This is a genomic window from Rhodobacter sp. NSM, from assembly GCF_052244495.1.
Classification (GTDB): Bacteria; Pseudomonadota; Alphaproteobacteria; order Rhodobacterales; family Rhodobacteraceae; genus Cereibacter_A.
This window is the reverse complement of record NZ_JBQPXH010000004.1, coordinates 167,551-276,725: the sequence shown is the minus strand read 5'-3', so window position 1 is coordinate 276,725 and position 109,175 is coordinate 167,551. Positions and strand designations below refer to the sequence as shown.

The 109,175-nt window shown below is 68.7% G+C and carries 112 protein-coding genes, 3 tRNA genes and 1 riboswitch (1 of these 116 running past the window's edge); of the genes, 76 read left to right on the top strand and 39 right to left on the bottom strand.

Translation table 11 applies throughout. The features are described from left to right. On the top strand, positions 1 to 1,133 hold the 3' portion of the coding sequence (locus tag ACTVZP_RS10975) for a glycosyltransferase (protein WP_443212194.1). 94 nt of this gene lie to the left of the window's left edge; the window shows 1,133 of its 1,227 coding nt (coding positions 95–1,227); its start codon lies beyond the left edge, outside the window; it ends in the stop codon at positions 1,131 to 1,133. Between the two features lie 75 nt (positions 1,134 to 1,208). Here the strand turns inward: ACTVZP_RS10975 and hemN are convergent, their stop codons facing one another. Then, positions 1,209 to 2,561, bottom strand: a complete 1,353-nt coding sequence (gene hemN / locus ACTVZP_RS10970) for an oxygen-independent coproporphyrinogen III oxidase (RefSeq protein ID WP_443212193.1) — start codon at positions 2,559 to 2,561, stop codon at positions 1,209 to 1,211. Positions 2,562 to 2,622: 61 nt separating this feature from the next. Between hemN and fnrL the strand changes: the two genes are divergently transcribed. Continuing rightward, positions 2,623 to 3,369: a transcriptional regulator FnrL gene (gene fnrL / locus ACTVZP_RS10965; RefSeq protein WP_443212192.1), complete on the top strand. Its 747-nt coding sequence runs from the start codon at positions 2,623 to 2,625 to the stop codon at positions 3,367 to 3,369. 48 nt (positions 3,370 to 3,417) lie between these two features. On the opposite strand, the gene ACTVZP_RS10960 is transcribed toward fnrL, so the two are convergent. Beyond that, a complete protein-coding gene (locus ACTVZP_RS10960) occupies positions 3,418 to 4,266 on the bottom strand; it encodes a universal stress protein (RefSeq protein WP_443212191.1) in 849 nt (282 codons plus the stop codon). Between the two features lie 194 nt (positions 4,267 to 4,460). On the opposite strand from ACTVZP_RS10960, the gene ccoN reads away from it, so the two are divergent. From ccoN to ccoS, 8 genes are all read left to right on the top strand, one after another. After that, positions 4,461 to 6,068 (top strand): cytochrome-c oxidase, cbb3-type subunit I, encoded by a 1,608-nt coding sequence (gene ccoN / locus ACTVZP_RS10955; RefSeq protein ID WP_443212190.1) that lies wholly within the window; start codon positions 4,461 to 4,463, stop codon positions 6,066 to 6,068. 14 nt (positions 6,069 to 6,082) lie between these two features. Continuing rightward, entirely contained in the window at positions 6,083 to 6,808 is a 726-nt protein-coding gene (gene ccoO, locus ACTVZP_RS10950) for a cytochrome-c oxidase, cbb3-type subunit II (protein ID WP_443212189.1), read from the top strand. A gap of 11 nt (positions 6,809 to 6,819) precedes the next feature. After that, positions 6,820 to 7,023: a cbb3-type cytochrome c oxidase subunit 3 gene (locus ACTVZP_RS10945; protein WP_443212188.1), complete on the top strand. Its 204-nt coding sequence runs from the start codon at positions 6,820 to 6,822 to the stop codon at positions 7,021 to 7,023. Then, positions 7,020 to 7,898 carry a cytochrome-c oxidase, cbb3-type subunit III gene (ccoP, locus tag ACTVZP_RS10940; RefSeq protein WP_443212187.1) on the top strand — a complete coding sequence of 293 codons (879 nt, stop codon included), beginning with the start codon at positions 7,020 to 7,022 and terminating at the stop codon, positions 7,896 to 7,898. Before ACTVZP_RS10945 ends, ccoP begins: the two co-directional genes overlap by 4 nt. A 230-nt stretch (positions 7,899 to 8,128) precedes the next feature. Further along, the gene (gene ccoG, locus ACTVZP_RS10935) at positions 8,129 to 9,562 is read left to right on the top strand and encodes a cytochrome c oxidase accessory protein CcoG (protein WP_443212186.1); all 1,434 of its coding nucleotides are present in this window, start codon (positions 8,129 to 8,131) and stop codon (positions 9,560 to 9,562) included. 1 nt (position 9,563) lies between these two features. After that, positions 9,564 to 10,022 (top strand): FixH family protein, encoded by a 459-nt coding sequence (locus ACTVZP_RS10930; RefSeq protein WP_443212185.1) that lies wholly within the window; start codon positions 9,564 to 9,566, stop codon positions 10,020 to 10,022. Between the two features lie 3 nt (positions 10,023 to 10,025). After that, on the top strand, positions 10,026 to 12,233 hold the full coding sequence (locus ACTVZP_RS10925) for a heavy metal translocating P-type ATPase (RefSeq protein WP_443212184.1): 2,208 nt from the start codon (positions 10,026 to 10,028) through the stop codon (positions 12,231 to 12,233). Continuing rightward, on the top strand, positions 12,233 to 12,391 hold the full coding sequence (gene ccoS / locus ACTVZP_RS10920) for a cbb3-type cytochrome oxidase assembly protein CcoS (RefSeq protein ID WP_443212183.1): 159 nt from the start codon (positions 12,233 to 12,235) through the stop codon (positions 12,389 to 12,391). Before ACTVZP_RS10925 ends, ccoS begins: the two co-directional genes overlap by 1 nt. Positions 12,392 to 12,487: 96 nt before the next feature. Here ccoS and ACTVZP_RS10915 read toward each other — a convergent pair whose 3' ends face one another. Then, positions 12,488 to 13,909: a D-alanyl-D-alanine carboxypeptidase family protein gene (locus ACTVZP_RS10915; RefSeq protein ID WP_443212182.1), complete on the bottom strand. Its 1,422-nt coding sequence runs from the start codon at positions 13,907 to 13,909 to the stop codon at positions 12,488 to 12,490. 178 nt (positions 13,910 to 14,087) lie between these two features. After that, entirely contained in the window at positions 14,088 to 14,801 is a 714-nt protein-coding gene (locus tag ACTVZP_RS10910) for an HAD family hydrolase (RefSeq protein WP_443212181.1), read from the bottom strand. A gap of 174 nt (positions 14,802 to 14,975) precedes the next feature. On the opposite strand from ACTVZP_RS10910, the gene clpS reads away from it, so the two are divergent. From clpS to ACTVZP_RS10895, 3 genes are read left to right on the top strand one after another with little or no spacing between them, the layout of a single operon-like run. Then, a complete protein-coding gene (gene clpS, locus ACTVZP_RS10905) occupies positions 14,976 to 15,296 on the top strand; it encodes an ATP-dependent Clp protease adapter ClpS (protein WP_443212308.1) in 321 nt (106 codons plus the stop codon). Between the two features lie 16 nt (positions 15,297 to 15,312). Beyond that, entirely contained in the window at positions 15,313 to 16,314 is a 1,002-nt protein-coding gene (locus ACTVZP_RS10900; RefSeq protein ID WP_443212180.1) for a class I SAM-dependent methyltransferase, read from the top strand. 12 nt (positions 16,315 to 16,326) lie between these two features. Then, entirely contained in the window at positions 16,327 to 17,136 is an 810-nt protein-coding gene (locus ACTVZP_RS10895; RefSeq protein ID WP_443212179.1) for an SDR family NAD(P)-dependent oxidoreductase, read from the top strand. A gap of 17 nt (positions 17,137 to 17,153) precedes the next feature. On the opposite strand, the gene ACTVZP_RS10890 is transcribed toward ACTVZP_RS10895, so the two are convergent. After that, positions 17,154 to 17,567, bottom strand: a complete 414-nt coding sequence (locus ACTVZP_RS10890; RefSeq protein WP_443212178.1) for a hypothetical protein — start codon at positions 17,565 to 17,567, stop codon at positions 17,154 to 17,156. Positions 17,568 to 17,683: 116 nt separating this feature from the next. Here ACTVZP_RS10890 and hemF point away from each other — a divergent pair, with 116 nt between their 5' ends. Then, the gene (gene hemF, locus ACTVZP_RS10885) at positions 17,684 to 18,559 is read left to right on the top strand and encodes an oxygen-dependent coproporphyrinogen oxidase (RefSeq protein WP_443212177.1); all 876 of its coding nucleotides are present in this window, start codon (positions 17,684 to 17,686) and stop codon (positions 18,557 to 18,559) included. A 143-nt stretch (positions 18,560 to 18,702) separates the two neighbouring features. Here the strand turns inward: hemF and ACTVZP_RS10880 are convergent, their stop codons facing one another. Next, entirely contained in the window at positions 18,703 to 19,326 is a 624-nt protein-coding gene (locus ACTVZP_RS10880; RefSeq protein ID WP_443212176.1) for a hypothetical protein, read from the bottom strand. A gap of 93 nt (positions 19,327 to 19,419) precedes the next feature. Next, positions 19,420 to 20,451, bottom strand: a complete 1,032-nt coding sequence (hemE, locus tag ACTVZP_RS10875; protein ID WP_443212175.1) for a uroporphyrinogen decarboxylase — start codon at positions 20,449 to 20,451, stop codon at positions 19,420 to 19,422. A gap of 76 nt (positions 20,452 to 20,527) precedes the next feature. Between hemE and hemC the strand changes: the two genes are divergently transcribed. The 3 genes from hemC to ACTVZP_RS10860 all read left to right on the top strand — a co-directional run bounded on the left by hemC (position 20,528) and on the right by ACTVZP_RS10860 (position 25,598). Further along, positions 20,528 to 21,496 (top strand): hydroxymethylbilane synthase, encoded by a 969-nt coding sequence (gene hemC / locus ACTVZP_RS10870; protein WP_443212174.1) that lies wholly within the window; start codon positions 20,528 to 20,530, stop codon positions 21,494 to 21,496. A 324-nt stretch (positions 21,497 to 21,820) separates the two neighbouring features. Next, entirely contained in the window at positions 21,821 to 22,582 is a 762-nt protein-coding gene (locus ACTVZP_RS10865; RefSeq protein WP_443212173.1) for a serine/threonine protein phosphatase, read from the top strand. 277 nt (positions 22,583 to 22,859) lie between these two features. Next, positions 22,860 to 25,598, top strand: coding sequence for a DUF2339 domain-containing protein (locus ACTVZP_RS10860; RefSeq protein ID WP_443212172.1), 2,739 nt, complete (start codon positions 22,860 to 22,862; stop codon positions 25,596 to 25,598). On the opposite strand, the gene ACTVZP_RS10855 is transcribed toward ACTVZP_RS10860, so the two are convergent. The 5 genes from ACTVZP_RS10855 to ACTVZP_RS10835 all read right to left on the bottom strand — a co-directional run bounded on the left by ACTVZP_RS10855 (position 25,583) and on the right by ACTVZP_RS10835 (position 30,023). Beyond that, positions 25,583 to 26,521: an AEC family transporter gene (locus ACTVZP_RS10855; RefSeq protein WP_443212171.1), complete on the bottom strand. Its 939-nt coding sequence runs from the start codon at positions 26,519 to 26,521 to the stop codon at positions 25,583 to 25,585. The two genes, ACTVZP_RS10860 and ACTVZP_RS10855, sit on opposite strands and share 16 nt — an antisense overlap. Then, complete coding sequence (locus ACTVZP_RS10850; protein ID WP_443212170.1) at positions 26,518 to 27,315, bottom strand: MBL fold metallo-hydrolase; 798 nt, start codon at positions 27,313 to 27,315, stop codon at positions 26,518 to 26,520. The genes ACTVZP_RS10855 and ACTVZP_RS10850 overlap by 4 nt, the downstream gene beginning before the upstream one ends. Then, on the bottom strand, positions 27,315 to 28,112 hold the full coding sequence (locus ACTVZP_RS10845) for a TatD family hydrolase (protein ID WP_443212169.1): 798 nt from the start codon (positions 28,110 to 28,112) through the stop codon (positions 27,315 to 27,317). The genes ACTVZP_RS10850 and ACTVZP_RS10845 overlap by 1 nt, the downstream gene beginning before the upstream one ends. Positions 28,113 to 28,117: 5 nt before the next feature. After that, a complete protein-coding gene (locus ACTVZP_RS10840; protein WP_443212168.1) occupies positions 28,118 to 29,245 on the bottom strand; it encodes a DNA polymerase III subunit delta' in 1,128 nt (375 codons plus the stop codon). Between the two features lie 484 nt (positions 29,246 to 29,729). Next, complete coding sequence (locus ACTVZP_RS10835; RefSeq protein ID WP_443212167.1) at positions 29,730 to 30,023, bottom strand: hypothetical protein; 294 nt, start codon at positions 30,021 to 30,023, stop codon at positions 29,730 to 29,732. 268 nt (positions 30,024 to 30,291) lie between these two features. Here ACTVZP_RS10835 and ybgC point away from each other — a divergent pair, with 268 nt between their 5' ends. The 13 genes from ybgC (at position 30,292) to ACTVZP_RS10770 (ending at position 43,907) form a co-directional block, all read left to right on the top strand. Beyond that, on the top strand, positions 30,292 to 30,681 hold the full coding sequence (gene ybgC / locus ACTVZP_RS10830; RefSeq protein WP_443212166.1) for a tol-pal system-associated acyl-CoA thioesterase: 390 nt from the start codon (positions 30,292 to 30,294) through the stop codon (positions 30,679 to 30,681). A gap of 132 nt (positions 30,682 to 30,813) precedes the next feature. After that, positions 30,814 to 31,512: a protein TolQ gene (gene tolQ / locus ACTVZP_RS10825; RefSeq protein ID WP_443212165.1), complete on the top strand. Its 699-nt coding sequence runs from the start codon at positions 30,814 to 30,816 to the stop codon at positions 31,510 to 31,512. A 3-nt stretch (positions 31,513 to 31,515) separates the two neighbouring features. Further along, positions 31,516 to 31,986 carry a protein TolR gene (gene tolR, locus ACTVZP_RS10820; protein WP_443212164.1) on the top strand — a complete coding sequence of 157 codons (471 nt, stop codon included), beginning with the start codon at positions 31,516 to 31,518 and terminating at the stop codon, positions 31,984 to 31,986. 10 nt (positions 31,987 to 31,996) lie between these two features. Beyond that, positions 31,997 to 33,241, top strand: coding sequence for a cell envelope biogenesis protein TolA (locus ACTVZP_RS10815; protein ID WP_443212163.1), 1,245 nt, complete (start codon positions 31,997 to 31,999; stop codon positions 33,239 to 33,241). Between the two features lie 69 nt (positions 33,242 to 33,310). Further along, the gene (gene tolB, locus ACTVZP_RS10810; RefSeq protein WP_443212162.1) at positions 33,311 to 34,645 is read left to right on the top strand and encodes a Tol-Pal system beta propeller repeat protein TolB; all 1,335 of its coding nucleotides are present in this window, start codon (positions 33,311 to 33,313) and stop codon (positions 34,643 to 34,645) included. Positions 34,646 to 34,729: 84 nt separating this feature from the next. Continuing rightward, on the top strand, positions 34,730 to 35,278 hold the full coding sequence (gene pal / locus ACTVZP_RS10805; protein ID WP_443212161.1) for a peptidoglycan-associated lipoprotein Pal: 549 nt from the start codon (positions 34,730 to 34,732) through the stop codon (positions 35,276 to 35,278). A gap of 4 nt (positions 35,279 to 35,282) precedes the next feature. After that, on the top strand, positions 35,283 to 36,107 hold the full coding sequence (gene ybgF / locus ACTVZP_RS10800) for a tol-pal system protein YbgF (protein ID WP_443212160.1): 825 nt from the start codon (positions 35,283 to 35,285) through the stop codon (positions 36,105 to 36,107). After that, a complete protein-coding gene (tilS, locus tag ACTVZP_RS10795; protein ID WP_443212307.1) occupies positions 36,107 to 37,345 on the top strand; it encodes a tRNA lysidine(34) synthetase TilS in 1,239 nt (412 codons plus the stop codon). The genes ybgF and tilS overlap by 1 nt, the downstream gene beginning before the upstream one ends. A gap of 78 nt (positions 37,346 to 37,423) precedes the next feature. Then, positions 37,424 to 39,325 carry an ATP-dependent zinc metalloprotease FtsH gene (ftsH, locus tag ACTVZP_RS10790; RefSeq protein ID WP_443212159.1) on the top strand — a complete coding sequence of 634 codons (1,902 nt, stop codon included), beginning with the start codon at positions 37,424 to 37,426 and terminating at the stop codon, positions 39,323 to 39,325. A 627-nt stretch (positions 39,326 to 39,952) separates the two neighbouring features. Further along, on the top strand, positions 39,953 to 41,626 hold the full coding sequence (locus ACTVZP_RS10785; RefSeq protein WP_443212158.1) for a formate--tetrahydrofolate ligase: 1,674 nt from the start codon (positions 39,953 to 39,955) through the stop codon (positions 41,624 to 41,626). Positions 41,627 to 41,700: 74 nt separating this feature from the next. Continuing rightward, entirely contained in the window at positions 41,701 to 42,018 is a 318-nt protein-coding gene (locus ACTVZP_RS10780; protein WP_443212157.1) for a chorismate mutase, read from the top strand. Further along, a complete protein-coding gene (gene folD, locus ACTVZP_RS10775) occupies positions 42,015 to 42,905 on the top strand; it encodes a bifunctional methylenetetrahydrofolate dehydrogenase/methenyltetrahydrofolate cyclohydrolase FolD (protein WP_443212156.1) in 891 nt (296 codons plus the stop codon). The genes ACTVZP_RS10780 and folD overlap by 4 nt, the downstream gene beginning before the upstream one ends. A 282-nt stretch (positions 42,906 to 43,187) precedes the next feature. Next, positions 43,188 to 43,907 (top strand): LytTR family DNA-binding domain-containing protein, encoded by a 720-nt coding sequence (locus ACTVZP_RS10770; RefSeq protein WP_443212155.1) that lies wholly within the window; start codon positions 43,188 to 43,190, stop codon positions 43,905 to 43,907. Here ACTVZP_RS10770 and pdeM read toward each other — a convergent pair. Together pdeM and ACTVZP_RS10760 are read right to left on the bottom strand one after the other, a co-directional pair. Next, a complete protein-coding gene (gene pdeM / locus ACTVZP_RS10765) occupies positions 43,871 to 44,563 on the bottom strand; it encodes a ligase-associated DNA damage response endonuclease PdeM (protein ID WP_443212154.1) in 693 nt (230 codons plus the stop codon). The genes ACTVZP_RS10770 and pdeM overlap by 37 nt on opposite strands. A 162-nt stretch (positions 44,564 to 44,725) precedes the next feature. Then, the gene (locus ACTVZP_RS10760) at positions 44,726 to 47,125 is read right to left on the bottom strand and encodes a ligase-associated DNA damage response DEXH box helicase (RefSeq protein ID WP_443212306.1); all 2,400 of its coding nucleotides are present in this window, start codon (positions 47,123 to 47,125) and stop codon (positions 44,726 to 44,728) included. A gap of 85 nt (positions 47,126 to 47,210) precedes the next feature. On the opposite strand from ACTVZP_RS10760, the gene ACTVZP_RS10755 reads away from it, so the two are divergent. From ACTVZP_RS10755 to ACTVZP_RS10690, 14 genes are all read left to right on the top strand, one after another. Beyond that, positions 47,211 to 48,020 carry a TIGR00282 family metallophosphoesterase gene (locus ACTVZP_RS10755; protein WP_443212153.1) on the top strand — a complete coding sequence of 270 codons (810 nt, stop codon included), beginning with the start codon at positions 47,211 to 47,213 and terminating at the stop codon, positions 48,018 to 48,020. A 108-nt stretch (positions 48,021 to 48,128) separates the two neighbouring features. Beyond that, the gene (locus ACTVZP_RS10750; RefSeq protein ID WP_443212152.1) at positions 48,129 to 49,907 is read left to right on the top strand and encodes an SLC13 family permease; all 1,779 of its coding nucleotides are present in this window, start codon (positions 48,129 to 48,131) and stop codon (positions 49,905 to 49,907) included. Positions 49,908 to 49,992: 85 nt separating this feature from the next. Further along, entirely contained in the window at positions 49,993 to 50,739 is a 747-nt protein-coding gene (locus ACTVZP_RS10745) for a YebC/PmpR family DNA-binding transcriptional regulator (RefSeq protein ID WP_443212151.1), read from the top strand. 203 nt (positions 50,740 to 50,942) lie between these two features. Continuing rightward, on the top strand, positions 50,943 to 51,854 hold the full coding sequence (locus ACTVZP_RS10740) for a DMT family transporter (RefSeq protein ID WP_443212150.1): 912 nt from the start codon (positions 50,943 to 50,945) through the stop codon (positions 51,852 to 51,854). Positions 51,855 to 51,921: 67 nt separating this feature from the next. Then, positions 51,922 to 53,226: a UDP-glucose dehydrogenase family protein gene (locus ACTVZP_RS10735; RefSeq protein ID WP_443212149.1), complete on the top strand. Its 1,305-nt coding sequence runs from the start codon at positions 51,922 to 51,924 to the stop codon at positions 53,224 to 53,226. A gap of 10 nt (positions 53,227 to 53,236) precedes the next feature. Continuing rightward, positions 53,237 to 54,223 carry a UDP-glucose 4-epimerase GalE gene (gene galE / locus ACTVZP_RS10730; protein WP_443212148.1) on the top strand — a complete coding sequence of 329 codons (987 nt, stop codon included), beginning with the start codon at positions 53,237 to 53,239 and terminating at the stop codon, positions 54,221 to 54,223. Between the two features lie 10 nt (positions 54,224 to 54,233). Further along, the gene (locus tag ACTVZP_RS10725; protein ID WP_443212147.1) at positions 54,234 to 55,028 is read left to right on the top strand and encodes an inositol monophosphatase family protein; all 795 of its coding nucleotides are present in this window, start codon (positions 54,234 to 54,236) and stop codon (positions 55,026 to 55,028) included. After that, on the top strand, positions 55,025 to 55,477 hold the full coding sequence (locus ACTVZP_RS10720) for a transglycosylase SLT domain-containing protein (protein ID WP_443212146.1): 453 nt from the start codon (positions 55,025 to 55,027) through the stop codon (positions 55,475 to 55,477). The genes ACTVZP_RS10725 and ACTVZP_RS10720 overlap by 4 nt, the downstream gene beginning before the upstream one ends. A 311-nt stretch (positions 55,478 to 55,788) precedes the next feature. Then, positions 55,789 to 55,885: riboswitch (TPP riboswitch) on the top strand. Between the two features lie 47 nt (positions 55,886 to 55,932). Beyond that, positions 55,933 to 56,721, top strand: a complete 789-nt coding sequence (gene thiM, locus ACTVZP_RS10715; protein WP_443212145.1) for a hydroxyethylthiazole kinase — start codon at positions 55,933 to 55,935, stop codon at positions 56,719 to 56,721. Beyond that, positions 56,718 to 57,329: a thiamine phosphate synthase gene (thiE, locus tag ACTVZP_RS10710; protein WP_443212144.1), complete on the top strand. Its 612-nt coding sequence runs from the start codon at positions 56,718 to 56,720 to the stop codon at positions 57,327 to 57,329. Before thiM ends, thiE begins: the two co-directional genes overlap by 4 nt. Further along, a complete protein-coding gene (thiD, locus tag ACTVZP_RS10705; protein WP_443212143.1) occupies positions 57,326 to 58,123 on the top strand; it encodes a bifunctional hydroxymethylpyrimidine kinase/phosphomethylpyrimidine kinase in 798 nt (265 codons plus the stop codon). The genes thiE and thiD overlap by 4 nt, the downstream gene beginning before the upstream one ends. 2 nt (positions 58,124 to 58,125) lie before the next feature. Further along, entirely contained in the window at positions 58,126 to 59,061 is a 936-nt protein-coding gene (locus ACTVZP_RS10700; RefSeq protein ID WP_443212142.1) for an ABC transporter substrate-binding protein, read from the top strand. Then, positions 59,061 to 59,741 carry an ABC transporter ATP-binding protein gene (locus tag ACTVZP_RS10695; RefSeq protein ID WP_443212141.1) on the top strand — a complete coding sequence of 227 codons (681 nt, stop codon included), beginning with the start codon at positions 59,061 to 59,063 and terminating at the stop codon, positions 59,739 to 59,741. The genes ACTVZP_RS10700 and ACTVZP_RS10695 overlap by 1 nt, the downstream gene beginning before the upstream one ends. After that, on the top strand, positions 59,738 to 60,454 hold the full coding sequence (locus ACTVZP_RS10690; RefSeq protein WP_443212140.1) for an ABC transporter permease: 717 nt from the start codon (positions 59,738 to 59,740) through the stop codon (positions 60,452 to 60,454). The genes ACTVZP_RS10695 and ACTVZP_RS10690 overlap by 4 nt, the downstream gene beginning before the upstream one ends. A gap of 13 nt (positions 60,455 to 60,467) precedes the next feature. On the opposite strand, the gene ACTVZP_RS10685 is transcribed toward ACTVZP_RS10690, so the two are convergent. Next, the gene (locus tag ACTVZP_RS10685) at positions 60,468 to 62,099 is read right to left on the bottom strand and encodes a sensor histidine kinase (RefSeq protein ID WP_443212139.1); all 1,632 of its coding nucleotides are present in this window, start codon (positions 62,097 to 62,099) and stop codon (positions 60,468 to 60,470) included. A gap of 467 nt (positions 62,100 to 62,566) precedes the next feature. Continuing rightward, positions 62,567 to 62,641, bottom strand: a tRNA-Thr gene (locus ACTVZP_RS10680). Positions 62,642 to 62,757: 116 nt separating this feature from the next. Here ACTVZP_RS10680 and ACTVZP_RS10675 point away from each other — a divergent pair. The 14 genes from ACTVZP_RS10675 to ACTVZP_RS10610 all read left to right on the top strand — a co-directional run bounded on the left by ACTVZP_RS10675 (position 62,758) and on the right by ACTVZP_RS10610 (position 71,493). Continuing rightward, complete coding sequence (locus ACTVZP_RS10675; RefSeq protein ID WP_443212138.1) at positions 62,758 to 62,952, top strand: hypothetical protein; 195 nt, start codon at positions 62,758 to 62,760, stop codon at positions 62,950 to 62,952. Between the two features lie 10 nt (positions 62,953 to 62,962). Then, positions 62,963 to 64,231 carry a UDP-N-acetylglucosamine 1-carboxyvinyltransferase gene (gene murA / locus ACTVZP_RS10670; RefSeq protein ID WP_443212137.1) on the top strand — a complete coding sequence of 423 codons (1,269 nt, stop codon included), beginning with the start codon at positions 62,963 to 62,965 and terminating at the stop codon, positions 64,229 to 64,231. After that, positions 64,231 to 64,710 (top strand): DUF2948 family protein, encoded by a 480-nt coding sequence (locus ACTVZP_RS10665; RefSeq protein ID WP_443212136.1) that lies wholly within the window; start codon positions 64,231 to 64,233, stop codon positions 64,708 to 64,710. Before murA ends, ACTVZP_RS10665 begins: the two co-directional genes overlap by 1 nt. Before the next feature lie 257 nt (positions 64,711 to 64,967). Continuing rightward, complete coding sequence (gene hisD, locus ACTVZP_RS10660) at positions 64,968 to 66,272, top strand: histidinol dehydrogenase (RefSeq protein WP_443212135.1); 1,305 nt, start codon at positions 64,968 to 64,970, stop codon at positions 66,270 to 66,272. Between the two features lie 3 nt (positions 66,273 to 66,275). Beyond that, entirely contained in the window at positions 66,276 to 66,752 is a 477-nt protein-coding gene (locus ACTVZP_RS10655; protein ID WP_443212134.1) for a UPF0262 family protein, read from the top strand. Beyond that, the gene (locus tag ACTVZP_RS10650; protein WP_443212133.1) at positions 66,749 to 67,237 is read left to right on the top strand and encodes an arsenate-mycothiol transferase ArsC; all 489 of its coding nucleotides are present in this window, start codon (positions 66,749 to 66,751) and stop codon (positions 67,235 to 67,237) included. Before ACTVZP_RS10655 ends, ACTVZP_RS10650 begins: the two co-directional genes overlap by 4 nt. Beyond that, positions 67,227 to 67,625, top strand: coding sequence for a ketosteroid isomerase-related protein (locus ACTVZP_RS10645; RefSeq protein WP_443212132.1), 399 nt, complete (start codon positions 67,227 to 67,229; stop codon positions 67,623 to 67,625). Before ACTVZP_RS10650 ends, ACTVZP_RS10645 begins: the two co-directional genes overlap by 11 nt. Continuing rightward, entirely contained in the window at positions 67,622 to 68,209 is a 588-nt protein-coding gene (locus ACTVZP_RS10640; protein ID WP_443212131.1) for a GNAT family N-acetyltransferase, read from the top strand. Before ACTVZP_RS10645 ends, ACTVZP_RS10640 begins: the two co-directional genes overlap by 4 nt. A 22-nt stretch (positions 68,210 to 68,231) precedes the next feature. Next, positions 68,232 to 69,107, top strand: coding sequence for a carbon-nitrogen hydrolase family protein (locus ACTVZP_RS10635; RefSeq protein WP_443212130.1), 876 nt, complete (start codon positions 68,232 to 68,234; stop codon positions 69,105 to 69,107). Positions 69,108 to 69,315: 208 nt separating this feature from the next. Next, positions 69,316 to 69,534, top strand: coding sequence for a translation initiation factor IF-1 (gene infA / locus ACTVZP_RS10630; protein WP_002720792.1), 219 nt, complete (start codon positions 69,316 to 69,318; stop codon positions 69,532 to 69,534). Further along, positions 69,535 to 70,113: a Maf family protein gene (locus tag ACTVZP_RS10625; protein WP_443212129.1), complete on the top strand. Its 579-nt coding sequence runs from the start codon at positions 69,535 to 69,537 to the stop codon at positions 70,111 to 70,113. After that, complete coding sequence (locus tag ACTVZP_RS10620; RefSeq protein ID WP_443212128.1) at positions 70,110 to 71,150, top strand: ribonuclease E/G; 1,041 nt, start codon at positions 70,110 to 70,112, stop codon at positions 71,148 to 71,150. The genes ACTVZP_RS10625 and ACTVZP_RS10620 overlap by 4 nt, the downstream gene beginning before the upstream one ends. Further along, positions 71,147 to 71,329: a DNA gyrase inhibitor YacG gene (locus ACTVZP_RS10615; RefSeq protein ID WP_443212127.1), complete on the top strand. Its 183-nt coding sequence runs from the start codon at positions 71,147 to 71,149 to the stop codon at positions 71,327 to 71,329. The genes ACTVZP_RS10620 and ACTVZP_RS10615 overlap by 4 nt, the downstream gene beginning before the upstream one ends. 88 nt (positions 71,330 to 71,417) lie before the next feature. Further along, positions 71,418 to 71,493, top strand: a tRNA-Phe gene (locus ACTVZP_RS10610). A 239-nt stretch (positions 71,494 to 71,732) separates the two neighbouring features. On the opposite strand, the gene ACTVZP_RS10605 is transcribed toward ACTVZP_RS10610, so the two are convergent. After that, on the bottom strand, positions 71,733 to 71,987 hold the full coding sequence (locus ACTVZP_RS10605) for a hypothetical protein (RefSeq protein ID WP_443212126.1): 255 nt from the start codon (positions 71,985 to 71,987) through the stop codon (positions 71,733 to 71,735). A 229-nt stretch (positions 71,988 to 72,216) separates the two neighbouring features. Between ACTVZP_RS10605 and dusA the strand changes: the two genes are divergently transcribed. Further along, entirely contained in the window at positions 72,217 to 73,185 is a 969-nt protein-coding gene (gene dusA / locus ACTVZP_RS10600; RefSeq protein WP_443212305.1) for a tRNA dihydrouridine(20/20a) synthase DusA, read from the top strand. A 67-nt stretch (positions 73,186 to 73,252) separates the two neighbouring features. Next, positions 73,253 to 74,071, top strand: a complete 819-nt coding sequence (locus ACTVZP_RS10595) for a sulfite exporter TauE/SafE family protein (protein ID WP_443212125.1) — start codon at positions 73,253 to 73,255, stop codon at positions 74,069 to 74,071. Between the two features lie 164 nt (positions 74,072 to 74,235). Here the strand turns inward: ACTVZP_RS10595 and ACTVZP_RS10590 are convergent, their stop codons facing one another. The 3 genes from ACTVZP_RS10590 to pyrC all read right to left on the bottom strand — a co-directional run bounded on the left by ACTVZP_RS10590 (position 74,236) and on the right by pyrC (position 77,793). Then, positions 74,236 to 75,726: a replicative DNA helicase gene (locus ACTVZP_RS10590; RefSeq protein WP_443212124.1), complete on the bottom strand. Its 1,491-nt coding sequence runs from the start codon at positions 75,724 to 75,726 to the stop codon at positions 74,236 to 74,238. Between the two features lie 270 nt (positions 75,727 to 75,996). Continuing rightward, positions 75,997 to 76,695 (bottom strand): orotate phosphoribosyltransferase, encoded by a 699-nt coding sequence (locus ACTVZP_RS10585; RefSeq protein ID WP_443212123.1) that lies wholly within the window; start codon positions 76,693 to 76,695, stop codon positions 75,997 to 75,999. Positions 76,696 to 76,752: 57 nt separating this feature from the next. Further along, positions 76,753 to 77,793, bottom strand: coding sequence for a dihydroorotase (gene pyrC / locus ACTVZP_RS10580; RefSeq protein WP_443212122.1), 1,041 nt, complete (start codon positions 77,791 to 77,793; stop codon positions 76,753 to 76,755). Between the two features lie 94 nt (positions 77,794 to 77,887). Between pyrC and ACTVZP_RS10575 the strand changes: the two genes are divergently transcribed. Next, entirely contained in the window at positions 77,888 to 78,391 is a 504-nt protein-coding gene (locus ACTVZP_RS10575; protein WP_443212121.1) for an HD domain-containing protein, read from the top strand. A gap of 10 nt (positions 78,392 to 78,401) precedes the next feature. Here ACTVZP_RS10575 and ACTVZP_RS10570 read toward each other — a convergent pair whose 3' ends face one another. Further along, entirely contained in the window at positions 78,402 to 79,343 is a 942-nt protein-coding gene (locus ACTVZP_RS10570; protein ID WP_443212120.1) for a phosphoadenosine phosphosulfate reductase, read from the bottom strand. Between the two features lie 236 nt (positions 79,344 to 79,579). Here ACTVZP_RS10570 and ACTVZP_RS10565 point away from each other — a divergent pair, with 236 nt between their 5' ends. The 3 genes from ACTVZP_RS10565 to ACTVZP_RS10555 all read left to right on the top strand — a co-directional run bounded on the left by ACTVZP_RS10565 (position 79,580) and on the right by ACTVZP_RS10555 (position 82,385). Further along, the gene (locus ACTVZP_RS10565; protein WP_443212119.1) at positions 79,580 to 80,494 is read left to right on the top strand and encodes an AAA family ATPase; all 915 of its coding nucleotides are present in this window, start codon (positions 79,580 to 79,582) and stop codon (positions 80,492 to 80,494) included. Positions 80,495 to 80,601: 107 nt separating this feature from the next. Further along, positions 80,602 to 81,798: a vWA domain-containing protein gene (locus ACTVZP_RS10560; protein ID WP_443212118.1), complete on the top strand. Its 1,197-nt coding sequence runs from the start codon at positions 80,602 to 80,604 to the stop codon at positions 81,796 to 81,798. 161 nt (positions 81,799 to 81,959) lie between these two features. After that, the gene (locus ACTVZP_RS10555) at positions 81,960 to 82,385 is read left to right on the top strand and encodes a hypothetical protein (RefSeq protein WP_443212117.1); all 426 of its coding nucleotides are present in this window, start codon (positions 81,960 to 81,962) and stop codon (positions 82,383 to 82,385) included. 165 nt (positions 82,386 to 82,550) lie between these two features. Here the strand turns inward: ACTVZP_RS10555 and ACTVZP_RS10550 are convergent, their stop codons facing one another. Continuing rightward, the gene (locus ACTVZP_RS10550) at positions 82,551 to 84,014 is read right to left on the bottom strand and encodes a hypothetical protein (protein WP_443212116.1); all 1,464 of its coding nucleotides are present in this window, start codon (positions 84,012 to 84,014) and stop codon (positions 82,551 to 82,553) included. Here ACTVZP_RS10550 and ACTVZP_RS10545 point away from each other — a divergent pair. From ACTVZP_RS10545 to ACTVZP_RS10535, 3 genes are all read left to right on the top strand, one after another. Then, the gene (locus tag ACTVZP_RS10545; RefSeq protein WP_443212115.1) at positions 84,006 to 84,710 is read left to right on the top strand and encodes an OmpA family protein; all 705 of its coding nucleotides are present in this window, start codon (positions 84,006 to 84,008) and stop codon (positions 84,708 to 84,710) included. The two genes, ACTVZP_RS10550 and ACTVZP_RS10545, sit on opposite strands and share 9 nt — an antisense overlap. 91 nt (positions 84,711 to 84,801) lie before the next feature. Then, entirely contained in the window at positions 84,802 to 85,773 is a 972-nt protein-coding gene (locus tag ACTVZP_RS10540; RefSeq protein WP_443212114.1) for an XdhC family protein, read from the top strand. Next, on the top strand, positions 85,773 to 86,777 hold the full coding sequence (locus tag ACTVZP_RS10535; protein ID WP_443212113.1) for a molybdopterin-binding protein: 1,005 nt from the start codon (positions 85,773 to 85,775) through the stop codon (positions 86,775 to 86,777). The genes ACTVZP_RS10540 and ACTVZP_RS10535 overlap by 1 nt, the downstream gene beginning before the upstream one ends. A gap of 70 nt (positions 86,778 to 86,847) precedes the next feature. Here the strand turns inward: ACTVZP_RS10535 and infC are convergent, their stop codons facing one another. Then, the gene (infC, locus tag ACTVZP_RS10530; protein ID WP_443212112.1) at positions 86,848 to 87,432 is read right to left on the bottom strand and encodes a translation initiation factor IF-3; all 585 of its coding nucleotides are present in this window, start codon (positions 87,430 to 87,432) and stop codon (positions 86,848 to 86,850) included. 128 nt (positions 87,433 to 87,560) lie between these two features. Here infC and ACTVZP_RS10525 point away from each other — a divergent pair, with 128 nt between their 5' ends. Then, a complete protein-coding gene (locus ACTVZP_RS10525) occupies positions 87,561 to 88,211 on the top strand; it encodes a hypothetical protein (protein ID WP_443212111.1) in 651 nt (216 codons plus the stop codon). A 160-nt stretch (positions 88,212 to 88,371) separates the two neighbouring features. Here ACTVZP_RS10525 and ACTVZP_RS10520 read toward each other — a convergent pair whose 3' ends face one another. The 6 genes from ACTVZP_RS10520 to cobA all read right to left on the bottom strand — a co-directional run bounded on the left by ACTVZP_RS10520 (position 88,372) and on the right by cobA (position 93,155). Continuing rightward, positions 88,372 to 89,178, bottom strand: coding sequence for a ferredoxin--NADP reductase (locus tag ACTVZP_RS10520; protein WP_443212110.1), 807 nt, complete (start codon positions 89,176 to 89,178; stop codon positions 88,372 to 88,374). A gap of 62 nt (positions 89,179 to 89,240) precedes the next feature. Beyond that, positions 89,241 to 89,648, bottom strand: a complete 408-nt coding sequence (locus ACTVZP_RS10515) for a DUF934 domain-containing protein (RefSeq protein ID WP_443212109.1) — start codon at positions 89,646 to 89,648, stop codon at positions 89,241 to 89,243. After that, positions 89,645 to 90,403, bottom strand: coding sequence for a phosphoadenylyl-sulfate reductase (locus ACTVZP_RS10510; protein ID WP_443212108.1), 759 nt, complete (start codon positions 90,401 to 90,403; stop codon positions 89,645 to 89,647). Before ACTVZP_RS10510 ends, ACTVZP_RS10515 begins: the two co-directional genes overlap by 4 nt. Next, positions 90,393 to 92,063 (bottom strand): nitrite/sulfite reductase, encoded by a 1,671-nt coding sequence (locus ACTVZP_RS10505; RefSeq protein WP_443212107.1) that lies wholly within the window; start codon positions 92,061 to 92,063, stop codon positions 90,393 to 90,395. Before ACTVZP_RS10505 ends, ACTVZP_RS10510 begins: the two co-directional genes overlap by 11 nt. Positions 92,064 to 92,088: 25 nt before the next feature. Further along, positions 92,089 to 92,394 (bottom strand): DUF2849 domain-containing protein, encoded by a 306-nt coding sequence (locus tag ACTVZP_RS10500; protein WP_443212106.1) that lies wholly within the window; start codon positions 92,392 to 92,394, stop codon positions 92,089 to 92,091. Beyond that, the gene (cobA, locus tag ACTVZP_RS10495) at positions 92,391 to 93,155 is read right to left on the bottom strand and encodes a uroporphyrinogen-III C-methyltransferase (RefSeq protein ID WP_443212105.1); all 765 of its coding nucleotides are present in this window, start codon (positions 93,153 to 93,155) and stop codon (positions 92,391 to 92,393) included. The genes ACTVZP_RS10500 and cobA overlap by 4 nt, the downstream gene beginning before the upstream one ends. A 142-nt stretch (positions 93,156 to 93,297) precedes the next feature. Here cobA and ACTVZP_RS10490 point away from each other — a divergent pair, with 142 nt between their 5' ends. Continuing rightward, positions 93,298 to 93,759 carry an Lrp/AsnC family transcriptional regulator gene (locus ACTVZP_RS10490; protein WP_443212104.1) on the top strand — a complete coding sequence of 154 codons (462 nt, stop codon included), beginning with the start codon at positions 93,298 to 93,300 and terminating at the stop codon, positions 93,757 to 93,759. 98 nt (positions 93,760 to 93,857) lie between these two features. On the opposite strand, the gene ACTVZP_RS10485 is transcribed toward ACTVZP_RS10490, so the two are convergent. The 7 genes from ACTVZP_RS10485 to cobU form a co-directional block, all read right to left on the bottom strand. Beyond that, a complete protein-coding gene (locus ACTVZP_RS10485; protein ID WP_443212103.1) occupies positions 93,858 to 95,039 on the bottom strand; it encodes a cytochrome P450 in 1,182 nt (393 codons plus the stop codon). 397 nt (positions 95,040 to 95,436) lie between these two features. After that, positions 95,437 to 96,174: a triose-phosphate isomerase gene (gene tpiA / locus ACTVZP_RS10480; RefSeq protein WP_443212102.1), complete on the bottom strand. Its 738-nt coding sequence runs from the start codon at positions 96,172 to 96,174 to the stop codon at positions 95,437 to 95,439. Between the two features lie 71 nt (positions 96,175 to 96,245). After that, positions 96,246 to 96,602, bottom strand: coding sequence for a HesB/IscA family protein (locus tag ACTVZP_RS10475; RefSeq protein ID WP_443212101.1), 357 nt, complete (start codon positions 96,600 to 96,602; stop codon positions 96,246 to 96,248). A gap of 94 nt (positions 96,603 to 96,696) precedes the next feature. Then, positions 96,697 to 97,059, bottom strand: coding sequence for an SUF system Fe-S cluster assembly protein (locus ACTVZP_RS10470; protein ID WP_443212100.1), 363 nt, complete (start codon positions 97,057 to 97,059; stop codon positions 96,697 to 96,699). Between the two features lie 285 nt (positions 97,060 to 97,344). Continuing rightward, positions 97,345 to 97,421 (bottom strand) — tRNA-Arg (locus tag ACTVZP_RS10465). 206 nt (positions 97,422 to 97,627) lie between these two features. Then, positions 97,628 to 98,206 (bottom strand): histidine phosphatase family protein, encoded by a 579-nt coding sequence (locus tag ACTVZP_RS10460; RefSeq protein WP_443212099.1) that lies wholly within the window; start codon positions 98,204 to 98,206, stop codon positions 97,628 to 97,630. Then, positions 98,203 to 98,757 (bottom strand): bifunctional adenosylcobinamide kinase/adenosylcobinamide-phosphate guanylyltransferase, encoded by a 555-nt coding sequence (cobU, locus tag ACTVZP_RS10455; RefSeq protein ID WP_443212304.1) that lies wholly within the window; start codon positions 98,755 to 98,757, stop codon positions 98,203 to 98,205. The genes ACTVZP_RS10460 and cobU overlap by 4 nt, the downstream gene beginning before the upstream one ends. Before the next feature lie 54 nt (positions 98,758 to 98,811). Here cobU and ACTVZP_RS10450 point away from each other — a divergent pair, with 54 nt between their 5' ends. The 7 genes from ACTVZP_RS10450 to ACTVZP_RS10420 all read left to right on the top strand — a co-directional run bounded on the left by ACTVZP_RS10450 (position 98,812) and on the right by ACTVZP_RS10420 (position 106,186). Beyond that, positions 98,812 to 99,690, top strand: coding sequence for an RNA polymerase factor sigma-32 (locus ACTVZP_RS10450; RefSeq protein WP_443212098.1), 879 nt, complete (start codon positions 98,812 to 98,814; stop codon positions 99,688 to 99,690). After that, entirely contained in the window at positions 99,687 to 100,511 is an 825-nt protein-coding gene (locus tag ACTVZP_RS10445; protein ID WP_443212097.1) for a ChaN family lipoprotein, read from the top strand. Before ACTVZP_RS10450 ends, ACTVZP_RS10445 begins: the two co-directional genes overlap by 4 nt. 137 nt (positions 100,512 to 100,648) lie before the next feature. Beyond that, on the top strand, positions 100,649 to 101,839 hold the full coding sequence (coaBC, locus tag ACTVZP_RS10440) for a bifunctional phosphopantothenoylcysteine decarboxylase/phosphopantothenate--cysteine ligase CoaBC (protein WP_443212096.1): 1,191 nt from the start codon (positions 100,649 to 100,651) through the stop codon (positions 101,837 to 101,839). Positions 101,840 to 101,906: 67 nt separating this feature from the next. Beyond that, entirely contained in the window at positions 101,907 to 102,374 is a 468-nt protein-coding gene (dut, locus tag ACTVZP_RS10435) for a dUTP diphosphatase (protein ID WP_443212303.1), read from the top strand. Further along, positions 102,374 to 103,420 (top strand): HesA/MoeB/ThiF family protein, encoded by a 1,047-nt coding sequence (locus ACTVZP_RS10430; protein ID WP_443212095.1) that lies wholly within the window; start codon positions 102,374 to 102,376, stop codon positions 103,418 to 103,420. Before dut ends, ACTVZP_RS10430 begins: the two co-directional genes overlap by 1 nt. Before the next feature lie 111 nt (positions 103,421 to 103,531). Further along, positions 103,532 to 105,550: a M3 family metallopeptidase gene (locus ACTVZP_RS10425; RefSeq protein ID WP_443212094.1), complete on the top strand. Its 2,019-nt coding sequence runs from the start codon at positions 103,532 to 103,534 to the stop codon at positions 105,548 to 105,550. Between the two features lie 75 nt (positions 105,551 to 105,625). Next, positions 105,626 to 106,186: a lipocalin family protein gene (locus ACTVZP_RS10420; protein ID WP_443212093.1), complete on the top strand. Its 561-nt coding sequence runs from the start codon at positions 105,626 to 105,628 to the stop codon at positions 106,184 to 106,186. An 84-nt stretch (positions 106,187 to 106,270) separates the two neighbouring features. Here ACTVZP_RS10420 and betC read toward each other — a convergent pair whose 3' ends face one another. The 3 genes from betC to ACTVZP_RS10405 all read right to left on the bottom strand — a co-directional run bounded on the left by betC (position 106,271) and on the right by ACTVZP_RS10405 (position 109,131). After that, complete coding sequence (gene betC, locus ACTVZP_RS10415) at positions 106,271 to 107,776, bottom strand: choline-sulfatase (protein WP_443212092.1); 1,506 nt, start codon at positions 107,774 to 107,776, stop codon at positions 106,271 to 106,273. Positions 107,777 to 107,872: 96 nt separating this feature from the next. After that, positions 107,873 to 108,796 carry an alpha/beta hydrolase gene (locus tag ACTVZP_RS10410; protein ID WP_443212091.1) on the bottom strand — a complete coding sequence of 308 codons (924 nt, stop codon included), beginning with the start codon at positions 108,794 to 108,796 and terminating at the stop codon, positions 107,873 to 107,875. 128 nt (positions 108,797 to 108,924) lie between these two features. Further along, on the bottom strand, positions 108,925 to 109,131 hold the full coding sequence (locus tag ACTVZP_RS10405; protein WP_443212090.1) for a cold-shock protein: 207 nt from the start codon (positions 109,129 to 109,131) through the stop codon (positions 108,925 to 108,927). Positions 109,132 to 109,175 lie beyond the last annotated feature (44 nt).

Genomic DNA, 109,175 nt, shown 5'->3' with positions numbered 1-109,175 from the left:
CCGACGGCGGCAATCGGCGGGAGTCGCCGATCCCGGTCGTGCGCTACCGGCACGAGGCGCCGGCACCCGATCCGCAGGCGACGCGGCTCGCGCGGAACTTCACGCAGACGAGCGACCGGGGCGTGACCGTGGCCCGGGCGGCGCTGCAGTTGCGCGACCAGCGCGGCCACCGGCCGGACGTGATCTTCGGCCATTCCGGCTGGGGCGAGACGCTCTTTCTCAAGGAAGTCTGGCCCGAGGCGAAGCTGCTGATCTATGCCGAGTTCTACTATCGCGGCATCGGTCAGGACGTGGGCTTTGACCGGGAGTTCGACCGGCGCGGCTTCGACGCGGTGATGATCGCGCAGAGCCGGGCCGCCCATCTGGCCCAGGCGCTTCTGCATGCCGATGCCGGGCTGTCGCCGACGGAATGGCAGGCCTCGACCTATCCCCCCGTGCTGCGCCGCCAGATCGAGGTGATCCATGACGGCGTGGACACCGAGGCGGTGGCCCCCGACCCGGCGGCGACCTTCACCCTGCCCGATGGGCGGGTGCTGCGGCCGGGCGACGAGGTCCTGACCTTCGTCAACCGCAACCTCGAGCCCTACCGCGGCTATCACGTCTTCCTGCGGTCCCTGCCCGAGGTGCTGGCCACGCGCCCGGCCGCCCAGGTGGTGCTGGTGGGGGCCGAAGGCGTCAGCTATGGCCCCGAGCCGTCCGAGGGCAGCTGGAAGCAGAGATTCCTCGACGAACTGGACGGCCGGCTTGATCTCTCGCGTGTGCATTTCGTCGGTCGCGTGCCCTATGACCGGTTCAAGGCGCTGATGCAGGTGAGCCGCGCCCATGCCTACCTCACCTATCCCTTCGTCCTCTCCTGGTCGATGCTCGAGGCCATGTCGGCGGGTGCGCTGGTCATCGGCTCGCGCACCGCGCCGGTCGAGGAACTGATCGAGGACGGGCGCAACGGGCTTCTCGTGGACTTCTTCGACGTGAAGGGCTGGTCGGACACGATCATCCGCGCACTGGCCGAGCCGGAGCGGTTCCGCCCCCTGCGCAAGGCCGCGCGCGAAACGATCCGCAGCCGCTACGACCTGCGCTCGGTCTGCCTGCCCCGGCTGGTGGATTTCGTGGAACGTCACGGCCCGGTGGCCTGAACCGGCGCTGTCCCGTCCTTCATTTGCGCTGCCGGGCGCGTTTGGCGCCCGCCATTCCTGCGCCGCGCAGGTGGGTCAGAGGGCGCCCTGCGTCTTCCCGCTCTGGTCGTAGGCGTCGAAGCTGCGGGCGATCATGCGGGCAAGGGGGCGGCCGGCGTCGGTGATCTCGAGCCCGTGGCCGGTAATCTGCACGACACCGGGAAAGCTGGTCGCGCATTGGAGGAAGAGCGCCTCGAGCCGTTCCGGCCGGATGCAGAAGCGCGCAAGGATCTGCGCGCGGCTGATGCGGAAGTCGCAGAGGAGCTGCTCGATCATGCGGCCCCGCAGGCGGTCCTCGTCGCTGAGGACGTGCCCGCGAGAGGTCGAGAAGCGCCCTGACCGGATCGCGCGGATGTGGTCGGTCGTGCTGGGCGCGTTCTGGCTGAACCCTTGGGGAAACCGCGAGATGGCCGAGGCGCCGAGGCCGATCAACACGTCGGAGCGGTCGTCGGTATAGCCCTGAAACGACCGGCGCAGGCGCCCGCAGGCGCGCGCATGCGCGAGCGGATCGCCCGCACGGGCAAAGTGGTCGATGCCCACGGGCTGGTAGCCGTCCCACAGGATAAGGTCGCGCGCGGTCTCGAACAGGTGCAGCCGTTCTTCCGGGCGGGGAATCGAATCGGTCGGGATCATCAGTTGGCGGCGCGAGAGCGCGGGTACATGCGCATACCCCAGGACCGCCAGCCGGTCCGGCGAAAGCGACAGCAGCTTCTGCACGGAGTCGGCGACCGTCTGCCTCGTCTGATGCGGAAGGCCATAGAGGATGTCGGCATCAAGGCCCTGCAGCCCTCGCCGGCGAAGGTCGTCGACGAGTCGCCGGGTCAGCTCGAAGCTCTGTTCGCGGCCGATCGCCTTCTGGATCTCGGGGTCGAAGTCCTGCACCCCGATGGAGACGCGCGTCATGCCGCCCTCGAAGAGCGCGTCCAGACGCGCCGCATCGATCTCGTTCGGGTCAATCTCGACCGAAAACTCGGTGGAAGGCGACGATGGCACCGCATCCCGAATGGCGAGCAGCAGTTCCCGGATCAGGTCGGGCGGGAGCAGGGTAGGGGTTCCGCCACCCCAGTACATTCGGGAAAGGCGCACGCCCGGTGCAAGGCGTGCCTGCATCAGGGCAATTTCGGATTTCAGCACCGCGACAAAAGCGCGCACGGGTGCGTCCGAACTCGTGCCCTGCGTGCGGCAGGCGCAGAACCAGCACAACCGGCGGCAAAAAGGGATATGTAAGTATAATGATATTGAACTTCCGGCGGGAATGGACGAGATCCATTCTGCATGAAGGTGCTCCGTCACCCCTGCGCCGAAGTTCGGGGCGGTCGGATAGCTCGTATAGCGTGCAACCCGCGCGTCAAAGAGCCCGAGTTTTGCAAGTTGAGAAACCGACTCCATCGACTTTCGCTAGGCTCGAAAGTCGTCTATTGCTTTGATACAGATCAAGCGGGGAAACGGCATGACGCTGCACGAAGTCCCAACCCTCCTGCACCGCTGCGGCGATTGCCCGATTCGTCACCGTGCCGTCTGCGCGCGCTGTGACTCTGATGAACTCGCGACTCTCGAGCAGATCAAGTACTACCGCAGCTACCAGGCGGGCCAGACGGTGATCTGGTCGGGGGACAAGATGGATTTCGTGGCCTCCGTCGTGACCGGGATCGCGACGCTGACCCAGACGATGGAAGATGGCCGCCGCCAGATGGTCGGCCTGCTGCTGCCGTCGGATTTCGTCGGCCGTCCGGGCCGCCAGACCGTGGCCTATGACGTCACGGCCACCACGGACCTGCTGATGTGCTGCTTCCGCCGCAAGCCCTTCGAGGACATGATGCAGAAGACGCCCCACGTGGGGCAGCGGCTGCTCGAGATGACGCTGGACGAACTCGATGCGGCGCGGGAATGGATGCTGCTTCTCGGCCGGAAGACAGCCCGCGAGAAGATCGCGAGCCTGCTGGCCATCATTGCGCGCCGCGACGCCGCGCTGAAGCTGCGGGATGCCAAGGGTCCGTTGACCTTCGACCTGCCGCTGACGCGGGAGGAGATGGCCGACTACCTCGGCCTGACGCTCGAGACGGTGAGCCGCCAGGTCTCCGCGCTGAAGCGCGACGGCGTCATCTCGCTCGAGGGCAAGCGGCATGTCATCGTGAACGATTTTGCCCGGCTTCTGGAAGAGGCGGGCGACGACAGCGACGGCGGCCTGCCGGTCTGACGAAGGCGCCCGCCCCTGAGGGCGGGCGAGGTGGCGCTACCGTGAGCGTCAGTGCGCCATGAGGACCGGCACTTCGGCCAGTTCCAGCATGTCCCGGGTCGCGCCTCCGAGGATCGCCTCGCGGAACCGCGAGTGTCCATAGGCGCCCATGACCAGCATGTCGGCATTCTGATCGCGCACGTGGCGCGCGATCACGTCCGAGATCCGTGGCAGCGTCTTCGCCAGCACCGAGACCTCGGCGCGGACGCCGTGGCGCACCAGCATCTGGCAAAGCGCCCCGCCCGGATCGGACCGTTCCGCGCCGTGCGCCGCCGGATCCACGATCACGATGTCCACGTTGTCGGCGTGAAGCAGGAAGGGCATCGCCTTGCGCACTGCCGTCAGGGCCTCGCGACTCTGGTCCCAGGCGATCACGACCCGATGTCCGAAACTCTCGCTGAGCGCCGGGTCGTCGGGAACGACAATGACCGGAGCCTGCCCCTCGAAGAGCGAAGCCTCGACCACCGCTTCGGTTTCTGCGCCCCGGCCCTTGCCGTAGGGTCGCGACAGCACCACGAGGTCGGCGAAGCGCGAGCGCAGTGCGACGAGGCCGGCGAGTCCGCCCATCTGCGCCACGGCCGTCTCGACCGACGAGCGCAGCATCGCGGGCTGCCCCGCCAGCGCGGCGATGGCAGCCTTCTCGACGGCCTGCGCTTCCTGCTCGGCGCGTTCCAGCGCCATCTGCAGCACGACCGCCGTGCCGCCCATGTTGTAGTAGGCCACCTGGGTCCCGTCGATGCCGAGCGCCAGCACGTCCAGATGCGCGTCCGCGCTGAGCGCGAGGCGCGCCGCAACCGTGATCGCCGGCTCGATCCGTTCCGGCGAAGTGGCCACGGTCAGCAAGGATTTGTAGGCCATTTCACAATCTCCAGCCGATGAGCTTCCGCCCCGAATGTGTGATCGATTGGGGCTTTGTTCCTTGATGCTGATCAAGTATCAGGACCGAAACCATTGACATGGATCAAGGCAGATTCCGCGACACGCCGCCACACACGGCCTGTCGATTAGCATCGGCCGGGGGAGTCGGCCTAGCGAAGACGAAGGGACGCAAGATGTGGGATTACGTTAAACTGGTCGCGCTTGGCGTGATCGCGCTGTGTGCCGCGATCGCAGCCAACTACGCGCGCGACCTTGCATACATGGCGAATGCCGTGACGGTCATGCTGGTGGCCGGCGGCCTTTTCCTCTGGCAGGTGCGCCGGGTCGGGGACGAGATCCGTCCGAAGCCCGCGCTGCAGACCGAATACATGGACGGGGTCATCCGCTACGGCGTGGTGGCCACGGCCTTCTGGGGCGTCGTGGGCTTCCTCGTGGCGGTCTTCATCGCCTTCCAGCTGGCCTTCCCGGCACTCAACTTCGAATGGGCGCAGGGCTACCTGAACTTCGGCCGACTCCGGCCGCTGCACACCTCGGCGGTGATCTTCGCCTTCGGCGGCAACGCCCTGATCGCGACGAGCTTCTACGTCGTGCAGCGCACCTCGGCGGCGCGTCTCTGGGGCGGCAACCTCGGCTGGTTCGTCTTCTGGGGCTACAACCTCTTCATCGTGCTGGCCGCTTCGAGCTACCTGCTCGGCGCCACGCAGTCGAAGGAATATGCCGAGCCGGAATGGTATCTCGACTGGTGGCTGACCATCGTCTGGGTCTGCTATCTCGCGGCCTTCCTGGGGACGATCATCAAGCGCAAGGAACCCCACATCTACGTGGCCAACTGGTTCTACCTTGCCTTCATCGTCACCGTGGCGATGCTCCACATCTTCAACAACCTCTCGATCCCGGTCTCGTTCTTCGGCTCGAAGTCCGTGCAGGTCTTCTCGGGCGTGCAGGATGCGATGGTGCAGTGGTGGTACGGCCACAACGCCGTGGGCTTCTTCCTGACCGCCGGCTTCCTCGGCATGATGTACTACTTCGTGCCGAAGCAGGCCGAGCGTCCCGTCTACAGCTACAAGCTGTCGATCGTGCACTTCTGGGCGCTGATCTTCCTCTACATCTGGGCCGGTCCGCACCACCTGCACTACACGGCGCTGCCGACCTGGACCTCGACCCTCGGCATGGTGTTCTCGATCATGCTCTGGATGCCGTCCTGGGGCGGCATGATCAACGGCCTCATGACGCTTTCGGGCGCCTGGGACAAGCTCCGCACCGACCCGATCATCCGCATGATGGTCGTCTCGATCGGCTTCTACGGCATGTCGACCTTCGAGGGCCCGATGATGTCGATCAAGGCCGTCAACTCGCTCAGCCACTACACCGACTGGACCATCGGCCACGTCCACTCCGGCGCGCTCGGATGGAACGGCATGATCACCTTCGGCGCGCTCTACTTCCTCACGCCGAAGCTCTGGAACAAGGAACGGCTCTACAGCCTCAGCCTCGTGTCCTGGCACTTCTGGCTCGCCACCATCGGCATCGTGCTCTACGCCTCGGCGATGTGGGTCTCGGGCATCATGGAAGGGCTGATGTGGCGTGAAGTCGACGCGAACGGCTTCCTCGTGAACGCCTTCGCCGACACCGTGGCCGCCAAGTTCCCTATGAACGTGGTCCGCGGCCTGGGCGGGGTGCTCTACCTGACCGGTGCGCTGATCATGTGCTACAACCTGTGGAAAACCGTGACGACCGCACCCGAACGGGTGTCGCGCGCCACGGCCGTTCCCGCTGAGTGACGAAGGGGACGACCATGGGTATCCTTGCAAAACACAAGATCCTCGAGACGAACGCCACGCTGCTGCTGATCTTCAGCTTCCTCGTGGTGACCATCGGCGGCCTGGTCCAGATCGTGCCGCTGTTCTACCTCGAGAACACGATCGAGAAGGTGGAAGGGGTTCGCCCCTACACCCCGCTCGAGCTTGCCGGGCGCGACATCTACATCCGCGAGGGCTGCTACGTCTGCCACAGCCAGATGATCCGCCCGATGCGCGACGAGCAGGAGCGCTATGGCCACTACAGCCTCGCGGCCGAATCCATGTACGATCACCCGTTCCAGTGGGGATCGAAGCGGACCGGCCCCGACCTCGCCCGCGTCGGCGAACGCTACTCGGACGAATGGCACGTCGATCACCTGACCAACCCGCAGTCGGTCGTGCCGGAATCCATCATGCCGAAATACGGCTTCCTTGCGAACCGTGAGATCGACGGGCGCTACATCCAGGACGTGATGTCGGTGCACCGGACGATCGGCACGCCCTACACCGACGAGATGATGGAAAGCGCGGTCGCCGACTTCAAGGCGCAGGCCGATCTGGATGCGGACAGCGACGGTCTCCTCGAGCGTTACGGCAAGGCTGCCGTGCGCAACTTCGACGGACAGGCGGAGCTGACGGAGATGGACGCGCTGATCGCCTACCTGCAGGTCCTCGGCACGATGGTCGACTTCTCGACCTTCACGCCCGACGACAGCCGGTAAGGGGGGCGGGCATGGAGACCTACAGCCTGCTTCGGGCCTTCGCGGACAGCTGGATGCTGATCGTGATGACGCTCTTCTTCGTGGGCGTGGTGTTCTGGGCCTTTCGTCCGGGCAGCCGAAAGCAACATGACGACGCTGCCAACGCGATCTTCCGTCACGAGAGGAAACCCGACGGCGACGACCGCGAGTCGTCGTCCGAGGAGGCGAGGAAATGAGTGTGAAACCGACCAAACACAAGCCCGGCGAGCCGCCGACCACGGGCCATACCTGGGATGGCATCGAGGAATACGACAATCCGATGCCGCGCTGGTGGCTCTGGACCTTCTATGCCACCATCATCTGGGCCGTTGGCTACACGTTGCTCTACCCGGCCTGGCCGCTGGTGAACGGGGTGACGAACGGCCTGCTGGGTCATTCGACCCGGGCTGACGTGGCCAACGAGATCCAGGCCTATGCGGACGCCAATGCCGAGATCCGCCAGAAGCTGGTGGAGACCGACCTGACCGCCGTCGCAGCCGATCCGAACCTGTTGCAATACGCGACCAACGCCGGTGCGGCCGTGTTCCGCACCAATTGCGTCCAGTGCCACGGGTCGGGCGCGGCCGGCGTGCAGGGCAAGGGCTATCCGAACCTGCTGGACGACGACTGGCTGTGGGGAGGCGACATCGAATCGATCCACACGACCGTCACGCACGGCATCCGCAACACGACCGACGACGAGGCGCGCTACTCCGAGATGCCGCGCTTCGGTGCAGACGGCCTGCTCGACTCGACCCAGCTCTCGCAGGTGGTCGAATATGTCCTGCAGATTTCCGGGCAGGATCATGACTCGGCCCTGTCGACGGAAGGTGCGACGGTGTTCGCCGACAACTGTGCCGCCTGCCATGGCGAGGACGGCACGGGCAGCCGCGACGTGGGCGCCCCGAACCTGACCGACGCGATCTGGCTCTACGGCGGGGACCGCGCCACGCTCACCGATACGGTGACCTATGCGCGCTTCGGCGTGATGCCGAACTGGAACGCCCGTCTCACCGAGGCGGACATCCGGTCGGTCGCAGTCTACGTCCACGGCCTCGGCGGTGGCGAGTAAAAGGTGCTGAGCGGCCCGGGAGACCTCTCCCGGGCCGACGCCGGCCCTCGTTCCAGTTCGCGCGTTCCGAGTGCGGAGGGTCGGTGCCTCCATGTCCCGTGGGACGGGAGGCGGAGGGCCCGCCCGCGTCGTGAATGATGTATCACGGATGCGTAATTTTGACCGAAGTCAAGTTGCGCAGGCGGTCCCGTCTGATAGCACCCGGAACATCCATGTAGCCGGAGTCCGTCGTGACCAGCCCCGATACCGAAACCAGCAGCCTCTACGCCAAGCGCGAGCCCGTCTTTCCCAAGCGGGTGAGCGGCAAGTTCCGCTCCCTGAAATGGTGGATCATGGGCATCACGCTGGGGATCTACTACATCGCGCCCTGGATCCGCTGGGACAGGGGACCGAACCTGCCTGACCAGGCGATCCTCGTCGACATCGCCAACCGGCGCTTCTTCTTCTTCATGATCGAGATCTGGCCGCACGAATTCTACTTCGTTGCCGGCCTCTTGATCATGGCGGGCCTCGGGCTCTTCCTCTTCACCTCGGCCGCCGGACGCGTCTGGTGCGGCTATGCCTGCCCGCAGACGGTCTGGACGGACCTCTTCATCCTCGTCGAGCGCTGGGTCGAGGGGGACCGCAACGCCCGCATCCGGCTGCTCCGACAGAAGTGGGACGCCGAGAAGACGCGCAAGTACCTCACGAAATGGACACTCTGGCTGCTCATCGGCCTCGCGACCGGCGGGGCCTGGGTCTTCTACTTCACGGATGCGCCGACGCTTCTCGTCGATCTACTGACGGGAGACGCCCATCCGGTCGCCTATATCACCATGGGTCTGTTGACCGTCACCACCTTCGCCTTCGGTGGCTTCGCGCGCGAGCAGATCTGCATCTATGCCTGCCCCTGGCCGCGCATCCAGGCGGCCATGATGGACGAGGAGACGATCACCGTCGCCTATCGAGAATGGCGCGGCGAGCCGCGCGGCAAGCTGAAGAAGGGAGAGCCGATCAGCGCCGACCAGGGCGACTGCATCGACTGCATGGCCTGCGTGAACGTCTGCCCGATGGGCATCGACATCCGCGACGGCCAGCAGCTGGCCTGCATCACCTGCGCCCTCTGCATCGACGCCTGTGACGAGGTCATGGACAAGATCGACAAGCCGCGCGGCCTCATCGGCTACCTCGCCCTGACGGACGAGCGCGCCGAGCGCGAGGGCCGGCAGCCGCGCTCGGCCTGGCGGCACCTCTTCCGCGTGAGGACCCTCATCTACACCGCCCTGTGGTCAGGCGTGGGCGTCGCGCTTGTCGTGGCCCTGTTCCTGCGCTCGCCCATCGACATCAACGTGACGCCGCTGCGCAACCCGCTCTACGTCACGCTGTCGGACGGGTCGATCCGCAACACCTACGACGTCCGCCTGCGCAACAAGCAGGGCGAGGCGCGCGACTATCAGATCTCGCTGACGAGCGAGGCCGATCTTGCGCTTTCGCTGGAGGGACGGGACGCTTCCGTGGTAACGGTCCCTGCCAACGAGACGATGACCCAACGCGTCTATATCATCGCGGGCAGGAACAGCGCCGCCGCCGATGCCGAGCGCACCGATCTGCGGCTCTGGGTCGAGGACCTGACGGCGGGGCAGCGGGTGCACCACGACACGATCTTCAACGGAAGGGACGACTGACATGGCCGAGATGACCGGGCGCAAGGTTCTGGCGATCACCCTCGGCGCCTTCGGGGTCATCATCGCGGTGAACCTGGTGATGGCCTTCAAGGCCATCTCGACCTTCCCCGGTCTCGAGGTGGATAACCCTTACGTCGCCAGCCAGACCTTCGACGCCGATCGCTCGGCGCAGCAGGCCCTGGGATGGGCGCTGACGGCGGATTATGACGAGGATGCGCAGGAGATCACCCTGCGCTTCACCGGGGCTGATGGCAGGCCGGCAGCGGTGGATACGCTCGACGTGCTCGTCGGCCGCACGACCGAGGCCCGCGACGACCGCCGGCCGGACTTCGTGCTTCGCGACGGTGCCTTCCGGGCAACGCAGGACCTGACCCGCGGCAAGTGGATGCTGCGGGTCGAGGCCACATCGACCAGCGGCACCCGGTTCCGCCAGCGGCTCGCCCTTCACGTCGAGGGCTGAGCCATGTCGGTCGCCGAGCGCATCGATCTGCCGGAGGCGCCGGGCGGCGCCTCGGCCTGTCCCGCCTGCATCGCCGCCCCCTCGGCCGAACGGCTGGCCGCGATGGCGGGACCGGCGGGCGGGCGGCTTGTTCTCTCGCTGCCGACGGCCCATTGCGCGGCCTGCATGACCACCGTCGAAGGCGGGCTCGAGAAGCTGCCCGGCGTGCGCTCGGCGCGGGTGAACCTCACGCTGCGCCGGGTCTCGGTCGATGCCGAACCCCAGGTGACTGCGCCCGAGCTGATCGCGGCGCTGGATCGGCTGGGCTACGAGGCGCACGAACTCGATGCCGGCATGCTCTCGGCAACCGAGACCGACCGGCAAGGGCGCGACCTGCTGATGCGCCTCGGCGTCGCCGGCTTCTCGATGATGAACGTGATGCTCCTCTCGGTCGCCGTCTGGTCAGGGGCGGAGGCCGCGACACGCGACCTCTTCCACTGGATCTCGGCCGCGATCGCGCTGCCGACCGTCGTCTTCGCCGGCCAGCCCTTCTTCCGCAACGCCTGGACGGCGCTGCGGGCCCGGCGGCTCGGGATGGACGTGCCGATCTCGCTCGCCATCATCCTCGCCTCGTCGATCTCGCTCTTCGAGACCTTTCATTCAGGCCATCACGCCTATTTCGACGCGGCGGTGATGCTGACCTTCTTCCTGCTCGCCGGCCGCTACCTCGACCACCGAACCCGCGCCGTGGCGCGTTCCGCGGCCGAGGAGCTGGCGGCGCTCGAGGTGCCTCGCGCGATCCTGGTGCGGAACGGCGAGGAGGTCACGGTGCCGATCTCGGAACTCTCCGCCGGCGATCTCGTCCGGGTGCGGCCGGGCGGGCGGATGCCCGTTGACGGCGTGGTGACCGAGGGGTTCTCGGAACTCGACCGCTCGCTTCTGACCGGCGAGAGTCTCCCGGTGCCGGCGGGCCCCGCCACCGTGGTCTCGGCCGGCGAGGTCAACCTGACGGGTCCGCTTACGCTGCGGGTGACGGCTGCCGGGCGCGACAGTTCGCTGCACCGGATGGCCGATCTCGTGGCCGTGGCCGAAAGCGCCAAGACGCGCTACACCTCGCTCGCCGAACGCGCCTCGCGGCTCTATTCGCCGCTGGTCCATCTGCTGTCCTTCACCGCCTTCGGCGTCTGGATGTGGATCACGAAGGGCGACGTGCGGACCTCGATCAACATCTCGGCGGCGGTCCTGATCATCACCTGCCCCTGCGCGCTGGGGCTTGCCGTGCCCGCCGTGGTGACCGCGGCCAGCGGGCGGCTCTTCCGCAAGGGGCTGCTCATCAAGGACGGCACCGCGCTCGAGCGTCTGGCCGAGGTGGATACGGTGGTCTTCGACAAGACCGGCACCCTGACGCTTGGCACGCCGCAGCCCACCGACCTGTCTGCGCTATCGCGGGCCGAACTCGCGGTTGCGGCGGGGCTCGCCGCGGCTTCGTCGCATCCGCTGGCCATGGCGCTCGCCGCGGCCGCGCGGGACATGGTGCTGCCGGCCGTGCGGATCGACGACCTGCGAGAGGTGCCGGGCTTCGGCATCGAGGGGCGGCTCGACGGCCGCCCTGTCCGGCTCGGCCGCGCCGAATGGGTCGGCGCCGACCCCGAACCGGTGACCGCCACCTATCTTGCGCTGAATGGCGCCACGCGGGCGATCACCTTCATCGACCGCCTGCGCCCCGGCGCGGAAGAGGCGGTGCGGGCGTTGACGGGGCAGGGCAAGCGCATCCTGCTGCTCTCGGGGGATACGGAGCCTGCGGTGGCGGATCTTGCCCGCAGGCTCGGCATCCGTGAGTGGCAGTCGGGGCAGCTTCCCGCGGAAAAGGCCGCGCGGATCTCGGCGCTCACGGCCGAGGGGCGGCGCGTGCTGATGGTGGGCGACGGGCTCAACGACACGGCGGCCCTGGCCGCGGCCCATGTCTCGATTTCGCCCGCCTCGGCGCTCGACGCGGCGCGGGTCGCTTCGGACATCGTGCTTCTGGGGACGGACATGGCGCCCATTGCCGACGCCGGCCGCATCGCGGTCAGGGCCACACGGCGCATCCGCGAGAACTTCGCGATCTCGGCCGCATACAACGTGATCGCCGTGCCCATCGCGCTGGTGGGGCTTGCCACGCCCCTGGCCGCGGCGCTGGCCATGTCGCTGTCGTCGATCAGCGTCTCGCTCAACGCCCTGCGGGTGAAGTGATGGAGATCCTCGCCTATCTCATCCCCATCTCGCTCTTCCTCGGGGGGCTCGGTCTTGCGGCCTTCTTCTGGTCTTTGAAATCGCGCCAGTACGACGACCCTGAGGGCGATGCGAACCGCATCCTCAAGACGGATTACGACGAGCGTCCCCGGCAATAGAAGGCCAGTGTCCTCCGTCGACGCTCCGCCATGGAAAAGCAGAAGGCCCGCGAGTCGCCTCGCGGGCCCTTTCGTGCTTCGGGAGCGATTCGGCCTTCAGGGGCCGATGGCGAAGCACTGCACTGCACGGGCCTGCAGGCGGCGGCAAGCGAGGTCCGCCTGCTCCTGCGTGAGGCCCATGAAGTTCGCGTCATAGCCGCCGGGGCGGTCGATGATCTTGCGCAGCCCCTCGGAGAGCGTCCCGGTCTCGGCCAGCGCGATCTGCATCAGCTGGCGTTCGGCCGCCGTGCGTGACGGGAAGCGGCCCACATTCACGCCCCAGTGCCGGCCGCCCGAGGTTGACATCCGGGTGATGATCTCGGGCGAGGTCGGCACCGGAGAGGCGGCGGCAAGCTGCATGACCGGCCGGCTGCGCGGAGCGATGCCGGAATCGGAGCCCTCGCCACCGAATTCCACCGCCTGCGCCACCTGCATGGCCACGGCATCCTCGGCCGAGACCTGCGCCAGCGCGCTCTCGATTCCGCCCTTCATGGAACTCACGGCGGCTGCCGCGGCGATCGCGGCAGGCGAGCCCGGCCGCGCCAGCGGTCGCGGAGACCGCGTCAGCGCCGCGATCTGCATCGGCTGCTGTTGTGCAGCCTGTGCCGAAGCGACGGCCAGCGAATTGGTGTCGATGGGCGCGGGCTTGCGCACCTTCACATTCGCCGGCGCCTCGCGAAAACCGAGGTCGAGCAGATCGGCCATCTTGGCGTTGCGGTGTGCCGTGCTCTTGCCGCCGAAGACGGTCGCGATGATCCGCTTGTTGCCGCGCTGCGCCGAGGCCGTGAGGTTGTAGCCGGCCGGCGAGGTGTAGCCGGTCTTGATGCCGTCCGCGCCCTTGTAGGCGTCGAGGAAGCGGGTGTTGGTGTTGCGCACGGTCGTCACGCCCGCGTCGGCGGTGCGGCGGGAGAAGATGTTGTAGTACTGGGGGAAATCGAAGAACAGCCGCCGGCCCAGCACGTTCATGTCGTGCGCGGTCGAGAGGTGGCCCTCTGCCGTGAGCCCGTTGCAGTTCTTGAAGGTCGAGTTGGTCATGCCGATGGCCTTCGCGGTCCGGTTCATCCGGTCGGCAAAGGCGGCCTCCGAGCCACCGACCGCCTCGCAGATCGCGGTTGCGGCGTCATTGGCCGATTTCACCGCCGCGGCGCGGATCAGGTAGCGCAGCGCAATGCGCTGGCCGGTCTTGAGGCCGAGCTTCGAGGGCGGCTCCGCCGCGGCGTTTTTCGAGACCTTCACCATGCTGTCGAGCGAGATCTCTCCCCGCTGGATCGCCTGAAAGGTGATATACAGCGTCATCATCTTGGTGAGCGAGGCCGGATGCAGCCGGGTGTTCGCGTTCGTCTCGTAGAGCGTCTCGCCCGTTCGCGCGTCCATCACGGTGGCCGCGTAGGGAGCCGCAAGAGCCGCCTGCGTTGCGACGACCATGGCTGCGGCCACAAAAAGCACTTTCCGGACGTACTGCCCCAGTTGCGATGTCACGTCGCCTGTCCTTCTGCCTGCCTCGTTCCCGCCGGTTCTTTGCAGTCCGGTGAGTTTGTGATTTGAACCGACGCTACCACAGGAGGCGATTCAGGAAAACCCCCGAGTTTCAAGGGGTTTTGCTGCCCTTCTCAAGCTTTGTGGCAGATTTGGGGCGCTGCCCGTCAAGAACTTCAACTTACGGCAGATTCTCGTTAAGCCTCGCGACCAGATCGGCGAGCCCGCCCAGATCGGCGAGGGTGAAGAAGCGGGGATGTCCATTGGGCGGGTCGGCATGTTCCAGCGCCCATGTCAGCCCATGTGGAACGTGAACACCGAATCCTCCGGCCTCGATCGGCGGAAGAACGTCGGATTTCAGGGAGTTGCCGACCATGAGCGACCGCTCCGGTCCGTCGCCGTGCCGTCGGAAGATCCGGTCGTAGACGCGGGCATTCTTGTCCGAGACGATTTCGACCGCATCGAACATCTCGCCGAGCCCGGACTGGGCGAGTTTCCGCTCCTGGTCCAGAAGATCGCCCTTTGTGACCAGAATGACACGATATCCGTCCGCCAGGGCCTCCACCGCCTCGCGCGCATGGGGCAGAAGTTCGATCGGATGGGCCAGCATCTCCTGTCCGGCCGCGATGATCTCGCCGATCACGCCGGCGGGAACGCGCTGCTCCGTGACCTCGATCGCGGTCTCGATCATCGACAGCATGAAGCCCTTGATGCCGAATCCGTAGTGGCCGAGGTTGCGTCTCTCGGCGGCGAGAAGCCGCTCGTGCAGATGGTCGGAATCGACATGATCCGCGAGCAGGGTCGCAAAACGTTCCTGCGTCAGGCGGTAGAATGCCTCGTTCTGCCAGAGCGTGTCGTCCGCGTCGAACGCGATGGTGGTGATGTGCCGGTCCATGGCCGCCTCCCGTCGCCGCCGGATTAAGCTGCATTGCGGTCCGCGGGCAAGCCCGTCCGCGTCATGAGCGCCCCTTTCCGACGGGCAAAAACCGACTATACTGTTTCTCTCGCGAAACGCCCTCGAATCCGCCCATCGGCAGGAGCCACGACCTTGACCCTTCGTCCGCTTCAGATGTCCGACAAGACGGGCGACCCCGGCGACGACACGTCAATCCTGACCAAGACCCGCAGCAAGACCCAGCGGCCTCCCCTCTACAAGGTGCTGCTCTTGAACGACGACTATACGCCAATGGAATTCGTCGTGCATGTCCTCGAGCGGTTCTTCGGGCTAAGTCACGCGCAGGCCTTCGAGATCATGCTGACCGTCCACAAGAAGGGGCTGGCCGTGGTGGGCGTCTTCTCGTTCGAGGTCGCCGAGACGAAGGTCGCGCAGGTGATGGACTTCGCCCGGCGCCACCAGCATCCGCTTCAATGCACCATGGAAAAGGAATAGGCCTCCGGGCCTGCGGATGCGCTCTGCCCGACTGACACTGGCGCTCGAGACAGGCGCGGTCGTGCTGCCCGACAAGGGCAGCATCGTCGTCTATCGTCCACGGGCCGGAGACGATCTCTCCGCCCTGCCGAAGGACAGGCTCGTGCTGGTGCAGGGCTTCCGCCCGGACCACGACGCCTTCGCTGCGCAGGGCTACCGGGTCGCCGTCGCCGGCGGCACCGGACATGCGGCCGCGGTGGTCTGCATGCCGCGTGCGCGGGCCGAGGCGCGCGCGCTTCTGGCCGAGGCCGCGGCCTCGGTCGAACCCGGCGGGCTGATCGTCGTGGACGGGCAGAAGACCGACGGCATCGAATCGATCTGGCGGGATCTGGCCGAACGGCTTGCCGTCTCGGCGACCCTCTCCAAGGCCCATGGCAAGCTCTTCACCTTCGCCGCCGAACCGGGTCTCGAGGACTGGGCCGCGCACCCCGTCGAGATCGAGGGAGGTTTCCGCACGCTTCCCGGCATCTTCTCGGCCGATGCGCCGGATCGCGGCTCGCGTCTGCTGGTCGAGGCGCTTCCGGCGGATCTGTCGGGCCGGGTGGTCGATCTCGGGGCGGGGTGGGGATACCTGTCCCGCGCCGTGCTGAAGCGGCGCCCGGTGAAGCGGATCGACCTCGTCGAGGCCGAGCATGCGGCGCTGGACTGCGCGCGGCTCAACATCGCCGACGAACGCGCCCATTTCCATTGGGCCGATGCGACGCGCTTCCGCCTCTCGAAGCCGGCGGACCTCGTCGTCTGCAATCCGCCCTTCCACACCACGCGCGAGGCCGATCCCGCGCTCGGCATGGGTTTCCTGCAGGCCGCTGCGCGGCTTCTCGCGCCCACGGGGGCGCTCTGGCTGGTAGCCAACCGCCATCTGCCCTATGACCGCGGCCTCCGCGCGCTCTTCCGCGAGGTGGAGGACATCGGCGGCGATGCCGCCTTCAGGATCGTCCGCGCGTCCCGACCCGAGCGCGCGGCCGGCACATCTGCTTAACGGGAGCTCATCATGTCGCTCATCATCTCCGGCAAGACGGCCATCGTGACGGGGGCCGCGGCCGGCATCGGCCTCGCGGTGGCGCGGCACTTCGTGGACAAGGGCGCGAACGTGATGTTCGTGGACATGGACGAGGAGCGGCTGGCCGACCAGATCGGCGAGGAGGCGCGGGCGGAGAAGTCGGTCCGGATGTTCGCGGGCGACCTGCGCGAGAAGCTCACGATCACCAATCTCCTCTCGGCCACGATGGACGCCTTCGACCGGGTGGACATCCTCGTGAACGCAAGCCGCCAGCTTGCGCTGTCGGATCCTCTCTGCCCCGAGGAGGATGCCGTCGAGACGCTTCTCCAGCAGAACATGCTGACGAGCCTGCGCCTGACCCAGCTGACCGCCAAGCGAATGATCGCGCGGGCCGAGAAGAGCGAGGAGAAACCCTCGCAGGTGGGCTCGATCATCAACCTTTCCTCGATCGCCGCGATCCGCACCCAGCCCGAGCTGCTGGCCTATTCGATCAGCTGTGCCGCGGTCGAGCAGATGACGCGGTCAATGGCGGTGGCGCTGGCCTCGAAGGGCATCCGGGTGAACGCGGTCTCCTTCGGCTCGGTCATGAGCGCGAGCCTTCAGAACGCGCTGAAGGACAGCCCGGCGATGCGGGCGCAGATCACCGAGCGCACGCCGATGAAGCGCATCGCCTCTCCGGCAGAGATCGTCGAGACGGTGCAGTTCCTCGCCTCGGACGCTGCGGCCTTCATGACGGGGCAGGTGGTGACGATCGACGGCGGACGGAGCCTCATAGACCCGGCGTTGGCACCGGTGCACTGAGGCGGCTTCCCGGCCGGTCACTTCGCCTCGGGATAGGTCACCCTGCACTGCTGAACGGCTGGTCCGGCCGTTCGGGCCAGTTCGACCCGCTTGCGCTTCAACTGCTCCAGCGTCCGGGCTTCCGAGGCGAGGTCGATGGCCTTGGGCTGGCGCACCGTGTAGGGCACCTGATCGAAGCAGCGACGGGCCGGGTAGACGACCCGCTTGCCGTCTGGCCGGTAACGCACGATCGGCGGGCTGCACTGCACCCATTCGGTGCGGTAGTCCGTCACCTCCTCGATCGCATAGCCGCGGGCGAGGTTCAGCTCGCCCTCCTGGATCAGGTCGTCCACCACTCGCAGGTCCCGCGTCGCCTGCGAGATGCACCGCTCCTGCGGTGTGGCACAGGCGGCGAGCAGCGGCAGCACGAGGAGCGTCACGGCGTGTCTCATGTCGTTGAACCTAGCCCAATCCCCTTGCGACGCCAGATGATTCTGGCGGCGCGGTGCTCTCTGGATCCGCATCCGCGAAGCTGCTAGCCCTGATGTCAAAGCTTCGGGAGGAATGCATGAATGATGCGATGGAGGCGCAGAAGGCGCGGGCGTCGGACTGGTTTCGCGAGCTGAGGGACAGGATCCTCGCCGCCTTCGAGGGACTGGAGGATGCGGCAACGGGCGAGCAGCCGACGGATCCGGCGCCGGGCCGGTTCGAAGTCACCGAGACCACCCGCGAGTCGGGCGGCGGCGGGCTGATGAGCGTGCTGCGCGGCGGGCGCGTGTTCGAGAAGGTGGGTGTGAACGTCTCGACCGTGCATGGAACGCTGGCGCCCCGCGCGCAGCAGGCGATGGCCGCACGCGGCGTGCCGGGCATGGCCGAGGATCCGCGATTCTGGGCCTCTGGCATCAGCCTCGTGGCCCACATGCAGAACCCCCACGCGCCGGCCGTCCACATGAACACGCGGATGTTCTGGACGCCGCATGCGTGGTGGTTCGGCGGCGGCTCGGACCTCAACCCCTGCCTCGACTATGCCGAGGATACCGAGCATTTCCACGCCACACTCCGCGATGCCTGCGAGGCGCACGGACAGGACTACTACCCCCGGTTCAAGGCCTGGGCGGACGAGTATTTCTTCATACCCCATCGCGGCCGCGCGCGCGGTGTCGGCGGTATCTTCTACGACGATCTGAACAGCGGCGACTGGGAGGCGGACTTCGCCTTCACCCAGGCCGTCGGCAGCGCCTTCCTGCCTGCCTTCGTTCCGCTCGTCGAGCGCCGCATGGCCATGCCCTGGACCGAGGCCGACCGCGAGGCGCAGCTTGTCCACCGGGGGCTCTATGCCGAATACAACCTCGTCTACGACCGTGGCACGAAGTTCGGCCTTGAGACCGGGCACGACGCCAACGCCGTGCTGATGAGCCTGCCCCCGCTGGCGAAGTGGGTCTGACGGAGCCTCGGGGCCGGATTGGAACTGTAACGCGTCCACGCCCGGCTCCGCCGCTGGAGGCCTTCGGCCGAGGCTAATGGCGCTTGCTCAGGCCCTCACGCGAGGGGACGGCTTAAGCGCCCTCCCGCTGGGGTGGGCTTCCGTCACTCGCTGCAGACATAGACCGCGCCGCCCACGGCCACGACCGTGACGGCGGCGGCGGTGAGGGCGGCGGGGGCGGTCAGTGTGGCGAGCGCCGTGGCGCCGAGGTTCGAGAGGGCGGCCGAAACCGAGCCGGTCGTGCCCGAGAGCACTACCGCGCCGGCGCTGCTCTCGACGGCGCGGACGCCGTTCAGCGCCTGCCCCGCCGCTCCGGCCACCTTGCCCGCGGTATCGGCCGAGGCGTTCACCTTCTCGCAGAAGACGCCCGTGGGCTTCGCGCAGTTGAGGTAGGCGTCGCGCCTGCCCTCGGCGAAGCCGGTGTAGGTGTTGGCCTCGCGGTCGAACTGCAGGCAGAAGACCGAGCGTTCGCGGTCGTTCAGTCCCGGCGTCATGGCCCGCAGCGTGACATAGCCGGGACAGGTGATCCCGTCGTAGCCGCCGAGCCAGCGCTCGCGGACAGAGCGGTTGGCGCGGACGTCCTCGTCCTCGGTGTCGTAGGCGAGAGCGGTGGGAAAACCCTCGAGCGAGGTGAGGCAGGCCTCGGGCTTTGCCTGCACGGGGGCGGACAAAGCCAGGAGGAGGCCGGTCGCCAGGCCGAGGAAGAGGGGGCTGCGGTCGGTCCGCATGGGCACTCCGGGAAAGGTCAGGTCAACCTGTCGCGGGCGGGCTGCCGTGGCAACGGGGGGCGGCACACGGATGCGTGAGCCGCCCCGGATGCGTTACTTGCCGCGGATCGTCTCCATCAGCAGCGTCACATTCTCGGGATCGGCCTCCGGCGTGATGCCGTGGCCGAGGTTGAAGATGTGCGGGCCGTTCTTGAACGCCTCGACGACGCGCTTCGTGGCCTGCACCAGTTCCTCGCCGCCCGTCACCATGTATTTCGGATCGAGGTTGCCCTGAACGCAGGTCTTGCCCGCCTGCACCTTCTCGGCGGCCCATTCCGGGCTGACGGAGTTGTCGATGGCCACGCAGTCGGCCCCGGTCTTCTCGGCGAAGCCGATGTAGCCCTCGCCCGCCTCGCGCGGGAAGGCGATGACCGGCAGGCCCGGGAAGCGGGCCTTCAGCTCCGAGATGATCCGCTTGGCGGGTGCCACGGCAAAATCCTCGAAATCCTGGCCCTTGAGCGAGCCCGCCCAGCTGTCGAACAGCTTCACCACCTCGCAGCCGGCCTCGACCTGCTTGGCGAGATACTCGATGGTGGCCTCGGTCACCCGGTCCATGAGCGCCTCGAAGGCGGGACGGTCGGTGTCCTTCAGCTTATGCGCGGCGGCCTGATCCTTGCTGCCGCGGCCCGCGATCATGTAGGTCGCGACCGTCCAGGGCATCCCCGCGAAGCCGATGAAGGTTGTCTCCTTGGGAAGTTCGCGGGCGAGGATGCGGCAGGTTTCGTAGACCGGCGCAAGCTTCTCGTGGATGTCGTCGCGGCCCTTGAGCGCGTTCACGCCCGCCATGTCGGTGATCGTCGACATGCGCGGCCCCTCGCCGGTTTCGAACCACAGGTCCGCCCCCAGCGCCTGCGGCAGGAGCAGGATGTCGGCAAAGAGGATCGCCGCGTCGAAGCCGAAGCGGCGGATCGGCTGGAGCGTCACTTCCGCCGCGAGATCCGGCGTGTAGCAGAGCGAGAGGAAGTCCCCCGCCTGGGCGCGCGTGGCGCGGTATTCCGGCAGATAGCGCCCCGCCTGACGCATGAGCCAGATGGGAGGCGTGGGCAGCGTCTCGCCCTTCAGCGCACGCAGCATCGTCTTGGTCATGGGGTGCTCCTTCTCAGCTTGCCTGCTGGTTCCCAAGCTGAGCATGGGATGTCAATATGGGGAGTTGTCAGGGCAAATGGACAGCGATAACCAAATCCGCATGACACACTCCATGCCCACCCCCGCTGAACCCCTCAAGATCGGCACGCGCGGCTCGCCGCTTGCGCTGGCTCAGGCCTACGAGACCCGCAGCCGCCTGTCGGCCGCCTTCTCGCTGCCGGAAGAGGCATTCGAAATCGTGGTCATAAAAACCACAGGTGACAAGGTCTTGGACCGCCCGCTCAAGGAGATCGGCGGCAAGGGCCTGTTCACCCGCGAGATCGAGGAGGCCCTGCTTTCGGGGGGAATCGATATCGCGGTCCATTCGATGAAGGACATGCCGACGATCCAGCCCGAGGGGCTGATCCTCGACACCTACCTGCCGCGCGAGGATACGCGGGATGCCTTCATCACCTTCGCCGAGGGGGGGCTGGCGGATTTGCCGCAGGGGGCCACGGTCGGCTCGTCGAGCCTCCGCCGCCGCGCGCAACTCCTGAACAAGCGGCCGGACCTGCAGGTGGTCGAGTTCCGCGGGAACCTCCAGACCCGTCTGAAGAAGCTGAACGACGGGGTGGCGCGGGGCACCTTCCTCGCGATGGCCGGTCTGAACCGGCTGAAGATGGACGACGTGCCGCGGGTGGCGATCGAACCCGAGGAGATGCTCTCGGCCGTGGCGCAGGGCGCCATCGGGATCGAGCGCCGGATTGACGATCCGCGCGCGCAGGAGATGCTGGCGGCCATCCACGACGTGCCGACCGGACACCGGCTCGCGGCCGAGCGCAGCTACCTGCTGAAGCTCGACGGATCCTGCGAGACGCCCATCGCGGGCCTCGCGGTGCTGGAAGGCGACGGGATCTGGCTGCGCGGCGAGATCCTGCGGCCGGATGGCTCGGAGTCGCTCACGGGCGAGATCCGCGGCGGCATCGCCGATGCCGCGGCAATCGGGGCCGAGCTGGCCTCGGATCTCCTCGGCCGTGCGCCGAAGGACTTCTTCAGCTGGCGCTGAGCCGGCCGGGCATGGAAGACGGAAAGGGCGGTCCTCGGGCCGTCCTTTTCCATTTCGGCCAGCGCGTCGGGTGCGGCTACGCGCCGGGCTCTGGAGCAGGCTTTATCCGACTGTCCTCCGGAGCGGTTCGAGCGGAGCGGGCTCGCCGCGCAACCCCATGCCGCGCGGGGCATGTCTCCTCCTTCGGGCATATCCTCGGACCGTGCGGCTGCATGAAAGGTCGCGACATAATCTTTCGTGGGTGCGTCAACAGGCGCTATCGGCGTGAACCGGTTCGCTGCTAACCTCTGGATATGACGGCACGGTGCCGCCGGGGTGCCCTTCATGTCCCAGGTCGATGCAGCCTCTCCCTCCGCAGATCCCTTCCAGGAAGTGATCCGGGTCGCGCTACGCGAGCCGCCGGTCAGGGTCAGGCCCCTGCCGCTGCCGGATGGCGACCAGCTATGGCTCAAGCGCATCGAGGATCTGACCCACCGCGCCTGGCAGAGGAAAGGCGACATGCGCCGCCTTCTGCGGCGCGAGCGCGAGGCTTTCCAGCGGATGGCCGAGGCGGGCCTTCCGGTCGGCGAGGTGGTCGACGGCCATGCCGACTGGCTGGTGACACGCGACGCCGGCGCGAACCTGCGCCACCTGCTGCGCTCACCCGATGTGCGCATGCGCGAGCGGACGGAAGCCTTCGCCGCTGCGGGCGAGGCGCTGGCGAGGCTTCACCGCGCGGGCTTCACCCACGGCCGACCCACGGTCCGGGCGATCTGCTGGGATGGGGACGCGGTGCGCTTCATCAGCCTGTCGCACTGGTCCGAGAGGCGCCGCCGCCGGCGCCACTTCGCGCTCGACGTGCTGATCTTCATCCACTCGTGTCTCTGTGCCGACCGCAAGTCGCATGACGTGCTGGGCGTGGCGCTCAACGCCTACCTCGCCCATGCGCCCGAGGGCACCTGGCGGTCGGTCCGCCGAATGGCGATGCTGCTCGGCATGATCGCGCCAGCCGCAGCCGCCCTCCGCCTCGCGAGGCCCGGTTCGCGCGGATTGAACGCCCTGCCCCTGGCGCTGGCCTATGTGACCGAGCGCAAGCGGAGGCCCTGAGTCGAGGGGAAGCAAGCGGCCTGCGGTGATCGCGCGGGCCGGACCCGCGTCTCGACACGGTTGACCGTCACCGGACCCTCCGGCGAAGACCGGCAAGAGCGTCCGCTTGGCCCATGTTTCGTCGGCAGTCCGTCTCCGCCGAGTCTCGTGCCTCTCCGGCTTTAGCCGGGACTGGGATACCGCGGTTTCCGCGCCCGATCATGGCGTTGCAACACCCCTGCCGTTCGCGCCTCATCCGTGGCATCGTGGCGCCGCATGGCAGTGGCGGAGGTTCGGCGTGGGCGAGGGGTTCCTGATCCTCATGGGGCTGGTGCTGGTCGCGGCCGTCGTCGGCACGCCGGTGGCGACGGTCCTGCTGCTCGTCCGGCAACGGAGACTGACCGCCCGCCTCGCCGCCTTGGAAGCGGCCTTCGCAGCCGCGACGCATCCGGCATCCCCGGTTCCGCCCCTCCACCGGCAGAGCATCCCCGAGGCGGCACCGGAGGACGCGCCGGCTCCGCCGCCCGGCCCTTCCATGCCGGAGCCCGAAGAACTGGCCGATACCAGCGCACCATGGCGCAGGCCGGATGCCGTCCCGACCGCCCCGAACGCCGGCGCAGAGGGCTCCGAGGGGGCGCCGGCACGCGATCTGCCCCGCGCTCCTGCCGCGCCCGGCCGCCTCGCCGCGCTCCTGACCTGGCTGCGGAGCAACTGGGCCTTCACGCTTTCGGCGATGTCGCTCGCGCTCGCGGGCATCTTCTTCGTCCAGTACGGGATCGAGCAGGGCCTGCTGCCGCCCGCGCTTCGCGTCGCGGCCGCCATCGCCTTCGGTCTCGGCCTCGTGACGGCCGGCGAGTGGATCCGGCGGCGCGGCGGCGACGGAGAGGAAGCGCCGGCGCTTCTGCTGCCCTCGACCTTCTCGGCAGCGGGCATCGTGTCGGTCTACGGCGGCGTCGTGGCAGGCCGGCTGCTCTATGGTCTCTACGGACCCGGAGTCTCCTTCGCCGGGCTGGTGGCGACCACGCTCGGGGCGGTATTGCTTGGCTGGCGGCATGGCCCCTTCCTCGTCGCGACGGGACTCGTTGGTGCAGGTGCAGCACCCTTTCTCGTCGCGGGCGGCGAAGGAGCCACGGCCGCGCTCTACCCCTATTACGTCCTCGTGGCCTTCCTCGGCCTCGCCGTGGATGCCTTCCGGGGCTGGCGCTGGGTCTCCGTTCTGGCGCTCGTCATCGGGACTGGCGGTGCGGCGCTCATGCATCTGGGCGGAGCAGGGCAGGAGGGCTGGGCGCTGGCGCTGGCAGCATTCGTTGTGCTCGCCATCGTCGTCCCGGGCCGCGCGCCGATCCCGGAACATGGACCGCCGGCGATGAGCGACCGGCTCTTGAACAGGCTGTTCGCGAGCGACTGGCCGGGGCCGGAGGGTCTCTCGTTCGGCGTGCAGCTGGCGCTGGGGATGGTCACGGCTGCGACGCTCGCTCTCTGGCTGACGGTCGACGGATTCTGGTCCTTCGGAATGCTGGCGGCGCTCTCCCTGGGGCTCGTGCTGCTGGGGCTGCGCGCGCCGGGGATCGGCGACCTCGCGATCGTGCCCGCTGCGGCCTTTCTCGCGCGGCTCTGGACCGACGAGGCGATGGCTGCGCGATTCTCCGCCCTCGCGACTGCCCTGCGCGAGCCCGAGTCGGCGCCCCCCGCGACCGTCACGGCGCTGCTCGCGCTGGCGGCGCTGATGTCGGCGGCCTTCGCCGGGCGCGCCTGGGGCAGCCTCAGGCGCCCGCTCGCGCTTTCTGCGGTGCTCGTGGCGCCGATGGCAGCGGCCCTCCTCGAATTCCGCTGGCAGCCTGCAGCGGTGCTCGGACCGCTGCCCTGGGCGCTGCATGTGATGGCGGTGGCCGCGCTGATGACCTGGTTCGCCTCGCGCTGGTCGGTGCTCAAGGACCGGCGACCGATGGCCTGGGCGATCCTTTCGGCGCTTGCGACCGTGGCGCTTGCCCTTTTCCTGCTTCTCGACGCGGCGGCGCTGACGCTTGCGCTGGCCGTGCTGGCCGTGGCGGCCGCCTGGCTCGACCGGCGGCTCGACCTTCTCGAGATGGGCTGGTTCCTGCAGATCGGCGTCGCCGCGATCAGCTATCGGCTGGTGGTCGACCCGGGCCTCGGCTGGGCCGAGACCGCGGCCACGCTGCCGATGCTCGCAGCCTTCCTCGGCGCCATCGCGGCCGTTCTTGCGGCGCGGCACCTGCTGCCCGCCGGGCGCAGGCTGGAGCGCGCGGTGGCCGAAAGCGCCGCAGCCGCCTGGGCGGCACTCCTTGTCGATGTGCTCTTCCTGCGCCGCTTCCACGCTCTGGGGCCGCTCGAATCGGCCGGAACGCACTGGTTCCTCGCCCTGCAGGCGCTGCCGTGGCTGGCCGTGGCGGCGGCGCAGCTCTGGCGGCTTGGCGCAGGCGGGCGGATCGACATCCTGCGCCGGATCTTCGCCGCGGCGGCCTTCGTGCTTGCGCTGATCCCGCTGACCCTCGCGGCCACCACGGGCAATCCGCTGGTCGCGGGGGCACAGGGCGAGATCCTCGGCCCGCCGCTTCTCGACACGCTGGCCCTCGCCTACGCCCTTCCGGGGGCGCTCTTCCTGCTGGCTGCGCTGCGCCTTCCGGGCCTCGGGCGAATGCGCTTCGCGCTCGGAGCGCTTGGCGGCGCGTTTCTCCTGCTCTGGACGGTGCTCGAGATCCGGCGGCTCTGGCATGGGCCCCGCATCGATGGGCCGGAGGTGCTGCAGGGCGAGCTCTACAGCTACACCCTCGCGCTGCTCCTCGCCGGCGCGGCGCTTCTCTGGCAGGCCGTGGGTCGCCGGTCGGAACTGCTGCGCCGCGTGGCGATGGGGGTGATCGCGCTGACGGTCGCGAAGGTGTTCCTCTGGGATGCGGCCGGTCTGTCGGGCCTCGTCCGGGTGTTCAGCTTCTTCTGCCTCGGCCTCGTGCTGGCGGGGATGGCCTGGCTGAACGCGATGGTGCGCCGGGCCATGGCGGGCGATCAGGGCAGCAGCTGAAGCCAGAACCAGATGGTGAGGATCGAGACGGCCGTCGCGATCAGCACGGCCGAGGCGGTGACCCGTTTCGCCACGCCGTAGACGTTCGAGAAGAGATAGGCGTTCACCCCGGGCGCCATGGCCGCCGTGACGACGGCAGAACGGATCTGCGCGGTATCGAGCCCGAACACATGGCGCCCGAGGAGCCATGCCACCGTCGGATGGACGATCAGGGACAGCGCCGCAATCATGCCGATCAGCTTCATGTCGCCCTCGGGCCGGTAGCGCAGCAGCACGCCGCCGAGACCGAAGAGCGCCGTCGGCAGCGCGGCGCGACTCATCATGTCGACCGCGGCCGAGAGAGCGCCGGGCAGCGCGAGGCCCGAGAGGTTGACGAGGAAGCCGAGCGAGATGCCGATCACCAGCGGCTGGCTGAAGATGGCCCGGACCACCTGTCGGGCCAGCCGCGGTTTCGACAGGCCCAGCCCGTGCGAGCGCACCAGTTCCATGAAGGTGATGCCGAAGCCGTAGAGCAGCGGCGAATGGATCGAGATGATCGCGTAGTTCGCGGCCAGTGCCTCGTGCCCATAGGCGCGCTCGGTGATCGGCAGGCCGAGGAGCAGCGAGTTCGAGAAGAGGCAGGCGAAGCCGATGGCGACGCAATCCTCGAGCGGCCGGCGGGCAAGGTAGCGTGCGCCGGCGAAGCCCAGCCCGAAGCCGGTGAAGGCCCCGGCATAGAACGAGGCGAAGAGCCCGAGGTCGTAGTTCGCCGCAAGATCCAGCCGCGCGATCGACGAGAAGAGCAGGCAGGGCACGGCGAAGTTCTGCGCAAAGCGCATGATGCCGTCCACGGCGACATCGCCGATCAGGCCCGCGCGCGCGGCGGCATAGCCGAAGCCGATGACGAGGAAGACCGGCAGGATGACGTCGATCAGCGCGCTCATGCGGCGAGGTCGAACGAGAGCCCGTCATAAGCCGGCACGACATGCCCCGGCAGTTCGGCTGCGAGCGTGGCGTAGTCGAGGTCGATGTGCATGTTCGTGAGGATCGCCTTCGCGGGCCGGGCGCGCGCGATCCACTCCAGCGCCAGATCGAGATGGGCGTGGGTCGGGTGCGGGCGCCGCCGCAGCGTGTCGAGCACCCACATCTCGAGCCCTTCCAGATGCGCCCAGGCCTCCTCCGGGATCGCGACCACGTCGGGCAGGTAGGCCATGGCGCCCACGCGGAAGCCGAGCGCCTCGGTCGGTCCGTGGCTGACCTCGAACGGCTCGAGCCGGATCGTGCCGCCGGCGCCGTGCACCTCGAAGGGGCCGTCGATCGTGTTTAGGTCGAGGATCGGCGGATAGAGCGAGTCCGGGGGTTGCACGAAGGCATAGCCGAAGCGGTTCACCAGCGCGTCCTGCGTGACCGGATCGGCCCAGACCGGCAGGCGCTTCTTCATGTTGAAGACGATCTGGCGCAGGTCGTCGATGCCATGCACATGGTCCGCATGGGCATGGGTCCAGGCCACGGCATCGAGCTCGCCCACGCCCGCATCCAGAAGCTGCGGATGCATGTCTGGCGAGGTGTCGATCAGCACCCGCGTCGTGCCGCCTTCGTCGATCCTCTCGACCAGCAGCGAGCAGCGGCGGCGGCGGTTTCTCGGGTCGCTCGGGTCGCAGTCGCCCCAGAGCCCGCCCAGCCGGGGCACCCCACCGGAAGATCCGCAGCCGAGGATGGTGCAGTGCAGCCGCGCCATCAGGCGGCGGCCTTGGCGAAGAGGCGGTCGAAATTGGCCGAGGTGGCGGCCGCGAAGTCGGCGAGGCTCAGGCCGAAGACCTCGGCGCCCTTCGCCGCCGTATGGGCGGTGTAGGCGGGCTCGTTCCGCCTGCCGCGGAAGGGCGGGGGGGCGAGATAGGGGCTGTCGGTCTCGAGCAGGATGCGCTCGAGCGGAGCCGCCGCAAAGATGGCGCGCAGGTCGCCCGACTTCGGGAAGGCCGCGATGCCGGACATCGAGAGGTAGAAGCCAAGGTCCAGCGCCGCCTGCGCAAGCCCGGCCCCCGACGAGAAGCAGTGCATGACGCAGGAATAGGCGCCGGCGCGATGCTCCTCGGCCAGGATGCGCGCCATGTCGGCATCGGCATCGCGGGCGTGGATGATCAGCGGCAGGCCCGTGCGCCGCGCGGCCTCGATGTGGACGCGCAGGCTTTCCTGCTGCACGGGCGCGCTTTCCGGCGTGTAGTGATAGTCGAGCCCGCTCTCGCCGATGCCCACGAACTTCGGATGCGCGGCCAGCGCCACCAGTTCCTCGACCGTCGCCATCGGCTCTTCGGCGGCGCTCATCGGATGGGTGCCAGCGGCGTAGAAGACGCCCTCATGCGCCTCGGCGATGGCGCGGACACGCGGCTCGTTCCGCAGGCGGGTGCAGATCGTGACCATCCGCGTGACCCCGGCCGCCCGCGCGCGGTCGATCACTGCGGAATGCTCGCCATCGAAGTCGGGAAAGTCCAGATGGCAATGGCTGTCGACGATCTGGGGGGGAGTTTCGGGCGTCATCAGGCTTACCTTGAGGCGAGCTGGCCCGCCGTCTCGTCGATCCTGAGAACCATATCCATGAGAAGGGCGGCAGGGTCAAGGTTGACCGCCCTCCCGCGCCGTGCCCGGTTGCCGAGCGACTGCGCGAGATCGGCCCAGAGCCGGGCCGCCGCGAAGTCGGGCGCGAGTCGTGCGATGAGCTCGGCCTCGCCCGGCACCGCCTCGGGAGGAAGGAGCCGCAGCGTCCCGGCCCGCGCGAGCCGCGCGAGGAAAAGATCAATCAGCATCAGCATGAGGTCGAACTGCGCCTCGGCGCCCCGGCCCGACGCCGCGTCGGCCAGCGCCACCAGCTTCGCCCGGTCGAGGCGGGGAAGGGTGGAGAGCAGCGCCACCAGCGCCGCATAGAGCCGCACGCCGTCGAGGTTTGCCACCCGGATCGCCTCGCCGGCCGAGCCCCCGGCCAGTTCGGCCAGCGCCCCGGGATCGCCCACATCGATACCGGCGGCAGTCAGGGCGCGCCCCACGTCGTCCGGCGAGAGCGGCGCGAGGCGCAACTCGCGGCAGCGCGAGCGGATGGTCGGCAGGAGGCGCGAGGGCTGGTGGCAGACGAGGAGGATCGTGACGCCCTCGGGGGGCTCCTCGAGCAGTTTCAAAAGCGCGTTGGCGGCCGAGGCGTTCATCTCGTCAGCCGGGTCCACGATCGCCACCCGCCGCCCGCCGTCGGCCGCAGAGAGAGCGAAGAAGGACTTCATCCGCCGCACCTCCTCGACCGTGATCTGGGTTTTCAGGCGCTTCGCCTTCTCGTCCCAGGCGCGGCGGAGGAGAAACAGACGCCCCTCGGCCAGAGCAGCCATGCGACGCGCAACCGGATGGTCGGGATCCACCTCCAGCGAGGCAGGCTCGGGCGCTGCCAGAAGTCCGCCGCCCGAGGGCGTGGCCAGCAGGAACCGGGCGATGCGCCAGGCCAGCGTGGCCTTGCCCACGCCGAGCGGCCCGGTGATCAGCCAGCCATGGTGCAGGCGGCCCGACCGGAAGGCGTCGAGGAATTCGGCCTCTGCCCGCTCATGCCCGAAGAGCGCCCTCGTCTCGCGAGGGTGGGGCGCGCCCTCGACGCGGTCGGGCTCGGGAATGTCGTCCTGCGCGGGCTGCGCCATCGCGTCCTCTCGGCTGGGCCAGGGGCCGGCCGGTCGGGCCGGGCTCATCGGAGGTAGGCCGACCACCGGATGGATTGCAAGCCTCGCGCACAGGCGCGGTCGCCGGAGGTCCTTCCGGCGCGGCGAAGGGCCGATACGGGCCGGCGGGGAGAGCGAGGGGAAACCGGTGCGTGCTTCACGCGACGAGGCTGCGGCCGCCGATGGCGTTCGACCCGGTCGAGGGGGTGATTTCTGTCCGATTTGGCGCGAGTGGACCGACGGATTCACTTCGGCCGGGACCGTCCCTGCCGACGGTGCGGAGGCAAGGGGAGTCAGCCGATTCGCAGCAGGCGGAAACTCATATGGCCTGCGCGGGAGCACGTCCCGCGCCTGCCGGATCAGCCGGCCTCTGCCCGTTGCCGGAGGCAGCGATCCGGTTGGAAACGACGTGGCCGGCCCTCTGGCCGGCCGCTTGGGCCCCGAAGGGTCAGCGTCTTTGGTTCGATCAGAACTTGAGGCCGAGGTTCTTCCCGAGTTCGTCGTAGCTGACCAGCTTCTTCGGCGTGAAGAGCTCGAGCAGCGCGTCGAAGGCCGTCGTGTCGAGTTCGGCGAGCTGGCCGAAGATCTCTTCGTTCGTCGGCAGTTTCTTCGGCGTCATGGAATCGAGAATGTCGGTGAAGCCCATCGCCTTCGCGTCGCCCATCTCGGCGCCTTTGCCGAAGATCTCTTCGTTGGTGGGCAGTTTCTTCGGCGTCATGTCGGCCAGCATCTGCGACATCGCCTTTTCCATATCAGACATAGTGCTCTCCTCTAACGGGCATTAGAACTCATGATCAGACGCGCAACACGCCTCGGGATGATGCGGATGCACCTGCGGTCCCGAAGTTAGCATGCGCTGCGGCTTCCTCACGCAGAAACGCGCGGGCAGAGGTGCGGCATACACTCGCACCGCGGGGGGCTGCGGTTGGTGCGCGCTGGAATCTGCAAGCATTTCATCATCTTCCTTGCAGAGTGAAGGGCTACGCGTTAGGCCGCCGCCGACAGGCACATTCACCGTGAGGCGATCAATGACGCATCGTTTTGCCCTGCGAGTCTACTACGAGGACACCGATCTCGCGGGAATCGTCTACTACGCCAACTATCTGAAGTTCATCGAGCGAGGCCGCAGCGAATGGGTGCGGGCCCTCGGGGTCGATCAGGCGCGCCTGCGGGCGGAGGACGGGATCGTCTTCGCCGTCCGCCGCGTCGAGGCGGATTACCTCCGCCCTGCCGTCTTTGACGACCGTCTTGAGGTCGAGACCAGGCTCGTCGGACTTGGCGGCGCGCGGATCATCCTCGAGCAGGACGTTCTGCGCGGCGACGAGACGCTCTTCTCAGCCCGTGTGGTCCTCGTCTGCCTCGGATCGGACGGTCGCGCCGCGCGCCTGCCGGCGGAAGTCCGCCGGAAACTCGCCTGAACAGGGCGCGGACGGTCGGACAGGCGTTGGGCGCAGCTTTGCCACTTGACGCAGATGTGTTGGCAATTGCCCTAAAAGCCGGATAGAATCAGCGGTAGAACGGCCCGCAGAACGGCCCCAGAGAGCAGGCAGATGGAAACGGAAACCCTTGCGATGGCGCAGGAGATTGATTTCTCCATGCTCGCCCTCTTCGCGCGTGCGACGCTTACGGTGAAGTTCGTGATGATCCTCCTGATCGTCATGTCCTTCTGGTCGTGGGCCATCATCATCCGCAAGCACCTCCTTTACCGGAAGGCCCGGCGCGAGGCGGCGATCTTCGACCGCGCCTTCTGGTCGGGCGAGCCGCTGGACGAGCTGTTCGAGCGGCTGGGGCCGCAGCCCGAGGGCGCGTCCGAGAAGATCTTCGCGGCGGGCATGCTCGAGTGGCGGCGCAGCCACCGCAACGACGGCGGGCTGATCGCGGGCGCGCAGTCGCGGATCGACCGCTCGATGGGCGTGGCGATCGACAAGGAGAGCGAGGCCCTGAACGCGGGCCTGTCCTTCCTCGCCACCACCGGCTCGACCGCGCCCTTCATCGGCCTCTTCGGCACGGTCTGGGGCATCAAGCACGCCTTCGAGCAGATCGCGATCTCGCAGAACACCAACCTTGCGGTCGTGGCGCCCGGCATCGCCGAGGCGCTGCTCGCCACTGCCTTCGGTCTCGTGGCCGCAATTCCGGCCGTGGTGTTCTACAACAAGCTCAACGCCGATTCCGAGCGCATCATCGGCGGCTACGACGCCTTCTCGGACGAATTCGCCACCATTCTCTCGCGCCAGCTGGACGCGGCCTGACCCATGGGCGCGGGCGTCATCAAGAAGGCCGGCGGAGGACGCCGCGGGCGGCGTCGCGGCCAGTCGGCCGCCATGTCCGAGATCAACGTCACGCCCTTCGTGGACGTGATGCTGGTGCTGCTCATCATCTTCATGGTGGCGGCCCCGCTCCTGACCGTGGGCGTGCCCGTCAAGCTGCCCGAGACCTCGGCCAATGCGCTGCCGACCGAGCAGGAGGAGCCGCTGACCATCACGCTGGCCGCGGACGGGCGCGTGATGATCCAGACCACCGAGACGGCAGAGGCCGAGCTGATCCCCAAGCTGCAGGCGGTGGCGGCCGAGCGGACCTCGAAGAAGGTCTTCCTGCGGGCCGACGGCGCAATTCCCTACGAACGGGTGGCGCAGGTGATGGGCGCGCTGAACCGGGGCGGCTTCCAGGACATCGGCCTGGTGACGGATGTCGGTGGCCCCACCTTCGGCGGAAACGGCGGCTAGGCCAACCGGTATGGACAAGGGGGTCATCATCTCCGGCATCGGGCACGCAAGCCTGATCCTCTGGCTCTTGCTCGGCGACTGGTTCTTCCAGCCGGACCATGCGCCCGAGGTTGCCGTGACCTCCGTCTCGCTGATGACGAGCGAGGAATTCGACGCGATGGCCGCGGCCGCGAGCCAGCAGGCGGAGACACCGCCGACGCCGGCGGCGGAAGCGCCCGAGGCCGCGCCTCCGCCCGAGGAAGCCGAGCCCGCACCTGCGCCCGAGCCCGTGGCCGAGGAGCCGCCGCCACCCGCGCCCGAGCCCCGGCCGGAGCCCGCGCCGCTGCCCGATGCAGCCCCCACCGCGCCCGAGATCGCGCCGCTGCCCGAGCCCGAGATCGCGGAGGCGCCCGAGCCGGTCGCGCCGCTTGCCGAGACCGAGCAGCCGATCCTCGTGCCGCAGACCTCGCTGCGCCCGAAGCCCAAGCCCGCGCCCCGCGTGGCGCCGACGCCTGCCGAGGCCCCGGAGCCGGAGGCCGAGATTGCCGAAGTGCCCACCCCGGCGGTGACGCCGGATGCCGAGGCGCCCGCTGAGGAAGTGGTCGAGGAGAAGCCGCCGGCCGCGCCCCAGGAGGCCACGACCGAGATCGTGACCGAGGCGACCGAAACCGAGGAGGTGGCGCAACTCGCGCCGACGAGTTCCATGCGGCCGAAGGTGCGCCCGCAGCGCGTCCGCGCCCCCGAGCCCGCCGCGGACAAGCCCACGCCTGCCACGAGCCGCACCGAGACGGCGGAGACGCCCGCGGACAAGCCCGAAGCCAAACCCGCCGAGAAGCCCGCCGCCGAGAAGCCGCGCACGGACGAGCAGTCCATCGACGCGGCCCTGGCCGAGGCCCTGGGCGGCGGAGAGGAGCCTGCCGCCGAGACGCCTGCCGCACCCGTCCGCTCGGGCCCGCCGATCACGAGCGGCGAGAAGGATGCGTTCCGGGTGGCCGTTCAGCAGTGCTGGAACGTGGGCGCGCTCTCTACCGATGCATTGGCCACGACCGTGACGGTCGCCATGACCATGGCGCAGGACGGCAAGCCCGACGCGGGCTCGATCCGCATGATCGACTCGAGCGGGGGGACGGACGCGGGCGCACGGCAGGCCTTCGAGGCGGCCCGGCGCGCCATCATCCGCTGCGGTGCGCGCGGATTCCCGCTGCCACCCGAGAAATACGACCAGTGGCGTGAGGTCGAGATGGTGTTCGATCCCAGCGGGATGCGAATGAAATGACCCCGTGCCGCGCCAGACATTTCCGGGCCGCCGCCCGGTCCCACCGAACCCGGAGAGCATGAGGACTCCATGACCCTGTTCAGATCCCTCGCCCCGCTGGGCCTCGCCCTGGCCCTGCTTCTGCCGCAGGCGGTCCCTGCCGTCGCGCAGAACGGGCCGCTGCGCATCCAGATCACCGAAGGCGTGATCGAGCCCTTGCCCTTCGCCGTGCCGGACTTCGTGGCCGAGAACGCGGGCGCCTCGCAACTTGCGCAGGACATGGCGCGCGTGATCGCCTCGGACCTTTCGGGAACGGGCCTCTTCCGCGAGATCCCGGCCTCGGCCCACATCAGCCGCGTGACGAGCTTCGACGCTCCGGTTTCCTATGCCGACTGGAAGGCGATCAACGCGCAGGCGCTCATCACCGGCGCGGTCTCGGCTTCGGGCGACCGGGTGGTCGTCAAGTTCCGCCTCTACGACATCTTCTCGGACCAGCCGCTGGGCGAGGGGCTGCAGTTCGCGGGCTCGGCCTCGGGCTGGCGGCGGATGGCGCACAAGGTGGCCGATGTGGCCTACAGCCGGATCACCGGCGAGGGCGGCTATTTCGACAGCCGCGTGGTCTTCGTCTCGGAATCGGGGCCGAAGAACGCGCGCGCCAAGCGCCTCGCCGTGATGGATTACGATGGCGCCAACGTGCAGTATCTGACCGATTCCTCGTCGATCGTGCTCGCGCCGCGCTTCTCGCCCACCGGGGATCGGATCCTCTTCACCTCCTATTCGACGGGCTTCCCGCGGATCTACCTGATGGATGTGGGCTCGCTCTCGACCCGCAGCCTTGCCGAGCAGCCCGGAACCATGACCTTCGCGCCGCGCTTCGCGCCGGACGGGCGGACGGTCGCCTTCTCGTTGGAGCAGGGCGGCAACACCGACATCTACACGCTCGACACGGGCTCGGGTTCGCGCCGCCAGCTCACCAACGCGCCCTCGATCGAGACTGCGCCTTCCTTCTCGCCGGACGGCAGCCAGATCGTGTTCGAGAGCGACCGCTCGGGCACCCAGCAGCTCTACATCATGTCCGCGGGCGGCGGCGAGCCGCGGCGGATCTCGAACGGCGCCGGCCGCTACGGCACGCCCGTGTGGTCGCCGCGCGGTGATCTCATCGCCTTCACCAAGCAGCACCAGGGCCGCTTCCACATCGGCGTGATGCGGACCGACGGCTCGGAAGAGCGGTTGCTGACGGCCTCCTTCCTCGACGAGGGCCCGACCTGGGCCCCGAATGGCCGCGTCCTGATGTTCACCCGCGAAGGCGCGGGGGCAGGCGGCCAGCCGGCGCTCTACTCCGTCGACATTTCCGGGCGGAACCTCAAGAAGGTGCCGCTCAGCGTTCCGGCATCGGACCCGGCCTGGTCGCCGCTCCTGCCGTGACATGACATCCCGGCCGCCGTTCCTTGCGGCGGCCAAACCTGTTACCTTCGGCCGCACCGCGCCCGATCTGCGAAGGACATCCCGATGACGCATCTTCCGAAAGCCCTCATCCTCCTGGCGGCCCTCGGCCTTGCCGCCTGCAACAATCCCGACCGCTACGGCGCGGGCGGGGCCGGTGGCGCCGGCGGCACGGGCGGCTACGGCGCAGGCGGCTACGGCGCGGGCGGGATCGACAGCCAGGGCCTCGGTGGCCCGAACGACCCGAGCTCCATCGCGTACTTCCAGCAGACGCTGGGCGACCGCGTGTTCTTCACGGTGGACCAGAGCACGCTCTCGGACAGCGCGCGCGCCACGCTCGACACCCAGTCGCAATGGCTCATGACGAACGCGGACTACGCGATCATCATCGAGGGCCACGCCGACGAGCAGGGCACGCGGGAATACAACCTCGCCCTCGGTGCGCGCCGCGCCTCGGCAGTGCAGGATTACCTGATCTCGAAAGGCATCGCGCCGTCGCGGATGAAGACCGTGTCCTACGGCAAGGAGCGCCCCGTCGAGGTCTGCTCGACCGAGGAGTGCTATTCGAAGAACCGCCGCGCCGTGACCGTTCTCTCGATGGGTGCGGGGGTCTGATCCCATGCGCAACCTGATCCTCGCCGCCGCGCTTGCGCTGGCGCCGCTTCCGGCGGCGGCGCAGGATCGCACGCAGACGCTGGCCGACATCAAGGCCGAGCTGGCAACGCTTCAGGCGCAGTTCAACGACCTGAAGCGCGAGCTCGTCTCGACGGGCGCTGCCACCTCGGGCGCGGCCGGCGGCTCGGCGCTCCAGCGCATGGACGCGATGGAGGCGGCGCTCTCGCAGGTCACCGCCAAGGCCGAGGCGCTGGAGCTGAAGATCAACCGCGTCGTCAGCGACGGCACGAACCGGGTGGGCGATCTGGAGTTCCGCGTCTGCGAACTCGAGGAGGGCTGCGACATCGGCGCCCTGGGCGAAACCGCGCCTCTGGGCGGTGACGCGCCGGCGGCCCCGGTGGCGAGCCCCGTGCCGTCCCCCTCGCCGGATGCGACCGGGACATTCGCAGTCAACGAAAAGGCAGACTTCGACCGGGCCCGGGAGGTGCTCGGTCAAGGTGACTTTCGTGCCGCCGCGGACCTCCTTAAGACCTTTGCCGAGACCTACACGGGCGGGCAACTGACCTACGAGGCGCACTATCTGCGGGGAGAGGCGCTGAGCCAGCTCGGCGAGACGGCGAACGCGGCGCGCGCCTATCTCGAGAGCTTCTCGGGTGATCCGGACGGCCCGCGCGCGCCCGAGGCGCTGCTGAAGCTCGGCCGGGCGCTGGGAGACCTGCGCCAGACGCCGGAGGCCTGCGTGACGCTGGCCGAGGTCGGCACGCGCTTTCCGAGCAGCGCACCGGCAGCCGAAGCGGCGACGGCAATGCAGGGGCTTGGTTGCAACTGATGCCGCTGCGCGAGCGGTTTCTCAAGGGCCTGGGGCCGCACGCGGGGCGTGCCCTGGGCCTCGCGGTTTCCGGAGGAGGCGATTCCCTCGCGCTGCTGCATCTGGCCGTCGAAGCGGGGCTGTCGGTTCGGGCGGTGACCGTAGACCACGGGCTTCGTCCGGAGGCCGCCGCCGAGGCCGAAGTCGTGGCAAGGATCTGCGCGGGCCTTGGCGTGCCACATGACATCCTGCGCTGGGAAGGCTGGGACGGCTGCGGCAACCTTCAGGATCAGGCTCGCCGGGCGCGGCTCCGGCTGATCGGCGCCTGGGCGCGGGGGGCGGGTCTCGAGGCGGTGGCGCTCGGCCATACGCGGGACGATGTGGCCGAGACCTTCCTGATGCGACTTGCGCGGGGCGCAGGCGTGGACGGGCTTGCCGCCATGCGGGCCGAGCGGCGGACCGAGGGCATGCTGTGGCTGCGGCCGATGCTGGGCATCGGGCGCGAGGAACTCCGGGAGGATCTGCGAAGGCGCGGCGTGGGCTGGATCGAGGATCCGTCGAACGAGAATCCGGCCTATGATCGCGTCCGGGTGCGTCAGGCGATGCAGGGGCTCGAGGCGCTGGGGCTGGGAACCGAGCGGCTGGCGGAGGTGGCCGGTCACCTGTCCGAGGTGCGCAGTGCACTGGAGGAGCAGGTCCGGACGGCCGCGCGCCGGCTGGTGACGGTGGACCGTGGCGACGTTCTGATGGATCGCGCGGTGCTGGACCTGCCTGCGGAAATCCAAAGGCGGCTCCTGCGGAGCGGATTGCAGTGGGTCGCGTCGGCGGAATATGGCCCGCGCGGGCCTGCGCTGACGCAGGTGACGCAGCGTCTCGGGGAAGGCAAGGCGGTGACGCTGCACGGCTGCCGGATGGTGCTGCGCCGGGACAGCCTGCGGATCGGACGCGAGTGGCAGGCGGTGAGACAGCTGACCGCCAGGCCCGGCTGTCGCTGGGACGGTCGCTGGAACCTGCAAGCTCCGGACGCGGGCGGTTTTTCCGTCGAGGCACTGGAGATCCGTGCGCTGGGTGCGCACGGCCTCTCCCGCTGCGGCAACTGGAGGTCCGAGGGCCTGCCGCGGGCAAGCCTCATCGCCTCCCCGGCCGTCTGGTGCGGCGACGCCTTGGTGGCCGCTCCTCTTGCCGGCATGGCGAACGGGTGGCTTGCTGCGGCGGATGCTCCGAGAAATGGCGAGTTTCTTTCTCTACTATCGCATTGAACGGACCGCGCTTATCTCTATCTTAAGCCGCAATGACCTGCGGGCGGGCCCGCGGAGAGACTCTGCAAGGAGACATTTGTGGGCAACGCGCGAAATATCGCTTTCTGGGTGGTCCTGTTCCTGCTGATCCTGGCGCTGTTCAACCTGTTCAGCGGCGGCCAGACCACCAGCAGTTCGCGCACCATCTCCTATTCCGATTTCATCGCCCGCGTGGACAATGGCGAGGTTTCCTCGGTCACGCTCGACGGCGAACGGGTAATGGTGCGCGGCAAGGACGGCACGCAGTATGTGGCGATCAAGCCGCAGGGCGAAGAAGTCACGGATCGCCTGATCAATCAGGGCGTCGAGGTGCGCGCCGAGGCGCAGGAGCAGTCGGGCTTCTTCTCGCTGATCTCGCTCTGGCTTCCCTTCCTCGTGCTGATCGGCATCTGGATCTTCTTCATGAACCGGATGCAGGGCGGCGGCCGTGGCGGGGCCATGGGTTTCGGCAAGAGCCGCGCCAAGCTTCTGACCGAAAAGCAGGGCCGCGTGACGTTCGACGACGTGGCCGGCATCGACGAAGCCAAGGAAGAGCTTGAGGAGATCGTGGAATTCCTGCGCAATCCGCAGAAGTTCTCGCGCCTCGGCGGCAAGATCCCGAAGGGCGCGCTGCTCGTAGGCCCGCCCGGCACCGGCAAGACGCTTCTCGCACGCGCCATCGCGGGCGAGGCGGGCGTGCCCTTCTTCACCATCTCGGGTTCCGACTTCGTCGAGATGTTCGTGGGCGTGGGTGCCTCCCGTGTCCGTGACATGTTCGAGCAGGCCAAGAAGAATGCGCCCTGCATCGTCTTCATCGACGAGATCGACGCCGTGGGCCGTGCCCGTGGCGTGGGCATCGGCGGCGGCAACGACGAGCGCGAGCAGACGCTGAACCAGCTTCTGGTCGAGATGGACGGTTTCGAGGCCAACGAGGGCGTGATCATCGTCGCGGCCACCAACCGAAAGGACGTGCTCGACCCGGCGCTGCTGCGTCCCGGCCGCTTCGACCGCACGATCCATGTGCCGAATCCGGACATCAAGGGCCGCGAGAAGATCCTCGGCGTGCACGCCCGCAAGGTGCCGCTGGGCCCGAACGTCGACCTGCGCCTGATCGCGCGCGGCACGCCGGGCTTCTCGGGCGCTGACCTCATGAACCTCGTCAACGAGGCGGCGCTGCTGGCGGCCCGCGTCGGACGGCGCTTCGTCACCATGGACGATTTCGAGAACGCCAAGGACAAGGTGATGATGGGGGCCGAGCGGCGCTCGATGGTGCTGACGGCCGACCAGAAGGAGAAGACCGCCTACCACGAGGCCGGTCACGCCATCGTCGGCATGAACCTTCCCAAATGCGACCCGGTCTACAAGGCCACGATCATCCCGCGGGGCGGCGCGCTTGGCATGGTCGTCAGCCTGCCCGAGATGGACCGGCTGAACATGCACAAGGACGAGGGCAAGCAGAAGATCGCCATGACGATGGCCGGCAAGGCCGCCGAGATCATCAAGTATGGCGAGGAGGCGGTGTCCTCGGGCCCCGCAGGCGATATCCAGCAGGCCTCGGCTCTGGCGCGCGCGATGGTGATGCGCTGGGGCATGTCCGAGATGGTGGGCAACATCGACTATGCCGAGGCCCATGAAGGCTACCAGGGCAACACGGCCGGCTTCTCGGTCTCGGCCGAGACGAAGAAGCTGATCGAGGCAGAGGTGAAGCGTCTGATCGACGAGGGCTATCAGACCGCCTACCGGATCCTGACCGAAAAGTCGGACGAGTTCGAGCGTCTGGCCAAGGGCCTGCTCGAATACGAGACGCTGACCGGCGACCAGATCCGCCGCGTCATCGCAGGTGAGCCGATCGACTCCGACGACGATGCGGACCGGCCCGTCGGCGGCGGCTCGATCTCCGCGATCCCGAAGACCCGGCCGAAGGTCATCAAGGCCGATGGCGGGCTCGAACCGTCCGTCTGAGCCTCACCCCACGAGCGACCGGAACCCCGAAACCTGTCAGGTTTCGGGGTTTGCGTTTGCGCCGCGCTCTCGTTCTGCTGATGCAGGTGCCCCCGCTTCCCAGCGGCGAGATCGTCCGACGAGGCATCGCCCACCGCTAAGGCTCAGCACGACTAGGCCTCCTCGCCCCTCCGGCCGGGTCGAGGCCTGTGAAGCGGGCTTCGTGCAGCACCTGGAACCGTCAGCGGAGTGTTACCCCCGTGCGGCGCTTCACGGCATCGACCGTAATGCGCCCGATCCTTGCCTGCCTGAGGACGAGGCTGACTCATGTCTGTCCGACTAAAAACGTCGCTGGCCGCAGCCTGTCCTCTGCGGGCGGACGGGACGGTCCTCTTCCCGTTCCGCCGCTGCTTATTCGACCTGGGCCGGCCCCTCTGATGCCGCGTCTCTGCGGACATCCGGATGGGCCGCACCCGCCACGGCCCTCTTGCGGCACAGGGCGGGTTCGGGGCCGCCAGAGGCCTCGGGGGCAGGTGCCTCACCGCAGAGGTGCCCCCGACCAAGGGTCTAGCCGCGCCTGCCTCGACCTGAGCCCCGCCTCACGCTAGATGAAGAACGGGGAAGAGACACAGGCTCGAGGGAGGTTTCATGGCGGTCCAGTCTGACATCGAGATCGCGCGCGCCGCGCGCAAGAAGCCGATCCAGGAGATCGGGGCGCTGCTTGGCATTCCCGACACGGACCTGATCCCCTACGGACACCACAAGGCCAAGGTCTCGCAGGGTTTCATCCGCGGGCTGAAGGACCGCCCGGACGGCAAGCTCATCCTCGTCACCGCGATCAATCCCACCCCGGCGGGCGAGGGCAAGACCACGACCACGGTCGGCCTCGGCGACGGGCTGAACCGCATCGGCAAGCGCGCCGTGACCTGCATCCGCGAGGCGTCTCTGGGCCCCAACTTCGGGATGAAGGGCGGGGCCGCAGGGGGCGGGCGCGCGCAGGTCGTGCCGATGGAGGACATGAACCTCCATTTCACCGGCGACTTCCATGCGATCACCTCGGCGCACAACCTGCTTTCCGCGATGATCGACAACCACATCTACTGGGGCAACGAACTCGCGCTCGACGCCCGCCGCATCACCTGGCGCCGCGTGATGGACATGAACGACCGCGCCTTGCGCGACATGGTCGTGAACCTCGGCGGCGTGTCCAACGGCTTCCCGCGACAGACCGGCTTCGACATCACCGTGGCCTCCGAAGTCATGGCGATCCTCTGCCTCGCCGAGGATCTCGAGGATCTCGAGCGACGGCTGGGCGGCATCGTGGTCGGCTACAGGCGAGACCGGACGCCGGTCTTCTGCCGAGATCTGAAGGCCGACGGGGCGATGGCGGTGCTGCTCAGGGATGCGATGCAGCCGAACCTCGTGCAGACGATCGAGAACAACCCGGCCTTCGTCCACGGCGGGCCCTTCGCCAACATCGCTCACGGCTGCAACTCGGTCATTGCGACGCGGACGGCGCTGAAGCTGGCCGATTACGTCGTGACCGAGGCGGGTTTCGGTGCCGATCTGGGGGCGGAGAAGTTCTTCGACATCAAGTGCCGCATCGCCGGGCTGAAGCCCTCGGCCGCCGTGGTGGTGGCGACGGTGCGCGCTCTCAAGATGAACGGCGGCGTCGCGAAGGAGGATCTCGGGCGCGAGGATGTCGCGGCCGTCCGCCACGGCTGCCCCAACCTCGGGCGCCATATCTCCAACGTGAAGGGCTTCGGCGTGCCGGTCGTGGTGGCGATCAACCACTTCACCACGGACACCGAGGCCGAGATCGAGGCCGTCCGCGCCTATGTCGCGGGGCAGGGGGCCGAGGCGATCCTCTGCCGCCACTGGGCCGAGGGATCGGCGGGAATTGAGGACCTTGCCCGCAAGGTCGTGCAGCTCGCCGAGACGCCCTCCATGTTCGCGCCGCTCTACCCCGACGACATGCCGCTTTTTGAGAAGATGGAGACCGTCGCAAGGCGCATCTATCACGCACATGACGTGATCGCCGACCATGTGATCCGCGACCAGCTGCGGGCCTGGGAGGAAGCGGGCTACGGAGCGCTGCCGGTATGCATGGCGAAGACGCAGTACAGCTTCACGACCGACCCTGCGATACGCGGGGCTCCCGAAGGCCATTCGGTGCCTGTCCGCGAGGTGAGGCTCTCGGCCGGGGCGGGATTCGTGGTGGCGATCTGCGGCGAGATCCGCACCATGCCGGGGCTGCCGCGCGAGCCGGCGGCCGAAGTGATCCGCCTGAACGCGGAGGGGCAGATCGAAGGCCTCTTCTGAGCGCGCACTACGCCCCCTTGACCTCGGGTGCCCCGTGTCTGAAACCGGGGCCGGACCCAGAAGCGAGGACCAAGGTGCGAGCCCCGGAAGACTGCCATTCGATGGAAGACCTGCGCGCTATGATCGACACGCTCGACGCCCAGATCGTCGGGCTCTTGGCGCAGCGCGCGGGCTACATCGATCGCGCCGCCGAGATCAAGACCGGCATCGGCCTGCCCGCCCGGATCGACGCGCGTGTCGAGGAGGTGGTGCGGAACGTGCGCGTGCGCGCCATGGCCGAGGGGCTTGACCCTGCGTTGATCGAGACGCTCTGGCGCATCCTGATCGACTGGTCGATCGCGCGCGAGGAAGAGGTTCTGGGGCCGGATGCCCCGCAGGAGGGGACGGAATGACGGCGAAGCGGATCGACGGCAAGGCCTTCGCGGCCAACGTGCGGGCCCAGGTGGCCGAACATGTGGCGCGGCTGAAGGCCGAACATGGCATCGTGCCCGGCCTCGCCGTCGTGCTGGTGGGCGAAGATCCGGCCAGCCAGGTCTATGTCGGTGCCAAGGGCAAGCAGACGGTCGAGGTCGGCATGGCCTCTTTCGAACATCGCCTGCCGGCCGAGACCTCCGAGGCCGAGCTTCTGGCCCTGATCGACCGGCTGAACCGCGATCCGGAGGTTCACGGCATTCTCGTGCAGTTGCCGCTGCCTTCCCACCTGAATTCGGACCTCGTGATCAATTCGCTCGATCCGGCCAAGGACGTCGACGGCTTTCACATTTCGAACGTGGGCCGGCTCGGGACCGGGCAGAAGAGCATGGTGCCCTGCACCCCGCTCGGCTGCCTGATGATGCTGCGCGACCACCTGGGCAAGCTCTCGGGCCTGAACGCCGTGGTGGTGGGGCGCTCGAACATCGTGGGCAAGCCGATGGCGCAGCTGCTGCTCGGCGAGAGCTGCACCGTCACGATTGCCCATTCCCGCACGAAGGATCTCGCGGGCGTCTGCCGCGGCGCCGACATCCTCGTCGCGGCGGTGGGTCGGCCCGAGATGATCACGGGCGAGTTCGTGAAGCCCGGCGCCACGGTGATCGACGTTGGCATCAACCGCATCGAGCGCGACGGCAACACGAAGCTGGTCGGAGACGTGGACTTCGCTTCAGCCGCCGAAGTGGCGGGCGCCATCACGCCCGTGCCGGGCGGCGTGGGTCCGATGACCATCGCCTGCCTTCTCGCGAACACGCTGACCGCCTGCTGCCGCGCGAACGGCCTGCCCGAGCCGCAGGGACTCACTGCCTGACCGGAGCCGGCGAGGGCCGTTCACGGCCCGCCCGGCATATTGCGCCACGAAGCGGAGGTGGGGATACGGGCCGTCGCGGCCCCGGGGCGACCGGGCTGGACAGTGCCCGCCATCGCGACTCATGCACCATGGTGCGCAGCTCGATCCGGTGCCGGCTGAGCTCTGACCGGCGACAGCCGTCGTGCCATTGCCTCGTCCTGCCTGCGTCACACGGCGGAGTTGATCGGTCTCGTCACGCGCTGTAGCGACGAGTCATTGGTTCAGGTCATGGCGGAGGCTTCCTTGTCCTTCTCGCGCCTATATGCCGAATGTCTTGCCGCGCCTTTGCCCTGGATGGCCTGGGCTGCACTGTCCGTAGGTCTGGCCGTCTCCGGGCCGTTCGGGAGCTATCAGAACTTCGCGCTCCCCGAGCGCCTGCTGTTCTGGAGCGCGCTTGTCGCCATCACTCTTGTCCTCGGCCTCGCCCTGCGCGTGTGGTTCGCTTCGGTGGGCATTCCCGAGCTCAAGCGGGGCGCGGGCCTCGCGATTGTGGTGGCCGGCACGCTGACCCTGCCCATCTGGTGGCTCATGCAGATCGCCTTCGGTCCCGTAGGCCCGAGCGCGTTCGAGGTCGCGCCCGCGCTCTTCTGCGCGGCGCTGGGGCTTTCCGCCTTCCGCATCGGCAACAGGCCACAGCCCTGCGAGGACGGCATGCCCCGCCTGCTGCAGCGGATGGAGCCCGACCAGCGCGGCGATCTCATGTCCATCACCGTGCGGGATCACTACGTGGATGTGGTGACCAGTTCCGGCCTCGTGAGCCTGCTGCTGCGGTTCTCGGATGCGATGGACGAGACCGAGGGCGTGCCCGGCGCGCAGGTCCACCGCTCGCACTGGGTGGCATGGTCGGCGGTGGCAGGGGTCGAGCGCGAACCGGGCAAGCTGTTCCTCGTGCTGAAGGACGGCAGCCGCATCCCGGTCAGTCGCGCTCACCGGGCGAAGCTCGAGGAACGCGGCCTCGCCTGAGGCGGCTTGCGCGGCATCGGCAGCGGGATCGCCTTCTCGCCGGTCAGGATCGCCAGCGCGCCGGGCTGCATCAGCGCTGCAAGCGCCGGATCGTGGCACCAGAGCCCGCCGGTATAGGCGCCATAGGCAGGCAGGATCAGCCGCCGCCCGTCGGTCAGGAAGCAGGGCCGCGCACGCCCCGCAAGCGCACATTTCGGATGGAAATGGCCCGAGATCTCTGCCTCGGCGGGATCCTGGGCGATGTGGCGGAAGGTGAGCGGTGCGCGCAGGACTTCCGCCCGGTAGCTGCCACCGCAGTCGGTGGGCGCCGGGTCGTGGTTGCCGAGGACCCAGATCCACTCCCGTCCCGCCATCAGTCTCAGGAGCCACAGACGCTCCGCCTCGGCCATCGCGCCAGCCGCCGCGACATCGTCGAACGAATCACCGAGACAGAGGACGCTCGACGCGCCCGTCGCCTCGAGATCGGCATCGAGCCGGGCAAGCGTGGCCTGCGTCTCGTAAGGCGGCAGCAATGCGCCCCCGCGCCGCGCCAGCCGCTCTGCCTTGCCGAGATGGAGGTCGGCAACGCAGAGCAGCCCTTCCTCGGGCCACCAGAGGGCGCCCGAGGGCAGAGCCGAGAGCCGGACGCCGGAAAGGGTGAAGGCATGGCCGTTCATGCCCCGTTCCTCTCCGATCCGCGCGGCCCGCACAAGGGCCGACCTGCATTGGCTCTGGACAGGCGGCCTGTCGGGCCGCACCTCGTCGAGGGTCGAGGGTCGAGGGTCGAGGGTCGAGGGTCGAGGGTCGAGGGTCGAGGGTCGAGGGTCGAGGAACCCGCGTCAGGCCAGTCCCGCGGCGGCCATCAGGGCGGCGGCCTGTTCCTCCATCAGCCGCTGGCGGCCGGCACCCTCGACGGGAACGCGGCCCATTTCGAGGAAGAGCGGCGCCGCGAGCGGCGTCACGCGCTCGAGCCGCAGGCAATCGACCCGGCCCCGGGTGCGGTTCAGCATCTCCTCGATCCGGCCGAAATCGACCAGGCCCCGCTCGGCTTCCTCGCGCGTGACGCGCAGCAGCAGGTGGCCCGGGTCGTGCCGCATCAGTGTGTCGTAGAGGATGTCCGAGGAGAAGGTCGCCTGCCTGCCGGTCCGTCGGCGTCCCATGTGGGTGCGCTCGATGAGGCCCGCGATGATCGCCGAGTTGCGGAAGGTCCGCTTCATCACCGCATTGCCGGCGAGCCAGCCCTCCAGCCCCTCGCGCAGTCGATCCGGCTCGAAGAGCGGCGCAGGATCGGTCACGGCCTCGAGCCCCCAGATCAGCGTGGCATAGTCCGTCGCGACGAAGCCCAGCGGAGAGAGGCGCTCCTCCTCCATCCGCTTGGTCAGCAGCAGTCCCAGCGTCTGCTGCGCGTTCCGGCCGGCGAAGCCGTAGATGCACAGATGCTCGCGCCCGTCGTGAGGGAAGCTTTCGACCAGCAGCCTGTCGGCCTCGGGCAGGCGCGAGACCTTGCGCTGAAGCGCGAGCCAGTCGGCGGTATGATGCGGAAGGCCGGGCCAGCCGGGTTGTTGGAAAAGGTCAAGGATCCGGTGCGTGAGGAGCGTCGAGGTGGCGAACTTGGTTCCGTTGAAGGTGGCCACCCGCGGATCGCGGCCCGGGTTCCTCGTGACCTCGACCGTCATCTCGTGCAGCCCCTCGTAGCGCACGACCTGCCCGGCCATGAGGAAGGTGTCTCCGGGCGTGAGGGTGGCGGCGAAGCCCTCCTCGATCTCGCCCAGGGGCGCGCCGCCGCGGCCGCGCATCCGCACCTTCAGCACCTCGGTGTCGATGATCGTGCCGATGTTCATGCGGATCACCTGCGCGGTGCGCGGGTCGCGCAGCTGCCAGAGACCGTCGCGCAGCATGATGCGCTGCCAGCGGTCGTAGGCCCGCAGAGCGTATCCGCCGGTGGCCACGAAATCGAGGCACGCGTCGAAGTCCGCCCGGCCAAGGCGCGCATAGGGTCCGGCGCTGGTAACTTCGGTGAAGAGGGTGTCGGCATCGAACGGGCCGGCGGCCGCGGTGATCAGGACATGCTGGCAGAGGACGTCGCGCGGCCCCGGCCCCCGCGGCTCGCCGTCGAGCGCATGGTCGCACACCGCCTCGAGCGCGGCGAGGCATTCGACCACCTCGAACCGGTTCGCGGGCACGAGGAGCGCCTTCGAGGGTGCATTGTAGCGGTGGTTCGCCCGCCCGATCCTCTGGACGAGGCGCTTGACGTTCTTCGGCGCGCCCACCTGGATCACGAGGTCGACGTCGCCCCAGTCGATGCCGAGATCGAGCGAGCCGGTGCAGACGATGGCGCGCAGCTCGCCCGAGACCATCGCCGCCTCGACCCGCTCGCGCTGTTCGCGCGAAAGCGAGCCATGGTGGATGCCGATGGGCAGGTCGTCGTCGTTGGCGAGCCAGAGCGCGTGGAAGAAGAGCTCGGCCTGCGCGCGGGTGTTGTGGAAGACGAGCGTCGTGCGGTGGCGGCGGATCTCGGCCAGCACCTCGGGGATCGCGTGCCGCCCGCCGCCTCCCGCCCAGGGCGGCGGCGTCTCGGTCCCGAGCATCGCGATGTCGGGATCGGGGCCGGGATCGGCCGTCAGCACGGCACAGGGGCCGGGGTGGGCGGCGAGGAAGCGCGCCAGCGCGGGCGGATCCTCGACCGTGGCCGAGAGGCCCACGCGACGGAGGCCCGGCGCCAGCCGCTGGAGCCGCGCAAGGCAGAGCATCAGCTGGTCGCCACGCCTGGACTCGGCCAGGGCGTGGATCTCGTCCACGATCACCCGCTGCAGGCCCGCGAAGATCCGCGGTGCGTCCTCGTAGGAGAGGAGCAGCGCCAGGCTTTCGGGCGTGGTCAGCAGGATGTGAGGCGGATCGGCGCGCTGGCGGCGGCGGACATGGCTGCCGGTGTCGCCGGTGCGGTCCTCGACCCGGATCGCGAGGCCCGTGCCTTCGATCGGCGCGCGGAGGTTGCGGCGGATGTCGGCTGCAAGCGCCTTCAGCGGCGAAATATAGAGCGTGTGCAGGCCCGGGGCGGGTTTCGGGCCCAGCTCGGCCAGCGTCGGCAGGAATCCGGCAAGGGTCTTGCCACCGCCCGTGGGCGCCACGAGAAGCAGCGCCGGCTCTGCCGCCCGTGCGAGCATCTCTTCCTGATGGGGATGGAGCCGCCAGCCGCGGGCGTCGAAATACGGGGCGAGGAACGGCGGCAGCGGGTTCATCCGCCAAGGATAGGGCGCGGGATGAGGGCCGGAAAGGGGCGGAAACCGCTTGCCCTCGGCGGGTCTGCGCCCTAACCCTGCCCGCATGAAGCTTCTCTTTCTCGGCGATGTGATGGGGCGTGCGGGACGCTCGGCGGTGGCGGACCGGCTGCCGGCGCTGCGCACGGAATGGGGTCTCGATTTCGTCGTGGTGAACGGCGAGAACGCCTCGAGCGGGGCGGGGATCACCGCCGACCATGCGAAGAAGCTGCTCGCCGCGGGCGCGGATTGTGTGACACTGGGCGATCACGCCTTCGACCAGAAGGAGATGCTGCAGTTCATCGAGACCGAGCCGCGGATCGTCCGCCCGCTGAATTATGCCAAGACTGCCCCCGGCAAGGGCGCGCGGGTCTTCACGGTGGGCGGGCGCAAGGTGCTGGTGCTGCAGGCGCTGGGGCAGGTCTTCATGAAGCGGCCCTTCGACGATCCCTTCTCGGCGGTCGATCACGTTCTGAAGACGATGCCGCTCGGCGGCGCCGTCCATGCGACGATCCTCGACATGCACTGCGAGGCGACGAGCGAGAAGATGGCGATGGGCCACTGGTGCGACGGGCGGGCGAGCCTCGTCGTGGGCACGCACACCCATGTGCCGACGGGCGACGCGCAGATCCTGCGCGGGGGCACGGCCTACCTGAGCGACGCCGGCATGTGCGGCGATTATGATTCGGTGATCGGCATGGAGAAGACCGAGCCCTTGCGCCGCTTCATCACCCAGATGCCCAAGGGCCGGTTCGAGCCGGCCTCGGGTCCGGCCACGCTCTCGGGCGTCTATGTCGAGACCGACGATCGCAGCGGACTGGCGACGCGCATCGTTCCCGTGCGGCTGGGCGGGCGGCTGCAGGAGTCGCGGCCCTGAGCGACGCAGGCGGAACGGCCTCCGGATCCTGCGCACGAAGGGCTGCGGCTGCTTTGCATGTGCGGACGGCCGTCGTATTCAGGCCATGAAGTTTCTGCGGGAGCGATGATGTTCGGCATCGAACTGTCTGATCCGATGGCAGCCTGGGCGGCGCTCGCGATCCTCGCGGGGATGCTCGTGCTCTTCGTCCGGGAGACCTATCCGGTCGAGGTGACGGCCCTTGCCGGCGGCGCGCTGATGCTGGCCATCGGCATCCTGCCGCAGGACGATCTTCTCGACGTGCTCTCGAACCCGGCGCCCTGGACGATCACGGCGCTTTTCGTGGTCGTCGGCGCGCTGGTCAGGACCGGCACGCTCGACGCCATCACCCAGCTCGCCATCCGTCAGGCCGCGACCAGTCCGCTGCGGACGCTCGCCATGCTCTCCTTCGTGATCGTCGGCATGTCCGCCTTCATGAACAACACGCCGATCGTCGTGGTGATGATCCCGGTCTTCATGCAGATCGCGCGGCAGATGAAGGTCTCGCCGTCGAAGGTGATGATCCCGCTCAGCTATCTGTCGATCTTCGGCGGGACGGTCACGCTCATCGGCACCTCGACCAACCTGCTCGTGGACGGCGTCGCGCGCCGCTCGGGTCTGGAGCCCTTCTCGATCTTCGAGATCACGCCGCTCGGCCTCGTCATGGCAACCCTCGGCATCGGCTACCTGTGGATGTTCGCGCCACGCCTCCTGCCCGAGAGGGACAGCATGGGCATGCTCCTGTCCGACAGGACGCGGATGAAGTTCTTCACCGAGGTCGCCGTGCCGGAGGGCTCGGCGCTCATCGGCCGCAAGGTGGAGGACGTGGACATCTTCAAGCGCGAGAGCCTGCGGGTGATCGACGTGCTGCGCGGGGATGCCTCGCTGCGGCGGAACCTCGGAGAGGTGGAACTCGAGGCGGGGGACAGGGTCGTGCTGCGCACGCCCATGTCCGAGGTGCTGAGCCTGCAGTCGAACAAGGAACTGCGGCTGGTCGACAAGCTTTCGTCGGTGCAGACGCAGGTGGTCGAGGTGCTGATCACGCCCGGCTGCTTCATGGTGGGCCGGTCGCTCGGCGCGATGCGCCTCAGGCGGCGCTACGGCGTCTATGTGCTGGCCGCGCACCGGCGGAACCAGAACATAGGCCGGCAGCTCGACGATCTGGTGGTGCAGGTGGGCGACACGCTGCTGCTCGAAGGAGCGCAGCAGGACATCGAGCGTCTCGCCACCGAGATGCAGGTCGTGGACATCGCCCAGCCCTCGGACCGCGCCTACCGCAGGAATCGCGCGCCGGTCGTCATGGCGGTGCTGGCTGCGGTCGTTCTGCTGTCGGCGTTCGACGTCGCGCCCATCGCCATCCTCGCCATGATCGGCGTGGCGGTGGTGCTCGTCACCCGCTGCATCGATGCCGACGAGGCCTTCGGCTACATCGAGGGGCGGCTGCTCGCGCTCATCTTCGGGATGCTTGCCGTGGGCGCGGGGCTCGAGCAATCGGGCGCGGTCGAGATGATCGTCGGCGCGGCCGCCCCGATGCTGGAGGGGCTGCCGCCCTTCGCGCTGATCTTCGTGGTCTATGCGCTGACCTCGGTGCTGACCGAGCTGGTGAGCAACAATGCCGTGGCGGTGATCCTCACCCCCATCGTGATCGGCCTTGCGGGATCGCTCGGGGTGGATCCGCGCCCCTTCGTGGTGGCGGTCATGTTCGGCGCCTCGGCGAGCTTCGCCACGCCCATCGGCTACCAGACCAACACGCTGGTCTACGGGCCGGGCGGCTACCGCTTCACGGACTTCCTGCGCATCGGCTTGCCGCTCAACATCCTGATGATGGTGGCGATGAGCCTGCTGATCCCGGTGTTCTTCCCGTTCTGACCCCGGACCGGCGCGGCCCGGGCTTGCGGCCCCCCGTGGCGCTGGGCTATAGGCGCGCGGTGCAAGACAGGATCGGAGAAGGGTCATGGCCGGCCATTCCAAATGGGCGAACATCCAGCATCGCAAGGGCAAGCAGGACAAGCTGCGCTCGAAGATGTTCTCGAAGCTGGCGAAGGAGATCACCGTCGCCGCCAAGATGGGTGATCCCGATCCCGACAAGAACCCGCGCCTGCGCCTTGCGGTGAAGGCCGCCAAGGCCGTCTCGATGCCCAAGGACGTGATCGAGCGCGCCATCAAGAAGTCGCAGGGCGGCGACGCCGAGGATTACTCGGAGATCCGCTACGAGGGCTACGGGCCCAACGGCATCGCGATCATCGTCGAGACGATGACCGACAACGTGAACCGCACGGCGTCGAATGTCCGCAGCTACTTCACCAAGTTCGGCGGCAACCTCGGCACCACGGGCTCGGTCAGCTTCATGTTCGACCGCGTGGGCGAGATCACCTACAAGCCCGAGGCGGGCGACGCCGACACCGTGATGATGGCGGCCATCGAGGCGGGGGCCGACGACGTCGAGTCCGACGAGGACGGGCACTGGATCTACTGCGCCGACACCAGCCTCAACGAAGTGTCCGAGGCGCTGGAGAAGGAACTCGGCGAGAGCGAGGAAGCCAAGCTCGTCTGGAAGCCGCAGAACCGCACGAACGTCGACCTCGAGACCGCGACCAAGCTGATGAAGCTGATCGACGCGCTGGAAGAGGATGACGACGTGCAGACGGTCACGGCGAACTTCGACATCCCCGAGGATGTTGCGGCGAAGCTCGACGCCTGAGGCCGGGCCGCGGCTTCGGACACGGCAGCCCTCCGCCGGACGAGCCGCGCCTTTGCCAGAGCCCCTGCGCGACCCCTGCGGCTCCCGGGCGACGGCAGGTCGCGGGACAGGTCCGGACCGACCCCGTGGAGGCTTCCAGCACTCCGCGCGGGCCTGCCGATCGGCCCTTGCGGCGGCTTGTCCGATCGGATTGACTGCCGCGCATGAGCGCCCATCTTGCAGATCCGAGCAGGACACGCACGCTGGAGGGCGTGCTCTGGATGCTCGGGTCGGGCCTGAGCTTCGTGGGCGTCACCGGGATCGTCCGCTATCTCGGCACCGACATTCCTGCGGCGCAGGGGGCCTTCCTCCGCTTCGCCTTCGGTGTCCTCTTCCTGCTGCCGACGCTTCTGCCTGTCCTGCGGCAGGGCTTTGCCCCCGGAACGCTGAAGCTCTACTCGTTGCGGGGTGCCTTCCACACGGCTGCGGTGATCTGCTGGTTCTACGCGATGGCCCGCATCCCCGTGGCCGAGGTGACCGCCATCGGCTACCTGAACCCGGTGCTGGTGACCGTGGGGGCCGCCCTGTTCTTCTCGGAACGGCTCGCCCTGCGGCGCATCCTTGCCGTGGCCGTGGCGCTGGTCGGTGCGCTCATCGTGCTCCGCCCCGGCCTGCGAGAGCTTTCGTCGGGACATCTCTCGCAGCTCTGCGCTGCCTGCCTCTTCGCGGGCAGCTACCTGCTTGCGCGGCGGCTCTCGGATGTGGCGGGGGCGGGGGCGATCGTCGCGATGATGTCGCTCATGGTGACCATCGGCCTGCTGCCCTTCGCGCTTCTCGTCTGGGTGCCGTTGGGCGCGATCCAGCTGATGTGGCTTGCGCTCGTGGCGGTCTTTGCGACCCTCGGCCACTACTGCATGACGCGCGCCTTCGGCGCGGCGCCGCTGGCGGTGACGCAGCCCGTCACCTTCCTGCAACTGGTCTGGGCGACGCTCCTCGGCGCGCTCGCCTTCGGCGAGCGGGTCGATCCCTTCGTGCTGCTGGGCGGGGGTGTCATCATCGGTGCCATCAGTTACATCACCTGGCGGGAATCGGTGCTCAGGCGGCGGGCGCGCGTCGTTGCTCTCGAGAATACCTAGAGTTGAAATTGACAGACCGGAACGCGCCTGACACACAGGCCGCGCAAAGAAGGGGAATGCTCTTTCCATGAAGATCGCAATGATCGGCACGGGCTACGTTGGCCTCGTCTCGGGGGTCTGCTTCTCGGACTTCGGACATGAGGTCGTCTGCGTCGACAAGGACCCGGCCAAGATCGCCAAGCTGAACGACGGCAAGGTTCCGATCTTCGAGCCGGGCCTCGAGGCGCTGATGGCGCGCAACGTGGCGGCGGGGCGGCTCAGCTTCACGCTGGACCTGGCCGAGGCGATGCGGGACGCGGAGGCCGTGTTCATCGCCGTAGGCACGCCCACGCGCCGCGGCGACGGCCATGCGGACCTCACCTATGTCATGGCCGCGGCCGAGGAGATCGCTCACGCGCTCGATCACTACGCGGTGGTGGTGACGAAATCGACCGTGCCCATCGGCACCAACCGCAAGGTCGCTGAGGTCATCCGTCACTCGAACCCCGCCGCCGACTTCGACGTGGCCTCGAACCCCGAATTCCTGCGCGAGGGCGCGGCCATCGACGACTTCATGCGCCCTGACCGCGTCGTGGTGGGTCTGGAGTCCGAGCGCGCGAAGAAGATCATGTCGGACATCTACCGCCCGCTCTTCCTGCGCGACTTCCCCATCGTCTACACCGGCCTCGAAAGCGCCGAGATGATCAAATACGCGGCGAACGCCTTCCTCGCGACGAAGATCACCTTCATCAACGAGATCGCCGCCCTTTGCGAGCGGGTGGGGGCCGACATCAAGGCTGTCTCGAAGGGCATGGGCCTCGACGGCCGGATCGGCAACAAGTTCCTGCATGCAGGTCCGGGCTATGGCGGATCGTGCTTTCCCAAGGACACCAAGGCGCTGGCGCGGATGGGGCAGGACCATGCCTCGCCGATCCAGATCGTCGAGACCGTCATCAAGGTCAATGACGAGACGAAGCGCCGGATGATCGAGAAGATCGAGGATCTCTGCGAGGGCTCGTGCCGCGACAAGACGGTGGCGATCCTGGGGGTGACCTTCAAGCCGAACACCGACGACATGCGGGACGCGCCCGCGCTGACCATCGTGCCGGCCCTGATCGGCGCCGGCGCGAGGGTGCGCGTCGTCGATCCCGAGGGCCGGCGCGAGGGCGAGAATCTCCTGCCCGGCGTGACCTGGATGGAGGATGCCTATGCCGCGGCCGAGGGCGCGTCGGTGCTGGTGATCCTGACGGAATGGAACGAGTTCCGCGCGCTCGACCTCGGCCGCATCGCCCGGCTCATGGCCGAGCCGAAGATGGCCGACCTGCGCAACGTCTATGCGCCGGCCGACGCGGCTCGGGCCGGCTTCACGCAATATGTCGGGGTTGGCCGCTGAGGAGAGGCGTATGGGTGAGCGGGTTCTGGTGACAGGCGGGGCGGGCTACATCGGCTCGCACGCCTGCAAGGTCCTGAAGCGCGCGGGGTTCGAGCCCGTGACCTTCGACAATCTCTCCACCGGCTGGGAGCAGGCGGTGAAGTTCGGACCCCTTGCCCGCGGCGACCTGATGGACCGGGCAAGCATCGACGCCGCGCTCGAGGACTGGAAGCCGGTCGCGGTCATGCACTTCGCCGCCCTCTCGCTGGTGGGAGAGTCGATGCGCGACCCGGCGACCTACTGGCGGGTGAACGTCAACGGGGCGCTCAACCTGCTCGAGGCGACGGTGGCCGCGGGGGTCAGGAACTTCGTCTTCTCCTCGACCTGCGCCACCTACGGCGATCAGGATGGCGTGGTGCTCGACGAGGACACGCCGCAGCGCCCGATCAACGCCTATGGCGCCTCGAAGCGCGCCATCGAGGAGATGCTTGCCAATTTCGGCGCGGCCTTCGGCCTCAACCACACGATCTTCCGCTATTTCAACGTGGCCGGCGCCGATCCCGAGGGCGAGGTGGGAGAGCAGCACGAGCCCGAGACCCACCTCATCCCGCTCATGCTCGACGCCGTGGCGGGCAAGCGGCCGGCGCTGACCGTCTTCGGCACCGACTACGCGACCCGCGACGGCACCTGCATCCGCGACTACGTCCATGTCATGGACCTCGCCCAGGCGCATGTTCTGGGGCTGAACCGGTTGCTCGACGGCGGTTCCGACCGGGTCTTCTGCCTCGGCACAGGGCGGGGCTTCTCGGTCCGCGAGGTCATCGAGCATTCGCGCGCCGTCACCAACCGAGAGGTGCCCGTCGTGATCGGCGAGCGGCGACCGGGTGATGCCGCTGCCCTCGTCTGCGGCTCGGAACGGGCCGTGCGCGAGCTTGGGTGGGAGCCGGAACTGTCCACGCTTCCGCACATGATCGCCGACGCCTGGCGCTGGCACCAGGCCCCGAGGTTCGAGCAGTGAGGGTTCCGCTGTGACGGACCCGATCGGAGACCGGCTGACGCTCGCCACGGAGGTTGCGGCCGAGGCCGGCCGCCTCGCGCTGGACTTCTTCGGTCGCCGCGAAAGCCTCGCGGTCGAGACAAAGGCGAGCGCGCAGGACATCGTGAGCCGCGCGGACCGCGAGGTCGAGACGCTGATCCGCCAGCGCCTGTCCGCGCGCTTCGCCGAGGACGGCTTCCTCGGCGAGGAACACGGGGCGCAGGAGGGCCGGTCCGGTTTCACCTGGGTGATCGACCCGATCGACGGCACCGCGCCCTTCCTTGCCGGGCTGCCGCACTGGTGCGTGGTGATCGCGCTGCAAGAGGCTGGCCGAACGGTCGCTGGCGTCATCGAACATCCGCTTGCGCACGAGACCTTCACCGCGCGGCGCGGGCAGGGCGCCTTCCTCAACGGCCAGCGGCTTCGCGCGCGCGAGGATCTGGTGATCGGCAATTGCAACGTGGCGCTCGGCGCGAGCCACCGCACCTCTGCGGATTTTGCCTCGGCGCTGGTGCGCGAGCTGATGCGGCGCGGCGGGATCTTCTATCGCAACGGATCGGGGGCGATCATGCTGGCCTCGGTCGCCGCCGGACGTCTCGGCGGCTATTACGAGCCGCACATGAACCCCTGGGACTGCCTTGCCGCCATGCTGATGGTCGAGGAGGCCGGGGGGCGCACTGCCCCCTTCCCCGAGGACGCGGCCGGTGGCATGGTGCTCGTCGCCGCACCGAAGGTGTGGGACGATCTGACAGCCGTCGTGAAGGCAGCAGAGGGACAGGCAGGATGAAGGGTATGACGGGCGCCGCGCTGGTTGCGGCGGCGCTGGTGCTGGCAGGCTGCGGCGGAAGCGCCAGAGAGCCGGTTCAGCGCCAGGGGGCTTCGGGGCAGCCCGAGGTGATGCGGATGGTGAGCGACTTCGCGAGGCTCTATCAGGTGCCGCCATCTCTGATGCACCGCGTGGTGCGGGGCGAAAGCGGCTACAACCCGGCGGCCCGGAACGGCCCCTACATGGGGCTGATGCAGATCCATCCGCAGACGGCCCGGACCATGGGTTATGATGGCACGCCCGACAGCCTGCTCGATGCCAGGACGAACCTCACCTATGGCGGGAAATACCTCCGGGGCGCGTGGCTCGTATCGCGCGGCGATGAGGAGCGGGCGATCCAGTGGTATCGCAACGGCTATTACTACGAAGCCAAGCGTCTCGGCCTTCTGGAAGAGACCGGGCTGCGCTGAGGCTGTCAGTGCGGTGCGAGCATCGGACCTTCAGATCGTCCAAAGTGATTGGTGCATCTGACTGCCACGCGAGAGCCGATGGCAGGTCGCGCCATCTGGCAGCCTTCTGCAATCTGTGATTCCGGCGGGGGGTGCTCCGTCCGTTGCGGCACGCTCGGGGGCGGGCGACCGACCCGTCCGGAGCTCCTGCCATTCGCGCTTCGCGAATGGCAGGAGCCCCTTCCGTCGCAGGATCCCGCAGCCCGATCTCGACGCCCTGCGTTCTGCCCCGAGAGTCCTTGCGCCCCGCGGCCGCTTCGCGCTAAGCCTGATGCCAGTGACAGGGGCGTCCGGACACATCCGGGCTGAGAAGCACCCTTAGAACCTGAACCAGGTCATGCTGGCGGAGGAAGTCGCGATGATGCAGGTTCCGCACCTGGAGTCATTCCGTCTCGTTCCGTGATGGAAGGAGAGCGATGGACCGCTGCGGAAGCTATCTCGAGACCATGCGAAGCAACGCGCCGCTGGTGCAGTGCATCACGAATTTCGTCGCCATGAACACCGTGGCGAATGTGCTGCTGGCTGCGGGCGCCTCGCCCGCCATGGTGCATGACGCCGAGGAATCCGGCGAATTCGCCGGCATCGCGCAGGCGGTGACGATCAACATGGGCACGCCCAGCCCGCGCTGGCTGGAGGGCATGGAAGCCGCGGCGCAGGGCGCGATGGCGGCCGGTCGGCCCTGGGTGCTCGACCCGGTGGCGGTAGGCGCGACGGCCTTCCGGCGCGACATCGGCGCGCGCCTTCTGGCACTGAAGCCCGGCGTGATACGCGGAAATGCGTCGGAGATCCTCGCTCTGGCGGGAGCCGCAGCGAGAGGCAAGGGGGCAGACAGCGCCGACTCCGTCTCCGAGGCCGAGGAGGCCGCCCTGCGGCTTGCGCAATCCTCAGGGGCCGTGGTTGCGGTGACGGGGCCGATGGACTTCGTGACCGACGGCAAGCGTGGCTTCCGCTGCGCCAACGGGCATGCGCTCATGCCGAAGGTGACCGCGCTCGGCTGCTCGCTGACCGGCGTTGTCGGCGCCTTCGTGGCAGGCCAGCCGCCGCTGGAGGCGACGGCGGCGGCGCTCGCCTTCTTCGGCCTCGCAGGCGAAGAGGCCGCCCGCGGCGCCGAGGGTCCGGGAAGCTTCCAGGTTGCCTTCCTCGACGCGCTCCACAGGCTCTCGCCCGAGGATCTCGACCGGGGCGCGAGACTGGAGGCCGCATGAACCTCACGCTTTACTTCGTGACGCCCGATGGCGCCGAGGATCTCGAGGCGCTCGCGCTCGCTGCCGTCCGCGGCGGGGCGACGCTGGTCCAGCTCCGCGACAAGCGGCGCAGCGACGACGAACTGATCCCCGTCGCGCGCCGGCTGATCGCGGCGCTCGACCCGTTCGGTGTGCCGCTGATCGTGAACGACCGGGTGGAGGTCGCGCTTTCCTCGGGAGCCGCAGGGCTTCACGTGGGGCAGGGCGACCTCGGCATCGAGGAGGCGCGGCGGCGGATCGGGCCCGACCTGATCCTGGGCCTGTCGGTCGAGGAGATGCGCCATCTGGAGGCTTTGCCTCTGGGGATCCTGGACTACGTGGGCGCGGGGCCGGTGCGGGCCACGGCATCGAAGCCCGACCATGCGATGCCCGTCGGCTTCGACGGCCTCGCGCGGCTTGTGCGCGCAGCACCCGTGCCGGCCGTCGCCATCGGAGGCCTCGGACCGGGCGACGCGCGCGCCGTGAAACAGGCGGGCGCCGCCGGCATGGCCGTCGTCTCGGCCATCGGCGCCGCCGCGGATCCCGAGGCGGCCGCCCGTGCCCTTGCCGAGGAATGGGGGCGCGCATGATCCCGAACATCCTCTCCATCGCAGGCTCGGATCCTTCGGGCGGCGCCGGCATTCAGGCCGACATCAAGGCCATCGGGGCCAACGGCGGCTATGGCATGGCGGTGCTGACGGCCCTGACGGCGCAGAACACGCGCGGTGTCACGGGCATAGAACTCGTCCCGCCCGGCTTCGTGACGGCGCAGATAAGCGCGATTTTCGCGGATGTGCGCGTGGATGCGGTGAAGATCGGCATGCTCGGCACCGCGGAGACCACCGAGGCGGTGGCCGAGGCTCTGGCAACCAGGGACGCGCCGGTGGTGCTCGATCCGGTGATGGTGGCCAAGGGTGGCGACCGGTTGCTCGCCGCCGAAGCGGTGGAGGCATTGCGCCGCAGGCTCCTGCCGCTGGCGCGGATCGTCACGCCCAACCTGCCCGAGGCCGCGGACCTGCTGGGCGAGGCCGAAGTGGCCGATCGCTGCGGGATGGAGCGTCAGGCGCGCGCGCTGCTCGCGCTCGGGCCGCAGGCGGTGCTGCTCAAGGGCGGGCATCTGGCGGGCGAGGACTGCCCGGACCTCTACCTTGATGCCACGCGCGCCGAGTGGCTGGTAAGCCCGCGCACCGACACGCGGAACACGCACGGGACGGGCTGCACGCTCTCGTCGGCACTGGCCACGCAGGTTGCGCTGACGGGCGATCCGCTCGCCGCCTGCCGCGCCGCCAAGGCCTATGTCTCGCGCGCCATCGAAGGCGGCCATGCCCTCTCGGTCGGAAGCGGCCACGGGCCGACCGATCATTTCTACATGCTGAGGACCTGAAGATGAAAGCTGCAGCCCTTCTTGCCCTGCTCCTGCCGGTGCCGGCGATGGCCGAACCGCTGACCGTCGCGCTCGACTGGTTCGTGAACCCCGATCATGGCCCGATCATCGTGGCCGAGCGACAGGGCTGGTTCGATGAGGCGGGACTCGAGGTCGAGATCGTGGCGCCAGCGGATCCGGCGGATCCCCCCAAGATGGCGGCCTCCGGTCAGGCGGACATCGCGATCACCTACCAGCCGCAGCTCTACCTGCAGCATGCCGAGGGGCTGCCGCTGGTGCGGGTCGGCACGCTGGTGGAAAGCCCGCTCTACTGCGTGATGGCGAAGGCGGAGGGTCCGGTGCAGGGGCTGGCCGACCTGAAGGGGCGCAAGGTGGGCTTCTCGGTCGCGGGCATCGAGGAGGCGCTGCTGCACACGATGCTGCGCACGAACGGGGTCGCGCCCGAGGAGGTGGAGTTCGTGAACGTGAACTTCGCCCTCACACCCGCGCTGGCGAGCGGTCAGGTCGATGCCGTGGCGGGCGCCTTCCGCAACTTCGAGCTGCACCAGATCGCCGCCGCCGGATCCGAGGGGCGTTGCTTCCTGCCCGAGGAGAACGGCGTGCCGGCCTATGACGAGCTGATCTATGTCGCCAATCCGGAGCGGATGGACCCGGAGGCCGTGGCCGCCTTCCTGAAGGTCACCGAGCGTGCGGCGGGCTGGATCTCGGACCATCCTGAAGAAGCCTGGGAGGTCTTCCGCGGCTGGGCGCGCGAGGTCGACGACGCGCTGAACGCCGCCGCATGGAGCGACACGATCCCGCATTTCGCGGCGCATCCCATGGCGCTCGACGCCGGGCGCTATGCGGAGTTCGGCCGCTACATGGCCGAGGTCGGCCTGATCCCCGAGGCTCCGGAGGTGGCGGCGGTGGCGGTCGATCTTTCGGCCGCCGCGCCCTGATGGGCTACGGGATCGCAGGATCCGCATGGCTGGGCGCCCGGCCGCTCTTTCGTGACATCGCCCTGTCGCTCGATCCCGGCTGGACCTGCCTGCTGGGCGCATCGGGTGCAGGGAAGAGCACGATCCTGCGGCTCCTGGCCGGCCTGCCGACCGGCGCGCACTTCGAGGGGCAGGTGACCGCGCCGCGGCGCGTCGCCTGGATGGCACAGCAGGACCTGCTGCAGGAGCGATCGAGCCTTCTTGGCAATGTGCTCCTAGGGCAGAGGCTCGCAGGCCTGCCTGCCGATGCGGTCCGGGCGCGGGAGCTTCTGGCTTCGGTCGGCCTCGGCGGTCAGGAGGCGCGGCTTCCGGGAAGCCTCTCGGGTGGGCAGCGCCAGCGCGTGGCGCTTGCGCGGGCGCTGATGGCAGAGGCGCCGCTCGCGCTGCTGGACGAGCCCTTCTCGGCACTCGATGCTGGCACGCGGCGGCGGATGCAGGACCTGGCTTTGGAACGGCTTGCGGGTGTCGCCGTGCTGATGGTGACCCATGATCCGATGGAGGCGCTGCGCCTCGGCGACCGGATCTGGCTGCTGGAGGAGGGCGCCCTGCGTCCCGTGACTCTGCCGGACGGGCGGGTGCCGCGGTCGCTTCCGTCGCTCGCGGCCGCGGCGGAGGAACTGATGACGCGGCTCGTGACATGAGGGCGCTGGGAACGGGCCTTGCATTGCTGGCGCTCTGGCAAGTGGCGGTCAGCCTGACGGCGGTGCCGCCCTACATCCTGCCCGGACCCTGGGCGGTCGCGGTCGCACTTGTCTCCAATCACATGATGCTTCTGGGAAATGCTGCTGCGACTGCGGCCGAGATCGCGCTCGGTCTCGCCTTCGGCATCTTGATGGGGCTGGCTGCGGGGCTTGCGACGGCGTTGTCGCCGCGGATCGAGCGGATCCTGCGGCCGCTCCTCCTTCTCAGTCAGGCCGTGCCGGTCTTCGCGCTGGCGCCGATCCTGACGCTCTGGCTCGGCTACGGGATGGGCTCGAAAGTGGCGGTGGTGGTCCTCATCACCTTCTTCCCGGTGGCTTCGGCGCTTCACGACGGGCTGCGCGCCACGCCCGATGCGTCTTTGGACCTCGCACGGCTGGCCGCGGCCTCGCGCTGGCGCGAGCTTCTCTGGCTGCGCCTGCCGCATGCTCTGCCGCATCTGGCCGCCGCCTTGCGGATCGCCGCGGTCTACGCGCCGATCGGGGCGGTGATCGGGGAATGGGTGGGCTCTTCCACGGGACTCGGCCATCTGATGCTGCTCGCGAATGCACGCATGAAGACGGATCTGATGTTTGCCGCACTGGCCGTCCTGGCCGCCATGACGATCACTCTAAGGGCCGCGACGGACCTCTGCCTGCGGAGGTTCGGCCTGTGACGTGCGAGGGGCGTCAGGCCGGCTCTGTCACGGCGGCCTCGCGAGAGGCGGGGACCCGGATCTCGATGGATGCGCCACCCGAGCGGCGCGGAGTGGCGATGGTGCCGTTCGCCTGAGCGATCAGGCTCGCGACCATCCGCACGCCGAAGCCTGCTTGTGCGAGAAGGTCGAAGCCGTCCGGCAGGCCTGGGCCGTCATCCTCGACCGTCAGCACCAGGTCGCGCGCGTCGCTCCGGCAGGTTACACGGACGGAGGGGGCGCTGCCGGCGTGCTTCAGCGCGTTCGTCACCAGCTCGTTGATCGCCAGCGACAGGGCGATCGCGCTGTCTGCCGAGACCTCGGTGCTGCCTTCAACCTCTGCTTCGATCCGCGCGCGCCCGCCTTCCGCCTCCTGGATCGCCTCGCAGAGCGCCGGCACGAAGGGGCCGAAATCGACCGTCTCGCTGCCGCCGAGCCGGTGGAGGAGGTCGTAGGTCTTGGCGATGGCCGCAATCTGTCCCTGGATGCGGAGCAGTCGGTCCCGCATCTCCGGCTCTTGCACACCGCGTCGCTGAAGGGCCACGAGGCTGGAGACGAGCTGGAGGTTGTTCTTCACCCGGTGATGCACCTCGCGCAGCAGCATCTCGTTCCTGTCGAGCGTGCTGCGGAGCGCCCGTGTTCGCTCGGTCACGATGCCGTCAAGATCGGCGTTCACGCGCTCGAGGTCCGAGCGCGCCTGCTGAAGCTCGCGGACGGACTGCTGCAGGCGCCGTGTGACGCGCCGACGCTCGTCTGCGGCGGCGGCAAGCATGAAGGTCGAAAGCGCCACGACCGCAATCAGCACCTGCATCGCGGCAACACGGTCGATGCCCGCCAGCAGCGTGAAGGGGCCGCGACCTTCCAGCATGGCCCAGATCGCGACGGAGGTCATCGAGAGCACGGCCAGCGTCGCACCTTCCATCCGGAAGCGCAGCGCCGTCCAGACCAGAAGCGGGAAGAGAAGGTAGAGGTGGCCGAGGTTCGACTCGATCCGCAACGACAGGGCCGAAGCTGCAAAGAGACAGACGGCGAGGGTGAGCGCCTCGGCCTGCCGAAGTCGCGGCATCCGTCGCGGAGGATCGCGCGGCGCGAGCCAGACGAGCAGCGTCGTGCCGACGAGCAGCACGCCGAGAGCGTCGCCGAGCCAGAACACCCGCCAGTAGTGAAGGTAGCCGATCTCGGGGAAGCGCAGCTTGATCACGAAAGCGCCGGCGAGTGCCGCGGTCGCGGAGGCTACCACCGGGGCGAGCAGGACGAAGCGGACGAAGGAGGCCAGGCCGTCGATCCGCACGGTGCCTGCGGCGAGGCGCCGGAGGAGCACGGCGGCGAAGGTGGATTCAAATGCGTTGACAAGGCCGAAGGCGAGCGCCCACGGCACGGGCAGCGACTGCCAGTCAACCGCGACTTCGGCAGAGAGTCCGCCTGCCAGGAGGACCGGCCAGTGGCGCGGTGCGCTGAAGAGAAGTCCGGTCAGCAGGACGGCATTCGGCGGCCAGAGCACGACCGTGCCGGTCGGTGGCATGCCCGTTGCGATGCCGAGCCTGCCCGCAAGGAAATAACCCGCGCACACGAGTGGCAGGACCAGCCAGAGTGGCGCCCGCGCGTCACTTCCCCTGAAAGCGGACAATCCGAACCCCGACACTCCCCTCGCGCCCTTCCGGTCAGATTGCCGGAAGTTGCGGAAAATGCCAGCCTTACTTGCGGCGGTTCAGGCCGGGATGGCGAAAAGACCTGTGCGGGGTGCCGGTCCGCCCCGGGACCGGCCACCCCGCTCTCGCGCCCCTCGGGGCGCGCCACCGGACACTCTGGCCCCTGAGGGCGGGTCCGGCAGGGTTTACCTGCACAATGTCACTTTCTCACCAGGGGAAGATCGCACGCCGCCCGGAGTCGCGCAAAGGCGCGGATCGCCGCAGGTGGTGCAGCGAGATGGGCCACGCACCGCTCCTCCGGCAGGCAGGTTGCGGTCGGCGTCGCTCTGCAACGTCCCTTGTCGGAAACGCCATGACGGGTCAGTCTTCCTGAACGCCGCGCGCCGGCACCTAGCGTTTGAGCGAGCGCACGATCGCCTGATCTTGCCGTTTCCAGAAAGGGGAATGGTGCTGCAGGAGAGGATTGAACTCTCGACCTCTCCCTTACCAAGGGAGTGCTCTACCACTGAGCTACTGCAGCCCGACTGCCGCGGCATCCGAGAGGCGCCGCCGGGCGTGGCGGGTCATTAGACGCAATCGGATCGTCGTGCAAGGCCCAACTGGACGCTTTTTTGCCGCTGCGCTACGAAAGGCCCCATGAGCGAAAAGGCGAAAGATCAGGCGCGGCAGGGCGCGGAAGGCGGCGACGCTCCGCCGGGTCGAAAGGGGCCTGCGGCAGAGAGCCGCGAAGACCGGTTGAAGGCGGCGCTGAAGGCCAATATGGCCCGGCGCAAGGCACAGGCAAAGGCGCGCGCGGCCCGCGAGGCGGGATCCGAAGACGCGCCGGAATGAGGGCGGGCGGATGGATTCGATTCTGGTGAAGGGCAACGGGGAACTGCATGGGCAGATCCCGATCGCGGGGGCGAAGAACGCCTGTCTCGCACTGATGCCGGCGACGCTCCTGTCGGACGAGCCGCTGACGCTGACGAATGCGCCGCGGCTGTCGGACATCCGCACGATGACGCAGCTTCTCCAGTCGCTCGGGGCAGAGGTCGCGAGCCTGCAGGGCGGGCAGGTGCTGGCGCTCTCGTCGCATGCGCTGACCGATCATCGGGCGGATTACGACATCGTGCGGAAGATGCGGGCCTCGATCCTCGTGCTGGGGCCGATGCTCGCCCGCGATGGCCATGCGGTCGTCTCGCTGCCGGGCGGCTGCGCCATCGGTGCGCGGCCCGTCGACCTGCATCTGAAGGCGCTCGAGGCGATGGGGGCCGAGCTCGACCTGCGCGACGGCTATATCCACGCCAGGGCCCCGGCGGGCGGGCTGAAGGGCGCGCGGGTGGTCTTCCCCCTCGTCTCGGTGGGCGCGACCGAGAATGCGCTGATGGCCGCGACCCTCGCCAAGGGAACGACGGTGCTCGAGAATGCGGCGCGCGAGCCAGAGATCGTGGACCTCGCCCGCTGCCTGCGGCGGATGGGGGCCCAGATCGAGGGCGAGGGCACGTCGACGATCACGGTGCAGGGCGTGGACCGGCTGGGCGGGGCGACCCACCCGGTCGTCACCGACCGGATCGAACTCGGCACCTACATGCTCGCCCCCGCGATCTGCGGCGGTGACGTGGAACTGCTCGGCGGGCGGATCGAGCTGGTGGGCGCCTTCTGCGAGAAGCTCGACGCGGCCGGCATCTCGGTCGAGGAGACCGACCGCGGCTTGCGCGTCGCGCGCCGGAACGGCCGCGTCAAGGCGGTGGACGTGACGACCGAGCCCTTCCCGGGCTTCCCGACCGACCTTCAGGCGCAGATGATGGCGCTTCTCTGCACCGCCGAGGGCACCTCGGTGCTCGAGGAGAGGATCTTCGAGAACCGCTTCATGCATGCGCCGGAACTCACCCGGATGGGCGCGCGGATCGAGGTCCATGGCGGCACGGCAACGGTGACCGGCGTCGAGAAGCTGCGCGGGGCGCCGGTGATGGCCACCGACCTGCGCGCCTCGGTGAGCCTCATCCTCGCCGGCCTCGCTGCCGAGGGCGAGACCATCGTGAGCCGGGTCTATCACCTCGACCGCGGCTATGAGAGGGTGGAAGAGAAGCTGAGCGCCTGTGGCGCGCAGATCAGGAGGATCCCCGGCTGATGACGGATGCGCGGTTCGAGGACGCCGGAGGCGAGGCGCCGCTCTATCTCGGCGCGGAGACGCCCGAGGATCTGGGAGTGCTCTCGGCACTGGTGCAGGATGCGGTCTTTCCCGTGAACGAGATGCGCTGGCTGCCGCGCAAACGGCGCTTTGCCCTGCTCGTGAACCGCTTCCGCTGGGAGGACCGCGAGGCCGCCGAGCGCGAACGCCGGCCCTACGAGCGGGTGCAGTCCGTGCTGGCGGTCGATGGCGTGCTCTCGGCGCGAACTCAGGGCTTCGACCGGAAGGACCGGGATCTCGTGCTTTCGGTGCTCTCGGTCGCCTTCGAGCCGGGCACGGATGGCGGCGGGCGGGTGATGCTCGTGCTCGCGGGCGACGGCGCGGTGGCGTTGGAGGTCGAGGCCCTGGACGTGACGCTCAAGGATGTGACGCGGCCCTATGCGGCTCCGTCGGGCCGGGCGCCAGAGCACCGCGACTGACGGCCTGCGGCCGAGGGTGAGGCGGGGGCTGTCCGCCCCCGGGGCCCGGCCTCGCGGCCACACACTCCCCCGAGGATATTCTGGCAAGAGGGATGGAGCGGGCGTGCCGGCTTGCGCTGCGCCTCTCGACGGCTCGGGGCGAGCCGAAGCGGGCGCGCCCTGGCGTCTCGTGCGAAAGTGTCACCCTTGGTGCCGGGCGTGGCGCTTGAGGCAGGGGGGGATGCGCGCTAAGGGAGGCTCAGCCAAGGAGTTCCGTCATGCCCCAGTTTCTCGATACCCGTGAGCCCGGCTTCGAGGCAGCCTTCACCGCCCTGCTGGGCATGAAGCGCGAGGACAGCCCGGATGTGGATGCGGTGGTGGCGGGCATCATCGCGGACGTGCGGGCGCGGGGCGACGCGGCGGTGATCGAGCTTACGGCGCGGTTCGACAGGCTGGAACTGACTCCGGAGCGGCTGGCCTTTTCGGAAGAGGAGATCGAGGCCGAGATCGCGAAGGTGCCGGCGGAGGAGCGCGCCGCACTGGAACTGGCAGCGGAGCGAATCCGGGCCTATCACGAGCGCCAGATGCCCGGGAATGCGCGGTGGGAGGACGAGGCGGGGGCCTCGCTCGGCTGGCGCTGGGGGCCGATCGCCTCGGCCGGGCTCTACGTGCCGGGGGGACTTGCCTCCTATCCTTCCTCGGTGCTGATGAATGCGATCCCTGCCAGGGTGGCGGGGGTGGAGCGGCTGGTCGTGGCCTGCCCGACGCCGGGCGGCGCGGTCAATCCGCTGGTGCTGCTGGCCGCGCGGCTGGCGGGCGTCGATGCGGTCTACCGGATCGGCGGCGCGCAGGCGGTGGCGGCGCTGGCCTACGGGACCGAAACGATCCGGCCGGTGGACAAGATCACCGGTCCCGGCAACGCCTATGTGGCGGCGGCCAAGCGGCGGGTCTTCGGGCGGGTGGGCATCGACATGATCGCAGGCCCGTCCGAGATCCTCGTGATCGCGGACGGCGGGAACGATCCCGACTGGATCGCGCTCGACCTGCTCAGCCAAGCCGAGCATGACGAAAGCGCGCAATCGATCCTCGTCACGCCGGACGCGGAGTTCGGCCAGGCGGTGGCGCGCGCGGTCGAGGCGCGGCTCCAGACGCTGGAGCGGCGGGCCATCGCGGGCGCCTCTTGGCGCGATTTCGGCGCGGTGATCGTGACGCGCGATCTCGACGAGGCGGCGGCGCTGTCGGACCGGGTGGCGCCCGAGCATCTCGAGCTCTGCGTGGAGGATCCCGAGGCGCTGGCGGGCAGGATCCGCCATGCGGGGGCGATCTTCCTCGGCGCCTGGACGCCCGAGGCGATCGGCGACTATGTGGGCGGGCCGAACCACGTCCTGCCCACCGCGCGCTCGGCGCGCTTCTCGAGCGGGCTGTCGGTGATGGATTTCCTCAAGCGCACGACGATCTCGCGGATGACGCCGGCGGCGTTGCGCGCCATCGGTCCCGCCGCCGAGCGGCTGGCAATCTCGGAGAGCCTCGAGGCGCATGGCCTCTCCGTCCGCGCCCGGCTCGACCGGCTGAACGAGGGCTGAGGGATGAACCGCATCTGCCACATCGAGATCGACCAGACGAGCCCGATCCCGCCCACCGCCGAGATCGAGCAGGAGCGGCAGGTCGCGATCTTCGATCTGCTCGAGGAGAACAGCTTCGCCCTGCCGCCGCGCGAGGGGAAGCCCGCCGTCGACGGACCCTTCCGGCTCACGCTCGCGATCCGCGACGGCCGGCTCGTCTTCGACGTCCGCTCGGAGGAGCAGGAGAAGGTCGGCGAGTTTCACCTCAGCCTCGGGCCCTTCCGGCAGGTGGTGAAGGACTACTTCCAGATCTGTGAAAGCTACTTCGAGGCGGTGAAACGGCTGCCGCCCAGCCAGATCGAAGCCATCGACATGGCGCGCCGGGGCATCCACAATGAGGGCGCACGCGTGCTCAAGGAACGTCTGGAGGGCAAGGCCGAAGTGGACATCGACACCGCGCGCCGCCTCTTCACGCTGATCTGCGTCCTGCACTGGGGTTGACCGTGCCGCAGAAGCCGCCGTCCTCGGTGCTGTTCTGCTGCGACCACAATTCGGTCCGTTCGCCGATGGCGGAGGGGCTGATGAAGAAGCTCTATGGCCGGCAGGCCTATGTGCAGTCTGCCGGCGTCAAGAACGACCGCGAGATCGACGGCTTCACCGTCTCCGTCTGCCAGGAGATCGGCGTCGAACTCTCCCGGCACCGGTCGCGCTCCTTCGAGGAGATGATGGACTGGGGCGACGACCTCTCGGGGTTCGATCTGATCGTGGCGCTCTCGCCGGCGAGCCAGCGGATGGCCCTTGAACTCACCCGTTATTATCATCTTGATGTGGAATACTGGCCGATCATGGATCCTGCGGGGCTGGGCGAGGGGCGCGAGCAGAAGCTCGCCGTCTACCGCCAGGTGCGCGACCAGATCCGGGGCCGGATGGTGGCGCGCTTCGGGCCGCCCAGCGAAACGGCAGAGGAGGCAGGCCATGGGACGTGAACTGATCGGGCGCTACTACGCGGCGTTCAACGCAGGTGATGCCCAGGGCATGCTGGACTGTGTCTCCGACGACATCGAGCACCGGGTGAACGAGGGCGAGGTGCGCCACGGACGCGAGAAGTTCGCGGAGTTCTGCTCGCACATGGGCGTGAGCTATCGCGAGGAACTGCGCGACATGGTGATCTTCGTGACCGAGGACGGCACCCGCGGTGCGGCCGAGTTCGTCGTGCACGGCGAATACCTGCAGACCGATCCGGGGCTACCCGAGGCGCATGGGCAGACTTACGTCCTGCCCGCCGGCGCCTTCTTCGACCTGCGGGGCGGGAAGATCGCCCGCGTGACCACCTTCTACAACCTCAATGACTGGATCCGGCAGGTCTCGGCATGAGCCTCGAGGCGCGCGTCCTGACCGGGGCCGCGCTCGAGGCGCGGCTCGACGAGGTCGCAGCGCTGCGGATGACGGTGTTTCGCGACTGGCCCTACCTCTACGAAGGCTCGATGGACTACGAGCGCAATTACCTCGCCGCCTATCGCACGAGCCCCGGCGCGATCCTCGTCGGCGCCTTCGACGGTGACCGGCTGGTGGGTGCCGCGACCGGCACGCCGATGGAGGACCACGCCGAGGATTTCGCCGCGGCCTTCGCCGCGACCGGCGTGCCGCTCGACCGGATCTTCTACTGCGCCGAGTCGGTGCTGCTGCCGGAGTATCGCGGGCAGGGCATGGGGCACCGCTTCTTCGACCTGCGCGAGGATCATGCGCGGGCTCTCGGTCGGCGCTACTCCGCTTTCTGTTCCGTGGTCCGTCCGGACGATCATCCCCTGCGCCCGGCCTCGGCGCACAGCAACGACGCCTTCTGGCGCGGCCGCGGCTACGCGCCCCTGCCGGGGGTGCTTGCCGACTATGCCTGGACCGACGTGGGCGAGACCCACCAGACGCGGAAGCCGCTCCAGTTCTGGATGCGCGCGCTCTGACGCCCTGCTTCCCGGAGACGCCATGAAGATCGCCGCCGCCGCCTATCCGCTCGACTGGTTCGACAGCTTCTCCGGTTACGAAGCGAAGATGACCGACTGGGTCTCTCGCGCCGCACGGCAGGGGGCGGATCTGCTGGTCTTTCCGGAATACGGGTCGATGGAACTCGCGAGCCTCGGCGGGCGCGAGGTCGCCGCCGATCTGGAAGCCGCGCTGCACGAGGTCGCCCGTCACGGTCCGGCGGCCGGAGACCTGCTCCTGCGGCTGGCCGAGGCCCATGGCGTTCATATTCTCGGTCCCTCGGCCCCGGTGTTCGAGGGCGAGAGGCCGGTCAACCGCGCAGTGCTCTACGGGCCGTCGGGCGTGATCGGCCACCAGGACAAGCTGATCATGACCCGCTTCGAGCGCGAGACCTGGAACGTCGTGCCGGGGCGCGAGGTGCGTGTCTTCGAGACGGCGCTCGGCCGGATCGGCATCGTCATCTGCTACGACAGCGAGTTTCCCCTGCTGGCCCGCGCGATGGTCGAGAAGGGCGCCGAGATCCTGCTCGCGCCCTCCTGCACCGACAGTCTGGCGGGCTTTACCCGGGTGCGGGTGGGGTCGATGGCGCGGGCGCTCGAGAACCAGTGCGTCGTCGTCCACGCGCCCACCGTGGGCCTCTGCGACTTCTGCCCGGCGGTCGACGAGAACGTCGGCCGCGCCGCGATCTACGGCCCGCCCGATCATGGCTGGCCCGAGACCGGCATCCTCGCCGAGACGGGCCTGAACGAGCCCGGCTGGGCGCTGGCCGAGGTGGATCCCGGTGCCGTGGCCCGCGTGCGGCGCGAGGGCGGGGTGCTCAACCATGTTCACTGGTCAGAGCAGGACCACCGGCTGGCTCCGGGTGTTGCGATCGTGTAATGTCGCCTCGACTGCCCTTGGCAGGCCCCCGGTGGCAGCGCCGAGGAAGGTCTATCGGTCGGACGGGCCTGAAAGGTCGCAACACCCCTCGGACCCGGCCGGGAACCAAAGTCGGCGTGACGCTTTTTCCCCTTGAATTGTGGCGCGAAAGCGCTCATTTGACTGACGAGCCTGCGCAAGACGCGGGCCAAACCCCATTGGAGAGACCATGGCCAAGGAAGATACGCTCGAATTTCCCGGTGTCGTGAAGGAACTCCTGCCGAACGCGACATTCAGGGTCGAGCTGGACAACGGCCATGAACTGATTGCGGTAATGGCAGGCAAGATGCGCAAGAACCGCATCCGTGTCCTTGCCGGCGACAAGGTGCAGGTCGAGATGACCCCCTACGACCTGTCGAAGGGCCGCATCAACTACCGCTTCAAGTAAGTGAAGCTGATTCTCGGATCGGCCAGCCCGCGGCGGCGCGAGCTGCTGGCACAACTGGGCGTCGTTCCCGACGCCATCCTGCCCCCCGACATCGACGAGGAGCCGCACCGGGGCGAATTGCCTCGGCCCTACTGCGCGCGCCTCGCGGCGGAGAAGGCGGCAGCGGTCGAGGCCGGCCCGGAGGATGTCGTCCTCTGCGCCGACACGACGGTGGCGCTCGGCCGGCGGATCCTCGGAAAGCCGGCGGATGCAGGCGAGGCCGCGCGCTTTCTCGTGGCACTGGGCGGCCGGCGGCACGAGGTCATCACCGCCGTTGCCGTGCGCCGCGGCGACCGGATGTGGCAACGCGAGGTGGTGAGCCAGGTGAAGATGAAGCGCCTCTCCGATCTGGAACTCAACGCCTATCTTGCCTGCGGCGAGTGGGAGGGCAAGGCCGGTGGCTATGCCATCCAGGGCCTTGCCTCGGCCTTCATCCCGTGGATCGCCGGTTCGTTCACCGGCATCGTGGGCCTGCCACTGGCCGAAACCGCCAACCTGCTCGCCGCGGCGGGCGTGCCGCTTTACCGGACCGCGGCATGAAGGGGCGCGTGGTTTGCCTCGACCGTCTGCGCGGCCGCGAGGCGGCGGCTCTGCTCGTGGATGGCCGGCTCGAGGATCTGCTGATCGACCCGCCCGAGGACCGACTCGCGCCGGAGGCCATCTTCCGCGCCGTCGTGGACCGGCCGGTGAAGGGGCAGGGCGGGGTCTTCGTGCGGCTGCCCGAGGGCACGGGGTTCCTGCGGCAGGCCTCGGGCCTGGCGCCCGGACAGCGCATCCTCGTGCAGGTCTCGGGCGTGGCCGAGCCGGGCAAGGCCGTTCCCGTGACCACCCGGCTCCTCTTCAAGAGCCGGCTCTGCATTCTCACCCCCGGCGCCCCCGGCCTCAACATTTCGCGCCGCATCCGCGACGAGGCGCTGCGCGAGGATCTGTCTGCGGTCGCCGCCGAGGTGATGGAGGGCGCCGCGACCGATCTGGGCCTGATCCTGCGCTCGGCCTGCGAGACGGCGCCGGATTCCGAGATCGCGTCCGAGATCGCCGAGACGCGGGCGCTGGCCGAGGCCGTGCTGGCCGACCTCCCGGGCGATCCCGAGCTTCTGGTCGATGCGCCGGGCGCGCACCAGCTTGCCTGGCGCGACTGGTCCGAGCCCGCGCCCGACGAGATCGACGAGGCCGAAGGAGCGTTCGCCCGTCACGGGGTGGCCGATCTCTGCGATGCGCTTCTGTCGGCGCAGGTGCCTCTCGGCGGTGGGGCGCACATGGCGGTGGAGCCGACGCGTGCGCTCGTGGCGGTGGACGTGAACACGGGCTCCGACACCTCGCCCGCGGCGGCGCTGAAAGCCAATGTCGCGGCCGCTCGCGAGCTGCCGCGCCAGCTGCGGCTTCGTGGCCTCGGCGGGCAGGTCGCCATCGACTTCGCCCCGATGCCCAAGCGCGACCGCGTGGCGCTCGAGCAGGTGCTGCGATCGGCCTTCCGCGGCGAGTCGGCCGAGACGAGCCTTGCCGGCTGGACCCCGCTCGGCCTCTACGAACTTGTGCGCAAGCGCGACCGAATCCCGCTGACGGAGCTTCTGGGATGACCTGTCCGATCTGCGGCCGTGCGTCCGACGCACGATACCGCCCCTTCTGCTCGCGCCGCTGTGCCGACGTTGATCTCGGCAACTGGCTGAAGGGCAACTACCGGATCCCTGCGGTCGACGACGACGAGCAGGCGCCCGGTGACCCGCCGTCGGATCGTGACGACGTCTCGAGTCACTAGCCCCCGAAAGAATTTTGCCCGGACCCTCTGGACACCCTCTCCGCTTCATTCTAAAGACCACGCCACCAACCCGGCGCCGCCGGACGGAGCCCAGATAGCTCAGTTGGTAGAGCAGCGGATTGAAAATCCGCGTGTCGCTGGTTCGATTCCGGCTCTGGGCACCACCTCTTCCTCAGAACGCATCCCACGTCTCCTGAGGCGCACGCATGCGACCGGTCGGATACGACTGACCCGCATCAAGGCGTTCTTGCTCGCAGTTGCTACGACCTGATCACCGATGCCACGTTGCCGGCCGGCAGAGAGCCCTCGTTCCTGAGTTTGGACCAGCGGGATGTTGTGACTCTCGGCGAAGGCCGCGAGGGTTGCCTGGTCCGCGAACAGGGCATGCCGCCGCCAGCGACGATCACGCGCGGCTGGCGGCGGCGATCATCCTGGCCACGTCGGCCAGTTCCATCGGACCAGGCTCGGGCCTCCGGATGCACCAGACTCGCGGCACGAAGAAGCTCTCAGGGTAATCGCAGGCCTCGGCCTGAACATTCTGGCAGAAGGCGAGAACGGCAGCGTCATCGCCCCTGATCGGGTCTGCAAGCCGCTCGCGCGCTGCCTGCGCGAAGATCGTCCGGCCGACAGCGAAGCCCTTGAGCAGAGGCTGGTGCATGGCCAGCGCGAAGCAGGCCGCAAGGTCCTGCTCCAGAGCATCGGGACGCCGAATGCAGGGCCTCGCATTGCCGTTGGGACCGCGATCTTATCCCTCGCGTCCACGCGGATCCGCCATTATATCGACCTCGCCCGATCCTGCGCAGTCGCCGGGCGTCCACAGGCAGCCGCACGAGAACACGCCAATGACGCTGGACCAGTCCCTTCCGATCTCCCCGAATGCGCCCGAGATGGCGCACAGGCTCTCGGTCGCCCCGATGATGGACTGGACGGATCGCCACTGCCGCTTCTTCCACCGCCTCATGACGCGGCGGGCGATGCTCTACACCGAAATGGTGACCGCGCCCGCCGTGATCCACGGCCCTCGCGATCGGCTTCTTGGATATTCTCAGGCGGAGCATCCGGTCGCGCTGCAACTCGGCGGCTCGGATCCGGCCGAGCTTGCCGAGGCCGTCCGTCTCGCGGTGCCTTTCGGCTATGACGAAATCAACCTCAACGTCGGCTGCCCGTCCGACCGCGTCCAGTCCGGCTGCTTCGGAGCCGTGCTGATGGAGAGGCCGCGCCTCGTGGCCGATTGCGTGGCCGCAATGATCGGCGAAAGCCCGGTTCCGGTCACGGTCAAGTGCCGGATCGGCGTGGACGAGCAGGAGCCCGCGGACGTGCTGCCCGCCTTCCTCGAAGTGGTCGCCGGGGCTGGGGTCCGCCACTTCGTGATCCACGCCCGCAAGGCTTGGCTGCAGGGCCTCAGCCCGCGCGAGAACCGCGATATCCCGCCGCTCGACTATCCGCTCGTGATCGAGATGAAGCGCCGCTATCCCGACCTGACCATCTGCCTGAACGGCGGCGTGGCGAGCCTCGCGCAGGCAGAGGCGCTGCTGGCGCAGGGACTCGATGGCGTCATGATCGGCCGCGCCGCCTACAACGAGCCGGAATTGCTGCTCGGGGCGGACCGGCTCTGGGGCGACGAGCCGCCGCGCGATCTCGGGGCCGTGCTCGCGGAGATGCGCCCCTACATAGCCGACCATCTGTCCCGTGGCGGGCGTCTCCACCAGATCACGCGTCACATGCTCGGTCTCTTCGCCGGCCGGCCCGGGGCCCGGCACTGGCGCCGCATCCTCTCGGAGGGTGCTTCGCGCCCCGGCGCAGGCCTCGCGCTCTTCGACGAAGCGCTCGAGGCCGTGCGGCCGCGGGCTGCCTGAGCCGCGCCTCTGGCCTTCCGGTGTGGCGCAGGCTAAGGCGGGCCGCTACCGCGCGAAAGGCCCGCGAATGACCGACCTGTCCCTCCTCCTGCCGATGCTGGCCCTTCTGCTCGCGATCGGCGCCTTCGCGGGCATCATCGCAGGCCTTCTCGGCGTCGGTGGCGGTCTGGTGCTTGTGCCCGCCTATCTCTACGCTTTCGAGACGCTGGGCTACGGCGGTCCCTCGTTGATGCGCGTCTGCCTCGCGACCTCCCTCGCCACGATCATCGTGACGTCACTCCGCTCGGTCCATGCCCATCACGGCAGGGGTGCGGTCGATCTTGCGATCCTGCGCCTCTGGGGTCCCTGGATCGCGATCGGAGCGGTTGCGGGCACGCTCACGGCCTCGAGCCTGCGGTCGGCGGTTCTGCAGGGGATCTTCGGCATCGTGGGCATGGCCGTGGGGCTCTACATGGCCCTCGGCAAGGCAAGCTGGCGGCTGGGTGCCCACATGCCCGGAGGCGGCGCGCGCGCCGCGACCGGGACAGGCGTGGGATTCCTGTCGGTGCTCATGGGGATCGGCGGGGGCACGTTCGGCGTCCCGCTGATGAGCCTCTTCAGCATGCCGATCCATCGGGCGGTTGCCACGGCCGCGGGCTTCGGCGTCATCATCGCGCTGCCCTCCGCCGTGCTCTTCCTCCTCACGCCGACCGATGCGGCTCCGCCCTGGACGGCCGGCGCGGTCAACCTGCCGGCCTTCGGCATCACCATCGCGATGACGCTGCTGACGACACCCCTTGGCGTGCGGCTCGCCCATGCAATGGATCCCAAGCCGCTGAAGCGCGTCTTTGCCGTCTTCATCACCATTGTGGCGCTGAACATGCTGCGCAAGGCCACCGGCTTCTGACGGGACCTCCGGGCTCCGGCCCTTGGGGCTGGTCGCAGCTCCTCCGCCGGGACTCAGGTCCCTGCGCAGCTCCCGCCGATCGTGCGCCGCCCGCGGATCCTTGCCGCGGCAGCGCCGGCGAGCGGGGGCTCGATGCCCCCCGAGCCGGCATTTCCTCCGGGCCGTCAGTAGCCCTCGATCCCCTGCTGCCAGGGCCGCACGAGATTGCCGAAGCGCGTGAAGCGGCCCTCGAAGCTCAGCTCGACCGAGCCGATCGGCCCGTGGCGCTGCTTTCCGATGATGACCTCGGCCTTGCCGTGGACCTGCTCCATGATGGCCTGCCACTGGGCCATCTTCTCCATCTCGTGATCGCCCGGCTTCTCGCGTTCGCGGTAGTATTCCTCGCGGAAGACGAACATCACCACGTCCGCGTCCTGCTCGATGGAGCCGGACTCGCGCAGGTCGGACAGCTGTGGCCTCTTGTCGTCCCGGCTTTCCACCGAGCGCGACAGCTGCGAGAGCGCCACCACCGGGATGTTCAGCTCCTTCGCGATCGCCTTCAGCCCCTGCGTGATCTCCGAGACCTCCTGCACCCGGTTGTCGCGCGACCCGCCGGTGCCCTTCAGCAGCTGGAGATAGTCCACCATCAGCACGTCGAGCCCATGCGTCCGCTTGAGCCTTCGCGCCCGCGCCGCGACCTGGCTGATCGGCAGCGCCGGTGTGTCGTCGATATAGAGCGGGCAGGCCTCCAGCGCCTTTGCGGCCTCGACGAAGCGGCGGAACTCGGTCTCGGTCATGTCGCCGCGGCGGATCTGCTCGGAGGGCACCTCGGCCGCTTCCGACAGGATCCGGGCTGCAAGCTGCTCGGCGCTCATCTCGAGGCTGAAGAAGCCCACCACGCCGCCCTCGACCGCACCCTCCGCACCGTCGGGCAGGCGCCCGCGGCGGTAGGCCTTGGCGATGTTGAAGGCGATGTTGGTCGCAAGCGAGGTCTTCCCCATCGACGGCCGGCCCGCAAGGATCAGGAGGTCGGAAGGATGCAGGCCGCCCAGCTTCTTGTCGAGATCGGCAAGCCCGGTCGAGATCCCGGCCAGTCCTCCGTCGCGCTGGTAGGCGGCATTGGCCACGTTCACCGCATCGGTCACGGCCTTCAGGAAGCTCTGGAAGCCCCGCTCGGCATGGCCCTGCTCGCCCAGCCGGTAGAGCTTCTGCTCGGCCTCGACGATCTGCTCCTTGGGCTCGGAGGCGACGTCGACCCGTGCGGCCTTGGCGGCGATGTCGCGCCCGAGGCCGATCAGCTCGCGCCGCACCGCGAGGTCGTAGATCATCTGCGCATAATCGCGCGCCGCAAAGGCCGAGATCGCGGCCCCGGCGAGCCGCACCAGATAGGCCGGGCCACCCAGTTCCTTCAGCCCCGCATCCTCCTCGAGGAAGGCCTTCAGCGTCACCGGCGAGGCGAGCGCGTTCTTCTGGATCCGCGCCGCGGCGATCTCGAAGATGCGCTGGTGCACGGGATCGAAGAAATGCTCGGCCCGGATGACCGAGGCGATGCGGTCGAAGATGTCGTTGTTCGTGAGGATGGCGCCGAGCAGCTGCTGCTCCGCCTCGATGTTATGGGGGAGCACTTCCGGAGACTTCTCCGGCTGCGACTCGCGCAGCGCCCTGACCTCGTTCATCGATCTGCCCTCTGCTCTCGTTAGCGGGCGCCACCTTCAGCGGGCGCCCTTGGATGTTCGGTGCCATCTGATACCCCCGAACGGCTGCGCCGGGCAGGGGGTATAGTTCCGGGGACCGATCCCGCCGAACCCTGTGGACAGGCTGTGGATCCTTCGCCTCGATGGATCGAGCCTACCACATCTCGCGTCAGGCGCAGCCGGAAAACGCAGCGGATGGCCGGTCCCCCGGCGGCCGCGGCGGATTCGTCCCCAGACTCTCGGGTGCCTGCGTCAGATGCCCTTAGCCAGATCGGCCGGTTTCCGCGCGTCCTGCCAGTCCCGCGGATTGGACAGGAAGCTCTCGACCTCGGCGAGGGTTCCCGCGTCGAAGGCATCCGAGGCGCGCGCCTCGGCCAGCACGTCCCACCAGGTGCAGAGATGGTGCAGCGTCACCCCGTGGGCCTGCAGCCGTCCGATGGTCTCGGGGAAGATCCCGTAGTAGAAGATCACGGCCGTATGCGCACAGCTCGCGCCCGTTTCGCGGATCGCTTCGACGAAGGAGAGCTTAGAGCCGCCGTCGGTGGTCAGGTCCTCGACCAGCAGCACCCGCTGCCCCTCGGTCATCACGCCCTCGATGCGGGCGTTGCGTCCGTAGCCCTTGGGCTTCTTGCGGACATAGGTCATGGGCAGCGCCAGCCGCTCGGCCACCATGGCGGCAAAGGGGATGCCCGCCGTCTCGCCGCCCGCCACGTTGTCGAAGGCCTCGAAGCCGGCGTCGCGCAGCAGCGTCACCGCCATGAAGTCCATCAGCGTCGCGCGGATGCGCGGATAGGAGATGAGCTTGCGGCAGTCGATGTAGGTGGGCGAGGGCAGGCCCGAGGCCAGCGTGAACGGCTCCTGCGGGCGGAAGTGCACCGCCTGGATCTCGAGCAGCATCCGCGCCGTCAGGCGGGCTATCTCCTCGCGGGGCGGGAAGGAGGTGGGGATCATCGGGATCGTCCTTTCGATCGGTGCCGCCGGCGGCGGGGCGGCGCAACAGGGAGTGGGTCAGCTCTCCACATGCCACAGAAGGGGGAAGCCCGGATCGAACACCGTGACCGGGCCGGCTCCGGTCTCGATCTTCGCGGGCAGCGTGAGCGGATCGCCCTTGCGCAGGGTGATCCGGTCCTCGTTCGGCGGGAGGCGGTAGAACGCGGGCCCGTGCAGCGACACGAAGCCCTCCAGCCGGTCGAGCCTGCCCTGTTCTTCGAAGACATGGGCGAGGATCGAGAGCGTGTTGGTCGCGGTGAAGCAGCCCGCGCAACCGCAGCCCGACTCCTTGGCCGCGTCGGCATGGGGCGCGCTGTCGGTGCCGAGGAAGAAGCAGGCTTCGCCCCCGGTCGCTGCCTCGCGCAGGGCAATGCGGTGCGTCTCGCGCTTGGCCACCGGCAGGCAGTAGTAATGCGGCCGGATGCCGCCCGCGAGGATGTGGTTGCGGTTGATGATGAGGTGGTGGGTCGTCAGTGTCCCCGCGATGTCGACGCCCCCTCCGCGGACATAGTCGAGCCCCTCGCGGGTCGTCACATGCTCCAGCACGACGCGGAGCCCGGGCGTCGCCCGCCGGATCGGGTCCAGGACCTGGTCGAGGAACACCGCCTCGCGGTCGAAGATGTCCACCGCCGGGTCCGTCACCTCGCCGTGGACGCAGAGCGGCAGGCCGATCTCGGCCATGGCCTCGAGCACGGCGCGCACGCGGTCGAAGTCGCGCACGCCCGAGGCGGAATTCGTCGTGGCCCCCGCGGGATAGAGCTTCACGGCCTTCACGAGCCCCGAGGCCGCCGCCGCCCGCACATCCGCCGGATCGGTCGTTTCCGTCAGGTAGAGCACCATCAGCGGCTCGAACCGCGCGCCCTCCGGCAGGGCCTTGAGGATGCGCTCGCGGTAAGCCGCCGCCTCGGCCCCCGTCACCACCGGCGGCACGAGGTTCGGCATCACGATCGCGCGGGCGAAATGGCGCGTGGTTTCGGGCAGCACCCCCTCCAGCATCGCGCCGTCGCGCAGGTGGAGGTGCCAGTCATCGGGGCGGCGGAGGGTCAGGCTCTGGGTCATGCCTGCCGCCTACTGCAAAGGCCTGCGCTTTTCCAGTGAGTCGGTCGGGGAACGCAGGGCCTTTGCCGCACGTTCGCCCCGGAAAGGAGGAGCCATGCAGAGACTGCTCGAAGCCTGTGCCTTCGCGGCGCGCCTTCACGCCGGGGCGCGGCACAAGGGCCATGCGGGCCATCCCTACATCAACCACGCGATCGACGTGGCCTTGCGAAGCTCGCGCAGCGCCGAAGCCGACGAGGTGCTGGTGATCGCGGCGCTCCTTCACGACACGGTCGAGAAGGCCGGCGCGACGCAGGAGCAGATCGAGGCGGTCTTCGGCGCCGACGTGGCGCGTCTGGTGGCGGAGGTGACCCATCCGCCTGCCGACAGCGCCGAAGGCCTGTCGCCGGCGGCGCAAAGGCTGCGGCTAGCCGACAAGGCGTCGAACCTCGCGGCGCTCACGTCCAGTGCTCCAGGAGAATGGGACCGCTCCGCCCTCGCCGATTATCTCTCACGCGCGGACAGGGTGGCCGAGAGCTGCCGCGCCGTCGATCCCGAGCTTGCCGCAGCCTATGACGAGGCATCGGGCGCCGCGCGCGCCGCGCTCGCCCGGCCGGATTGAGCCGGTCCGGTCAGCTTGCCTTCTTGAGCTTCGACCTCAGGTCCATGAGGCCCGCCCGCAGCACCTGCGGACCCAGGATCCGCTCGGCGGCGGACAGCAGCTTCTGTGCCCGGCGCGGTCGCCTCGCGTTCAGGGCGAGGAGGTGGATCAGATAGGCCGAACTTTCGCGGCGGGCGCGCCAGAGGCGCGCCGCATGAAGAGGGCTCAGCGAGCCGGCTGCGGCGGCCTCGATCAGCGGCACGAGGAGGTCCATCTGCCGGAGCGCCTGACCGAGCGGCGCACCGGCATTCCGCATCCGCACCGGATGGACGTGGTCGCCGCGAAACAGCGCCGCGTGCATGGCATCCAGCGTCTCCGCCGGATCATGCAGGAGGAAGACACGTCCCGTTCCCTCGATCATGTCCGGCGCATAGCCGTAGCGGCCCGAGAAGGCGAGGCGGCGCGCCGTCCGGTCGCGGGGATCCCAGCCTGCGCGGTCCGGATCGAGCGTCGCCCTGGCCGAGATCGCGAGCACGGTGGCTTCCGGCGCGGTCGGCGAAAAGGCGCAGGCGGCATAGGCGCCCATTCCCTCGCCGTGGAAGACCACCCTGTCGAAATCCTCGAAGAAGGCGTCATCCACCAGACGGTCGAAGTAGCGGTAGAGCGCCGTGTCGCGAAACCATGTGTCGCCGTCGGCGATCAGGCAGAGATGCGACCAGCCACGCGCCCGCGCCACCGCATCTCCGACGGGAAGCCCCGCCGGCCCATGGGCCCGAATGTCTTCGAGCCGCTCGAAACTCACGATCAGCACCGGACCGTCGTCCCGGAAAAAGGCCCAGTGACGGCTCCCCAGCGGCTGGAAGTCGCCGACCTCCTCTCCGATCGCCTCGAGGTTGCGCAGCAACCCCGCGGAATCCACCGCACCGACAGCCGGGCCGAGAAGACGGGGGTCGGGTGTCAGATCGCAGGTCATTCCGTATCTCAAGCTCGTCCGGCGCGGCGGCTGCCGATCCCGGAAGCTGCCGCCGCCCTTCGTCCAATTGATGCGGGCAATGCGGCAAAACCGTGACCGTCCTGCTTTGGGGAGACTGGCTTTTCGTCCAAGAGCCGGTGGCCGCGGCACATCCCGACCTTGGTCGCAATGACGCGCCCCGTGCTTGACCGCAGCCGGCCGCCTCGGCCAACCTCGGGCCGAACCGGAGTGCCACTTTGACCCATCCGCCGCCTGCTTCCATCGATGATGCCACTGCCCTGCTGGCAAGCGAGGGGTACGTCAGCGACCGCGCCCTCGCCACGGTGGTTTTCCTCGCCCTCAAGCTCGGTCGGCCGCTGTTTCTCGAGGGCGAGGCCGGGACCGGCAAGACGGAGATCGCAAAGGCCCTCGCCGCGGCGCTCGGGCGCCGCCTGATCCGCCTGCAATGCTACGAGGGTCTCGATGCCGCCTCTGCCGTGGCCGACTGGAACTTCGCCGCGCAGATGATCGCGATCCGCGCGGCGGAAGCGGCCGGCGGCGCCGACCGCGAGGCTTTGCGGACCGAGCTCTTCACCGAGGACTACCTCATCGAACGCCCCCTCCTTCAGGCGATGCGGCCCCAGCCGGGCGGCGCGCCCGTCCTGCTCATCGACGAACTCGACCGGACCGACGAGCCCTTCGAGGCCTTCCTGCTCGAGGCGCTTTCGGATTTCCAGGTCACGATCCCAGAGCTTGGCACCATCCGCGCGCCCGAGCCGCCGGTGGTGATCCTCACCTCGAACCGCACCCGCGAGGTGCATGACGCGCTCAAGCGCCGCTGCCTCTACCACTGGGTGGATTATCCCGGCTTCGAGCGCGAGGCGCAGATCCTCGCCGCCCGCGCGCCCGAGGCGCAGGAGACGCTCAGCCGCGAGATCGTGGCCTTCGTCCAGCGCCTGCGCCGCGAGGATCTCTTCAAGCGTCCCGGCGTCGCCGAGACCATCGACTGGGCCAAGTGCCTGCTGGCGCTCGACGTGATCGAACTTTCGCCCGAGGTCATCGCCGACACGCTCGGTGCGCTGCTGAAGTATCAGGACGACATCCAGAAGATCCAGGGTTCCGAGGCGCGCCGCCTGCTCGACGAGGCCCGCCGCGACCTCGCTCCGGCATGAGATCCTTCTTTCATTCTCGGGGAAATATCCTCGGGGGGGCCTCCGGCCCTGGCCGGAGGCGCGGGGGGCAGACAGCCCCCCGGCTCCGGTCCTGCCGGGACTGAACGATGGAGATCCGCGCGCCTGCCGACGGCCACCTCGCCCGCAACATCCTCTGGTTCGCCCGCGCGCTGCGCAAGGCGGGCCTGCCCATCGGCTCGGGCCGGGTGGTGGATGCGGTCCGCGCCGTCGAGGCCGCGGGCTTCACCTCGCGCGAGGATTTCTACTGGACGCTCCACGCCTGTTTCGTCTCGCGCCCCGAGCACCGGGCGGTCTTCGCGCAGGTGTTCCGCCTCTACTGGCGCGATCCGCAGTTCCTCGAGCAGATGATGAGCCTCCTCCTGCCGCAGTTGCGGGGGGCGCAGGAGGATCGGCCGCCCGCGCCGGCCGAAAAGCGCGCGGCCGAGGCGCTGCTCGACGGCGCGGCCCGCGCCGAGCGCTTTGCGCCTGAACCCGAGGGCAGCGTCATCGAGATCGACGCGGCCGAGACCGCGTCCGAGGAAGAACGGCTGAAGCGGCTGGATTTCGAGCAGATGTCTACCGCCGAAATGGAAGAAGCGCGGCGGATGCTTGCGCAGCTGTCGCTGCCCGTGCCGCCGATCCGGTCCCGCAGGCTCCGCGCCGCGGCCGGTGGCGCGCGGGTGGATCTGCGCCGCACCCTCGCCCGCGCCCTGCGTCAGGGTGGCGAGATTCCGGCGCTCGCCCGCCGCCGTCCGGCCGAGCGCTGGCCGAATCTCGTCGTGCTCTGCGACATCTCGGGATCGATGTCGCGCTATTCGCGGCTGGTCCTCCACTTCATCCATGCCGTCTCGAACCGCAAGGGGCAGGGCTGGGCGCGCGTTCATGCCTTCACCTTCGGGACGCGGCTGACCGACATCACCCGGCACCTGCGCCGCCGCGACGTCGATGCCGCTCTGACGGCCGCCGGGGCCGAGGCGCAGGACTGGTCCGGCGGCACCCGGATCGGCGACTGCCTGCATGTCTTCAACCGCGACTGGTCGCGCCGGGTTCTGGGGCAGGGGGCGGTGGTGCTCCTCATCACCGACGGTCTGGACCGCGGCGAGCCTGAAGCACTTTCGCGCGAGATGGAGCGGCTGCACCTGTCTACGCGGCGCCTCATCTGGCTGAACCCGCTGCTGCGGTGGGAAGGCTTTGCGCCGCGCGCCTCGGGAATTCGGGCGATGCTGCCGCATGTGGACAGCTTGCGCGCTGCCCATTCCGTGGCCTCCCTGGAGGCGCTTGCCGAGGCCCTGTCGCGCCGGTAGCGGCGCCTCGAGCCCTCTCGGACCCCTCAGGACGGTTCTTCTTCACACATCTGTTATCTGCGGCTTCGTGCTGATCCGGGAACGCAGGCGGTTCCGGTCGGTTGATGCGCCATGCAGATCCGTAGCCGAGAGGCCGCGATCACAGACAGAAAGGAACGACGATGAGCACCAAACTGCTCCAGACTGCCGCCGCCCTGTCGCTCGGCCTCTTCGCGCTTCAGCCCGTCGCGGCCAATGCGCAGGCCACCACCACCGAAGACTGTATCCCTTCGGCCAGCGTGACCTGCCCGCCGGGCGCTGAGTCGGTGCCGGGCGCCGAGTCGCCGGGCGGCACGGACGACTCGCAAGCCGCGGCTCCGGTCAGCCCGGACGACTCGTCCGGCGGCGGCGCCTCGGGGGATACGGCCATGACCCCGATGGTGCCCGGATCGGAAACGCCTGGCGGCACCGATGATTCCACGGCTGCGGCCCCCGTCGATGCCACCTCGACCGGCGGCGGTCTCCAGACGGAGGGCATGGATCCGGCCGTCCCGGGCACCGAACAGCCCGACGGCACCGATGACTCGACCGGCGCCGTTCCGCAATAAAGTCAGGACCGGCACACAAGAGTTCCGCCGTCGCCCGCCGGGCGGCGGCGTTTTTCATGCGTGCGGCAGAAGGCTGCCGAACCGCCGAAGCCGCATTCCGAGAATACCGCCGACGCGGCGTTGCGAGCGCATCCTCTGGAACGATTGTGCGTTCTGGAAAGTTTTTCAGCCGCAAGAATGGTCCGGCGCAGGAAGCCGGACCGGTAATGAAAGGAATTTCCGATGAAGAGCCGTCTGTTGACGACCACGGCCGCGCTGTCGGTGGCACTGTCGACCTTCCAGCCGCTTCCCCTCATGGCCCAGGAAGGCCGTGAGGCTCGTTGCGCCCAGAACCCTGAGGAGTGCCCGCCCAAGCGCCAGCGCGGCGAGGCCGCTGCGAAGCAGGAGGGCAAGAAGCGCCCGGCCGCCGAGGGCGGCGGGCAGCAGGATCGCGACCAGGCAGATCGCCCTGCGAACCGCGAGAGAAAGCAGGACGGCGATCGTTCGCAGCGTGCGGGCCAGGGCGAGGGCGGAAACGCGGCCGATCGGCGCCCGGCCGAGGACGGTGCCAACCGCCCGCGGAACGCCGAGCGCAATGCGGATCGCAATGAAGGAAGGGCCAATCGCGCCGCGGATACCGAGACCACTCGTCGGGCCGGCGAGCCGGAACAGGGTCGCGATGAAGAGGGCTCCAATCGTCGTCTCAACGCCCAGGAAGGGGATGCCGCGACCAACCGCGAGCGCCGGACCAATCGCGCGGCCAGCGAGGATCGTTCGGACGACGGCGCCGGCACGCGCGATGGTGATCGTCCTGCAAATCGCGCAGCGCGCATTGGCAATGATGGCGCTGACGGGGGTGCAGAGGGCCGCGATGGGGGCCGGGCCACGGATCAGGCTGGTGGATCCGATGGAGATCGCCCTGACGCCGACGAACTTCGCCGGCGGCTTCTCGAAAACGATGGCGATGGGACGGCACGCGCAGCCGAGGACGCCGAGCGCAACCGCTCCGACCGCGATGGCGGGAACAGGAATGCAGACGGGAACGCCCGGCCGGGCGAGGGCGACCGTCCGGCGCGTGCTGCCGGTGATCGCGCGCGGGACCGTCAGAATGCCGAAAACAGGCAGGGCGACCGGAACCGCAATGCTGCCGAAGGCGACCGTGAGAACCGCAATGCCGCCGACAATGAAGCCGACCGCGACCGTCCGCGTCGCGCCAACCGCGAAGAGTCGCGGCAGGCCCTTTCCCGTGCGCTCGAGAGCGAGGAGAACGGCGAGAAATCCGCCGACGCAGCGGCCGACTCGGCGCAGGATGCACGCCAGGCGGCACGCGATGCCCGGCGCGCGGCCAATCGCGCCGAGCGGATCACCGAGGACAACAGCCGCTCGAGCAACGAGGAGTTTCGCACGCTGCTCGACGGCAACAACAACGACGATGACGATGACGACGACGGCGGCCTGTCGAACTTCGAGAAGTTCGGACTGCTCGCGCTTGGCGGTCTCGCTGTCGGGGCGCTTCTGAACAACAACCGCGACGAGGTTGTGTCGAACAGCGGCGACCGGGTCGTGGTGCAGCGGGCCGACGGCACTTACTCGGTGCTGAAGGATGACGACACGCTGCTCCGGCGTCCCGGATCGGAGGTCGTGACGCAAAGCTACGACGACGGCTCGACGCGGTCGGTCGTCACCCGTGGCGACGGCACGCAGATCGTGACGATCCGCGACGCCGCGGGTCGGGTGCTTCGCCGGACGGCCATCGACAGCCAGGGGCGCGAAGTGCTGCTCATCGACGACCTGACCCCTGTCCAGCAGGTGGATGTCTCGCGCCTGCCCGAACCGGCGCCGGTCTACAGCTTCGTCGAGACCCGCGACACGCGCGAATTGCGCCAGGCGCTGGAACAGTCTCGTGGTCGCAACATGGACCGGACCTATAGCCTGCGCCAGATCCGGGAATACGAGGAGGTCCGTGCGCTTGCGCCGGCGATCGACGTCGACCAGATCACCTTCGACACTGGGTCTGCGGCGATCCACCCGGACGAGGCCGAGAAGCTTGCCGCGTTGGGCCAGACCATTGCCGACATGGTCGCCGAGCGTCCCGACGAGGTCTTCCTGATCGAGGGTCACACCGATGCGGTGGGTGATGCGGCCTCGAACCTGGCGCTCTCGGACCGGCGGGCGGAGTCGGTGGCGCTCGCGCTGACCGAATATTACGACGTGCCGCCGGAGAACCTGGTGGTTCAGGGCTACGGCGAGGAGGATCTCCGCGTCGACACCGACGGGTCCGAGCAGCGCAACCGCCGCGTGGCGGTGCGCCTCATCACGCCGCTGATGCAGACGGCCTCGAACTGAGGCTGCCTGCGGGCCGCCATGCCACCTTTTGGCACTGGCGGCCCGCGCTTCGTCCGTCGCATGATCCGGGAGGCAGAGACGGAGGAAGCGCTTGGCCAGCCACGACGACATCCCGGAAATCGCGCTGGAATGGCATCGCGCTGGCGAGGGGGCCGTGCTTGCGACCGTGATCGAGACGTGGGGTTCGGCCCCGCGGCCGACGGGAAGTCAGCTCGCCATTTCGGGCGATGGCCGGATGATGGGTTCCGTCTCCGGCGGTTGCGTCGAGGGTGCGGTGATCGCCGAAGCCTCGGCGGCGCTTGGCGATGGCAGGCCGAGGCTGCTGACCTTTGGCGTTTCCGACGATGAAGCCTTCGCGGTGGGACTGGCCTGCGGAGGCACGATCCGGGTCCTGGTCGAGCCGGTCGGGCCCGCGCTGCCTGCCGGGCTGCTGGCCGAACTGGTCGATGCCCGCGCGGCGAAGCGTCCCGTTGCCATGCTGGTGAACGTGGAAAGCGGCGAGCACCGTCTCCTCGGTCCCGAGGATCCGCGGGCGGCCGCACGGCTGAGGTCCGATCGGTCCGGGCTCGAGGAGGACGGCTGGTTCATCGGCGTTCACAACCCTCCGCTCCGCCTGATCGTGGTGGGCGCCGTCCATATTGCACAACCGCTTCTGGCCATGGCGCGGATCGCGGGCTACCAGCCGACGCTGGTGGATCCGCGCAGCGCCTTCGGCTCGGCCGAGCGGTTCCCCGGCGAGACGATCCTCGAGGATTGGCCCGACGAGGCTCTTGACCGCCTCGCACCGGACGGCCGGACAGCGGTGGTGACGCTGACGCATGATCCCAAGCTCGACGATCCGGCCATTCTTGCCGCCTTTTCCTCGCCTGCCTTCTACATCGGCTGCCTCGGCTCGCCGCGGACCCACGGCAAGCGGCTCGACCGGCTCCGTGCTGCAGGCGTCGCGGAAGAGCAGATCGCCCGGATCCACGCTCCGGTCGGCCTCGACATCGGCGCGCGCAGCCCGGCCGAGATCGCGCTCTCGATCCTTGCCCAGATCACCGAGCGGCTGAGGCGCGGCTGATGCGCTTCGGAGCCGTCCCGCTGGAGGAAGCCGCGGGCTGCATTCTCGCCCATTCGCTCGTCCTGCCAGAGGGAAGGTTGCGAAAGGGCCTCGTACTCGGAGCGGGAGAGATCGAGGCTCTTGGCGCGGCGGGGGTGACGGAAGTCACGGTCGCGCAACTCGGACCGGATGACGTGGCAGAGGATGCGGCGGCGTCCCGTCTTGCCGCGGCGCTGGTTCCGGATGAACGCGCGGCCGGGCTTTCGCGGTCGGCGGCGTTCACTGGGCGGGTGAACCTGAATGCGACGGGGCCGGGGCTCGTCACGCTCGATGTGGACCGGATCCACGCGCTCAACCGGATCGATCCGACGATCACGCTGGCGACGCTGGCGCCCCTCGTGCGGGTCGAGCCGGGGATGCTCGTGGGTACCGTGAAGATGATCGCCTACGGTGTCGCGGAGGCGTCGCTGTCGCAGGCGGAGGCGCTGGCCCGCGAGGCGCTGCGCATCCTGCCGGTGATCCGGCGCACCGCCGGCCTGCTGCTCACCGAAGTTCCCGGGCAGGACGCGAAGCTGTCGGCGAAGGGCCGCCGCGCTGTCGAGAAACGGCTGGCCGCACTGGGGATCGCGCTCGCCGAGGTGGCGACGACCGCCCATGAGACAGGTGCGATGGCCGAGGCTCTGGCGCGGATGCCGGGCGAGGTGCTGCTGATCCTCACCGGCTCGGCCACCTCGGACCTTTACGACACGGCGCCCGAGGCGCTGCGCCGGGCCGGAGGCGTGGTCCGCAGGTTCGGCATGCCGGTGGATCCGGGCAACCTCCTGTTCCACGGCCGCCTCGGCGCGCGGCCGGTGATCGGGCTTCCCGGTTGCGCCCGGTCTCCGGCGCTGAACGGGGCCGACTGGGTTCTCGAGCGGCTGGCATGCGGGTTGGAGGTCGGCGACCAAGAGATCGCCGCAATGGGGGTGGGCGGGCTTCTGAAGGAGATCCCCATCCGTCCCCAACCGCGAGAGCGGAAGGGCTGACGCCCATGCCCCGCCAGAAGCGGAAAGGGGGCCCATGGCCCCCTTTGCGGTCGCGCGACGGGACGCTCGCCTATTTGGGAGCGATCATCATCACCATCTGGCGGCCTTCGAGTTTCGGCATCGCCTCGACCTTGCCGGCTTCGGCTTCCGAGACCTGAGCCGCTACGCGGTTCAGCAGTTCCAGACCGAGTTCCTGGTGCGCCATCTCGCGACCACGGAAGCGCAGGGTGACCTTCACCTTGTCGCCTTCGCTGAGGAACTTCAGCACCGAGCGCATCTTCACTTCGAAATCGTGGATATCGGTCCCGGGACGGAACTTGATCTCCTTGATTTCGATGATGTGCTGCTTCTTGCGGGCCTCGGCCTCGCGTTTCTGCTGCTCGTACTTGAACTTGCCGAAGTCCATGATCTTGCAGACCGGCGGTTCCGCGTTCGGCGAGATCTCCACCAGATCAAGCCCCGCCTCTTCGGCCATCATCATGGCGCGCGAGGGGGTGACGATCCCGATGTTCTCGCCATTGGCGCCGATCAGGCGAACCTCGGGGCAGCGGATGCGCTCGTTTACACGGGGGCCCGTTTCGCGTTGCGGCGGGGCGTTGTGGGGTCTGCGGGCTATGGTGGCGTTCCTTGTGCAGTTGGCAAATGTGCGGCGCAAAATAGTGTCCCCACCGATGCCTTTCAACCTGAATCGGGCCGGAACTGCGGCTGATCCGGGGGAACGGCCTGCGGCATCGCAGCGTTTTCCCGGTGCAGGCGAAAGTGCCGCCGCAGGACGGAGACAGAATGAACAGGATTGCGATCATCGTCGGGCTCGTGTTGCTCGTGGCCGCGGGCTTCGGCTGGTACCAGTATGGCTACCTCCCACAGGAAGAGGCTGCGGAAGCCGCGCGATCGGCGGAGGAGGAGGCGGCCCGCGCTGCCGAAGAGGCCCGTCGGGCGGCCGAAGCTGCCGGAGAAGAGGCGGAGGCTGCCGCAACGGAAACTGAGGACGCGGCGGCGAGGGCTGCCTCGGACGCGGCGGCCGCGGCCGATGCGGCGACCGCAGCCGCGTCGGATGCCGCCGCTGCCGCCGCAGATGCGACGAAGGAGGCCGCCCGGACGGCTGGCGAGGCCGCGTCTTCGGCCGCGGATGCGGCGGTGGAGGCTGCGCGTGAAGCGGCGGCCGCGGCAACCCTCGCGGCTCGGAATGCCGCAGATGCGGCGGACGAACTGCTGCCACAGGATCTCCTTCGGGTCGAAACCTTCGACCGCGAGAGGGTGGATGCGATGATCGAGTCATCCGACCTCGACGCTGCCACCAAGGAGCGTCTCAAGAACACGATCAATGCCGCCGAGTCGACGCCAGAGCTTCTCGGCTCGGCATTGGAGACGGTGCGGACATCGCTGGGGCTGGAGCCTTCCAACCTCGAAGGCGAGACGAGCGCGGTCGAGTGAATGTTGGCCGGCCGGACCTGTGGCCGGCCTTCCGAGCGACACCGAGTCTCGTCGCCTTGCCCTCCCGACCGGTCCTGCTCGGGCCCCGTTGGCGGTTAAGAATGCGAATGCCGCGCGTGGGGACGCGCGGCATGGGTCTTCCGGATTTTCCTGTCGGGGCTCAGATGCCGTCGCCGACGAAGGCTTTCTCGACCACGTATTCCAGCGGCTCGGAATTGGCACCCTCGCGGAGGCCGTAGCCTTCCAGCACGGTCTTGACGTCCAGGTTGAACTGGAGCGATCCACAGACCATGGCGCGGTCCTCGGCCATGTTCATCACCGGCACGCCCAGATCCTCGAACACCTTGCCCGAGGTGAGGTTGTCGGTGATCCGGCCCATCCGGTCCGAGGTCTCGCGCGTGGTGGTCGGATAGTAGAGCAGCTTGTCGCCCACCATCTCGCCGATCAGCGGGTCGTCCTTGAGGCTCTCGACCAGTTGCCGGCCGTATTCCAGCTCGGCCTTCTCGCGGCAGGTGTGCATCATGATCACCTGCTCGTAACGCTCGTAGGTGTCAGGGTCGCGCATCAGCGAGGCGAAGGGCGCAATGCCCGTCCCGGTCGCAAGGAACCAGATCCGCTTGCCGGGCAGCAGGGCGTCGAGGACGAGCGTCCCCACGGGCTTCGGCCGCAGGATGATCTGATCGCCCGGCTGGATGTGCTGAAGCCGCGAGGTCAGCGGTCCGTCCGGCACCTTGATCGAGTAGAACTCGAGCTCTTCGTCCCAATTCGGCGAGGCGATGGAATAGGCGCGCATGATCGGCTTGCCGCGCTCGTCGAGCAGTCCGATCATCACGAACTCGCCCGAGCGGAACCGCAGCGACTGCGGACGGGTCACGCGGAAGGAAAAGAGACGGTCCGTCCAATGCTGCACCGTGGTCACGGTCTGCGCATCGGGCAGGGTCTTCACAATGGCGGCGTTCTGGTTCATGGCTCGGTCCCCTTGGTCCGCTCTTTCAGTAAAACTTCGCACCCGGCGAAGAAAGGGCGGAATCAGCCTTTAAGCTGCGACTGATAGTCATGGTTTTGCCAGTCGGCCCGGAAGAGCCACTGGTCCTCGGGCTGGCGGGCGGCCAGATCGTCGGGGATCTCCACCTCGTCGAAGCCGGAACGGCGGGCCATGGCGTACTGATCCGCGATCAGCGGACCGTGCGCGCGCAGCCGGCCCTGGTAGCCCATCCGCCGCAGCCGCTTGGCCAGAGTGAAGCCGCGCCCGTCGCTGAAGGAGGGAAAGGCGATGCGGATGAGGCCGAGCTGCTCCAGCCGGTTGCCGAGCCGCGCCGGATCGTCGGTATTGGCCAGATCGACGGCCTCCGCTCCGTCGGGCAGCGCGTCGAGAGGGGCGATTTCGCCCGCCCAGTCGTCCTTCGCGAAGCCCTTGTCGGTGACGATGACGCTCATGCTGCGTCCTCCTCCTTGGTCACCGGCCCGCGCACCGCGCGACCGTTGATGAAATGGATGCCGCATTCGGTCTTGGCGCTGCCGCGCCAGCGCCCGGCACGAGGATCCTCGCCCTCGGCCACCGGCGAGGTGCAGGGCTCGCAACCGATGGACGGATAGCCCTTCGCCACCAGCGGGTGCCGCGGCAGGTTGTTGTTCGAGATGTATTCCTCGAGATCCTCGCGGCCCCAGTGGGCGAGCGGGTTCACCTTGATCCGCCTGTCGTCCTCGGCTTCGAAGAACTCGACCGCGGCCCGGCTGCCGCTCTGGTAGCGCTTGCGCCCCGTGATCCAGCCGTCGAAGTGCCGAAGCGCCCGCTCCAGCGGCTCGACCTTGCGGACGGCGCAGCAGGCATCCGTGTTGTACTGGTTCAGCGTGCCGTCCGGATCCTCGAAGGAAATGCGCGGCTGCGTCGCCCGGATCGTGCGGACGTCGCAGAGATGCAGCGTATCGGCCAGCTGGCGCTGGTAGTCGAGTGTCTCCTGGAACAGCATCCGCGTGTCGATGAAGATCACCGGCGTCTCCGGCGCGATGACCGACACGAGATGCAGAAGCACCACCGACTCGGCCCCGAAGGACGAAACCAGGGCAACCCGGCCCAGGTCCGCGTCCTTCAGCGCATGTTCGAGCACGGCGGTCGCGCCGTGGTGCTTGTAGCGGGTGTTCAGCGCGGCGACCCGGTCGGCCACCGTGCCCTGCGGGACCTCACGCAGCATCCTTGGCGCCTTCCCCATTGTAGAGCGCGGCCTTGAAGGGCGCGGGCCCCACGCGCCGCAGCGTTTGCAGGAAGGTCTCGGAAGCTTCGCTCCGGACCTCGAGATAGGCGCGGACGATCCGCTCGATGGCGGGCACGATCTCGTCATAGGCAAAGCCCGGGCCGGTCTTCTCGCCGATCGTGGCCGTCTCGGTCCCGTCGCCGCCGAGCGTGATCTGGTAGTTCTCCACGCCCGCACGGTCGAGGCCGAGGATCCCGATATGACCGACATGGTGGTGGCCGCAGGCATTGATGCAGCCCGAGATCTTGATCTTCAGCGGCCCCACGTCATGCTCGAGCTTCAGCTCCTCGAAGCGCAGGGCGATCTCCTGCGCCACCGGGATCGAGCGGGCGGTCGCCAACGCGCAGTAATCCATGCCCGGGCAGGCGATGATGTCCGAGATCAGCCCCACATTCGCCGCGCCGAGACCCGCCTGCACGAGGGCGGCATGGACCGCCGGCAGGTCCGACTTGTGGACATGCGGCAGGATCACGTTCTGCTCGTGGCTGATGCGCAGCTCGTCGTGGCCGTAGCGCTCGGCGAGGTCCGCCATCACCCGCATCTGCTCGGCCGTGGCATCGCCCGGCGTGGCACCCGGCGCCTTCAGGCTGATCGTGACGATGGCATAGTCGCCGTTCCGGTGCGGGGCGAGATTGGTGTCGGCCCAGGCGCGGAAGACCGGGTCGGCCCGGTAGAAGTCGTCATACGCAGTCGTCGGCGCCTTGCGGAAGGCGGGCGGAGCGAAGGCCTTCTCGATCTCGGCCAGCAGCGCCTCGTCCTGCCCGGCGAACTCGGCGCGCGTCTCGAGGAAGCGCTGCTCGATGATCTCGCGCAGCGCCTCGAGCCCCGTCTCGTGGACGAGGATCTTGATGCGGGCCTTGTACTTGTTGTCCCGGCGCCCGAGTTCGTTGTAGACGCCGAGGATCGCCTCGACATAGGGAAGCAGGTCCGCCTTCGGCAGGAAGTCGCGGACGACGCGGCCCACCATCGGCGTCCGGCCGAGACCACCGCCCACGATCACCTCGAAGCCCGGCTCGCCGGCGTCGTCGCGCACCATGCGCAGGCCGATGTCATGCGCCTTCGTCACCGCCCGGTCGTTGGGGGACCCGGTGATGGCGATCTTGAACTTGCGCGGCAGGAACTGGAACTCGGGATGGTCGGTCGACCACTGGCGCAGAAGCTCGGCCACCGGGCGAGGATCCTCGATCTCGTCGGCGGCGGCACCGGCAAAATGGTCCGCCGTCACGTTCCGCACGCAGTTGCCCGACGTCTGGATGGCATGCATCTCGACATCGGCCAGAGCCGAAAGGATCTCGGGCACGTCCGGCAGCTTCGGCCAGTTGAACTGGATGTTCTGACGCGTCGTGAAATGTCCGTAGCCGCGATCCCAGCGTTCGGCGATCATGGCAAGCTGGCGCATCTTGCGACTGTCGAGCGTGCCGTAGGGGATGGCCACCCGCAGCATGTAGGCATGGAGCTGCAGGTAGAGCCCGTTCATCAGGCGCAGCGGCTTGAACTCGTCCTCGGTCAGCGAGCCGTCGATGCGGCGGCGGACCTGCTCGCTGAACTGCGCGACACGGGTGCGGACGAAGGCTTCGTCGAAGTCGTTGTAGCTGTACATGGCTGCCCCTTCCCGGTGCGCGGCGTCAGAGCGCCGCCACCTCCTGCTTGCCGTGGCGATAGTTCGAGGGACCGCGCGTGCGGAACACCTCGCGGAAGTGAATCGGCTCCGGTCCATCCGGGCCTGCCTTCGCATCTGCGAGATAGGCGCCGACCACCTCGGCCGTCCGGGCCGCGGCATGCAGCAGGCGGAGTTGGGCGTGGGCCTCGTCCTCGATCAGTTCGGCCTCGTGATGATGGCGGGTCCAGCGGTCGTCCGCCGTGAGATAGACGACGTCGCCCTCGAGGAGGGCATTGGCGGTCACGACCTTCGGGATGAACGGGCGGCTCATGCGGTGGCTTCCTTCAGCAGGGGCAGGGCCGCCGCAGCGCGGCGTGGCGCGAGCCCATAAAGCACGATAGCCGGGCCGGAGAGTCCGGCAACGGCGTCGGAGAGGGTCGAGAGCGTCCCGGCGACGATCCGCTCGTCGGACCGGCTCACGTTCTCGATGACTGTCACGGGCGTATCGGCGCTGGCGCCGTGCATCATCAGGCGGCCCTGGATGAAGCGGGCCGACTTCTTGCCCATGTAGATCGCGGCGACCTCGCCCGGACGCGCGAGTCCGCGCCAGTCCTGCTCGGCGAATCCCGCCATGTCGTGGCCGGTGAGGATGCGGAGCGAGGCGTTGCGCCCGCGCTTCGTGAGGCCTTGCCCGATCGTCGCGGCCGCGGCGGCCGCCGTCGTCAGCCCCGGCACGATGCGCCAGCCGATGCCGGCCGCGTCGAGCGCCTCGATCTCCTCGTCCAGCCGGCCGAAAATGCCGCTGTCGCCCGACTTCAGCCGTACGACGCGCCGCCCCGTCGCCGCATGCTCGACGATCAGCGCATTGATCGTCTCCTGCGGCACCGAGGGGCCGAAGCCTTCCTTGCCCGCCTCGATCCGAAGAGCCGAAGGCGGGATGAGATCCAGGATCTCCGGCCCGACCAGACGGTCGTGGATCACGACGTCGGCCTGCGTCAGCGCCCGACAGGCGCCCATCGTCAGGTGGTCGACCGAGCCGGGACCGGCGCCGACGAAGATGACCTGTCCGGGGGCGGTGAGCGCTTGCAGCATCCTTGCCATCCATCGCTGGGAGTTCATCACGCAATGTAGGACATCTTCCCCGTCATTCGCCATATCCGCTTGCAGATAAGGAAGATTGTTCCATACGATGCGCATCGTGGAACGAGGTTCCACGGAACGGGGAGTTGCGCGGATGGCGGTCCGGATGGACGAGATGGACAGGAAAATCCTTGTCGAGCTGCAGGCGGACGCGAGCCAGTCGCTGGACGAGATCGCCCGCAAGGTGGGCTCCTCGAAGACGCCGGTCTGGAATCGGATCCGGCGGATGCGCGAGGCAGGCGTGATCCTGCGGCAGACCTCGCTGCTGGACCCCGAGGCGCTGGGGCTCGAAGCCTGCTTCTTCGTGCTGATCCGCACGTCCGAGCACGAGGCGGAGTGGCAGCGCAAGTTCCTCAAGGCCCTGCGGGAACGCCCCGAGGTGCTCGAGGCGCACAGGCTGGCTGGGGACATCGACTACATCCTCAAGGTTCGCGTCGCCAATGCACGGGCCTACGACACCTTCTATCAGGCGCTGATATCCGAGGTGCGTATCTACAATGTGACGGCCCTGCTCTCGATGGAGGAGATCAAGGCGACGACCGTGCTGCCGGTCTGAACCTGTAAGCCGGCCTCGCGCGCCTGCCGCACCTCCTTCATTCTCGCCCAAATATCCCGCGGGGGTGCGGGGGCGCGAAGCCCCCGCCGGCGCCGGTCTTACCGCTCGACGATCAGCCCCTCCAGCCCGCGGAAGTGCCAGCTGTCCGACCAGCGCGGCGGTTTCGCCAGTCGCAGCGCGGGAAGCCGCGAGAACAGGATCGGCAAGGCCGTCGTCAGTTCGAGCCGGGCAAGCGGGGCGCCGAGGCAGAAGTGCACGCCCGCGCCGAAGGCGAGATGAGGCTTTTCGGGCCTGTTCCAGAGAAATCGGTCCGGCTTGTGCCACGGCCCGGGATCGCGGTTCGCCGCCGCAAGAAGCAGGGCCACCTCGTCTCCCTCGGCGAAGGAATGCCCCATGATCTCCACCGGCGCGTAGGCCATGCGGCGGAAGAGATGGAGGGGCGGGTCGAAGCGGAGAAGTTCCTCGACCGTAGCGCCGACATTGGCAGCCGACAGCGCCTCGGGTGGCGTCCGGTGACGGAGCAGGGTCGTCACCGCATTGCCGATGGCGTGGACTGCCGCCTCGTGACCCGCATTGAGGATCAGGATGCAGGTCGAGACGATCTCGTCCGTCGAGAGTTGCTGCCCGTCCGCCTCGGCGGCGATCAGATGCGTCAGCAGGTCATCCGCGGGCCGACTGCGGCGCGCGTCGATGTAGAGGCGCAGGAATTCGGCGAAGACGGCGGCGGCCGCGGCGGCGCGCTCCTCGATCTCGCGGCTGCGGCCTGCCTGATACATCGCCACCATGGCAGAGGACCAGCGCAGCACCTCGGGTGCCAGCGCGTCCGGAATGCCGATCACCCGGGCGATCAGGGTGATCGGCAGGCGCTGGCTGAAAGCGGGCAGCAGATCGAATGGCCCTTCCGGCAGATCGTCGATCAGGCGATGGGGGAGCGCGGCGATCTCCGGCTGCAGGGTGCCGATGCGGCGCGTGGTGAAGGCCCGGAGCACCAGGTTGCGCAGGCGCGTGTGGCGCGGCGGTTCGAGTTCGAGCATCGAATGCTCCTCGACAGCCGCGAAGGCGGCGAGGTGTTCGGGCATCGGCTCGCGCCTCGTTGGCGGGATCTCGCGGCCGAAGCGACGGTCGCGCAGGATGGCGCTGGTGGCCGCATGTGACATGGTGCAGACGAGGCCGAGTTCCGCCCAATGGAAGAACGGCCCCGCGGCCCTCGCCTTCCGATAGAAGCGATAGGGGTCGCGGAGGAAGCTCCGGTCGTGGGGGGATTGGCTCAGGATCTGCATCGGTGCGGGCGAATGTCGGGGAGCGGCGCAGGGAATGTCAGGGTCGCGTGGGTGAGCGAAGGTCGCCTGCGTCGGGACAAGGATGGACGAGCCCTGCCAGACTGTCCAGTTCGCGCGGCCAGAACATCAACTTCATCAGAACGGAAGAGTGCCGCAAGCGCGTTCGCATCGTCCTGCGTCCTGTCCGTCGGACCGCTGCTCCGTGCCACAGCCATCGCCGACCAAGGGTAATACGCAGCGGCGCCTTCCGGTGCCAATGCCGCGCAGGCGGCAATGGCATGACGGGTCCGGGCATCTGCGCCAAGTGGCTCATGCATGCCGGGTGGCCGCGCATCTGCACAGTGCACGCATCTCCGGCCAACCCGGACCCGATTGCTGCGGAATGCAGGCCGTCCGGTCAGGCGGCCGAGAGCGCCGCGACGATCCCGCCGAAATCGGCCGCCTTGAGGCTGGCCCCGCCGACGAGCGCGCCGTCCACGTTCGGGACGGCAAAGATCTCGGCCGCGTTGGACGGCTTGACCGATCCGCCGTAGAGCAGTCGGAACCCGTCCGCGTCGCCGAAGCGCTCTGCGAGGCGCGCCCGCAGGAACCCATAAACCTCGGCGATCTCCGCCGTGGTCGGAGTGCGGCCGGTGCCGATCGCCCAGACCGGCTCGTAGGCGATGACGGTGTTCGAGGCAGAAGCCCCATCCGGCACCGAGCCGGCGAGTTGCGCGCCGATCACGTCGAGGGTCTGGCCGGCATCCCGCTGCGCCTCGGTCTCGCCGACGCAGACGATGGCGACAAGGCCCGCCGAATGCGCGGCCTCCGCCTTCAGCCGCACGAGCGAGTCGCTCTCGCCATGGTCGGCCCTCCGCTCGGAATGGCCGAGGATGACGTGGCTCGCGCCGGCATCGGCCAGCATCGCCGCCGACACGTCGCCGGTGTGCGCGCCGGACACCTTCGGATGGCAGTCCTGTCCGCCGACCATCAGGTCCGAGGTGGCTCGTGCGGCCATGCGGGCAAGCAGCGTCGCGGGCGGGCAGATCAGCATCTCGCAGTGCGGCGCCGGATGTGCGGCCATGAGTGCATCGATCTCGGCGAGATCGGCCTCGACCCCGTTCATTTTCCAGTTGCCCGCTGCAAGCTTGCGCATGTCTGTCCCCTGTCGGTTTCGCTGGGACTAGTTAAGCGATCCTGACGTGCGGGGAAAGCCTCGGGGGCCGCTCAGGCCTCTGCGTCGCGGAACTTGATCGATTCGCCGCACCCGCAGGCATCGACGACATTGGGGTTCCGGAACTTGAAGCCCGACTCGATGAGGCCGGTCTCGTAGTCGATCTCGGTTCCGAAAAGGAACATCTGCGCCATGGGGGCAATCATCACCCGCGCGCCGTCCTGCTCGACGGTCTCGTCCATCGGGTTGATGTCCGACACGTAGTCCATGGTGTATTCCATGCCAGCGCAGCCGCCCTTCTTCACGCCGATGCGCAGACCCTTCGAGCCCTGCCTGTCCATCAGCCGTGCGATCTGCCGCGCCGCGGCTGGGGTCAGGGTCACGGCCTGCTTGCCGGGGATGGAGAACATCTGAAAACCTCTCGCTTGTGAGGCGGATATGGGAGGTGCGCGTCGCGGTCTCAAGCCCGGCAGCCGCCGCTGCCTTGCTGGCGCCGCACCGGATCTACATGAAGCCGAGTTCCAGCCGCGCCTCGTCCGACATCATGTCCATTCCCCAGGGAGGATCGAAGGTCATGCCGACGACCACAGACTTGACGCCGGGAATCGGCTCGACCGCATCCTGCACCCAGCCGGGCATTTCTCCTGCCACCGGACAGCCGGGTGCGGTCAGGGTCATCAGGATCTCGACATCGTTCTCGCCCGAAATGTCGATCGTGTAGATCAACCCGAGGTCGAAGATGTTCACCGGGATCTCCGGGTCGTAGACCGTGCGGCAGGCCTCCACGATGGTGTCGTAGAGCGGATGGTCGGTCGTCGATGGCTTGATGAGGGGTGCGCCCTCGATCATGTCCTGCTGCTGGTTCATGAGACTCTCGCGCGGTTTGTTGACTGATTATATAGGGAATGCGGCCCCCGAGGTCCAGTGCCGCGACGGCAGTCGGCCTGCAGCAAGGGAGTTTGCCCGAAGGCTGGGCATTTCGGCCCAAGGATCAGCCGTTCGCGACCCGGCGAAGCGGGTTCGCAGTCCCTCCGGCAGCGCGCGATGAGGGGATAAGCCGGAAGCACGCAGGCGGAACGAGCCGGAAAGCAGCATGGAAGAGCGCGCACCCGCGACCGGGCGACACCACACTGCGGATCGGGAGAGGCTGAATGGCGCACCCGACACGATTCGAACGTGTGACCTCTGCCTTCGGAGGGCAGCGCTCTATCCAGCTGAGCTACGGGTGCGTTGGCGGGCGGTATAGCGGCTTGCCGGGCGGGCTGCAACAGGATGCTGCAGGCCCGGCTGACTTTCATGGGGGGGCGGCTGCGCCGGGAGCCTGCGACTTCACATTGCGGGCAGGATCCGGCTGGTTTGTGGTTCCGGCGGCACATCCTGACAGGCGCGGGCTTGCAGGCACGGGCCGGGCATCCGAGAGCGGAACTTGTCGCGATCAGGCCGACTGGTTCACCCCGATCACCTTCCAGCCCGACGGATCCAGGGCCATAGAGGTGACGGACAGCGGCTCGATCCGGTGGCCGAAGGCCTCCTGCACGCCGAGGCCGAGGGACAGCTGCAGGCTGACGAGGATCGGCCCGAAATGCGAGACGATGACCACGTCTTCTCCGTCGTGATGCTCGCAAATCTCGCGTATCGCGGCGGTCACGCGGTGCCGCAGCTCGTGCCACGTTTCCCCTCCGGGAGCGCGAGCCGGGCCGGCATCCTGCCAGAAGGCGCGCATCCGCCGCGGCGTGCCGGCCTCGATCGCGGCAAAGCTCCGCTCCTCCCAGGCGCCGAAGTGGATTTCGCGAAGCCTCGGATCGTGGGCGAGGCGCATCCGGCCCTCGGCCAGTGCATCGGCCGTGGCGGAGGCGCGGACCAGATCCGACGATATGAGCAATGCGCCTCGCGGCAGGGCCGCGTCTAGGCGCGCGAGAGTGGCCTCGTCGGACAGGTCCGCCGGGCGGTCCGTCCAGCCGAGCATCACCGTCGCATGGGTCGGGCCGTGGCGGACCCAGTGAAGCCGGATCACGCGGCGACCTCCGGCATGCGGCCCTTCAGCACCATTGGCAGGCCGGCCATGACTGCAACCACGAGCCCCGCCTGCGCCGCGAGCCGCTGGTTCAGGCGCCCCTGTTCGTCGCGGAAGCGCCTTGCCAGAGAATTTTCGGGAACTATCGCCCACCCTACCTCGTTTGAGACCACGACAACGGGTGCAGGACAGGACCCAAGCGCGTGAAGAAGCACGGCGATCTCGGCATCGATGTCGCTTTCGGCCCACAGATGATTGGACAGCCACAGCGTCGCGCAATCCAGCAGGACGCAAGCCTCGGGAGGCATCCGTGACAAGGCAGGAGAGAGATCGCGCGGCTCCTCGACGGTGTGCCAGCCGTCGCCCCGGTCGCGGCGGTGAGCCGAGATCCGTTCGCGCATCTCGTCATCCCATGCTTCGGCCGTTGCAAGGTAGAAACGGGGGCGGCCCGAACCGATGACCAGCTGCTCCGCCATTCGAGATTTTCCGGACCGTGCCCCCCCAAGCACCAGCGTGAGTGGTGGCAGTGTGAAAACATGTGATCCGGACATGTGTTTTTTCCGTAGTATTTCCCGAGACGCGACCGGGTTCGACAGGGGGTCCTGATGGCACTGGACGGATATACCGATCAAACGATGTCACGCCAAGCGATGAGGGCGGAGCTTCTGGATGCCGAAACCGAGCTCCGCCTCGCCTATGCCTGGCGGGATCAGCGCGACGAGCGGGCGCTGCACCGGCTGATTACGGCCTACATGCGGCTCGCCATCTCCATGGCTTCGAAGTACCGCCGCTACGGCGCGCCGATGAACGACCTCATCCAGGAGGCGTCGCTGGGCCTGATGAAGGCCGCAGACAAGTTCGACCCCGACCGCGGCGTGCGCTTCTCGACCTATGCCGTGTGGTGGATCAAGGCATCCATCCAGGATTACGTGATGCGGAACTGGTCGCTGGTGCGCACGGGCTCGACCTCCAGTCAAAAGGCCCTCTTCTTCAACATGCGGCGGGTTCAGGCCCGGCTCGAGCGTGAGGCATCCCAGCGCGGCGAGCAGCTCGACGCGCATCAGCTGCGCGAGATGGTTGCGCATGACGTGGGGGTCCCGCTGTCCGATGTCGAGATGATGGAGGGGCGGCTCTCCGGGTCGGATTTCTCGCTCAATGCCACGCAATCGGCCGAGGACGAGGGGCGCGAATGGATCGATGCTCTCGAGGACGATTCGGCGCAGGCTTCCGAGGTGGTCGAGGGATCGCTGGATGCCGAGCGGCTTCGCGGCTGGCTTGTGGCCGCCATGCAGCAGCTGAACGCGCGCGAACGCTTCATCGTGACCGAGCGGAAGTTGCGCGATATGCCCCGGACTCTGGAAAGCCTCGGCGAAGAACTGAAGCTCTCCAAGGAGCGGGTGCGGCAGCTTGAAGCAGCTGCCTTCGCGAAGATGCGGCGGAGCCTTGAAGCCCAGTCGCGGGAGGTGCATCATTTTCTTCTATGAAGCAGAGCCTCCTTCTTGCGGCAGGGCTGGCCGTCGCGGCCCGGCCGGGACTGGCTGACCGGATCCAGCCGGCGGATCTTGCCCGCCTGCCGCCCGCCGATGTCGTGATCCTGGGCGAGGTGCACGACAATCCCCGTCACCATGAAAATCAGGCCGTGGCGGTTGCGGGCCTGAGGCCGTCGGCTCTGGTCTTCGAGATGCTTACACCGGAAAAGGCGGCTCTGGTCGCTCCCCGGTTGCTCGGCGACGAGCGCAAGCTTGCCGCGGAACTTGAATGGGATCGTTCTGGCTGGCCGGATTTCGCTTTGTATCATCCGATATTCCTGGCTGCGCCCGAGGCGCAGGTGTTCGGTGCCGAGATTTCGCGTGAGGACGCGCGGGCAGCGGTGAAGTCGGGTGCGGCCGCGGCCTTCGGGGCCGAGGCACCGCGCTTCGGCCTCGATCTTCCGCTCGACGCGGCCGATCTGGCGGATCGCACGGAAGAGCAACGCGTCGCGCATTGCGACGCGCTTCCGCCCGACCTGCTGCCGGGCATGGTCGAGGCACAGCGCCTGCGCGATGCCGCGCTCGCCCGGTCGGTGCTGCAGGCGCTGGACGAGACCGGCGGCCCGGTAGCAGTGATCACCGGGACAGGCCACGCGCGGCGCGACAAGGGTGTTCCGTCTGTCCTCGCCCACGCCGCACCTGAATTGCGCGTGCTTTCCGTGGGCCAGTTCGAGACTTCCCCGGAAGGAGAGGTGCCGTTCGACCTCTGGCTGGTGACGGCTCCGGTCCCGCGCGACGATCCCTGTGCCGACCTCGTCGGCGGCATGGAGCGCTGAAGAAGTGTCCGAGCGCCAAGCGCCCCCCGGCAAGGCAGGCACCGGCGGTGGGCGCGGGGCTTTCGGGCAGGTCATGGCGCGGGTTGTCAGTCCTCGCCGCCCCCCCTACACCTGAGGCTCTGCCTCGGGGGCGCGGGATGCTGGACGGAAAGCGCATACTTCTGATCATCGGCGGCGGGATCGCGGCCTACAAGGTTCTGGAACTGATCCGCCGTCTGCGCGACCGCGGCTGTGCGGTGACGCCGGTGATGACCCGCGCGGCGGCCGAGTTCGTGACCCCTCTTTCGGTTTCGGCTCTGGCGGGCGAGGCGGTCCACCGGGAACTCTTCGACCTCACCCAGGAGGCCGAGATGGGTCACATCGCGCTGTCGCGTGTGGCGGATCTCGTGGTGGTGGCGCCGGCGACGGCCGACCTCATGGCGAAGATGGCGCAGGGCCGGGCGGACGATCTTGCCTCGACCTTGCTGCTCGCAACGGACACACGGGTGCTGATGGCCCCGGCCATGAACGTGCGGATGTGGGAGCATCCCGCGACGAAGCGCAACCTGGCCACCCTGCGCGGAGACGGGGTGCTGGCCGTCGGACCGAACGAGGGCGACATGGCCTGCGGCGAATTCGGCTTCGGGCGCATGGCCGAACCTGCGGAGATCCTCTCCGCCATCGAGGGCGCACTCGGCGGCGGCCCGATGGCGGGACGGCGGGTACTGGTGACCTCTGGACCCACGCACGAGCCGATCGATCCCGTGCGCTACATCGCCAACCGCTCGTCCGGGGCGCAGGGCACGGCGCTGGCTGCGGCTTTGAGGGACCTTGGCGCCCGGGTGACCTTCGTGACCGGGCCGGCGGCGGTCGCGCCACCCACGGGCGTGGAACTCGTCCGCGTCGAGACGGCGCGCGAGATGATGGCGGCGGTCGAGGCGGCACTGCCCGTCGATGCCGCCATCTTCGCGGCCGCGGTGGCGGACTGGCGGGTGGCCAACGCCGCCTCGTCGAAGATGAAGAAGGGATCGGGCGGACCGGCGCTGGACTTCGCGGAGAACCCGGACATCCTGGCGACCGTCGCCCGGCGAGCCGAGGGCAGGCCACGGCTGGTGGTGGGCTTCGCGGCCGAGACGGATGAGGTCGTCGCCCATGCGACCGCCAAGCGCGCGCGCAAGGGCTGCGACTGGATCGTGGCGAACGATGTCTCGCCCGGCACGGGGATCATGGGTGGGTCGGAGAACGCGGTGCACCTGATCACCGAGGCGGGGGTCGAGGACTGGCCCCGCATGGGCAAGGACGAGGTGGCGCGCAGGCTGGCGGCCCGGATCGCCGAGCGTCTCGCCTGAGGAGCCGTGCGCCTCCGGCGGGGATATTTCAACGAGAATGAAACGGCGGACTGAAGGGGAGACGGAGATGCGGCCGGTGGTGAGGGTGATGCGCGAGGATTGGGCGGATGCGGCGCTGCCGCTGCCCTCCTATGAGACCGCGGGAGCCGCCGGGGCCGATCTGCGGGCGAACCTGCCCCCCGACATCCGGGCTGAGGGCATCGAGCTTGCGCCGCTCGGCCGGGCGCTGGTGCCCACGGGCCTGCGCGTCGAGATCCCTGACGGCTTCGAGCTGCAGATTCGTCCCCGTTCGGGATTGGCGCTGAAGCACGGCATATCCCTGCCCAACAGCCCCGGGACCATCGACGCCGATTACCGCGGCCCGCTTGGCGTGATCCTCGTCAACCTCGGCGCCGAGCCGTTCCGCATCGCTCATGGCGACCGGATCGCGCAGATCGTGGTGGCGCCCGTCGTGCAGGCGCTGTTCGAGCCGGCGGCGGAGCTGGGCGAGACGGCGCGCGGCGCAGGCGGCTTCGGATCGACCGGAACCGCGTGATGATGGCGCTCGTCCTCTTCGGGGCTGTGCTGTGGGGACTTGGCTGGGTCCTCGGCGTGCCGATCCGGCTGCGGGCCCTGCTGCTCGCCTGCCTCTGGCTGGGGGTCGTGCTCGCGCACCTGCTGCTGCCCGATGCGCATCCGTTCCGGCTTGCGACCGGCGGGCGCGCCGAGCCCTGGCTGGTGCTGGGTGGTCTCGCGGTGCTGGTTCTCGGCTATCGCTGGATGCTCTTCGCGCTGCGCCGGCGCGCGCAGGCCCGGGTGACGGCACGGCCTCCGGGCCTTTTCCGGCCGGTCGAGCTGGAGCGCTACGCGCGCCACATCATGCTGCGCGAGGTGGGCGGGCCTGGTCAGAAGCGGCTGAAGGAGGCGCGCGTTCTCGTGATCGGCGCGGGGGGCCTGGGTTCGCCCGCGCTCCTCTATCTCGCGGCGGCGGGGGTGGGGACCGTGGGGGTGATCGACGCGGATCAGGTGGAGGCCTCGAACCTGCAGCGGCAGGTGATCCATACCGATGCGCGGATCGGCTGGCCCAAGGTCCATTCGGCGGCCGAGGCGATGCGGGCGCTCAATCCCTTCATCGAGGTCCGGCCCTACGAGAAGCGGCTGACCGAGGAGAATGCGGCGGCGCTCCTTGCCGACTACGACCTGATCCTTGACGGAACGGACAATTTCGACACGCGCTATCTCGTCAACCGGGTGGCGGTCGAGGCGGGCAAGCCGCTGATCTCCGGTGCCATCGCGCAGTGGGAAGGGCAGGTGAGCCTCTACCATCCGGCAGAGGGCGGGCCCTGCTTCCAGTGCACCTTCCCGGAACGGCCCGCTCCGGGCCTCGTGCCCACCTGCGCAGAGGCGGGGGTCATCGCGCCCTTGCCGGGGGTGGTGGGCTCGATCATGGCGGTAGAGGCGGTCAAGCATCTGACCGGCGCCGGCGCCACCCTGCGCGGCGCGCTTCTCATCTACGACGCGCTTTGGGGCGAGACACGGCGGATCGGGCTGAAGCCGCGGCCCGGCTGCCCCGTCTGCGGCGGATCGGGCAAAGCCGCCTGATCGGCGGGGCAGGCAGGGCCGGCTGACTGGCCACGGGACACAGCCGCCTGATCGGCAGGGATGGACGGCGGGCAGGTCGCGCCCTAGCCTTGAAGGCGAAGGAGACCCGCCATGACCAATCCGCTGCTCACCCCCTGGGCCACGCCCTTTGCCCTGCCGCCCTTCGCCGACATCCTGGACGAGCAGTTCGGTCCCGCCATCGAGGAGGGACTGGCCGAGGCGCGCCGGGCCATCGCGGCCATCGCGGACAATCCCGAGGCGCCCGGCTTCGCGAACACCATCGAGGCGCTGGAACTGGCCGAGGAGACGCTCGATCGGGTGGCGGGGGTGTTCTACAACCTCGCCGGCGCCGACAGCAACGAGGCGCGGGAGGCGCTGCAGCGCGAGCTTGCGCCGAAGATGTCGGCCTTCTCCTCCGAGATCGTGAACAACCGCCCGCTCTTCCGGCGGATCGAGACGCTCTGGCAGGGGCGCGCGGGGCTCGGCCTGTCGCCCGAGCAGGAGCGGGTGCTGTTGCTTTACCGGCGCATGTTCGTGCGCTCGGGCGCCGAGCTGGAGGGGGCCGAGGCCGAGAAGTTGACAGCGGTCAAGGCGCGGCTTGCGGTGCTGGGCACGACCTTCTCGCAGAACCTGCTGGCCGATGAGCGCGACTGGATGATGCCGCTCGCCGAGGAGGATCTGGAGGGGCTGCCCGATTTCGTCATCGAGACCGCGCGGGCGGCGGGAGCCGAGCGCGGCGCCGGAGGGCCGGTGGTCACGCTCAACCGCTCGCTGATCGTGCCCTTCCTGCAGTTCTCGCCCCGGCGGGAGCTGCGGCGGCGGGCCTACGAGGCCTGGGTCGCTCGTGGCGCGAACGGGAATGCCACGGACAACCGCGCGGTTGCGGCTGAAATCCTCGCGCTGCGGTCCGAGCGGGCGCAGCTTCTGGGCTATCCTGACTTCGCCTCCTACAAGCTCGAGACCGAGATGGCCAAGACGCCGGAGGCGGTGCGCGAGCTGCTGCTGCGGGTCTGGGCGCCCGCCAAGGCCCGCGCCGAGGCGGACCGGGCGGTGCTCGAGGCGATGATGCACCGCGACGGGATCAACGGCGATCTCGAGCCCTGGGACTGGCGCTACTATTCCGAGAAGCGCCGCGCGGCCGAGTTCGATCTCGACGAGGCGGCACTGAAGCCCTACCTGCCGCTCGACCGGATGATCGAGGCGGCCTTCGACTGCGCGCAGCGTCTGTTCGGGCTGGAGTTCCGGCCGCTCGACGTGCCGCTCTATCACCCCGACGTGCGGGCCTGGGAAGTCACGCGCGAGGGGCGGCACATGGCGGTGTTCCTCGGCGACTATTTCGCGCGGTCCTCGAAACGGTCGGGCGCCTGGTGCTCGACCATGCGCGGGCAGCGCAAGCTCGGCGGAGAGGTGCGGCCCATCGTGGTCAATGTCTGCAACTTCGCCAAGGGCGAGCCCGCGCTCCTGTCCTGGGACGATGCGCGCACGCTCTTCCACGAGTTTGGACATGCGCTGCACCAGATGCTGTCGGACGTGACCTACGGCTTCATCTCGGGCACCTCGGTCGCCCGCGACTTCGTGGAGCTGCCGAGCCAGCTCTACGAGCACTGGCTCGAGGTGCCGGAGGTGCTGGAGGCCCATGCGCGGCACTGGCAGACCGGGGCTCCGATGCCGGCCGAGATGCGCGAGCGGCTGCTTGCGGCCTCGACCTACGATCAGGGCTTCGCGACGGTCGAGTTCATCTCGTCGGCCATGGTGGATCTGGCGTTCCACGAGGGCGCGCCGCCGGCCGATCCGATGGCAAAGCAGGCGGAGGTGCTGGAGGGGCTCGGGATGCCGAAGGCGATCCGGATGCGCCATGCGACGCCGCATTTCGCGCATGTCTTCTCTGGCGACGGCTATTCCGCGGGCTATTACAGTTACATGTGGTCCGAAGTCATGGATGCGGACGCCTTCGCGGCCTTCGAGGAGGCGGGCGGCGCCTTCGATCCCGGGATGGCGCGCAAGCTCGAGCGGCATGTGCTCTCGGCGGGCGGGTCGGAGGAGGCGGAGGCGCTCTACACCGCCTTCCGCGGCCGGATGCCGGGTGTGGAGGCGCTGCTGCGGGGCAGGGGCCTGCTCGACGCCGCGTGACTGCGGGTGGTGGAGACGGGGCGCGGCGCTGATGCCGGGCCTCAGGGATGCGACAACTGGACAAGGGAGATCCGGATGAAAGCTGTGGCCCTGCTCGCCCTTCTCGCGCTGGTGGCCTGCGAGCGGCATGTGCCCTCGTCGCGCTGGCTGGGGGCGCCCTTCTTCCTCGATCCGACGGTGCAGCCGGTCGATATCGCGGGCCGCTGGTATGAGGTGGCGAGCTATCCCGCCCCGTTCCAGAAGGGCTGCACGGGCACCACGGCCGAGTATAGACCGCTGCCGGACGGGCGCATCGCGCTCACGAACCGCTGCCGGGTCGGCGACACCCTGCGTGAGATTTCTGGGACGGCGCAGGTGGTCGCGCCCGGCAGGCTGACGGTGAACCTGCAGGGCGTGCCCTTCGGCGGCGACTACTGGATCCTTGGCCAGTCGCGCGACGGCCGAACCCTCGTGGTCGGGACACCGACCCGCATCGCCGGCTGGGTGCTGCACCGCGATGCCGAGATCGGGCCGGAGGAGCTGCGTGCGGCCCGCGACCTTTTCGAGCGGAGCGGATACGATCCGGCCGCGCTCGAGCGCACCGGTCGGCCGTGGATGCGAACGCAGCCGATCACGTCGGGCGCCTGGGTCAAGTAGTCCCGACGCACGAGCCGGAGGTGCCGCCCGCGGGGGCATCGAACCCCCGCGCGCGGCGCTGCCGCGGAATGATCCGCAGCCGCCTCATTCGCCGCGCGGGAAGCGCTTGTTCTCCTCGAGCACGTTCAGGTCCATGTGGTTGCGCATGTAGCGCTCGGACGCCTTCTGCAGCGGCTGGTAGTCCCACGGGTAATAGCCGCCCTGCCGCAGCGCCTCGTAGACCACCCAGCGCCGGGCCTGGCTCTCGCGCACGGCAGCGTCGAAGGCGTCGAGGTTCCAGCGGGCCTCCGACATGGCGCGCAGGCGGGCGAGGGTCTCGGCATGGGACGGTTCGGCCGCAAGATCGCACCGCTCGCCGGGATCGGCCTCGACGTCGAACAGTTGTTCGGGATCGGCAAGGCACCGGACATACTTCCACCGTCCGTCGCGAACGGCAACCAGCGGCGCGACGGATCCTTCGGCGGCATACTCCATGAGGACCGGTTCCGATCGGCGGGTGCCCTCCGCCAGCGGCACGAGGCTCATGCCGTCGGTCCAGGGCATGATCTCGGCCATGTCGATCCCTGCAAGCGCACAGAGCGTGGGCGTGACGTCGATCGTCGAGACCGGCCGTGCGATCCGTCCCGCAGGCAGGCCGGGCGCGGCGATCATCAGCGGCACCCGCGCCGACCCCTCGAAGAAGCTCATCTTGAACCAGAGGCCGCGCTCGCCCAGCATTTCGCCGTGATCCGAGACGAAGACCACAATCGCCTCCTGTCGCGACGCTTCAAGCACGGCGAGGATCTCGCCGATCTTGTCGTCGACATAGGAGATGTTGGCGAAATAGCCCTGCCGGGCGCGGCGCACATCCTCGGGTGTGATGTCGAAGGCCTTGAAGTCGCAGGCGTCCATCAGGCGACGGGAGTGGCTGTCCTGCGCCTCGTAGGGCAGGGCCTCCGGCGGCTCCAGCATTGGATGATTGTCGTAGAGGTCCCAGTACTTCCGGCGCGCGACGAAGGGATCGTGCGGATGTGTGAAGCTGACCGTCAGGCACCAGGGCCGCGCGTCCAGGCCGCGCGACAGGTCGTAGAGCTTCTGGATCGCCTGATGAGCGACGTCATCATCGTACTCCAGTTGGTTTGTGATCTCGGCCACGCCCGCGCCCGTGACCGAACCAAGGTTGTGATACCACCAGTCGATGCGCTCGCCGGGCTTGCGGTAATCCGGGGTCCAGCCGAAATCCGCGGGATAGATGTCGGTGGTCAGCCGCTCCTCGAAACCGTGAAGCTGATCGGGCCCCACGAAATGCATCTTTCCCGATAGTGTCGTCTGATAGCCCGCCCGCCGCAGATGATGGGCAAAGGTCGGGATGTCCGACGCGAATTCGGCGGCGTTGTCGTAGACCCGGGTGCGCGAGGGCAGCTGCCCCGACATGAACGAGGCGCGGGCCGGGGCGCAGAGCGGGCTTGCCGTATAACTGTTCGCGAACCGGACCGAGCGCTCGGCGAGCCGCTTCAGGTTCGGCGCGTGCAGCCACTCCGCCGGGCCGTCGGGAAAGAGCGTCCCGTTGAGCTGATCGACCATCAGGATAAGGATGTTGGGCTTCGTCATGGGGACCTTCTCGCAGTATCGGACACCGTCCTGCCCCGGCAGGGGCGGTCCGTCTGTTCCGAGGGCGACCTGTTGGCGACAGGTTTGCCCGTCTGCTCATCGGAAGCGGCCGCTGGCCATGGTCGCGACGGCCTGCGTGATGCGGGCGAAGCTCTCGGCTGCCCGCTCGACCCGGTGGCGGGCGCGCAGGAAGCCGTGGACGAGGCCGGGCTCTTCGATCCAGCGGGCGCGTCCGCCGGCGGCCCGGATGGCATCCCGGTAGTCGCGACCATCGTCGGTGAGCGGATCGCATTGCGCCGTCACGACAAGCGTCGGGGGCATTCCGCGGAAATCCGTGTCGCGAAGCGCATCCGCCGTGGGGTCGGACGCGGGCTCACGCCCGTCGTGCCGGGTTGCGGCCATGAAGAGCACATCCTGCCGCGACAGCATCGGCGCCGTGGCATGGGTGAGATAGCTGCCGCGATCCCGATTGCCTCCGAGCGGCGGGCAGATCAAAACCTGACCGGCGAGCGGCACCTGGCCGCGCAGTGCATGGACGGCCGAAGCGGCCAGAGCGCCGCCCGCATCCTCGCCCACGAGGACGAGCGGGCCCGGGAAGCTGCGCGCGACCGCTTTCACAGCCGCGAGCGTGTCCCGGAAAGCCGCGGGATGCGGATGCTCCGGCGCGAGCCGGTAATCCAGCGAGATCACCCGCAGTCCAGTGGCCGAGGCCAGTTCGGCGCAAAGATCGTCGGACTCGTCCAGGCCGCCGAGGACGAAGCCGCCGCCGTGAAGGAACAGGGCCGTTCCGGCAGCCGACGGGCCTTCATAGACCCGGCATGGACGATCGCCGAAACTCTCGTCCCGCAGGGTCACACCGTCGGGAAGCCCGGCACGGAAGGCGCGGCAGAGGTTTCGATGAAGCGCCCGCTGCTCGTCGAGCGGCAGGCGCGAGCCATCGGGCGGGAAGTGACGGGCGCTGTCGCGGATGAACTGCCAGGTCTCGGCATCGATGAGATCGTGATAGTCCGTCTCGTTCATGGCAGGTCTCTTCGCCGGCTTCGCCGTCACACTGCGTCGGATGGCGCGGCGCCGCAATGCCGACCGTCATGCGGCGGCATGCAAAAAGGGCGGGCCGGGGGCCCGCCCTCGTGCATCAGACGCGATGCTCAGGCGATCGAGATGTTCGTCGCCGATTCGCGGCCGTCGCGGCCCGATTCGATGTCGAAGGTGACGGCCTGGCCGTCGTTCAGCCCGCGGATGCCGGCACGCTCAAGCGCGGTGATGTGGACAAACACGTCCTTCTTGCCGCCTTCGGGGGCGATGAAGCCATAGCCCTTGGTGGCGTTGAACCATTTCACGGTGCCTTTGGCCATCGTGATGCTCCTCTCTCATGTGCCGCCCGCGGAAGTGCGGCGGC

Excerpts from the sequence above, each read along its gene's own strand:
- hemF (WP_443212177.1), top strand. The coding sequence starts at position 17,684 with ATGAATGATGCGATGGAGGCGCAGAAGGCGCGGGCGTCGGACTGGTTT.
- ACTVZP_RS10505 (WP_443212107.1), bottom strand. The coding sequence starts at position 92,063 with ATGTACAGCTACAACGACTTCGACGAAGCCTTCGTCCGCACCCGTGTC.
- ACTVZP_RS10855 (WP_443212171.1), bottom strand. The coding sequence starts at position 26,521 with ATGAGCGCGCTGATCGACGTCATCCTGCCGGTCTTCCTCGTCATCGGC.
- ACTVZP_RS10735 (WP_443212149.1), top strand. The coding sequence starts at position 51,922 with ATGAAGATCGCAATGATCGGCACGGGCTACGTTGGCCTCGTCTCGGGG.
- ACTVZP_RS10750 (WP_443212152.1), top strand. The coding sequence starts at position 48,129 with ATGTTCGGCATCGAACTGTCTGATCCGATGGCAGCCTGGGCGGCGCTC.
- ACTVZP_RS10675 (WP_443212138.1), top strand. The coding sequence starts at position 62,758 with ATGAGCGAAAAGGCGAAAGATCAGGCGCGGCAGGGCGCGGAAGGCGGC.
- ACTVZP_RS10510 (WP_443212108.1), bottom strand. The coding sequence starts at position 90,403 with ATGCTGCGTGAGGTCCCGCAGGGCACGGTGGCCGACCGGGTCGCCGCG.
- thiM (WP_443212145.1), top strand. The coding sequence starts at position 55,933 with ATGGACCGCTGCGGAAGCTATCTCGAGACCATGCGAAGCAACGCGCCG.
- galE (WP_443212148.1), top strand. The coding sequence starts at position 53,237 with ATGGGTGAGCGGGTTCTGGTGACAGGCGGGGCGGGCTACATCGGCTCG.
- betC (WP_443212092.1), bottom strand. The coding sequence starts at position 107,776 with ATGACGAAGCCCAACATCCTTATCCTGATGGTCGATCAGCTCAACGGG.
- ACTVZP_RS10490 (WP_443212104.1), top strand. The coding sequence starts at position 93,298 with ATGGCGGTCCGGATGGACGAGATGGACAGGAAAATCCTTGTCGAGCTG.
- hemN (WP_443212193.1), bottom strand. The coding sequence starts at position 2,561 with ATGGAGTCGGTTTCTCAACTTGCAAAACTCGGGCTCTTTGACGCGCGG.
- ACTVZP_RS10420 (WP_443212093.1), top strand. The coding sequence starts at position 105,626 with ATGAAAGCTGTGGCCCTGCTCGCCCTTCTCGCGCTGGTGGCCTGCGAG.
- ACTVZP_RS10900 (WP_443212180.1), top strand. The coding sequence starts at position 15,313 with ATGCGCTCTGCCCGACTGACACTGGCGCTCGAGACAGGCGCGGTCGTG.
- ACTVZP_RS10410 (WP_443212091.1), bottom strand. The coding sequence starts at position 108,796 with ATGAACGAGACGGACTATCACGATCTCATCGATGCCGAGACCTGGCAG.
- ACTVZP_RS10760 (WP_443212306.1), bottom strand. The coding sequence starts at position 47,125 with ATGAACCCGCTGCCGCCGTTCCTCGCCCCGTATTTCGACGCCCGCGGC.
- ACTVZP_RS10635 (WP_443212130.1), top strand. The coding sequence starts at position 68,232 with ATGAAGATCGCCGCCGCCGCCTATCCGCTCGACTGGTTCGACAGCTTC.
- ACTVZP_RS10890 (WP_443212178.1), bottom strand. The coding sequence starts at position 17,567 with ATGAGACACGCCGTGACGCTCCTCGTGCTGCCGCTGCTCGCCGCCTGT.
- ACTVZP_RS10590 (WP_443212124.1), bottom strand. The coding sequence starts at position 75,726 with ATGAACGAGGTCAGGGCGCTGCGCGAGTCGCAGCCGGAGAAGTCTCCG.
- pdeM (WP_443212154.1), bottom strand. The coding sequence starts at position 44,563 with ATGAACGGCCATGCCTTCACCCTTTCCGGCGTCCGGCTCTCGGCTCTG.
- ACTVZP_RS10850 (WP_443212170.1), bottom strand. The coding sequence starts at position 27,315 with ATGGCGCGGCTGCACTGCACCATCCTCGGCTGCGGATCTTCCGGTGGG.
- tolQ (WP_443212165.1), top strand. The coding sequence starts at position 30,814 with ATGGAAACGGAAACCCTTGCGATGGCGCAGGAGATTGATTTCTCCATG.
- ACTVZP_RS10815 (WP_443212163.1), top strand. The coding sequence starts at position 31,997 with ATGGACAAGGGGGTCATCATCTCCGGCATCGGGCACGCAAGCCTGATC.
- ACTVZP_RS10570 (WP_443212120.1), bottom strand. The coding sequence starts at position 79,343 with ATGACCTGCGATCTGACACCCGACCCCCGTCTTCTCGGCCCGGCTGTC.
- ACTVZP_RS10785 (WP_443212158.1), top strand. The coding sequence starts at position 39,953 with ATGGCGGTCCAGTCTGACATCGAGATCGCGCGCGCCGCGCGCAAGAAG.
- ACTVZP_RS10595 (WP_443212125.1), top strand. The coding sequence starts at position 73,253 with ATGACCGACCTGTCCCTCCTCCTGCCGATGCTGGCCCTTCTGCTCGCG.
- ACTVZP_RS10740 (WP_443212150.1), top strand. The coding sequence starts at position 50,943 with ATGAGCGCCCATCTTGCAGATCCGAGCAGGACACGCACGCTGGAGGGC.
- ACTVZP_RS10665 (WP_443212136.1), top strand. The coding sequence starts at position 64,231 with ATGACGGATGCGCGGTTCGAGGACGCCGGAGGCGAGGCGCCGCTCTAT.
- ACTVZP_RS10575 (WP_443212121.1), top strand. The coding sequence starts at position 77,888 with ATGCAGAGACTGCTCGAAGCCTGTGCCTTCGCGGCGCGCCTTCACGCC.
- ACTVZP_RS10930 (WP_443212185.1), top strand. The coding sequence starts at position 9,564 with ATGGCCGAGATGACCGGGCGCAAGGTTCTGGCGATCACCCTCGGCGCC.
- ACTVZP_RS10960 (WP_443212191.1), bottom strand. The coding sequence starts at position 4,266 with ATGGCCTACAAATCCTTGCTGACCGTGGCCACTTCGCCGGAACGGATC.
- cobU (WP_443212304.1), bottom strand. The coding sequence starts at position 98,757 with ATGTCCGGATCACATGTTTTCACACTGCCACCACTCACGCTGGTGCTT.
- ACTVZP_RS10910 (WP_443212181.1), bottom strand. The coding sequence starts at position 14,801 with ATGGACCGGCACATCACCACCATCGCGTTCGACGCGGACGACACGCTC.
- tilS (WP_443212307.1), top strand. The coding sequence starts at position 36,107 with ATGCCGCTGCGCGAGCGGTTTCTCAAGGGCCTGGGGCCGCACGCGGGG.
- ACTVZP_RS10430 (WP_443212095.1), top strand. The coding sequence starts at position 102,374 with ATGATGGCGCTCGTCCTCTTCGGGGCTGTGCTGTGGGGACTTGGCTGG.
- clpS (WP_443212308.1), top strand. The coding sequence starts at position 14,976 with ATGTCCGACAAGACGGGCGACCCCGGCGACGACACGTCAATCCTGACC.
- ccoN (WP_443212190.1), top strand. The coding sequence starts at position 4,461 with ATGTGGGATTACGTTAAACTGGTCGCGCTTGGCGTGATCGCGCTGTGT.
- ACTVZP_RS10880 (WP_443212176.1), bottom strand. The coding sequence starts at position 19,326 with ATGCGGACCGACCGCAGCCCCCTCTTCCTCGGCCTGGCGACCGGCCTC.
- ACTVZP_RS10695 (WP_443212141.1), top strand. The coding sequence starts at position 59,061 with ATGGGCTACGGGATCGCAGGATCCGCATGGCTGGGCGCCCGGCCGCTC.
- thiE (WP_443212144.1), top strand. The coding sequence starts at position 56,718 with ATGAACCTCACGCTTTACTTCGTGACGCCCGATGGCGCCGAGGATCTC.
- hisD (WP_443212135.1), top strand. The coding sequence starts at position 64,968 with ATGCCCCAGTTTCTCGATACCCGTGAGCCCGGCTTCGAGGCAGCCTTC.
- ACTVZP_RS10645 (WP_443212132.1), top strand. The coding sequence starts at position 67,227 with ATGGGACGTGAACTGATCGGGCGCTACTACGCGGCGTTCAACGCAGGT.
- ACTVZP_RS10605 (WP_443212126.1), bottom strand. The coding sequence starts at position 71,987 with ATGCACCAGCCTCTGCTCAAGGGCTTCGCTGTCGGCCGGACGATCTTC.
- hemC (WP_443212174.1), top strand. The coding sequence starts at position 20,528 with ATGGACAGCGATAACCAAATCCGCATGACACACTCCATGCCCACCCCC.
- pal (WP_443212161.1), top strand. The coding sequence starts at position 34,730 with ATGACGCATCTTCCGAAAGCCCTCATCCTCCTGGCGGCCCTCGGCCTT.
- thiD (WP_443212143.1), top strand. The coding sequence starts at position 57,326 with ATGATCCCGAACATCCTCTCCATCGCAGGCTCGGATCCTTCGGGCGGC.
- ACTVZP_RS10840 (WP_443212168.1), bottom strand. The coding sequence starts at position 29,245 with ATGGCGCAGCCCGCGCAGGACGACATTCCCGAGCCCGACCGCGTCGAG.
- tolR (WP_443212164.1), top strand. The coding sequence starts at position 31,516 with ATGGGCGCGGGCGTCATCAAGAAGGCCGGCGGAGGACGCCGCGGGCGG.
- ACTVZP_RS10475 (WP_443212101.1), bottom strand. The coding sequence starts at position 96,602 with ATGTTCTCCATCCCCGGCAAGCAGGCCGTGACCCTGACCCCAGCCGCG.
- fnrL (WP_443212192.1), top strand. The coding sequence starts at position 2,623 with ATGACGCTGCACGAAGTCCCAACCCTCCTGCACCGCTGCGGCGATTGC.
- ACTVZP_RS10620 (WP_443212128.1), top strand. The coding sequence starts at position 70,110 with ATGAAGGGGCGCGTGGTTTGCCTCGACCGTCTGCGCGGCCGCGAGGCG.
- ybgF (WP_443212160.1), top strand. The coding sequence starts at position 35,283 with ATGCGCAACCTGATCCTCGCCGCCGCGCTTGCGCTGGCGCCGCTTCCG.
- ybgC (WP_443212166.1), top strand. The coding sequence starts at position 30,292 with ATGACGCATCGTTTTGCCCTGCGAGTCTACTACGAGGACACCGATCTC.
- ACTVZP_RS10720 (WP_443212146.1), top strand. The coding sequence starts at position 55,025 with ATGAAGGGTATGACGGGCGCCGCGCTGGTTGCGGCGGCGCTGGTGCTG.
- ACTVZP_RS10445 (WP_443212097.1), top strand. The coding sequence starts at position 99,687 with ATGAAGCAGAGCCTCCTTCTTGCGGCAGGGCTGGCCGTCGCGGCCCGG.
- ACTVZP_RS10500 (WP_443212106.1), bottom strand. The coding sequence starts at position 92,394 with ATGAGCCGCCCGTTCATCCCGAAGGTCGTGACCGCCAATGCCCTCCTC.
- ACTVZP_RS10560 (WP_443212118.1), top strand. The coding sequence starts at position 80,602 with ATGGAGATCCGCGCGCCTGCCGACGGCCACCTCGCCCGCAACATCCTC.
- ACTVZP_RS10945 (WP_443212188.1), top strand. The coding sequence starts at position 6,820 with ATGGAGACCTACAGCCTGCTTCGGGCCTTCGCGGACAGCTGGATGCTG.
- dut (WP_443212303.1), top strand. The coding sequence starts at position 101,907 with ATGCGGCCGGTGGTGAGGGTGATGCGCGAGGATTGGGCGGATGCGGCG.
- ACTVZP_RS10615 (WP_443212127.1), top strand. The coding sequence starts at position 71,147 with ATGACCTGTCCGATCTGCGGCCGTGCGTCCGACGCACGATACCGCCCC.
- infA (WP_002720792.1), top strand. The coding sequence starts at position 69,316 with ATGGCCAAGGAAGATACGCTCGAATTTCCCGGTGTCGTGAAGGAACTC.
- dusA (WP_443212305.1), top strand. The coding sequence starts at position 72,217 with ATGGCGCACAGGCTCTCGGTCGCCCCGATGATGGACTGGACGGATCGC.
- ACTVZP_RS10515 (WP_443212109.1), bottom strand. The coding sequence starts at position 89,648 with ATGAGCGTCATCGTCACCGACAAGGGCTTCGCGAAGGACGACTGGGCG.
- ACTVZP_RS10925 (WP_443212184.1), top strand. The coding sequence starts at position 10,026 with ATGTCGGTCGCCGAGCGCATCGATCTGCCGGAGGCGCCGGGCGGCGCC.
- ACTVZP_RS10845 (WP_443212169.1), bottom strand. The coding sequence starts at position 28,112 with ATGACGCCCGAAACTCCCCCCCAGATCGTCGACAGCCATTGCCATCTG.
- ACTVZP_RS10585 (WP_443212123.1), bottom strand. The coding sequence starts at position 76,695 with ATGATCCCCACCTCCTTCCCGCCCCGCGAGGAGATAGCCCGCCTGACG.
- ACTVZP_RS10700 (WP_443212142.1), top strand. The coding sequence starts at position 58,126 with ATGAAAGCTGCAGCCCTTCTTGCCCTGCTCCTGCCGGTGCCGGCGATG.
- tolB (WP_443212162.1), top strand. The coding sequence starts at position 33,311 with ATGACCCTGTTCAGATCCCTCGCCCCGCTGGGCCTCGCCCTGGCCCTG.
- ACTVZP_RS10690 (WP_443212140.1), top strand. The coding sequence starts at position 59,738 with ATGAGGGCGCTGGGAACGGGCCTTGCATTGCTGGCGCTCTGGCAAGTG.
- ACTVZP_RS10640 (WP_443212131.1), top strand. The coding sequence starts at position 67,622 with ATGAGCCTCGAGGCGCGCGTCCTGACCGGGGCCGCGCTCGAGGCGCGG.
- ACTVZP_RS10755 (WP_443212153.1), top strand. The coding sequence starts at position 47,211 with ATGAAGCTTCTCTTTCTCGGCGATGTGATGGGGCGTGCGGGACGCTCG.
- ACTVZP_RS10520 (WP_443212110.1), bottom strand. The coding sequence starts at position 89,178 with ATGAACCAGAACGCCGCCATTGTGAAGACCCTGCCCGATGCGCAGACC.
- tpiA (WP_443212102.1), bottom strand. The coding sequence starts at position 96,174 with ATGCGCAAGCTTGCAGCGGGCAACTGGAAAATGAACGGGGTCGAGGCC.
- ACTVZP_RS10525 (WP_443212111.1), top strand. The coding sequence starts at position 87,561 with ATGAACAGGATTGCGATCATCGTCGGGCTCGTGTTGCTCGTGGCCGCG.
- ACTVZP_RS10555 (WP_443212117.1), top strand. The coding sequence starts at position 81,960 with ATGAGCACCAAACTGCTCCAGACTGCCGCCGCCCTGTCGCTCGGCCTC.
- ACTVZP_RS10425 (WP_443212094.1), top strand. The coding sequence starts at position 103,532 with ATGACCAATCCGCTGCTCACCCCCTGGGCCACGCCCTTTGCCCTGCCG.
- coaBC (WP_443212096.1), top strand. The coding sequence starts at position 100,649 with ATGCTGGACGGAAAGCGCATACTTCTGATCATCGGCGGCGGGATCGCG.
- hemE (WP_443212175.1), bottom strand. The coding sequence starts at position 20,451 with ATGACCAAGACGATGCTGCGTGCGCTGAAGGGCGAGACGCTGCCCACG.
- ACTVZP_RS10405 (WP_443212090.1), bottom strand. The coding sequence starts at position 109,131 with ATGGCCAAAGGCACCGTGAAATGGTTCAACGCCACCAAGGGCTATGGC.
- ACTVZP_RS10655 (WP_443212134.1), top strand. The coding sequence starts at position 66,276 with ATGAACCGCATCTGCCACATCGAGATCGACCAGACGAGCCCGATCCCG.
- folD (WP_443212156.1), top strand. The coding sequence starts at position 42,015 with ATGACGGCGAAGCGGATCGACGGCAAGGCCTTCGCGGCCAACGTGCGG.
- pyrC (WP_443212122.1), bottom strand. The coding sequence starts at position 77,793 with ATGACCCAGAGCCTGACCCTCCGCCGCCCCGATGACTGGCACCTCCAC.
- ACTVZP_RS10535 (WP_443212113.1), top strand. The coding sequence starts at position 85,773 with ATGCGCTTCGGAGCCGTCCCGCTGGAGGAAGCCGCGGGCTGCATTCTC.
- ccoO (WP_443212189.1), top strand. The coding sequence starts at position 6,083 with ATGGGTATCCTTGCAAAACACAAGATCCTCGAGACGAACGCCACGCTG.
- murA (WP_443212137.1), top strand. The coding sequence starts at position 62,963 with ATGGATTCGATTCTGGTGAAGGGCAACGGGGAACTGCATGGGCAGATC.
- ccoP (WP_443212187.1), top strand. The coding sequence starts at position 7,020 with ATGAGTGTGAAACCGACCAAACACAAGCCCGGCGAGCCGCCGACCACG.
- ACTVZP_RS10485 (WP_443212103.1), bottom strand. The coding sequence starts at position 95,039 with ATGCAGATCCTGAGCCAATCCCCCCACGACCGGAGCTTCCTCCGCGAC.
- ACTVZP_RS10470 (WP_443212100.1), bottom strand. The coding sequence starts at position 97,059 with ATGAACCAGCAGCAGGACATGATCGAGGGCGCACCCCTCATCAAGCCA.
- ACTVZP_RS10835 (WP_443212167.1), bottom strand. The coding sequence starts at position 30,023 with ATGTCTGATATGGAAAAGGCGATGTCGCAGATGCTGGCCGACATGACG.
- ACTVZP_RS10895 (WP_443212179.1), top strand. The coding sequence starts at position 16,327 with ATGTCGCTCATCATCTCCGGCAAGACGGCCATCGTGACGGGGGCCGCG.
- ACTVZP_RS10865 (WP_443212173.1), top strand. The coding sequence starts at position 21,821 with ATGTCCCAGGTCGATGCAGCCTCTCCCTCCGCAGATCCCTTCCAGGAA.
- ACTVZP_RS10450 (WP_443212098.1), top strand. The coding sequence starts at position 98,812 with ATGGCACTGGACGGATATACCGATCAAACGATGTCACGCCAAGCGATG.
- ACTVZP_RS10745 (WP_443212151.1), top strand. The coding sequence starts at position 49,993 with ATGGCCGGCCATTCCAAATGGGCGAACATCCAGCATCGCAAGGGCAAG.
- ccoS (WP_443212183.1), top strand. The coding sequence starts at position 12,233 with ATGGAGATCCTCGCCTATCTCATCCCCATCTCGCTCTTCCTCGGGGGG.
- cobA (WP_443212105.1), bottom strand. The coding sequence starts at position 93,155 with ATGCTGCAAGCGCTCACCGCCCCCGGACAGGTCATCTTCGTCGGCGCC.